The following is a 115343-nucleotide window of genomic DNA, read 5'->3' as shown; positions in this document are numbered from 1 at the left end:
TTGTAGGGCGCGCCCTTCTTGGACGCGGCCACGTTCAGGGCCTTCGTCGCGTGCGCCGGGGCGGCGTGGGCCTCCGGCACGGCGCCGGGCGCCAGCACCGGCCCGCCGACGGCGGCGAGAGTGAGTGCCGAGACGGCACCGGCTCGGGACAGCAGAGACGGGACATGAATCTGCGCGTTCATGGCGCAACCCTTCGTCAGCCGCCTGTGAAGGATGACCTGTCGGGTTCGGGCTGGCGAAGTTGCCCGGCCGCTGACGCGGCTTCACCCCAAGGGCGACCGACCGGACGAACATCGTTCGGTCACCCGTACTGCCTGGGTCCTCCACTCCTGCCGATCCACTCCTGTCGACCAGGCATCCGGACGGCGGCAGGACTCGGCGTCCGCCCGGACCGCCCCGCCGCGGTGGCGGGGGCTTGTCGTCGACACGGATCTTGACCCATGAATTGACGAAATTCCGAGTCGAAACGGCCTTATGTGAGGCTCCTCACGACTGATCCGTTCGGGTGGACAGGGTCGTTTTGGAGCCCGGCCGTGGCGAAGGGGTGATCCCCGCACCAGGGGCGGAACCTGATATTCCGCCAGATGAGTAGTCCAGGAGCGCAACTCGCGTCGTACGAAATTCGTCCATATACATACGCTGAACGGGGGAGCGTTTCTCGTACTCCTGAGCCCATCCGGGCGAGGCCTACGTCGGTCCCACATCTCGATTGTGAGGGACCGTCACGCGACCCGCGCGCCGCTCGCCGTCAAGGACCCGGAGCGCTCGCGCCAGCGTATGAGCATGCACTTCGCTCTCGCCGCGCTCGTGCATCAGCGTCAGCGCGTCGCGCAGCGCCGTCGCGCGCCCGACCAGGGCCTGGGCCGCGCGCAGGGCCCCGTAGGTGTGGCTGGAGCGCGCCGGATTGATCCGCCCCAGCAGATCGACGACTTCCAGGTAGCTGTCGACGAACGCGCCCTCGGCTCGGGTCAGGGCGGGCAGCGGAGGTGGTTCCGGTGGCAGCATGCGGGCACCCTTCCTCGTGCGCCCCGTGGGCCGGGGGCTCGGTGGTCGCTGTCCGGTGGGTGGTGCGCTTGTGGTGCGGCAGGCGCCCTTCTTCGGCAGGGGGTCGTCCTTCGGCGCCGGCCCGTGGGCGGCCGACGCTCATGCCTTGCGGTTCTTGCGGCTGGGGATGACGTGGTCCACCAGGCCGTACGCCCTCGCGCCGACCGCGTCGAAGACCGTGTCGCGCTCGATGTCGGCGTCGATCCGCTCGCGGGTCTGCCCGGTGTGGCGTACGAGCATATCGGCGAGTTGCTCCCGCAGTCGCAACAACTCCGCCGCCTGGATGTCCAGATCGCTCGGCACTCCTCGCAACGGCTCGTCGACGGAGGGCTGCTGGAGGATCACGCGTGCTCCGGGCAGTGCGAGTCGCTTGCCGGGTGTGCCGGCGGCGAGGAGAGCGGCCGCGCCCGCACTCGCCTGGCCGATGCAGGTCGTCTCCACCTCGCAGGTGATCACCTGCATCGTGTCGTAGATCGCGGACATCGCGCTGAGCGAGCCGCCGGGGGAGTTGATGTAGAGCGAGATGTCCCGGTCCGGCGCGGCGTACTCAAGATGGAGTAACTGCGCGATCACGTCGTTGGCGGCGGTGTCGTCGACCTGGGTGCCGAGGAAGACGATCCGCTCCTCCAGCAGCTTGGAGTAGGGGTCGAGAGTCCGGGTCCCGGAGCCGGTGCGCTCCGTGAACTCCGGAAGGACGTAGCGGGCGGCGGGGTCGTGGGGCATGACGAACCTCCTTGGTCTCTGTAAAAAATGTACAGGATGTACAGGCCGTTATGATGGTGAGCATGGCCTACGAGATTCCGGTGACGCAAGCCCGGGCGGAACTCGCCGATCTGATCAACCGCGTCGTCTACGGCGGCGAACGGGTGGTCGTGACCCGTCACGGCAAACCGCTCGTGGCCCTGGTGTCCGCTGCCGACCTGGAACGACTCGAGGGCGGTGACCAGTCGACGACATCCGTCTCCGAAGTCGCCCCGCCCCCGTCGGCCCCCGCCGAGCGCGGCCGCTTCGGCATCGCCGCGCACCACCGTCCTCCCGGTGGCGCCCCGGGTGCCTGAGTCGTCCTCCTGAGAGGCGCATCCGGCGTCGCGCGCGGGACGTATACGACCCGCGCGGCGCCCGTCCGGCATGGCCATGGGACGGCAAAGGCGCAGTTAACGTGCCGGAAAAACTTCTGCCCGAGATTGAAATATCTCTCCGCCACACTCGTTCCCGCAGGTCAACAGAGTGTTGAAGCCGGATAGGGTCCCGCTGCGTCCGGGATGCCGCCGGGCGGGAGACTGTGAGGTGGAACGTGCAACTGACCCCGCACGAGCAGGAGCGCCTGCTCATCCATGTGGCCGCCGACGTGGCGGAGAGGCGCAGGGCACGCGGTGTGCGGCTCAACCACCCCGAAGCGATCGCCCTGATCACCTCGCACATCCTGGAGGGCGCCAGGGACGGTCGCACCGTCGCCGAACTGATGGCGTCCGGCCGCAAGGTGCTCACCCGCGACGACGTCATGGCGGGCATCCCCGAGATGATCCACGACGTCCAGGTCGAGGCCACCTTCCCGGACGGCACCAAGCTCGTCACCGTCCACGACCCGATCGTCTGACGGGGAGCACGCCGATGATCCCCGGAGAGATCCTGTACGCGGACGAGCCCGTGCGCCTCAACGAAGGCCGCCCGGTCACCCGCCTCACCGTGCTCAACGCCGCCGACCGGCCCGTCCAGGTCGGCTCCCACTACCACTTCGCCGAGGCCAATCCCGGGCTGGAGTTCGACCGTCGGGCCGCCCGTGGCCTGCGGCTGAACATCGCCGCCGGGACAGCCGTGCGCTTCGAGCCCGGCATTCCCGTCGACGTCGAACTCGTACCACTCGCCGGCCTGCGTGTCGTCCCCGGCCTGCGTGGCGAGACCGGAGGCGCCCTCGATGTCTGAGACCAGCTCCGTCCGGCTCGGCCGGGCCGTCTACGCCGACCTGTTCGGACCCACCACGGGCGACCGCATCCGCCTCGCCGACACCGACCTGCTCGTCGAGATCGAGCAGGACCGCTGCGGCGGGCCGGGCCGCGCGGGCGACGAAGCGGTGTTCGGCGGCGGCAAGGTGATCCGCGAGTCGATGGGCCAGTCCCGTGCGACCCGCGCCGACGGCGCGCCCGACACCGTCATCACCGGCGCCGTCATCATCGACCACTGGGGGATCGTCAAGGCCGACATCGGCATCCGCGACGGGCGGATCACCGGCATCGGCAAGGCGGGCAACCCGGACACCATGGACGGTGTCCACCCCGACCTCGTCATCGGCCCCGAGACCGAGGTCATCGCCGGCAACGGGAAGATCGTCACCGCCGGTGCCGTCGACGCGCACATCCACTTCATCTCGCCCACCGTCGTCGAGCAGGCCCTCACCTCCGGGATCACCACCCTCGTCGGCGGCGGCACCGGACCGGCCGAAGGCACCAAGGCCACCACCATCACACCCGGCCCCTGGCACCTCGCCCGGATGTTCGAAGCGCTGGAGACGTACCCCGTCAACATCGGACTGCTCGGCAAGGGCAACACCGTCTCGCGCGAGGCCATGCGCTCACAGCTGCGCGCCGGCGCCCTCGGCTTCAAGATCCACGAGGACTGGGGGGCCACCCCGGCGGCCATCGACGACTGTCTGAGCGTCTGTGACGAGAGCGGCGCCCAGCTCGCCATCCACACCGACACCCTCAACGAAGCCGGGTTCGTCGGTGACACCCTCGCCGCCATCGCCGGCCGCACCATCCACGCCTATCACACCGAAGGCGCCGGCGGCGGGCACGCGCCCGACATCATCACCGTCGTCTCGGAGCCCCACGTCCTGCCCAGCTCCACCAACCCGACCAGGCCGCACACCGTCAATACCCTCGAGGAACACCTCGACATGCTGATGGTCTGCCACCACCTCAACCCGGCGGTCCCCGAGGACCTCGCCTTCGCCGAGTCCCGCATCCGGCCCACCACCATCGCGGCCGAGGACGTGCTGCACGACCTGGGCGCCATCTCCATCATCTCCTCCGACTCCCAGGCGATGGGCCGCGTCGGCGAGGTGATCATGCGGACCTGGCAGACCGCCCACGTCATGAAGCAGCGCCGCGGGGCCCTCCCGGGCGACGGCCGCGCGGACAACCACCGGGCGCGTCGCTATGTCGCCAAGTACACGATCAATCCGGCGGTCGCCCAGGGCCTCGACCACGAGATCGGCTCGGTCGAGACCGGGAAACTGGCGGACCTGGTGCTCTGGGAGCCCGCGTTCTTCGGCGTCAAGCCGCAGACGGTGATAAAGGGCGGACAGATTGCGTACGCGCAGATGGGCGACGCCAACGCCTCGATCCCGACACCGCAGCCGGTCATGCCCCGCCCCATGTTCGGCGCGCTCGGCACCGCCCCCGCCGCGAACTCCCTCAACTTCGTCACGGGGACCGCGATCGAGGACGACCTGCCGGGCCGGCTCGGCCTCGGCAAGCGCTTCGTCCCCATCACCAGCACCCGCGGTGTCACCAAGGGCGACATGCGGGAGAACGACGCCCTGCCACGCGTCGACGTCGACCCCGACACCTTCACCGTGACGATCGACGGCGAGCCGGTCGAACCGGCACCCGCCGCCGAACTCCCCATGGCCCAGCGCTACTTCCTCTTCTGATGGGCACCGAATGACGCGCGCCGCCCTGCTCGTCCTCGCCGACGGCCGGTTCCCCGCCGGTGGCCACGCCCACTCCGGCGGAGCCGAACCGGCCGTCAGAGCGGGACGCATACGCGATGCCCGGGACCTGGAGGCCTTCTGCCGGGGCCGTCTGCACACCACCGGGCTCACCTCCGCCGCACTCGCGGCGGCGGCGGCCCTCGGCCTCGACCCCACCGCGCTCGACGCCGCCGCCGACGCCCGCACCCCCTCACCCGCCCTGCGCGCCACCGCGCGCAAGCTCGGCCGCCAGATGCTGCGGGCGGCCCGGGCGACCTGGCCCAGCCCCGAACTCGACGCCCTCGCGGCCGCGTTCCCGCGCGGCGCCCACCAGCCGCTCGTCCTCGGGCTCGCCGCCCGCGCGGCCGGCCTCGGACCCGAGGACGCCGCCCACTGCGTCGCGTACGAGACGGTCAGCGGGCCCGCCACCGCGACAGTACGGCTGCTCAGCCTCGACCCCTTCGAGGCCACGGCCGTACTGGCCCGCCTCGCCCCCGACATGGACCGGGTGGCCGCCCGCGCCGCGGCCGCCGCGCACCGGGGCGTCGACGACCTGCCGGCCGCCTCGGCGCCGCTCCTCGACATCACGGCCGAGCAGCACGCCGCCTGGCCCGTACGCCTCTTCGCCTCATGACCAGACCAGGAGCCGCCATGCACCTCGACCACTCCCACGCGCACACCACCGCGGTCAGCGCCGACGCCCACCGCCCGGACGGCACACGCCGCGCCCTCCGCATCGGACTCGGCGGCCCCGTCGGCTCCGGCAAGACCGCCACCGTCGCCGCCCTGTGCCGGACGCTGCGGGACCGGCTGTCGATCGCCGTCGTCACCAACGACATCTACACCAGGGAGGACGCCGCGTTCCTGCTGCGCAACGCGGTCCTGCCGCCCGAGCGCATCCAGGCCGTCGAGACCGGCGCCTGCCCCCACACCGCGATCCGCGACGACATCTCCGCCAACCTCGAAGCCGTCGAGGACCTGGAGGACGCCGTCGGACCGCTCGACCTGATCCTCGTCGAATCCGGCGGCGACAACCTCACCGCCACCTTCTCCAAGGGCCTCGTCGACGCCCAGATCTTCGTCATCGACGTGGCCGGCGGAGACGACATCCCGCGCAAGGGCGGCCCCGGCGTCACCACCGCCGACCTGCTCGTGATCAACAAGACCGACCTCGCCCCCTACGTCGGCTCCGACCTGGAGCGCATGGCACACGACGCCAAGGAGCAGCGGGGCGACCTGCCCGTCGTCTTCACCTCGCTCACCGGTGAACAGGGTGTCGCGCCCGTCGCCGACTGGGTGCGCGCACAGCTCGCCGACTGGGCCGCATGAGCGTCCGAGCCACCGCCCGGATCGCCGCCGAGAGGGACGGCGCGCTGCCCCTGCTGATCAGCGACGGCCCGCTCGCCCTCCGCCGCACCCGCGCGACCGGCCCGTACACCCGCGTGACCGTCGTCGGCGCGATGACCGCCCCGCTCGGCGGCGACCGGCTGGCGATCGAGGCCGAGGCGCGGGAGGGCGCCCGGCTCACGGTGGACTCGGCGGCGGCGACCGTGGCGCTGCCGGGCCGCGACGCCGGACCGGCACACTACGACGTCCGGCTCTCCGCCGGCCCGGACGCGGAACTGCGCTGGCTGCCCGAGCAGCTGGTCTCCGCGCACGGCTCGGCCCTGCACATGCGCACGACGGTCGAACTCGCCCGGACCGCACGCCTGGTGCTGCGCGAGGAACAGATCCTGGGCCGTCACGGCGAAGAGCCGGGCAGCCTCACCACCCGGCTCACCGTCCGGCTGGCCGGCCGCCCCTTGCTGGACCAGGAACTGTCCTACGGACCGGGCTCGCCCGCCGGCTGGGACGGCGGGGCGGTCCTGGCCGGGCACCGAGCCGTCGGCCAGCTCCTCGTCGTCCACCCGGACCTCGACGAGAAGCCCGCCGAGGTCCGGCTGCTCGGGGACAGCGCGGTCCTCACCCCGCTCGCCGGCCCCGCCGCCCTGGTCACGGCCGTGGCCCCGGACGCGCGCGGACTGCGCCGCGTCCTCGACGAGGCGCGGTCCGCGCTCGCGCCCGGGCCCGGGGGCTGATCACCGCCCCGGGCGGCCCCGGCGTGGCCTCAGGCCGCGATCGGGGCCCGGCGGGGCTCGGCGATCGCCACGTAGTCGGCCGTCCGCAGAGCGAGCGAGCGGTCCAGCCGGGCCGCGTTGAAGAACAGCTCCTCCTGGTCCAGCAGTGCCGGGTCCACCACCAGCTCCAGCTCCGGATCGAACGAGAACGGCAGGATCGTCCCGCTCACGCTCCGCGCCAGCCGCTCCGCCACTTCCGGCGTCGCGAACCCGGCGTAGCTGCCGCCGACGAGCGACTTCACGGCGCCCAGGTCCACCCGCCGGTCGCCCGGCACCACGGCCAGGACGTGCCGCTTCGTCTTCTTCCCGGTCTTGACCATCACCACGATGCACTTGGCGGCCTGCTCCGGCCGGTTGCCGCGCAGCGCGCTGACCGCCTCGGTGGCGCCCTCCGCCTCGTGCTCGATGATCCGGTACGCCGCCCCGCGTTCGTCCAGCAGACCGATCAGCTTGGCGTACGTCTCGTGCTCGCTCACCGCGTTCCCTTCAGCCAGGTGTCCTCCGCGGCGTAGTCGAACCAGTCCTGCCCGTACTTGGCGAGCTTGGGGAAGGCGTCCATGCCCTTCCCGCCGGCCAGTCGGCCGACGAGCCACTCGACGGTGGCGGGCAGCGATTCCGCGTACCCGGTCACCGGTCGATAGCCCAACTCCCGCTCGGCGGCGGTCATGTCGTACACGATGGGGCGGTCCAACCCCCACGGGGTGAGGCCGACACTACCCGTCGGCGCCGGGCCGTCGATCAGCACCGTCTCGCTCACCACCCCCATGGCCGCGTCCACCCAGGCGCCGATCTCCGCGACCGTCGGCGCCTCGGCGTCCGCCGCGTTGAGCACCCGCGAACCAGGCTTCGCCGCGGCGAGACGGATCAGCTCGGCGAGGTTGTCCACATGGGCCGGGTGGAAGCGGCTCTCTCCGTTGTACGCCAGAATCCTGACCGGCCGCCGGTCCAGGGCACGCTTCACGAACCACAGCTCGCGCGGGCCCCGGCAGTGCGGGCCGTGGATCGCGCCCGCCCGCAGCAGGGTCGTCGGCAGCCGGTCACCGGCCGCCAGCAGCGCCCGCTCCAGCGCCATCTTGCGCGTTCCGTAGGTGGAGTCGCCCGCCTCCACGGTGGCCTGCGCCTCCGGGATCGGCACCGGATATTCGGGAAACCCGTCCGGCTCCTCCTGGGTGTCGAAGCTCCGTCCCCGGTCGTCCCGGTACACCGCCCCGCTGGAGATGACGACCGCGGAGCCGATCCGGTCCGCCAGCCCGTCCAGCTGGCGCGCGTGGTCCCGCCCGTAGGCCACGATGTCGACGAGCACGTCGCAGCCGTCGCCGAGCGCCGCTTCCAGGGCGCCCTCCTCGTCGCGGTCCAGCGCCAGTGACCGCACCTCGTCCGGCCAGCCATCGTCCCGCCCGCCGCCGAGCGACGCGGCCCGCACCTCCCACCCGTCCGCGACGAGCGCCCGCACCGCGGCTCGTCCGATCTGTCCCGTTGCTCCGACGACGAAAACGTTTCCCCTGGTCATGCCCGCGACGCTAGGCCCGGCAGGCCACCCGGCCCACCGGCGTTCGCCCTGCGCGGATCTGCTCTCAGCGACGCAGTCGCGGGAACTTCGGCCCCTGCCCGGCCTGTTGCTCCGCCTTCACCTTGGCCGCGTACTCGTCCACGTACTCCTGACCGGACAGCTCCAGGATCCGGTACATGATCTCGTCGGTCACCGCGCGGATCACCGCCTTCTCGTTCTCCATCCCGGCGAACCGCGAGAAGTCCAGCGGCTCCCCGAACCGGATCGTGACCCGCTTGATCTTCGGTACGACCTGCCCCGGCGGCTGGATCTCGAAGGTTCCGACCATGGCGCACGGGACGACCGGGACGCCCGCCTTCAGCGCCATCACGGCGACCCCGACCTTGCCCTTGTACAGGCGCCCGTCGTGGGAGCGGGTGCCCTCGGGATAGATGCCCAGCAGCTCGCCCTTGGTCAGCACCCCGAGCCCTTCGCGGATGGCGGCCTGCCCGGCCTCCTTGCCCGACCGGTCGACCGGGATCTGTCCGGCGCTGCGGAAGAACGCGGCCGTCAGCCGGCCCTTGATGCCGGGCCCGGTGAAGTACTCCTGTTTCGCCAGGAACGTGATGCGCCGCTTGAGGACGACCGGCATGAGGAAGTGGTCGGAGAAGGACAGGTGATTGCCCGCGACGATCGCGGCGCCTTCCTCCGGTACGTGCTCCAGCCCCTCAGTCCTGGGCCGGAACAGCAGCCGCAGCAGAGGCCCGAGAAGCACGAACTTGAGCACGTAGTAGAACACGGGGTCGCTCCCAACTCCGCCGGTACGCTCCGGGGACGCGTTCGGATCCATGCTGACGCACGCAGACTCTACTGACGGATTGTCATTCAGGTGAGTCGCCCGGCTCCTCTCCCGCTCTCCCGGGCCGCCCGCCGGGGCGCCATCCGGCCAGCCGCCGCAGCTTCCGGCCGAGGTGCCAGCGCTCCTCGTAGAGCAGCCGGCCGACGAGCGCGCCGCCGAAAACGACGAAACCGACGCCGACGAGCCAGGACTGGATCACGAGCACCGTGCCCACGGCGCCGTAGGTCACGGCGTTGGAGGCGATCAGCGGGGAGAACACCAGATGCGAGAAGATCCTCAGCCCGACCAGCCCGAGCACGGTCATCACCGCGCCCGGCAGCAGGGCACTCCAGGGGAGCCGCTCGCACAGCAGCAGCCGCTGTGACCACCAGAAGAACAGCACACCGCTCAGCGTGGCGATCGTGCCCCGCCAGGCGAGCTCGCCGGCGTCCCCCGGGCGGGAGGCGATGTGCGCGGACAGCAGGATGTAGGCCACGAGCGCGGCGAGCCAGACGAGATGCCGCCACATCGTGTGCCAGCGGGCCGCCCTGAGCTCCCACACCTTCTCGTAGCCGGTCTGCACCACCCCGCCGAAGGTCAGCCCGAAGATCGCCAGTGTGGCGAGACCGAAGCCGGTGGTCGTGTCGAGCGCCGTGCCGGGCGGCGCGAAGAGCCGCTCCACCTCGTCCTCCGAGGCCGAGGCGACCCCGATGCCGTCCGAGAGCCACTGCGCGAACCCCTGCCCGTTCGCCGGGTCCGCCGCCGCGACCACGATGAGCAGCGGTACGAGGGTGAGCAGCCCGAGTGCCGCGAAACCCATGGCGCGGTGCATCAGCTCCATGTCCCTGCCCCGGCGCCATCCGCGTCCCGCCGCCGAGCCGTGGAACGCGCGGTGCAGTCGTCCGAACCATGATTCCCGGCCCTCGGCGCCGGAAGACTTGTCGGGCATGACAGTCGCATACCCCGGCGGCGGTCGCCGGGGAACGGCCCGGGGCCGGGAGACCCCGAATGGACGCCTGACCGCCTCGGGCCCGCCGGAGCGCACAGACCGGACCCCCGGGACGGCAGTGCGTCCCGGGGGTCCGGCCCAGCAATCCCGCAGGTGGGGCGCTTGGAGTTAACGAGGTGACTGTGACATCCGGCGTGCTCGTGGCCGCACGGGACATGCCGTACGCACCGCGTGGTCACCCGGACGGGCCTGCCCCGCCGCCCCACCCCTCGCCCGGAACGCGGGGAGGCCCCGCCCAGGGGGGGCAGGGCGGGGCCTCGGCTCGGCGCGCGGCGTGCTCGGGGACGCGACGCGCCACCACGGCAGGTGGTCCGTGCGGGGAGGGGGCCTCTGCCGGGTGGCCGAGATTACGCCCCTCGCTGGCCAGAACGTAACCCTCTTGCACACCCTCTTGCGCACCCTTGCCCACCCCCTTGCCCACCCGGAACCGCCGGTGGCAGCGGACGGCCGACCGGGGGGGCTTCCTGCGTCCGCACGCGGGACGGCGCGGCGCGCCGCCTGGGCGACCCGCCCCGGCGGGAGGTGCTCTGGGGGCGCTCACCCCAGTGTGTCCCCGCACCCCAGGAGCACCGGATGATCCCCCGCCTCACCATGGCCGCCGCCCTGGCCGCCGCCCTCTCCGCACTTGCCGCGGCGCCCGCGCACACCGCCGGTCCGTCCGGCGACGGCACCGCCGCGGCGCCCGACAGCGGCCTCTTCCTCACGATCACCGGCGCCCAGGACAGCTGGATCCGCGGCGTCCGGCTGGACTGCTCGCCCGAGCCGGACGGTGCCCACCCCGATCCGCGCGGCGCCTGCGAGGCTCTTGAGGAGGCGGGCGGCGACTTCGACCGGCTCGCGGGACCGTCCCGTCCCTGCACCAAGCGGTCGGACCCCGTGACCGTACGCGCCGAGGGCACCTGGACCGGGCGGCCCGTGAGCTGGGAGGCGACCTATCCCAACGCCTGCCTGCTCGGCTCGGCGACCGGCCCCGTCTTCCGCTTCTGAGCCACTGAACCGGCGGGACCGGGTGTCCGGCGGCCCGCGGACTCAGCTGTCCCGCGTGGCGGCCATCCCGATCGTCACAAGGCCCAGGACCACCCAGCCGAACCACAGCCAGCCGTTGCTGCCCAGCGCCACCGTGTATGCCGTCGTGACCACCAGCGCACCGACGGTGAGCACACCCATCGTCTTCGTCGAACTGGACATGCGCGCCCTCCTCAAGGCAGCGGCCCGTCCAGGCCATCGTGACGCCTGAACGGGCCGGTGCGCTACTGCCCGGGAGCCGGGATGTGCGCCGCCCTATCGCCCGCGGGCCTGCAGCGAGGCCAGGTAGGCGTTGTACGCCTCCAGCTCCTTGTCGCCGTCCCGGTCGGCCGCCCGGTCCTTGCGGACCGCCTGGCGCTGCTCGGACCGGTACCACTGGTACACGAGCGCGATGAGCACCAGGACGGACGGGATCTCGCTGAACGCCCAGGCGATGCCCCCCGCGGCGTTCTGGTCCGAGAGGGCGTCGATCCCGAGCGAGGCCGGCGGGTTCTCGTACGCCTTGACCATCGGCTCGGTCGCCATCATCAGCGCGATGCCGAAGAACGCGTGGAACGGCATGCCCGCGAACAGCTCCAGCATCCGCATCACGTATCCGGGCCGGTGCGGGCCCGGGTCCACGCCCATGATCGGCCAGAAGAACACCAGACCCACGGCGAGGAAGTGCACCATCATCGCGATGTGCCCGGGCTTGGACTCCATCAGGAAGTCGAAGAGCGGCGTGAAGTACAGCCCGTACAGGCTCGCGATGAACAGCGGGATCGTGAAGACCGGGTGCGTGATGATCCGCATGTACCGGCTGTGCAGCAGCATGAGCAGCAGCTCGCGCGGCCCCTTGCTGCCGCGCCGCGAGGCCACCGGCAGCGCCCGCAGGGCCAGCGTCACAGGGGCGCCGAGCAGCAGCAGGATCGGCGACAGCATGCTGATCACCATGTGCTGCACCATGTGCACGCTGAACATGACCATGCCGTAGTCGTTCAGCCCGGTGCACATCACCAGCGCGACGGTCAGCACACCGACGGTGAAGAAGACGGTGCGGCCGACCGGCCAGCCGTCACCCCGCCTCCGCAGCCGGACCACGCCCCACCCGTACAGGCCGAGCGCCGGCAGGCAGCCGACGAGGAAGAAGGTGTCCGGTGAGAACGCGAGCCCCCGTCCCAGCGTGAACGGCGGCAGATCCATCGTCATGCCGTGCCCGCTGTGATCCATCCGCCGGCTCCTGATTCGTGCTGGGTTGTCCGCTTGCGGGGTCAAGACTAGAACCGCCCCCTTCCGCGTCTGCGGCCGGGGGCGGTTCGTTCGGTACGGAACTTCAGATCACAGCACGGTCTCGGCCTCGTCGTACCGCTCGGCCGGGACGGTCTTCAGCGTCTCCACGGCCTCCGCCAGCGGAACCATGACGATGTCCGTGCCGCGCAGCGCGGTCAGCATGCCGAACTCGCCGCGGTGCGCCGCCTCCACCGCGTGCCAGCCGAAGCGGGTCGCCAGGACACGGTCGTACGCCGTCGGCGTACCGCCGCGCTGGACGTGGCCCAGGATCACCGCCCGGGCCTCCTTGCCGAGCCGCTGCTCCAGCTCGCCGGCCAGCTGCTGGGCCACACCGGCGAAGCGCTCGTGGCCGTAGATGTCCTTGCCGCCCTCGTTGAACTCCATGGTGCCCGCGCGCGGCTTGGCACCCTCGGCCACGACGACGATCGCGAACTTCTTCCCCGCCTCGAAGCGCGCCCCGACCCGGGCCGTCAGCTCGTCGATGTCGAAGGGCCGCTCGGGCACGACGATCGCGTGCGCGCCGGCCGCCATGCCGGAGTGCAGCGCGATCCACCCGGTGTGCCGGCCCATGACCTCCACGATCAGCACGCGCTGGTGCGACTCGGCGGTGGTCTTCAGCCGGTCCAGCGCCTCGGTCGCGACGCCCACGGCGGTGTCGAAACCGAAGGTGACGTCGGTGGAGGCGATGTCGTTGTCGATGGTCTTCGGCACACCGACGATGGGCAGGCCCGCACGGGAGAGAAGGTTGGCGGCCTTGAGGGTGCCCTCGCCGCCGATCGGGATGATCGCGTCGAGGCCGAGCTCGGCGACGTGCCCCTTGGCCCGCTCGACACCGTCGACGAGGTGGGCGGGCTGGACGCGGGAGGAGCCGAGGATGGTGCCGCCGCGGGCCAGGATGCCGGCGACGGAGTCGAGGTCGAGCTTGCGGTAGTCCGCCTCGAGGAGACCCTTCCAGCCGTCGTGGAAGCCGATGACCTCGTCGCCGTGGTCGACGACGGCACGGTGCACGACGGAACGGATGACGGCGTTCAGACCGGGGCAGTCGCCGCCGGAGGTGAGCACACCTATGCGCATAGCCCGAAATACCTTTGCAACGTGGGCCGACTCCCGGACCACGTCGTCCGGTTGGATCCCCGCCACCCTACCGACAATGGGTGACGGGGCCGAACCGGGCGTCCGACTACTGGACGGTAGTCATACGAACCGACAAAGCCGTGATGGAACGGTCCGTCAGGCGGGCTGCCTGGCCGCGGCGATCCGCTCGGCCCGCAGCGCCTCGTACCACCGGTCGTCGGTCGGCGGCAGCGCGTTCACATCGAGGGCCAGCTTCAGCAGCAGGTCCGCGATCTGCGGATTGCGAGCCATGACCGGTCCGTGCATGTACGTCCCGAAAACAGTGTCGTTGTACGCGCCTTCCGTGCCGTCGCCGGTGCCATTGCCCTTGCCGAACACGGTGCGCGCGAAGGGACGGGCCGTCGGGCCGAGATGGGTCACGCCCTGGTGGTTCTCGAAACCGGTGAGCTGGGGCAGGCCGAGCCGCGGGTCGATGTCCGCGAGCACGTCACCGACGCACCGCTCGCCCTCGCCGCGGGTCGAGATCACGTCGATCAGGCCGAGGCCCGGCTCGCGCTCACCGAGGTCGTTGATGAACTCGTGGCCCAGGATCTGGTACCCCGCGCACACCGAGAAGATGATCGCGCCGTTCTCGGCGGCCCGGTTCAGGCCGCCGTCCCGGCGCAGCCGCTCGGCCGCCAGCCGCTGCGGCCGGTCCTCGCCGCCGCCAATCAGGTAGATGTCGCCGGACGTCGGGATCGGCTGGTCGCTGCGCACGTCCACGCGCTGGACGTCCAGGCCGCGCTGGCGGGCGCGGCGCTCCACCACCAGGGCGTTGCCCTGGTCTCCGTACGTGCTGAGCAGGTCCGGGTAGACCCACACCAGACGCAGACTGCTGTCGCTCATGCTCATGTCCTTTGGGGTCAGTTGCCGACGCGGCGGCGCACGTCCTGGAAGGCGGTGTAGTTGGCGATGAGTTCGATCCGCCCGGGCGGGGAGAGCTGCACCGCCTCGTCCACGGTCTCGCAGACCCGGAAGTCCAGACCCGCGACCTCCAGACGTACCGCAAGGTCGAGCCGGCGGTCACCGATCACGAAGATCGGGTGTCCGGCCAGCCGCGTGTAGTCGACGTCCCACAGCCAGGAGGTGTCCGTGCCGTCGGCGCCGCGGGCGTTGACCGAGAGGATCACCGGCGTCGGCGGCGGGTCGATCAGCGAGAACGTCTCCAGCCAGCCGGCCGGGTTCTTCGCCAGCAGCAGCCGCACGTCCCGCCCGAGGAAGGAGATCACGTCGTACCGGCCGGCCACCGCCTGCACCTGGTACATGCGCTCCAGGGCGACCTGCGGCGGTACGCCGAAGACCGCGGCCACGGCGGCCGAGGTGGCGGCGTTCGCCTTGTTGGCGCGGCCGGGCAGCTGGAGGTGGATCGGCCAGGCCGAGCCGTGCGGGTCCAGGACGTGGTCGCCGCTCAGGGCCCAGCTGGGGGCGGGGCGGCGGAAGCCGCACTCGCCGCAGAACCAGTCGTCGCCCGGGCGCTGCATGACACCGCCGCAGGCGGGGCACGACCAGGCGTCGTCCTTCCACTCCTGGCCGGCCGCCACCCACACCACGTTGGGGGAGGAGGAGGCGGCCCATACGACCAGCGGATCGTCGGCGTTGGCGATGACCACCGCCTTGGTGCCGGACAGGCCCTCGCGCCACTTCTCGGCGAGCATCCGCGTCTCGGCCGCGCGGTCGAGCTGGTCGCGGGAGAGGTTGAGCAGCGCGATCGCCTTGGGGGTCACATCGCGGGCGACACCGGCGAGGTACTTCTCGTCGACCTCGATCACGCCGAACTTGGCGTCCGAGCCGCCGGCCAGGGCCGAGGTGATGCCCGCCGGCATGTTCGCCCCGAGGGCGTTCGAGACGACCGGGCCGCTGGCCCGCAGCGCCTCGGCGATGAGCCTGGTGGTGGTGGTCTTGCCGTTGGTCGCCGACACCAGGACGACGTCCAGGTGCTGCGCGAGCCGCCCCAGCAGGTCGGGGTCGAGCTTGAGCGCCACCCGGCCGCCGATCACCGATCCGCTGCCGCGTCCCGCCGCGCGAGACACCGCCGCTGCGGCCTTGCCTGCCGTCACGGCCAGCTTGGCGCGCGGCGACAGCGGCTCCGAGTTGCCTGCCATCGTCCTTGTTCCTCCTAGCGTGGGTCCGGGCTCAGCCTATCGACCTCCGGCCGACGGCCTGAACCGCGCCACCTCCATGAACCCCGAGGTCAGGGTGGAACGTAGGCTGGGCGCCATGCGAAATCGCCCGATCCCCGGCAGTTCCGGCCGTGTACGAGCCATGAGTCTGCTCGGCGACCCGGTGCTGCACACCCCCTGCGACACCGTCACCGACTTCGGTCCCGGTCTGGCCCGGCTCGTCGACGACATGTTCGCGACGATGTACGCGGCCCAGGGGGTCGGCCTCGCGGCGAACCAGATCGGAGTGGCCTCGCGCGTCTTCGTCTACGACTGCCCGGACGACGAGGACGTCCGGCACCTCGGCCATGTCGTCAACCCGCGCCTGGTGGAGGCGGACGGGGTGACGGTCCGCGGTCCGGAGGGCTGTCTGTCCCTCCCCGGCCTCGAGGCGGGCACCACCCGCTTCGACCGCGCGGTGGTGGAAGGCGTCGACGTGCTCGGCGCTCCGGTGCGGATCGAGGGCACGGGCTTCTTCGCCCGCTGTCTGCAGCACGAGTGCGACCACCTGGAGGGCACGGTCTACACCGACCGTCTCACCGGCTGGCGCCGGGCGAAGGCCCTGCGCGCCGCCCGCAGGGCTCCCTGGGCCCGCGCCCGCTGAACGGACCCCCGAGGGCGTGTTCCGAAAGTGGCGTCGTCCGCCCGGAGGGCGGGGCCCCGGCCGGACGGGACTTTCGTCACACGCCCTAGAACCGGAGGCCGCCGGCGCGGTCGTCGGCCGCGGCGAGGCGGCCCCACAGCAGGTCGGCCAGGCTCCGCACCAACTCCGCCCGTGAGCAGGGGCGTTCACCGAGCCACCAGTCGCCGGCCGCGTGCATCATGCCGACGATTCCGTGGCCCCACACCCGGGCCAGCGCCTCGCCGGACGGACCGAGGTCGATGCGCTCCGCGATCACCTGGGCGAGTTCCTCGCCCATCCGGCGCAGCAGGGGTACCGAGTGCCGGCCCACCTCGAAGCCCTGCTCCGAGTGGTGTCCGGGCTCGTCCGACGGATGCATCAGAAAGCGGTACACCTGAGGCCGCGCCTCGATGGCCGCGAGGTAGGTGTCGAGGGTGGCCTCCACCCGCTGCCGGCGTTCCGCCGGGGCGTCGAGCGCGGTGCGCAGCGCGGCCAGCAGGGCGTCCGTGTGGCGCTTGGCGAGGGCCCGGTAGAGCCCGCCCTTGTCGCCGAAGTGGCGGTAGAGGATCGGCTTGGTGATCCCGGCCTCGGCGGCGATGGCGTTCATGGATGCCTGCGGCCCGTCGCGGAGCACCACCCGGTCCGCGGCTTCGAGCAGTTCCCGTCGCCGCTGGTCGGCCGACCGTTGCTGGTCGGTGCGGTGTGTGGTGTCCATAGCGTGTCTCCCCGCCCGTGCGATTTCCGTGACGCCTGCGCAAAGTAACACCCGCGCCGGGCCCCTCGCCGGTTGACAGTTTCTACTTGCCAGTAACAGACTGCCCGTTACCGCAGGTAACAGATGTTGGGTCGCGCAGTGCCGGGAGGAAACATGGCCGAGTTCACGATGGAGCTCAACGAGGACCAGAAGCAGGTTCGCGACTGGCTGCACGGCTTCGCCCGGGACGTGATCCGGCCCGCCGCCTCCGAGTGGGACGAACGCGAGGAAACCCCGTGGCCGATCATCCAGGAGGCCGCCAAGGTCGGCATCTACTCGCTCGACTTCTACGCGCAGGCGTTCTTCGACCCGACCGGCCTCGGCATCCCGATCGCCATGGAGGAACTCTTCTGGGGCGACGCGGGCATAGCCCTGTCCATCGTCGGCACCGGCCTCGCGGCCGTCGGTGTCCTCGCCAACGGCACCGAGGAACAGATCGGCACCTGGATCCCCCAGATGTACGGGGACGTCGACGACGTGAAGGTCGCCGCCTTCTGCTCCTCGGAGCCCGACGCCGGCTCGGACGTGGCGTCCATGCGCACCCGCGCCGTCTACGACGAGGCCAAGGACGAGTGGGTCCTCAACGGCACCAAGACCTGGGCGACCAACGGCGGCATCGCGGGCGTCCACGTCGTCGTCGCCGTCGTCGACCCGGGGCTCGGTTCCAAGGGTCACGCCTCCTTCATCGTCCCCCCGGGCACCCCGGGCCTCACCCAGGGCCAGAAGTTCAAGAAGCACGGCATCCGGGCCTCGCACACCGCGGAGGTCGTCCTGGAGGACGTCCGCGTTCCCGGCCACTGCCTGCTCGGCGGCAAGGAGAAGCTCGACGAGCGCCTCGCCCGGGCCCGCGAAAAGGCAGGGAAGGACGGCGAACGCGTCAAGAACGCCGCCATGGCCACCTTCGAGGCGTCCCGCCCCGCGGTTGGCGCGATGGCGGTGGGCACCGCCCGGGCCGCGTACGAAGTCGCCCTCGACTACGCCAAGACCCGCGTCCAGTTCGGCCGCCCCATCATCGACAATCAGGGCGTCGCCTTCCAGCTGGCGGACATGCGGACGCAGATCGACGCGGCCCGGCTGCTCGTCTGGCGCGCCTCCTGGATGGCCACCGCCGGCAAGCCGTTCACCGCCGCCGAGGGCTCGATGTCCAAGCTGTACGCCAGCGAGGTCGCCAAGAAGGTCACCGCCCAGGCCGTCCAGATCCTCGGTGGGAACGGATTCACCCGCGAATACCCGGTGGAGCGCATGCACCGCGACGCCGCCATCTACACGATCTTCGAAGGCACCAGCGAGGTCCAGCGCCTGGTCATCGCCCGCACCCTGTCGGGCATGCCGATCCGCTGACGGCCGCCGCGCCGGGGCGGGCGACGGACGGGACCCCGGGAGCGCACCCGCTCCCGGAACCTCGCCCTTCCCCCGTCCGGCCAGCGACACCAGGGCGTGTTTCGAAAGTCCCGCCCGGCCGGGGCGCGTCCCCCGGCGGGTTGATGTGCGTCCCGCCCGTCAACCCAGGGTTGAGGCACCGGTTCATCCGCTCGTCCGACGGCCCGCCGGGAGCACCGGCCTAACATCCTCCGATGGGGATCAGGCCGGCCGTCCAACGCACCGCCCTCGACTGGCGCACCGCCTTCGACCGGGCACTCGCCGCCGGTGTCGCGGCCACCGGATGCGTCGCGGGGCAGCAGTACCAGCCCGCGGGCTGGGCCCGGTTCGACGTTTGGGCGTATCTGCTCATCTGTCTGACGGCGGTGCCGCTGGCGCTCCGGCGCACCGCCCCCTTCGCGGTCCTCGTGGCCTGCGCGACGGGCTACTCCCTGTATCTCCTGCTCGGTTACCAGCCCACCGTGGGCTGGTGGGCGCCGGTCATCGCGCTGATGAGCCTGGCGGCCCTGCGGCCGCTGCGCCAGGCCGCCGCCGGGGCCGCCCTGGCCTTCATCTCCGTCCTGCACAGCGGACTCGCCGCCCACCTCTCACCGCTCCTCGTCCTGGGGCAGGCACTCCTCGTCCCGCCGGTCGCCCTCTACCTCGGCCATATGCAGCGCAGGCTCGTCGAACGCGGAGACGCCCTCCAGCGCCTCGCCGCGGAACTGGCGCACGAACAGGAGGAACGGGCCCGGCGCGCCGTCATCGACGAACGGGTGCGCATCGCCCGCGAACTGCACGACGTCGTCGCCCACCACATGTCCGTCATCACTGTCCAGGCCGGACTCGCCGAGTACGTCTTCGCCTCCGACCCGGCCACGGCCCGCACCGCCCTCGCCGCCATCGGGGGCGCCGGACGGGACGCGCTCGACGATCTGCGCCGGCTGCTGACCGTGCTGCGCGTCGACCTCGACGACGCCGACGACTCCGCGGTCCCCCTCGGGCCGCTGCCGGAACTCAGCCGCATCGCGGAGCTCGCCGACCGGATCACCGCGACCGGTACGGCGGTCGACATCCGGACAGAAGGTACACCCCGGCAGCTTCCGCCCGGACTGGAGCTGTGCGCCTACCGCGTCGTCCAGGAAGCCCTCACCAACGTGGTGAAACACACGGTGGCCGCCCGGGCCGAGGTGCGTATCGGCTATCTGCCCGAGTGCCTCGACATCGTCGTGCGCGACGACGGGGGCCGGGGAAAACCGGCCAACTCCGTCGCCGGTTCGGGGCACGGGTTGATCGGTATGCGGGAACGCGTGAGGATTTGCGGCGGCAGACTCTCTGCCGGAGAGCTGCGCGAAGGGGGATTCGAGGTCCGGCTCACCCTTCCGGCCGACGCGGCGCCCCGGCGGACCGAGGACGTCTGACCACGGCGGAAAGCAAGGGGGACACGCCGGTGACCAGTGTGCTCGTCGTCGACGACCAGGACCTCATCCGGGCAGGAGTGGCCGCGCTGCTGCGCGCCGCGCCCGGATTCTCCACCGTCACGGAGGCGGCGGACGGCGAGAGCGCCGTGGAGGCCGCGGCGCTTCACCGCCCCGATGTGATCCTGATGGACATCCGGCTGCCGGGCATCAGCGGCATCACCGCGGCCGAACGCATCCTCGCCGCGCAGCGGACGCCGCAACCGCGCATCATCGTCCTCACCACGTTCGACGTCGACGAGTACGTGTACGCCGCGCTGCGGGCCGGCTCAAGCGGGTTCCTCCTCAAGGACGCGCCCCCGGAACGGCTGATTGCCGCGGTCTCCACCATCGCCTCGGGGGACATGCTCTTCGCCCCGTCGGTGACCCGGCGGCTGATCGAGGCGTACACCCCGCGGCACGACGGGCCGGGCCCGCACGACGACGTGCTGGCCCAGCTCACCGCGCGCGAGAGGGAGGTGCTGCGTCTGGTGGCCAAGGGCCTCGCCAACGACGAGATCGCCGAACGGCTCGTCGTCAGCGAGGCCACCGTCAAGACGCATCTGCACCGCACCATGACCAAACTGGAGCTCCGCAGCCGCGCCCAGGCCGTCGTCGTCGCCTACGAGACGGGCCTGGTCGTCCCCCGGACGGCCGCGTAGGGAGCGTCATTTGACCGAGCCCGCCATCACTCCCTGCACGAAGTGCCGCTGGAAGGCGAAGAAGACCGCCACCGGCACGATCAGCGACAGGAAGGCACCGGGCGCCAGCACATCGATGTTGCTGCCGAACTGCCTGACCTGTGACTGCAGTTCCACCGTCAGTGGCTGCGAGGAGCTGTCGGCGAAGAGCAGCGCCACCAGCATGTCGTTCCACACCCACAGGAACTGGAAGATGGCGAGGCTGGCGATGGCGGGCCGGCCCACCGGCAGCACGAGCCGGGTGAAGATCCGCCACTCGCCGCCGCCGTCCATCCGGGCCGCCTCCAGCATTTCCCGCGGCATCTCGGCGAAGTAGTTCCGCAGCAGGAAGATGGCGAACGGCAGTCCGTAGGCGACGTGGAAGAGGACCACGCCCGGGATCGTGCCGAACAGCCCCAGCTGTCCGAAGAGTTTCGCCACCGGCAGCAGACCCACCTGCACGGGCACCACCAGCAGCGCCACCACGAGCAGGAAGATCCAGTCCCGGCCCGGGAACTCCAGCCAGGCGAAGGCGTATCCGGCGAGGGCCGCGAGGACGACGACCAGGACGGTCGTCGGCACCGAGATCAGCACCGTGTTCCAGAACGCCTGGGTGATACCGGCATTGCCGAGCAGCGCCGTGTAGTTGTCCAGGGACAGCTGCCCGGGGCTCGCCAGCGCGGTCCACCAGCCGCTCGCCGCGTTGTCGTTGGCCGAGCGCAGCGAGGAGAGGAGGAGCCCGGCCACCGGTGTGACCCAGACCAGCCCCACGACCACCAGGAACGCCTGCACCAGGCCGTTGCCCAGCCAGCGGCGCAGCCGGCCGCCGCCCGTCGTCGATGTCATCGTGCTCATGACTGGCTCCTGCGGAAACGGCGGACGTTGAACACCATCGCGGGGATGACCAGCAGCAGGAGCAGGACGCCGAGCGCGCTGCCCAGGCCCTGGTTGTTGCCGCCGCCGAAGGAGACCAGCCACATCTGGGTGGCCAGTACGGTGGCGTCCTCCTGCACCGGTCCCGGCGCGATGATGTAGATCAGGTCGAAGACCTTCATCACGTTGATGACCAGGGTCACGAAGACGACCGTCAGCACGGGCGCCAGCAGCGGCACGGTGATCCTGCGGAACACCTGCCACTCGTTGGCGCCGTCCATCCGCGCCGCCTCCAGCGTGTCGCGCGGCAGGGCGGACAGGCCCGCGCCGATCAGGACCATGGCGAACCCGGTCCAGATCCAGAGGTAGGCGCCGATGATCGCGGGGGTGACCAGGGCGGGACCGAGCCACGAGACCCCCTCGTAGGGCGGTGCGAAGTTCGCGGCGGGCAGCCGGACCGTGTAGGAACCGCCGGCCAGTTCACCGAAGCGGAACGATCCGTCGGCCGCGGTGGTGGCCGTGGCGACGGTCTTGCCGTCCCGCACCGCCTCCACCGTCATGCCGGGGAGTCCTCGCTCGGTCTTGTCGACCACGCCGGGCTTTCCGCCGCCCCCGGGCGTGAAGTCCAGGTAGACGACACCGCGCACCTCGCGCGCCGCGGCGTCCTGGGCGGCCGCGGCGGCGGCGGGCTTCGCCTCGGCCGGCATCTCCTTCGGGGGTACGCCGACGAGTCCGAGGCTCACGCTCCGGCCGGGGGCGACCGCTTCGGTCGTGGTGTACGAGCCGTCGGCCGCCCTGGCCGTCCCGTGGCCCTCGCGTGCACGGGCCGTCGGGTAGGACGAAGACCCCTTGAAGGTGTCGTGCACCCCGACCACGGCCGCGTTCAGCACGCCCTTGTCGGGGTCCTCCTCGTACGCCAGCCGGAAGATGATGCCGGCGGCGAGGAACGAGACCGCCATCGGCATGAACAGCAGGAGCTTGAAGGCGGTGGCCCAGCGGATCTTCTCGACCAGAACGGCGAGGACGAGACCGAGGCCGGTCAGCAGCGTCGGGGCGACGACCACCCAGATCGCGCTGTTGCGGATGGCCGTGAGGGTGGCGGGGTCGCGGAACATCTCCGCGTAGTTCCCGCCACCGACGAAGCGCGTACCGGACGCGTCGAAGAAGCTGCGCCCGACGGAGAAGAGCACGGGGTACACCACCAGGGCGCCCAGCAGGAGGAGCGCCGGCAGGACGAACGCCACGGCGATGATCCGGCGCCGGCGGCGGGCCCGTGCCCGGGGGGTGGTGGCCCCGGGGCCGCCGGGCGGGCCTGCGGCCCGCCGCGGCGGCGAAGGAGCGGTGACTGTGGTCATGACGTCAGCCTCAGTTCTTGTACGCCTTGGCCGCGGCGGCCTCCAGCTGCGCCGCCGTGCCCGCCGGGTTCGAGGGGTCGCGCAGGAAGTCCTGCAGCAGCTTCCACTCGCCCGTGCCCTTGGTGCCGCCGAAGGCGGCCGGTGCCTGGTCGGACATGTCGAAGCGGACCGAGTCACCGGCGTTGATCAGCGACTTGGCGGTCTCGCGCAGCGTGTCGTCGCCGTACGAGGCCAGGTCGAGCTTCTGGTTGGGGGAGAGGAACCCGCCGGCCTTGGCCCACACCGCGGCCGCCTCGGGGGTCGCCAGGTACTCCAGGAACGCCATGGCGGCCTTCTGGTTCTTGCCCTCCTTCAGCACGACCGCCGCGTCACCGCCGCTGACCACCGGAGCCTTGCCGCCGGCCACCGCGGGGAACGGGAAGAAGGTGGCGTCCTGGCCGATCTTCTTGCCGAACTGGTCCTTGGCGATACCGGCGACGAAGTCGCCCTCGTACACCATCCCGGCCTCCGGGTCGGGGCCGAAGACCTTCTCGACCGAGCCGGGGAAGTCGGTGCCCAGCGCGCCCTTCTGGCCGCCCGCGATCAGCTTCTTGTCGGAGAACAGCTTGCCGAGGGTGGTGAGGGCCTTGACCACAGAGGGGTCGGTCCACTTGATGTCGTGCCGAGCCAGGTGGTCGTACTTCTCCGGGCCCGCCTGGGAGAGGTAGATGTTCTCGAACCAGTCGGTCAGCGTCCAGCCGTCCTCACCGGCGACCGCGAAGGCCGGCAGACCCGAGTCCGAGACGGCCTGCCCGGTGGTGAGCATCTCCTCGTACGTCTTCGGCGGCTTGACGCCCGCCTGCTCGAAGGCCGCCGGGCTGTACCACACGGTCGACTTGTGGGCCGCCTTGAAGTACAGGCCGTAGAGCGATCCGTCGACCGTGCCGTAGGCCTGCCAGACGTTCGCGTAGTTGGCGTCGACCGACTCGCGCGTCTTGTCGGAGAGCGGCTTGAGCCAGTTGTTCTTCGCGAACTGCTGCAGGACGCCGACCTGGGGGACCATCACCACGTCCGGTGCGTTGCCGCCCTCGATCTTGCTGCCGACGACCGTGGAGACGTTGTCGCCGGTGGAGACGAACTGGGTCTTCGCCCCGGTCTTCTCGGTGAAGGCGTCGAGCACCTTCTGGAAGTTCTTCTGCTCGGCACCGGACCAGACACCGGCAACGGTGAGGGTCTGGCCGCCGAGTTCCTTCTCGCCCCCGCCCGCGGCCACCGGGCCGCCGCCACAGGCGGTCGCGCCGAGCGCCAGGGTGAGTGCCGCGCTGCAGGTCGTCGCTATCCGTCGTCGCATCATGATTGCCGTACCTCCGGGTCAGGGGTGGGTGGTGTGGTCGTCACTGATCCACCAGGCGGCGGTGGATCCGGGCAGTACGCCGGCCGGGCACGGCCCGCTGGCGAGCAGGGGGGCGCCGGCGACGGGGGCCGGCACCGGGACCGATGAGAAGTTCACGGCGCAGACGAGGCCCTCGCCGCGGACGAAGGCGAGGACGCCGGGCGGCGACTCCAGCCAGCGCATGGTGCCCTCGCCCAGCTGGGGCAGGCCCCTGCGGAGCTGCAGCCCCTCGCGGTACAGGTGCCAGAACGAGCGGGTGTCGGCGAGCGCCCGGTCGGTCGCGTGCTCGGCGAACCAGCGCGGCTGCGGCAGCCACGGCTTGGCGCTCTCGGCGCCGGTGCTGAAGCCGAACGGCGAGGCGTGCCCCGACCAGGGCAGCGGCACCCGGCAGCCGTCGCGGATCCGCGCCCGGCTGCCGGTGCGGCGGAATATCGGGTCGGTGAGCACGTCGTCCGGCAGGTCGTCGACCTCCGGCAGACCGAGCTCCTCGCCCTGGTAGATGTACGCGGCGCCGGGCAGTGCGAGCATCAGCATGGCGGCGGCCCGGGCCCGGGCGGCGCCCAGTCCGCTGCCCCCGGTGCCGGACTCCCCGTACCGGGTGACGGTGCGGACCTGGTCGTGGTTGTTGAGCACCCAGGTGACGGTGGAACCGGTGCCGGCGATGTCCCGCATCGCCTCGGTGATCACCTTGCGGAAGGTGTCCGCGTCCCAGGGGGCGCTCAGCAGGTCGAAGAAGAACGCCTGGTGCAGTTCGTCGGGGCGGACGTACTTGGCGTGCTCACGGGCGGTCGGTACGGAGACCTCGCCGACCAGCAGCCGTTCGCGGCCGTCGCGGGCCGTGTACTCCTCGCACACCGACCGCCAGTGGCGCCACACGTCGTGCACCTCGGGCTGGTTCCAGGCGAGCGGGTTGACCGAGTCGCGGGTGCGGGCGTCCGCCTCGGGGTCGGGGGAGTCCGGCAGCTCGGGGTGCTTGAACAGACCGGCGGCCACGTCGATGCGGAAGCCGTCGACGCCCCGGTCCAGCCAGAACCGCAGCACCTCGTCGAAGTGCGCGGCGACCTCGGGGTTGCGCCAGTTCAGGTCCGGCTGCTCGGGCGTGAACATGTGCAGGTACCACTGGCCGGGGGTGCCGTCCGCCTCGGTGACCCGGCTCCAGGCGGGGCCGCCGAACATGGCGTGCCAGTTGTTGGGCGGCACGTCGCCGCCCGGACCCCGGCCCTCGGCGAAGTGGAAGCGGGAGCGGGCCTCGCTGCCGGGAGCCGCGCCGAGCGCCTCGCGGAACCAGCGGTGCTCGCTGGAGCAGTGGTTCGGGACGATGTCCAGCAGGACCTTGATGCCGAGCCGGTGTGCGTCGGCGACCAGCCGGCCGAACTCGTCGAGGTCGCCGAAGACGGGGTCCACGTCGCAGTAGTCGGCGACGTCGTACCCGTGGTCGGCCTGCGGTGACGGGTAGAAGGGGCTCAGCCAGATGCCGTCCACGCCCAGCTTCTTCAGGTACGGCAGACCGGCACGGACCCCGGCGAGATCGCCGATTCCGTCACCGGTGCTGTCCAGGAAGCTGCGGACGTACACCTGATAGATCACCGCGTCGCGCCACCAGTGGTGGTCGGTGCGCTGCGAGAGGCCGTCGTCGGCCGGGGCTGTGAGCATCACCCGTTGACCTTGTTTCTGCGTGAAGGGGTGCACGCCACCCAGAGCGGGTAGCGGTTATGCATGCATGTTAAGTAGGGGTGACGAGAGGGTGTCAACGATTGTGCAGAAAACTGCGGAAGTTGGTGCTGTATGTCCCGGTTTGATGGACCTGAAAGTGCCCAGGAAGATACCTAACAGGTATCTAGAGAGAGGGGGAAATGTGCAGGGCTCAGCGACGGCGGGTGATCGCCGCGAGTTCGTCCGCCAGCCGGCGCACGGCGGCCTCGGGCGTCTGGTGCTGCGCCATCGCGTCGTGCACCACGGCCTGCACGGCCAGGCTGACCTGCTCGTAGTGGGGGCTCTTGGGGCGCGGTGCGGCCGAGAGCACGCTCGTGCGCAGGGCGGGCAGATACGGGAAACGGCGCACCAGCGCCGGGTCCTGGTACAGAGCGGCCCGCACGGGCGGCAGGGCGCCCTCGGTGAGCACCCGGCGCTGGACCGGATCACTGGTGAGGTACGCGATCAGATCACGCGCGGACTCCGGATGGCGCGCATGGGCGCTCACCGCCAGATTGGCGCCGCCCAGCACACTCGTGCCCGGCCCGTCGGGGCCAGGCAGAGGAACCGCGCCGAACTTCCCCGCGACCCTGGAGTCCTTGCCGGACGCGCCCGCGTAGGCGTACGGCCAGTTGCGCAGGAAGAGCAGGCGGCCGTCCTGGAACGCCTGCCGGGACTCCTCCTCCTTGAAGGTCAGTGCTTCCCGGGGGATCCAGCCGTCCCGTACGCCGCGCGCCAGGAAGCCGATCCCCGAGCGCGCCGCGGCCGAATCCACGGTGACCCGCTCGCCGTCGTCCCCCAGGATCGTGCCGCCCGCCGTATAGACCGCCTCCGCGGCGTTCACGGTGAGCCCCTCGTACGGCAGGAACTGACCCGCGTACCCGCCGAGGCCGTACTTCGGAGCGAGCGTCCGTGCCTGGCGCTCCAGCTCGGCCCAGGTCCGCGGCGGCCGTTCGCCCTCGCGGTCGAGCACGTCCTTGCGGTAGAAGAGCATCCCGGCATTGGTCACGTACGGCACGGCGTACAGCCTGCCGTCGTACGTCGCCGTGTCCTCCACGCGCGGCAGGAAGCTCTCCAGCGCGAAACGGCTCCGCTCCAGGGGGGCGATCCAGCCCGCGGCGGCGAACTCCGAGGTCCACGCCACGTCGATGTTGAGGACGTCGAACCGCCCCCCGCCCGAGCGGAGATCGGTGATCATCTGGGAGCGGGTCTCGTCGGCGGAGTCCGGCAGCTCGACGAGCGTCACCTTCTCCGCCGGATGATCCCGGTTCCAGCCCTCCAGCACCGGACCGAGATAACCGGTCAGATCGCCCGCCGTGGCCAGGGTCATGGGGCCGCGACCGTCGTCGCTCTCCGCGCCCGTGGGGGCACCGGACGCCACGTATCCGGTCAAAACGACCACGGCGACCAGGAGCCCCCTACCCGCGGCACGTATCCACCGCATAGGTTCCTCCCAGTGCACCGGCGCCGGACACCCGCGTCCGGCGACACGGGCATGTATACCCGTTAGGCATGGGCGATACTAGAGCCCGCATCACACAACAGCCTACGGAGGAGGACAGCACGAGTGCGCCTGCCCCTCCTCGCCCTCCTCGCCAGGGGCCCCGCCCACGGCTACGAGCTCAAGCAGGACCTTGAGCAACTGCTGGGCGCCGCGTACCCTCCAACCAACGTCGGCCAGATCTATGTCACGCTCGGCCGGCTGGAGAAGTCGGGACTCATCGAGGGCGAGGAGATCGCCCAGGAGAGCCGGCCCAACAAGAAGATCTACCGCCTCACCGGTGCCGGGCAGGAGGCGCTGCGTGCCTGGTTCGAGGAGACGGCCGACGAACCCAGGGTCCGGGACGAATTCTTCATGAAGCTCGCCCTCGCCCCGCGCACCGGGCTCGCCGACCAGATCACTCTGATCAACAAACAGCGACGCGAGTACCTCAACACCATGCGGAACCTTTCCAAGCTGGCAGCGACCGAAGACCGGGACAACCGCATCTCCCAGCTGCTCATCGAGGGCGCCATGCTGCATCTGCAGGCCGACCTCGACTGGCTGGAGCGCTGCCAGGAGGAACTGGAGGAGCTGGAATGAGCGACGCCGCCGACGACTCCATACGCCCGGACACCGGAACCCCGCTGCTGCGGGCCGAGGGCCTCGTCAAGACCCACCAAGGCGAGGGAGCCCCCGCCCACGCCGTCCGCGGAGTGGACCTGTCCGTGCGGCACGGCGAGTTCGTCGCCGTCACCGGGCCGTCCGGCGCCGGAAAGTCCACACTGCTGCACCTGCTCGGCGGCCTCCAGCGCCCCGACAGCGGCTCCCTGTGGCTCGACGGTGAGTGCACCGACGCCTACAGTGAGGCACGGTGGGCGGTCGAGCGGCGCCGCCGGATCGGCATCGTCTTCCAGTTCTTCAACCTGGTCTCCAACCTGACCGTCGCCGACAACGTCGAACTGCCCGCCCTGCTGGCCGGCACCTCCGCGCGACAGGCCCGCGCCGAACGCGAGAAGCTCCTCGCCGAGCTCGGCCTCGAGAGCAAGGTCCGCAGCATGCCCGGCGAGCTCTCCGGCGGCGAACAGCAGCGCGTCGCCCTCGCCCGCGCCCTGGTCAACCAGCCCCGGCTGCTACTCGCCGACGAACCGGCCGGCAGCCTCGACAGCAAGGGCACCCGCGAGGTCATGCGGCTGCTCTCCCGCTTCCACCAGCGCGGCCAGACGATCGTGCTCGTCACCCACGACGCTCGCCTCGCCAGCGCCGCGGACCGGGTGATCAGCTTCTTCGACGGCCGGATAGCCGACGACGCCGAACTGGGCGGAGCTCCGCGGCGAGGCACCGGCCTCTCCGGCGTCCTCGAGCTGAAGGACTGACCGTGCGGGCCATGCTGCGCTGGGCGCACGCCGATCTGCGCACCCACCGCGGCGAGGCGCTGTTCCTCGTCTGCGCCACCGCCGGAATCGTCGCCTCACTGCTGCTCGCGACCGCGCTGTTCGGCTACGCCACCAACCCCTGGCAGCGGATCTTCGCCCAGTCCCGCGGCGCACACGTCTGGATCCACACCGGAGCAGCCGCCGACGCCGGCCGGCTCGCCGGACTCGACGGCGTCACGGCCGTCTCCGGCCCCTACCGCACCGCGTCCGCCACCATCGAGTCCCGCGGCGCCCGCGCGGGCGTCGAGCTGCGGGCCGCGGGCGAACAGCCGCCCGCCACCGGCCGTCCCCTCGTCACCGCCGGCCGCTGGCTCGACCCCGCCGTGCCGGACGGCGTCGTCCTCGAAAGTTCCCTCGCCCGCGCGCTGTGGGCCGAACCGGGGGACCGCCTCACCCTCCCCGGCGCGGGCCCCCGCACCCTCACCGTCCTCGGTGTCGCCGACAGCGCCGAGCCCCGCTACCGGCCCGGAGAGCACCGCGGCACCGTGTGGGCACTGCCCCGCGCGCTCGGCGGCGAGCACTCCGGCCAGGTCGTCGGACTGCTCCTGGCCGACCAGGGCGACACCGACTACGCGGTGCAGCGCGCCGTCACCACACTCGGAGCCGGCGCCGTCACCGACGTCTCCACCTGGGAACAGGCCCGCGCCGAGGCACAGGGGGACACCAAGCTCCTCGGCCAGGTCCTCGGCCTCTTCGGCCTCGGCGCGCTGATCGCCGCCACACTCGCCGTCTTCGGCGCCATCAGCACCCGTGTCCGCGGACACCTGCGGGACATCTCGGTACTGAAGGCCATCGGCTTCACCCCCGGCCAGGTGGTACGGGTCTTCCTCGTCCAGCACCTGGCGTTCGCGGTGCTCGGCGCGGCCCTCGCCGCCGTCGTCATCCAGTTCCTCGGCAGTCTCCTGCCCGGCAGGCTCGGCGACGCCGTCGGCGTCTGGCAGGGGCTGCCCGGCCACACCGCGGCGCTGCTCGGGGTGCCCGTCGCGGCCGTGCTGTTCATCGGGGCCACCACCTGCCTCGCCGCCTGGCGGGCCGGGCGGGTGGAGCCCGTACCGGTGCCGCTCGCCCCCGCCGCCGCGGGCGGGGGAGGGCTGTCCGGCCCGGCCAGGCAGGCGCTCGGGCTGCGGGTGCCCGCACCCCTGGTCCTGGGGTGGCACCGGGCCTTCGGGCGCGGCCGCCGGGCACCCGCCACCATCGTCCGCCTCGCGCTCCCGCTGCTGCTGATCACGGTGGCTCTCGGCGCCTGGACCAGCATCGAACGCTTCGACAGCCGGCCCGAGCAGGTCGGCCTGGCCGCGGCCCTCACCGCACGCGCCGACGAGCGCCTGACGGACCGCGAGGCCCAGACCCTGCTGGAAGGCAATCCGCACGTCGCGGCCGCCCACCCCGGGCTGGAGGTGGCCGCGCTCGTTCCGGGCCAGACCGGCACCATCGCCCTGCGCGGCCTCGGCACCAGCGACAAGCCCTACCCCTACACGGTCGCCCAGGGCCGGCCCGCCCACGGGCCCGACGAGGCGGTCGCCGGACAGGGACTGCTCGACCTGCTCGGCGTCCGGGTCGGCGACTGGGTCCGGATCACCGTCGGCGGCCACCCCCAGGTGCTGCACCTCGTCGGCCGGAGCATCGAACCGGAGAACGCCGGCCGGGTCATCTCCACCTCACTGGACACCCTCCGCGAAAACGACCCCGCCCTGCGCCCCACCCTCTACCAGCTCCAGCTCAACCCCGGCGCCGACCCGCGCACCGTACGGGCCGAACTCGCCGACGCCTCCGACGGCCGGCTCGACATCCACGAGGTCACCAGCCCCGCCGACCGCCTGTCCGCCCTGCGCGGCGTGGTGGCCGGTCTCATCGCCGTCCTCGCCCTCATCGGCCTGACCGAACTGTCGACCGCCATCGGCGGCTCCGTCCGTGACGGCGAACGGGACCTTCTCGCGCTGAAGGCCATCGGCCTCTCACCCCGCCAGATCACCGCGGTGACCGTGACCGCCGTCGGCTGCACGTCCCTCGCCGCCGCGATCGCCGGCACGGCCCTCGGTGTCCCGGTGGCCAACTGGCTGATCGACCGCGAGGGCCACTCCAGCGGTATCGGCGCGGGCATCGCCCACGCCCCGCCCCTGCCCCAGTTGCTCGCCCTCGCGACGGCCGCGGTTCTCGGAGCCCTGGCCCTGACGATCGTCCCGGCCGCCCGCGCGGCGCGCCGCAGACTCGCGGACACGCTCAGCGCGGTCGCCTGACCCCACCCGCGGTGCTGTACTGAAAAGACGCAACCCCGGATGAGAGGGGGCGACATGCAGCCCTCCGCTTCCCGGCGCCCCAGCCGCGCCAAGGCCGTCCTCGCCTCGGCGGCGGTCCTGGTGGGCCTCGGCGGCGGGCTCGCACCCACCGCCGAGGCGTCACAGCAGGTCCTGACCCGCGGTCCCGTCGTGCTCCGCATCATCGACGGCGACACGATCGAGGTGCGGGGCGACGGCAGGGTCGTCCCGGACGGGACCGTCGCCCGGGTGCGGCTGCTGGAGATCGACACCCCGGAGCGGGGCGACTGCTTCAGCCGCGAGGCCACCACGCGCACGTCCGAGCTGCTGCGCGAGGGCAGCCGGCTGCGCGCGGAGCGCGACGTCGAGCTCAAGGACCGGTTCGGCCGCTACCTGCTGTACGTGTGGAACGAGCGCGGCGTCTTCGTCAACGAGTCCCTGGTCCGCAGCGGCCACGCGAAGAGCGTGCTGTTCGAGCCCAACGACAAGTACACCGTGACGATGGACGCGGCCCAGGACGCCGCCCGGCGAGCCGGCGCGGGCCTCTGGTCCGCCTGCCCGGCCACCGGCTGAGGGATCAGGCCGCGAGCAGCGCCTCGATCGCCGCGACGATCTCCGGCGACTCCGGCTCGGTGCGCGGACGGAACCGGGTGACCTCGCCCTTCGGGGAGATCAGGAACTTCTCGAAGTTCCACTGCACGTCGCCGGCCTCGCCGTCCGCGTCCGGGACCTTGGTCAGCTCCGCGTACAGCGGGTGCCGGCCGGCACCGTTCACGTCCGTCTTCTCCAGCAGCGGGAACGTCACGCCGTACGTCGCCGAGCAGAAGGTCGAGATCTCCTCCGCGCTGCCCGGCTCCTGGCCCGCGAACTGGTTGCAGGGCACGCCCAGCACGGTGAAACCGCGGTCCGCGTACTGCTTCTGCAACCGCTCCAGCCCCGCGTACTGCGGGGTCAGACCGCACTTGGAGGCCACGTTGACGACCAGGACCGCCTTGTCCCGGTACTCCTCCAGGCTCGTGGCCTCACCGGACAGGGTGCGCAGCGCAATGGTGTGCAGGGACATCGAGTACTCCTCATCGAAGGGGACAGAGAAAGACGTGCACGTCAGTGGCGCCGGAAGAGACCTTCCTGCACCACCGACACCAGGAGGCGTCCCTCCCGGTCGTAGATCCGGCCGCGGGCCAGACCGCGGCCGCCGGTCGCGATCGGCGACTCCTGGTCGTACAGGAACCACTCGTCCGTACGGAACGGACGGTGGAACCACATCGCGTGGTCCAGCGACGCCATGTCGAAGCCCCGCGGGCCCCAGAGCGGCTCGACGGGGATGCGGACGGCGTCCAGCAGGGTCATGTCGGAGGCGTACGTCAGCGCACAGGTGTGCACGAGCGGGTCGTCGCCCAGCGGGCCCACCGCGCGCATCCACACCGCGCTGCGCGGGTCAGCCTCCTTGACCTCCTCCCGCGTCCACCGCAGCCGGTCCACGTAGCGGATGTCGAACGGCTGGCGCCGCGCCATCCGCTCCAGGGCCTCGGGCAGTGCCCCCAGGTGCTCACGGATCTCGTCCGTCACGGACGGCAGCTCCTCCGGCGGCGGGAACTCCAGCCGGGGCGGCAGCTGGTGCTCGAAGCCCGCCTCCTCCGGCTGGTGGAACGACGCCGTCAGGTTGAAGATCGTCTTGCCGTGCTGGATCGCCGTGACCCGCCGCGTCGTGAACGACCGGCCGTCCCGGACCCGTTCCACCTGGTAGACGATCGGTACGCCGGGGATTCCCGGCCGGAGGAAGTACGCGTGCAGCGAGTGCACCGGCCGGTCGCCCCCGGTCGTGCGCCCCGCGGCGACCAGCGCCTGGCCGGCGACCTGGCCCCCGAAGACCCGCTGGAGGGACTCCTGCGGGCTGGCGCCCCGGAAGATGTTGACCTCGATCTGCTCCAGGTCGAGAAGATCGACCAGGCGCTCGGCCGGGTTCGTCATGTCGCGTGGTCCTTTCAGAGCTGGCCGACGTCGGTGACGCGGACGACCGCCCGGCCCTCCTCGTCCGAGGCCGCGAGGTCCACTTCCGCGCTGATGCCCCAGTCATGGTCGCCGTTCGGGTCGGCGAACGTCTGCCGGACGCGCCACAGACCGTGCGCCGGGTCCTCCTCGATGGACAGCAGCTTGGGACCGCGCGCGTCCGGGCCCGTCCCCAGGTCGTCGTACTCGTCCCAGTACTTGTCCATCGCCTCGCCCCACGCGTCGGCGTCCCACCCGGACTCGGCGTCCAGTTCGCCGAGCTCGTCCACGTGGTCCAGCGCGGCGAGCTCCACCCGGCGGAACATCGCGTTGCGCACCAGCACCCGGAACGCCCGGGCGTTGGCCGTGACCGGCTTGACCTGATCGGCCTTCTCCTGGGCCTCCTCGGCCGTCTCGATCTCCGGGTTGGCCAGCTGCTCCCACTCGTCCAGCAGCGAGGAGTCCACCTGCCGCACCATCTCGCCCAGCCAGGCGATCAGGTCCTCCAGGTCCTCCGTCTTCAGGTCGTCCGGGATGGTGTGGTCCAGAGCCTTGTACGCGCTCGCCAGGTACCGCAGCACGATGCCCTCGGTTCGCGCGAGCTCGTAGAAGGAGGTGAACTCCGTGAACGACAGCGCCCGTTCGTACATGTCCCGGATGACGGACTTCGGCGAGACCGGATGGTCACCGACCCACGGGTGCGACTTCTTGTACGTGTTGTACGCGTGCCACAGCAGCTCTTCGAGCGGCTTCGGGTACGAGATGTCCTGGAGCCGCTCCATCCGCTCCTCGTACTCGACGCCGTCCGCCTTCATCGCGCCCACGGCCTCGCCGCGCGCCTTGTTCTGCTGGGCGGCGAGGATCTGGCGCGGGTCGTCCAGCGTCGACTCGACCACCGAGACCATGTCCAGCGCGTACGACGGCGATTCCGGGTCCAGCAGCTCGAACGCCGCCAGCGCGAACGTCGACAGCGGCTGGTTGAGCGCGAAGTCCTGCTGGAGATCGACCGTCAGCCGGATCGTCCGGCCCTCGGCGTCGGGCCGGTCGAGCTGCTCGACGACCCCGCCGTCCAGCAGCGAGCGGTAGATCGCGATGGCCCGGCGGATGTGCCGCAGCTGGTTGCGGCGCGGCTCGTGGTTGTCCTCCAGCAGCCGGCGCATCGCCTCGAAGGCGTTTCCGGGCCGGGCGATCACCGACAGCAGCATGGTGTGCGTGACGCGGAAGCGGGACGTCAGCGGCTCCGGCTCGGAGGCGATCAGCTTCTCGAAGGTGTTCTCCGTCCAGCCGACGAAGCCCTCCGGTGCCTTCTTGCGGACCACCTTCCGGCGCTTCTTCGGGTCGTCGCCCGCCTTGGCGAGCGCCTTCTCGTTCTCGATCACGTGCTCGGGCGCCTGCGCCACCACGAAACCGGCGGTGTCGAAGCCGGCCCGCCCGGCGCGGCCGGCGATCTGGTGGAACTCACGGGCGCGCAGCGTGCGCACACGGTTGCCGTCGTACTTGGTGAGCGCGGTGAACAGAACCGTACGAATCGGGACGTTCACCCCCACTCCCAGGGTGTCCGTACCGCAGATCACCTTCAGCAGACCCGCCTGGGCCAGCTTCTCCACCAGGCGCCGGTACTTGGGCAGCATGCCCGCGTGGTGCACACCGATGCCGTGGCGCACATACCGCGAGAGGTTCCTGCCGAACTTGGTGGTGAACCGGAAGTTGCCGATCAGCTCGGCGATCTTGTCCTTCTCCTCGCGCGAGCACATGTTGATGCTCATCAGCGACTGCGCCCGCTCGACGGCCTGCGCCTGGGTGAAGTGAACGATGTAGACCGGTGCCTGCTTGGTCTCCAGCAGCTCGGTCAGCGTCTCGGTGATCGGAGTCAGCTCGTACGCGTACGACAGCGGGACCGGCCGGGTCGCCGAGCGGACCACCGCCGTCGGGCGGCCGGTCCGCCGCGTCAGGTCCTTCTCGAACATCGAGACGTCACCGAGCGTCGCCGACATCAGCACGAACTGCGCCTGCGGCAGTTCCAGCAGCGGGATCTGCCACGCCCAGCCACGGTCCGGCTCGGCGTAGAAATGGAACTCGTCCATCACGACCTGGCCGATGTCGGCGTCCTTGCCGTCCCGAAGCGCGATCGACGCCAGCACCTCGGCCGTGCAGCAGATCACCGGGGCGTCGGCGTTCACGGACGCGTCGCCGGTCAGCATGCCGACGTTCTCCGTGCCGAAGAGCTTGCACAGGTCGAAGAACTTCTCGGACACCAGCGCCTTGATCGGCGCGGTGTAGAAGGTCACCTGGTCGTTGGCGAGGGCCGTGAAGTGCGCACCCGCCGCGACCAGGCTCTTTCCGGAGCCCGTCGGGGTCGACACGATCACGTTCGCCCCGGAGACCACCTCGATCAGCGCCTCCTCCTGGGCCGGGTAGAGCGTGATGCCGCGCTCCTCGGCCCATGACGAGAAGGCCTCGAAGAGGGCATCGGGGTCGGCGTCCGGCGGCAGCTGATCGATAAGGGTCACGCCCCCATCTTGCCTGGCTTCCGACCGGATGAGGGAACCGGCCGCCGGCGCGAAGATCACGGACGCTAGGCTGCACCGGTCAACTTGGCTTCACCACAGGAAAAACGGGGCGGGCACGCACATGATGGGACCGGCGCACTCTCTCTCCGGGGCGGCCGCCTGGCTGGGGGTGGGAGCCGCGACCGCGGCCGCCGGCCACCCGATGCCCTGGCCGGTGCTCGTCGTCGGCGCGCTGATCTGCGCGGGTGCCGCGCTCGCGCCCGACCTCGACCACAAGTCGGCCACGATCTCGCGGGCCTTCGGGCCGGTCTCCCGCGGCGTGTGCGAGATCGTCGACAAGCTGTCGTACGCCGTGTACAAGGCCACCAAGACCAGGGCCGACTCCCGCAGGAGCGGCGGGCACCGCACCCTCACGCACACCTGGGTGTGGGCCGTGCTGACCGGAGCCGGGGCCTCGGTCCTGGCCATCACGGGTGGCCGGTGGGCGGTCCTCGCGATCCTCTTCGTCCACCTGGTGCTGGCGGTCGAGGGCCTGCTCTGGCGGGCCGCCCGGATGTCCAGCGACATCCTGGTGTGGCTGCTCGGCGCCACCAGCGCCTGGATCCTCGCGGGCGTCCTGGACCAGCCCGGCAACGGCGCGAACTGGCTGTTCACCGGACCCGGGCAGGAGTACCTGTGGCTGGGCCTGCCGATCGTGCTCGGTGCCCTCGTCCATGACATCGGCGACGCGCTGACCGTCTCGGGCTGCCCGGTGCTCTGGCCGATACCGGTGGCGGGCAAGCGCTGGTATCCGGTGGGGCCGCCGAAGGGCCTGCGGTTCCGGGCCGGCAGCTGGGTGGAGCTGAAGGTGCTGATGCCGGCGTTCATGCTCCTCGGCGGCCTGGGCGGGGCGGCCGCACTCAACTTCATCTAGGCCGGGTCGTCAGAGTCCCGTCCGGCCGGCGGACGACACTCCCCAGGGGCGGGGACTCCGGTCGGTCCGGAGACCCCGCCGGGCCGTGCCCCTGTCGATGCGGGCCGGCCCGGGGACGAGCCCGGTGGCGGCCGGCCGCGCCGCGAGCCCTGTCGCCCTGCGGGCCGTACCCGCCACAGCTGCCGCCCGGCCGACCGTGGGGAGTGCCCCTCCCGCGACGGGCTGGGCGGAGATCACGAACGTGTGGCTGCGTTCTTTCCGAGTGCCAGTCCACTCGCGGTCAGGTCGGCCCGTATCCCCGAGCGCTCCACCACGACGTCACGCAGCCGGAGCTGCCCGGCGGACGCGGGCAGCCGGAAGGACAGGGACAGCCGGTCGGACAGCTGCGGGGGCCGCAGCTTCAGCAGGGCGCCGATCAGATCCGGGTCGATGCCCGCCTTCTCCAGCAGCCAGGGGTGGTCGACGACCAGGTCCACCAGATTGACCTTCATCAGCTGCTGGAGGAAGCGGGGGGAGCCGGTGAGCCTGCTCAGCTCCCGCTCGCTGCGCAGCGCGCGGTCGATCGTGGACTGCGGCAGCCCCAGCCGCTCCACGACGGCCGGCAGTGAGAGCAGTGCCTTGGCGCGGGCCGTCTGCTGGCTGATCCGCCGGGCCGCCTCCGGATGCAGGCGCAGCCCCGAATGGGCCGGGTCGCTGCCGGGGCGGTAGGTGAACAGCCCCGGAACGTCGAGCCGCATGTGGTCGACGGTCGTCGACACGGCCCGGTCACCGTCGAGCCGCACGTGTGCCTCGGCACCCAACCGCACCTTCCACCCGGCGACGGGCAGTGTGCCGGCGATCCGGACCCTGCCCTCGCCCGCCTCGGTGAAGGTCACCTGGGAGGCGCCGAGTTCACGGTTGAGGTCGTCGAAGGAGAGCAGTACGTCACCGTCCATGCGGCCCACGACGGCCCCCTGGAGGGAAGCCGGGAGGTCGCCGACAATCTCCACGTCGGTGGCGGTGGCGTGCACCTCGGCCAGCGAGACCTTGTTCGCGGCGACGTCGGGGACGGTCACGTCGACCTTCCGTATCCGCTTGTCGAGGACCTGGGTGAGGAAGGGGAAACCGTCGATGTCGACCTGGGGCCGGGCGGCCAGGTGGAGCGACTGCTGGATGCGGTCCTCGGCCTTCTCCTCGGCGTAGGCGACCGCCAGCCGGTCGCAGGTGCCCAGGAGCGCGGCGCCCACGAGGCCGGTGATGCCCAGCTTCACCACGACGGGAACGGCGGCGAGGCGACTCCTGCCCCGGTGGTTGGGGGGAGACCAGGGCTCGTCGTCGTCCACGTCCGAGCGGATGCCGAGCCGGCCGAGGCCGCCGGGCGGCTCGGAGCGGGGGGCGTCGTACGGTTCGGCCGGGGCGTGCCCGGCCGGGTCCGCCGGAGCCAAGGGGGGCTCCTCGTCCCGGAGTTGGGCGAGCTCCTCGTAGGGATTACGGGTATGCGTGGAAATGCGTGTGGGGGGTCGCATCGGTTCATCCCATCACGACGACCACCGCCGCACGCAAGTCCGACCGGGCCCGCCCGGACGAGATCTCGAACACGTCACGGGCGAGATCGCCCCGGCCGCGGCCGATGCCGCGTTCTTCCCGTTCGGGTGAATGTGCCCCGGCCCGCCCCCTGAGCGACCATGATCCAGTTCCATGGGATCATGGACGCTCCCGACATGACCCGCCGTCAATTCACCGGCCGCACCAGCGCATTGGCCATCGCCGCCACCGCCGGTGCCGCCGTGCCGGCCGCCACCGGCTCCGCCGCGGCGGCGCCCGCCGCCGCCCCGTCCACCGCCGACTGGCAGACCTGCCTCGCCGTCGCCCGCGCCCTGCTCGTGCTCGGCGAGGACAACGAGCCGCTCGTCCCCGCCTACCGGAAGATCCTGCTCGAAGACGGGCTGCCCAAGAACGGGAGAGCGCCCAAGAACGTGCTGGTGCTCGGCGCCGGACCGGCCGGAATGGCCGCCGCCTGGCTGCTCAAGCGAGCCGGCCACCGCGTCACCGTCATCGAGGCCAACGGCAATCGCGCCGGAGGACGCATCAAGACCTTCCGCACCGGCGGCCACGAGAACGCCGCGGAGCCGTTCGCCGACCCCAAGCAGTACGCCGAAGCGGGCGCCATGCGCATCCCCGGCAGCCACCCCCTGGTGATCGGGCTGATCGACAAACTGGGCCTCGAACGGCGGCCCTTCCACTACGTCGACACCGACCCCGACGGCAACCCGCGCCACCGCACCTGGATCCGGGTCAACGGCATCAGGGCCCGGCGCGCCGACTACGTACGCAACCCCCGGGCGATCAACCGGTCCTTCGGCGTACCGAAGGAGTACGAGAACGTCCCGGCGGCGGAGATCGTACGGCGCGCACTCGACCCCGTGCGCGACGAGTTCAGCACGCGGCGGCCGGACGGCACACGCGTCGACAAGCCGATGCCCGAACTGCTCGAAGGCTGGGCCCGGGTCGTCCAGCGCTTCGGCGACTGGTCGATGTACCGCTTCCTCACCGAACACGCGAAGCTCGACGGGCGGACCATCGACCTGATCGGAACCCTGGAGAACATGACCTCCAGGCTGCCGCTCTCCTTCATGCACAGCTTCATCAGCGCCTCCCTGATCAGCCCCGGCACCGCATTCTTCGAACTCGACGGCGGCACCGCCGTCCTCGCCGACGCCCTGCTCGACCAGGTCCGCGACGAGGTGCGCTTCGACCGGCGCGTCACCCGCATCGAAACCCGTGAGCAGGGCGAGCGGGTATGGGTCGACACCGTCTCCGAGGGACGCGACGGCAAGGTCGTCCGCGAACAGTTCACCGGTGAGGCGGCCATCGTCACCATCCCCTTCTCCGGCCTGCGGCACGTCCGCGTCTCCCCGCAGCTGTCGTACCCGAAGCGGCGGGCCCTGTGCGAAGTGCACTACGACAGCGCGACCAAGGTGCTGCTGGAGTTCAGCCGCCGGTGGTGGGAGATGAGCGAGTCCGACTGGCGGCGCGAACTCGAGGCCATGCAACCCGGCCTGTACGACAAGTACCGCAAGGGCCACGTACCCGACGACGGCGAGCTGCTGGGCCGGCACCCCTCGGTGCCCCGCGGACACCTCACCGAGGCGCAGCGCACGCACTACGCGGCGAACGCCTGGCTCTCCCGCGACCAGCCCGAGGCCGCGGAGGTCATCGGCGGCGGCTCGGTCACCGACAACCCGAACCGCTTCATGTTCAACCCCTCCCACCGCGTCCCCGGCAGCGACGGCGGGGTCGTCCTCGCCTCCTACAGCTGGGCCGACGACGCCCGCCGCTGGGACTCCTACGACGACGAGGCACGCTACGCGCTCGCCCTGCGCGGCATGCAGGAGGTGTACGGACAGCGGCTGGAAGTGTTCTTCACGGGCGTCGGCCGCACCCAGAGCTGGCAGCGCGACCCGTACGCCTACGGCGAGGCGTCGGTGCTGCTGCCCGGCCAGCACACCGAGATCCTCCTGGACATGCGCAAGGCGGAGGCCCCGCTGCACTTCGCGGGCTGCCACACCTCGGTCAAGCCCGCCTGGATCGAGGGCGCCCTGGAGTCCGCGGTCCGCACCGCGCTGGAGGTGCACGGCACCCGCTGAGACACCCGGCGCGAACGCGCGCCCCCGGCCCGGTCACCGACCGGGCCGGGGGCGCGCGGACGCGGGACTTTCGAAACACGCCCTAGCCGTGCCAGGAACGCCACAGCGCCGCGTAGGCCCCGTCCGCCGCGACCAGTTCCCGGTGACTGCCCCACTCGCTGATCCGGCCGTCCTCCACCACCGCGATCACGTCCGCGTCGTGCGCCGTGTGCAGCCGGTGCGCGATGGCCACCACCGTGCGGCCGTCCAGGACCCGGGCGAGAGACCGCTCCAGATGCCGGGCCGCGCGCGGGTCCAGCAGCGAGGTCGCCTCGTCCAGCACCAGCGTGTGCGGGTCGGCCAGCACGAGCCGGGCCAGCGCGATCTGCTGCGCCTGCGCCGGGGTCAGTGCCACACCGCCCGAGCCGACCGCCGTGTCCAGGCCGTCGTCCAGCGCCCGGGCCCAGCCGTCCGCGTCGACCGCCTCCAGCGCCGCCCACAAGTCGCCGTCCCCGGCGCCCGTCCGGGCCAGTCGCAGGTTGTCCCGCAACGAGCCCACGAAGACATGGTGCTCCTGGTTGACCAGCGCCACATGCTCGCGGACCCGCTCGGCCGGCATTCTCGACAGTTCGGCCGCGCCGAGGGTGATGCGGCCGGTGCGCGGCGCGTAGATGCCCGCGAACAGCCGGCCCAGCGTGGACTTGCCCGCGCCGGACGGGCCGACCAGCGCCAGCCGGGTGCCCGGCGGAACATCCAGCGAGACCCGGTGCAGCACGTCCACCCCCTCGCGGTAGCCGAAGCGCACCTCGTCCGCGCGGACGTCGCGCCCGTCGGGGCGCACCGCCTCGTCACCGGCGTCCGGCTCGATGTCCCGGACCCCGACCAGACGCGCCAGCGACACCTGGGCCACCTGCAGCTCGTCGTACCAGCGCAGGATGATCCCGACCGGGTCCACCAGCATCTGCGCCAGCAGGGCACCCGTCGTCAACTGGCCGACGTCCAGATGCCCGTGGAGCACGAGCACCCCACCGATCAGGAGCACGGAGCACAGCACCGTGATGTGCGTGGCGTTGATGACCGGGAAGAGCACCGTCCGCAGATAGAGCGTGTACCGCTCCCAGGCCGTCCACTCCTTGATACGCCGGTCCGACAGGGCGATCCGGCGCGCGCCGAGCCGATGGGCCTCGACGGTGCGGCCCGCGTCGACCGTCTCGGCGAGCGCGGCGGCGACCGCCGCGTACCCCGCGGCCTCCGAACGGTACGCAGAAGGCGCCCGCTTGAAGTACCAGCGGCAACCCGCGACCAGCACCGGCGCGGCCACCAGGGCCGCCAGGGCCAGCGGCGGGGCCGTCACGGCGAGACCGCCCAGCAGCAGGCCCGCCCACACCACGCCGATGGCGAGCTGGGGCACCGCCTCGCGCATCGCGTTGGCCAGCCGGTCCACATCGGTGGTGATCCGGGAGAGCAGATCGCCCGTCCCGGCCCGCTCCAGCACCCCGGGCGGCAGCCCGACCGCCCGCACCAGGAAGTCCTCCCGCAGATCGGCCAGCATCTCCTCGCCGAGCATCGCGCCGCGCAGCCGCACCAGCCGGGTGAACACGGTCTGCACCACCAGCGCGATCACGAACACCACGACGGTGTGCTCCAGCCGCAGATCACGCGCCCCCTCCGCGAGCCGCTCGACAAGCCGGCCGAGAAGGTACGGGCCCGTCATCGAGGCGACGACCGCGACCGCGTTCACGACGACGAGCAGGACGAACGCCCTGCGGTGGCGGCGCAGCAGCTCGCGCACATACGCGCGGACCGTGGCCGTGCCGCCGACGGGCAGTGTCGTCGCGGACTCCGGGGCCGCCGGGTCGTACTCCGGTGGCGCCATGCCGATCATGCCGACTCCTCGATCTCCATCAGCGTCTCCGTCCGCGCGGGCACGGCCGGTTCCTCATCCGCTCCGGCCCGGCGCTCCTCCGCGGCGCCTGCCGCCGATGCCGACGGCCGGCCTCCCCCCACACCCTGCGGGCGAGGGAGGGAACCCCGCTCGGTTCGCTCGTCACCCGCGGCCTTCGGCCCCCGCGGCGACAGCCGTACGCAGGTGGCGGCCTCCGGATCGCCACCGTCACGCCCCGGCTGCTCACTCGCCTCCTCACGGGTCACCACCGCGCGGTACCGCGGTTCGGCGCGCAGCAGCTCACGGTGCGAGCCCACCGCAACCACCTCGTCGTCGCGCACCAGCACCACCCGGTCCGCAAGGTCCAGCAACAGCGGCGAGGACGCGAACACCACGGTCGTGCGCCCCTCCCGCAACCGCCGCACACCCGCCGCCACACGTGCCTCGGTGTGCGCGTCGACCGCGGACGTCGGCTCGTCGAGGACCAGCACCTCGGGGTCCGTGACCAGCGAGCGGGCCAGTGCGAGGCGCTGGCGCTGGCCGCCGGAGAGCGACCGCCCGCGCTCGGTGATCCGGGTGGTCATCGGGTCGCCGCCGGCGACGGGCGACGCCTGGGCGAGTGCGTCCAGCACGTCCCCGCACTGGGCCGCCGCCAGCGCGTCCTCGGCGCTCACCGCGCCGGACGACGGCACGTCGAGCAGCTCCCACAGCGTGCCGGAGAGCAGCACCGGGTCCTTGTCCTGGACGAGTACGGCGCCGCGGGCGCCGTCCAGCGGCAGCTCGTCCAGCGGCACGCCGCCGAGCAGCACCGACGCCTCGCCGCCGGCCGCCCCGGCCGGGTGCCCGCCCAGGCGCTCGGCCAGCCTTCCGGCCGTGTCGGGATCCCCGCACACCACCGCCGTGAACCGGCCCGCCGGGGCGAGCAGTCCCGTCACCGGGTCGTACAGATCGCCGGCCGGCCGCTCGTGGGTGCCGACGGCCGCCGCCGTGGTCCGGCTCAGCGACAGCACCCGGGCCGCGCGTCTCGCCGACGGTTTCGAGAAGGAGTACGCCATCACGATCTCCTCCACGTTCCGCAGCGGGTGATGGGTCAGCGCGACCGCGGCATACACGGTGACGAGCTCTCCGACCGCGATCCGCCCGTCGAGCGCGAGCCGCGTCCCGTACACCACCACACCGATCAGCAGCAGTCCGGGCAGCAGGACCTGGATCGCCGCGATGAGCGCCCACATGCGGGCACTGCGCACAGCTGCCCTGCGGACCTCCTGCGACGCCTCGCGGTAGCGCCCCAGGAACAGGTCCTCGCCGCCGATACCGCGCAGCACGCGCAGCCCGGCGACCGTGTCCGACGCCAGCTCCGTGGCCCGGCCGGCCTTCTCGCGCTGGATGTCGGCGCGCCGGGTGGCGCGCGGCAACAGCGGAAGCACGGCCAGAGCCAGCACCGGCATGCCCACGGCGACGACGGCCCCCAGGGCCGGCTGGTAGACCACCAGACCGACACACACCGCCACGAGCGTGGTGGCCGCGGCGGCGAACCGCGACAGGGCCTCCACGAACCAGCCGATCTTCTCCACGTCGCCGGTGGACACGGCGACGACCTCACCGGCGGCGACCCGCCGGGTCAGCACGGCACCGAGCTCGGCCGTCTTGCGGGCCAACAGCTGCTGGACCCGGGCCGCGGCCGTGATCCAGTTGGTGACCGCCGTCCGGTGCAGCATGGCGTCGCCGACCGTGACAGCCAGGCCGAACAGCCCGAGCAGGGCGGCGGCCAGCGCCAGCCGGCTGCCGGAGCGATCCACGACCGCCTGCACCGCGAGGCCCACACCGAGTGGCAGAGCCGCGATCCCCAGCTGGTTCAGCAGACCCCAGCACAGCGACTTGACCTGACCGCCCAGTTGTCTGCGGCCCAGCCAGAGAAGAAAGCGCGCGCCCGACCGGACGTCCGGTTCCCCGGGGTCGGCGTACGGGAGTTGCTGAATCTGCATGGCGCCCCAGTGCTCGGATCGAGGGGTGACAGGAAGCTCAAACCGTGCAAGGTTCGCGTTCCGCCCCGGTCCGGGGCAATCGAATTTCTCCCCCTGGGGAACAGAACGCGCCATGGTCCGGCGACCGGCCCTGGTGCCCCCGGCGCGTCCCGCGCTTCACTCCCGGTCCATGAGGAATCGGAGAGTCATGAGCATGGTCTGCGGGCTGGTGCTCGCCGCCGGCGCCCTCCTGGGACCCGCCCGGGCCGCGGCCGCCGCGCCACCGGCACCCGAGCCGCCCGCCGAGTTCGGCACCGACTGGCACGACCCGGTCACCGCCGCCCCGCCCGTCGCCCGTCCGGCCACACCCGCCTGCGAAGTGACCGTGGCCGAGGCGCGGTTCCGCGACTTCACGCCCTACCGGGGCACCTACGTACCGCCCGAGGAGTGCGGCACCCACTGGGGCAAGGTCGTGCTGCGGCTCGACGGCAGCGTGCGGGGCCGGCAGTACGACCGGCTCGGCCACCTCACCATCGGCGGAGTCGAGGTCTTCCGCACCTCCACGCCACAGCCCTCGCCCGACGGCATCACCTGGACGGTCGAGAAGGACATCACCCGTTACAGCGACACCCTGCGACGCCCCCAGCCCGTCGAGATGCTCATCGGAAACGTCGTCAACGACACCTATACGGGCGTCTTCGACGTCAAGGTGACGCTGACCTTCTACCCCGGTGGTACCGACGCCACCACACCCGACCGGGTGCTGCCACTGGACTCGGCGTCGCTCACCACGCCGCGCAACACCGAGCGGATCGTCGCCGAGGTGTACGCCACCGGCTCCGGCGGCGGCTGCGAGGAGTACTGGTACATGACCGCGCCCGAGCCGGCACCGTACTCCTGCAAGGCCGACCGAGGACCGTACCGCGAGGTGCAGATCCGGGTCGACGGCCGGCCGGCCGGAATCGCCGCGCCGTTCCCGACGGTCTGGACCGGCGGCTGGTCCAATCCCTTCCTGTGGTACGTGACACCGGCGCCGCGCGCCTTCGACGTCAAACCGGTCGAGTACGACCTGACACCGTTCGCCGGCCTGCTCAATGACGGACGACCGCACCGCGTCGAGGTCTCCGTCGCCGGCGTGCCCGCCGGGCAGACCGGCTGGTCCACCCCCGTCAACGTGCTGATCTGGCAGGACGAGAAGCGCGCCGTCGTCACCGGGGCGCTCACCCGGCACGAGGCCGGCGAAGCCGTCAACTCCTCCGTGTACACCCCGGGCACCGCACACCGGCTGGACACCAGGGGCAGCCACCGGCTCACCGTCGCCGGGTACGTGGACACCTCGCACGGCCGGGTCACGACGACCGTCAGCCGCTCCCTCGGCAACAGCTCCGTGCACCGCTGGACCGACGGCGAGACCCGGGACGCGCTGACCGCGACCTGGACCGACGACGAGACGGTGACCGGCGGCACGACCGTCACCCACACCCGGCGCACCTACACCATGGACGGCGAGACCACCCTGGGCGCGGGAGACCGGCTGCGCACCGTGCTCTCCCTCGGCGACCGCGCCGACACGGTCACGCTGCGCGGCGGCGAACGGATCCGCTGGACGCGGCTCGACGACCGCTACACCGGGGACGCCACGTACACCACGGGCGTACCTCGCGACCAGCGGCACGCGGTGGGCGAGACCTCCGAACGCTACCGGCTGCTCGGCTCGGACGGCTGTTACGACCGCAGCGTGCGGACCGTCCAGGGCACGGTGACCCAGGACCGCCGCCGCTGCTGAGCGGTCCCGCGCCGGTGACCGGGCACGGGCCCCGGTCACCGCGTCGCGGCCGCGGACGGTGTCAGGGCCGGGTGGCGCGCTCCAGTTCCAGCAGAGCCGAGTAGTAGCGGCGCCCCGTCGCGTGGTCCATCCCGATCTCGCACATCCGGTTCGCGGAAAGGTGCACGTCGAACGTCCGCGCCGTCACCTCGGCCGCCTCCCGCGCCGTCGCCGACTCCGTCAGCTCCCGGTGCAGCAGGCCCCGGTCACCGGCGAACGCACAGCAGCCGGCGTCCGCCGGCACGAAGACCTCCTCCGCGCAGGCCTCCGCCAGGACGGTCAGCCGGTTCTCGTCCCCGAGGCGGCGCATCGAGCACGTCGGATGGACGACCGCCGAGCCCGTCTTCCGACGCACCTCCAGCCGCGGCAGCAGCTCGTCCGCGGCCCACACGATCGAGTCGATCACCGTGAGCTCCGCGTGCAGTTCACGGTTGTGCTCGCTGAGGTACGGCACCACCTCCCGCGCCAGCCCCAGGGCGCAGGACGAGGCGTCGACGACCAGGGGCAGCCGCCCGCCCGCCGTCCACCCCCAGGCGGCCTCGACCACCCGGTTCGCCATCACATGGCTGCCCTCGTCGTACCCCTTGGACTGCCAGACCAGGGCGCAGCACGTGCCCGCCACATCCCCCGGGATCCACACCGGCCTCCCGGCCCGCGCGGACAGCGCCACCACCGCCTGCGGCAGGGACGGCCCCGCATGACCCGGCGGATCGCCGAAGATCCGGTTCACGCACGCGGGGTAGTAGACGGCGACCGCGGGCGTCCGCTCGGTCGGGGGCAGCGTCCCGGCCGCCGCGCCCGGGATCGCGGGCAGCCACCCGGGGACGAGATCGGGCCGCACCGCCCGGCGCGCCAGCCCCGTCACCGACGCCGTCAGCCGGTCGCCGGCCAGTTCCGCCGCGCCCAGGGCGAGCCGGGCCGCGGACTCCACGGCCCTGAAGCCGTGCGCGGCCCGTGCGGCCGCCCGCTCCTCGCGCGCCGAGTGCCGGCGGTGCCGCAACGCCTTCATCAGCGCTCCGGTGTCGATCCCCACCGGGCAGGCCGCCTCGCACAGCGACTCGCCCGCGCAGGTGTCCACCGCGTCATAGCCGTACGCCGCCACCAGGCCGTCCTCGACCGGGGAGCCCGGGCCCTGCCGCATCATCTCCCGCCACAGCACGATGCGCTGACGCGGTGTCGTCGTCAGGTCCCTGCTGGGGCAGACCGGCTCGCAGAAACCGCACTCGATGCACGGATCGGCCATCGGCTCCGTCTTCGGGATGGTCTTCAGCCCGCGCAGATGTCCCTGAGGATCGCGGTCCAGGACCACACGGGGGGCCAGCACCCCGTCGGGGTCGACGGCCTGCTTCGTACGCCACATCAGCTCGGTCGCCTCCACTCCCCACTCCAGCTCCAGGAACGGCGCCATGTTGCGGCCGGTGGCGTGCTCCGCCTTGAGGGAACCGTCGAACCGCTCGACGGTCAGCCGGCAGAAGTCCGCCATGAACGCGGCGTAGCGGTCCACGTCGGCCGGATCGGACGCGTCGAAGGCCAGCAGGAAGTGCAGGTTGCCGTGCGCGGCATGGCCCGCGACGGCGGCGTCGAAGCCGTGCCGCTCCTGGAGCTCCAGCAGGGCCTCGCACGCCTCCGCGAGCCGGGCCGGCGGCACCGCGAAGTCCTCCGTGATCAGTGTCGTACCGGGCGGCCGGGCGCCGCCCACCGCCGTGACGAACGCCTTGCGCGCCGTCCAGTACCCCGCGATCGTCCGCGCGTCCCGGGTGAACGCGTTGGTGACCGACGCCACCGGAGCCACCGGGTCCAGGCCGGCCAGCACCCGTTCGGCGGCCCGCTCGTACGCCGTCAGCGCCACCGGGTCGGGGGCGCGGAACTCGACCAGCAGCGCCGCCGTGCCGCCCGGCAGCGCCACCCAGTCGGCCGGCACCCCCGCCACCCGGATCGAGGCGCGCAGCGTATTGCCGTCCATCAGTTCGACGGCGATCGCGCCGGCCTCGGCGAACAGCGGCACGGCCGCGGCCGCCGCCGGCAGGGACGGGAAGAAGAGCAGCGCCGTCGACACCTCGCGGTCCAGCGGCAGGGTGTCGAAGACGACCTCGGAGATGAAGCCCAGGGTGCCCTGGGAGCCGACCATCAGCCCGCGCAGGATTTCCACGGGCGTCGAACCGTCCAGAAAGGCGTCCAGTCGGTAGCCGTTGGTGTTCTTGATGGCGTGCTTGGCGCGGACGCGGGCGGTCAGCTCCGCGTCGGCCTCGATCTCCGCCTTGATGGCGAGCAGTTCCTCGCAGAGCTTCGGCTCCGCACGCGCCAGCTCCTCGTCGGCGGCCGGATCGCCGGTGTCGACGACCGTGCCGCTCGGCAGGACGAAGGTGAGCGAGGAGACGGTCCGGTACGCGGTGCGCGTGGTGCCTGCGGTCATGCCCGAGGCGTTGTTGGCGACGACTCCGCCGATGGTGCAGGCGAGGCCACTGGCGGGGTCGGGCCCCAGGACCCTGCCGTACCGGGCGAGGGCGGCGTTGGCCCGGGCGACGGTCGTGCCCGGCCGGATCCGGGCCCGGGCGCCGCCGTCCAGCACCTCGACACCCGACCAGTGCCGGCGGACGTCCACCAGGATGTCCTCGCCCTGGGCCTGGCCGTTCAGGCTCGTCCCCGCCGCCCGGAACACCACCTCGCGCCCCTTGCCGTGCGCGAACGACAGGATCGCCGAGATGTCGTCGATGTCCTCGGCGACGACCACCACCCGGGGCACGAAGCGATAGGGGCTCGCGTCCGACGCGTACCGGACGAGGTCCGAGACCTGCCACAGCACCTTCTCGGGGCCGAAGACGGCCGTCAGCTCCTCGCGCAACCGCGTGGGCGTGCCGTGCGCCAGCAGCGCGGGCACCCGGTCGGGGGCCGGATCGCGTGTCGCGTCGGGGCGGAGAGCGTCGGGCTTCGGCTGCAGCAGCGGCATCTCACGGTCCCCTCGGCGGCGCGCGAGGCTTCGTGCGTGCCGCGCACGACGGCTTCAGCAGCCGCGCTCCGGCACGCCGTCGACCAGAGCGGACAGCAGGTCGCCGAGCACCTCGCGCTGTTCGGCGGTCAATGGAGCCAGGATGTCCTCTGCGGCCGCGCGGCGCGCGCTGCGCAGCTGCCGAAGGGTGGCGCGGCCGGTCTCGGTGAGCTCGATGCGCACGACCCGGCGATTGGCCGGATCGGGGACGCGGCGCACCCGTCCGCTCGCCTCCAGCCCGTCCACCAGGCTGGTGACGGCGCGCGGGACCACCTCCAGGCGGGCCGCCAGATCGGCCATGCGCGGCGCCCGGTCGTAGTGCGCGACCGTGCGCAACAGCCGAGACTGGGCCGGAGTGATGGCCACGTCGGCCGTCTCCAGCTGCCGCTTCTGGCTGCGGTGCAGCCGCCGGGTCAGCCGCAGCAGCTGTTCTGCCAGCACGCCGTCGGCGTCGGGGGAGTTCATGGGCGAATATTATCAGGACTACGCTCATTGTGAGGATAGGTAACAATGAGCTATCCTCTCAACCGATCGGCCGCGCCAGGGCCGTATCCCGAGCCGCGAAGGAGCCCATGCGCATCCACACAGAGTCCACCTGGACACCACCTCCACCCGACCCGGACCAGCCGCCCGCCCAGATCAGGCGGATCCTGAGGCTCTTCCGGCCCTATCGCGGCCGGCTCGCCGTCGTCGGCCTGCTCGTCGCCGCCTCGTCGCTCGTGTCGGTCGCCTCGCCGTTCCTGCTCCGCGAGATCCTCGACACCGCCATCCCGCAGGGCCGCACCGGGCTGCTCAGCCTGCTCGCCCTGGGCATGATCCTCACCGCGGTGACCACCAGCGTCTTCGGAGTGCTGCAGACCCTCATCTCCACCACCGTCGGCCAGCGCGTCATGCACGACCTGCGCACGGCGGTCTACGCCCAGCTGCAGCGCATGCCGCTCGCCTTCTTCACCCGGACGCGCACCGGGGAGGTCCAGTCCCGCATCGCCAACGACATCGGAGGCATGCAGGCGACCGTCACCTCCACCGCCACGTCGCTCGTCTCCAACCTCACCGCGGTGATCGCGACCGTCGTCGCGATGCTCGCCCTGGACTGGCGTCTCACCGTCGTCTCGCTGCTCCTGCTGCCGCTGTTCGTGTGGATCAGCCGCCGGGTCGGCCGGGAACGCAAGAGGATCACCACCCAGCGGCAGAAGCAGATGGCCGCGATGGCCGCCACCGTCACCGAGTCGCTCTCCGTCAGCGGCATCCTCCTCGGCCGCACCATGGGCCGGGCCGACTCACTCACCACGTCCTTCGCCGCCGAGTCCGAGCGTCTCGTCGGCCTCGAAGTGCGCGCCTCCATGGCCGGGCGCTGGCGGATGTCCACCATCGGCATCGTCATGGCGGCCATGCCCGCGCTGCTCTACTGGGCGGCCGGACTGGCGATGCAGGGCGGCGGCCCCGCCATCTCGATCGGCACCCTCGTCGCGTTCGTCTCCCTCCAGCAGGGCCTCTTCCGGCCGACGGTGAGCCTGCTCTCCACCGGAGTCGAGATCCAGACCTCGCTCGCGCTCTTCCAGCGGATCTTCGAGTATCTGGACCTGCCGGTCGACATCACCGAGCGCGAGGACCCCGTGCGGCTCGACAAGGCCCGCGGGGAAGTGCGCTTCGAGGACGTCGACTTCCAGTACGACGACAAGAGCGGACCCACGCTGCGGAAGATCGACGTGACCGTGCCGGCGGGCGGCAGCCTGGCCGTCGTCGGGCCGACCGGCTCCGGCAAGTCCACCCTCAGCTATCTCGTTCCGCGGCTGTACGACGTGACCGGCGGCCGGGTCATGCTCGACGGCATCGACGTGCGCGACCTCGACTTCGACAGCCTCGCCCGCGCCGTGGGAGTGGTCTCCCAGGAGACCTATCTCTTCCACGCCTCCGTCGCCGACAACCTGCGCTTCGCCCGGCCCGAGGCCACCGACGAGGAGATCGAGGCCGCCGCCCGCGCCGCACAGATACACGATCACATCGCTTCCCTCCCCGACGGGTACGACACCCTGGTCGGCGAGCGGGGCTACCGCTTCTCCGGCGGAGAGAAGCAGCGCCTCGCCATCGCCCGCACCATCCTGCGCGACCCGCCCGTCCTGATCCTCGACGAGGCCACCAGCGCCCTCGACACCCGCACGGAGCACGCGGTGCAGCAGGCCATCGACGCGCTCTCCGCGGGCCGCACCACCATCACCATCGCGCACCGGCTCTCCACCATCAGGGACGCCGACGAGATCATCGTTCTGGACCGCGGCGGCATCGCCGAGCGCGGCAGCCACGACGAGCTGCTGGCACGCGACGGCCGGTACGCCGCCCTGGTGCGGGGCGACGCGGAACTGGCCCCCGCGACCCCCTGAGGGCGAAGATCGGATCCGCCGATCGTGTGCTCATCATGCGCGTGTGATCCGTACCGGGCCCGGGACGCCGACCGGCGCGCATAGCGTGCCCGCATGCTGAAGAAGTCCCCCGGCGGTATGCCCCGGCGCCGGCGCCGCATGTCACGCCGCACCCTGTTCTCGCTCGTCGCGGGGCTGGTCGTGGTCGCGGCGGCGGCAGTGCTCGTGCCGCTGCTGCTGGCCGAGGAGGAGCCCCCGGCGCCCCGCCCCGAGCAGCCGAGGATGCTTCTCGTCCCCGAGGGCTGGAGAGCCACACGGGTGTACGAGGCGGTCGACAAGGCTCTGAAGGTACCGCCCGGCACCGCGCGCCGGATCGCCGTGGGAGGCGGGCTCGCACTGCCCGCCGGCGCCCGGGGGAACCCGGAGGGATTCCTGTTCCCCGCCACCTATCCCGTGTACCGCAAGACGACCCCGCAGAGCCTGCTCACCTACATGGTCGACACCGCCGCCCAGCGGTTCGGGGCCAACCGGATCAGCACCGGGTCCCGGCGCAACGGCATGGATCTCTACCAGACGGTGACCATCGCCAGCATCGTGCAGGCCGAGGCCGACACCGTGACGGACATGGCCAAGGTGTCCCGGGTCATCTACAACCGGCTCGCCCAGGGCATGCCGCTCCAGATGGACTCAACCCTCAACTACGCCCTCGGGCGCTCCACCGTCGACACGTCCCACGCCGACACCAGGATCCAGAGCCCCTACAACACCTATGAGCTCCAGGGGCTGCCGCCCACCCCGATCGACAACCCCGGCGAGGCGGCCATGCACGCCGCGGTCGAACCGGCACCGGGGGACTGGCTGTACTTCGTCACCGTGCAGCCGGGGGACACCCGCTTCACCGCCGACTACGAGGAGCACCAGCGCAACGTCGAGGAGTTCAACCGGCGCCGCGCGGCAGCTTCCGACTGAGTGCGTGTCCGACGGACGGTGCCCGCGGCCGGCGACGTGTCCGGCCGGACGTGCATCCGGCCGGCGCGGGGTGTGCCTGTCAGGCGGCGCGCCCGGAGGGTGCCCGGGGGCCGACGTGCCCTCGTCAGACGCCCGCGGGCGTCCGCTGCAGCAGCCGCACGACAGCCCGGACCGCCGCCCGCCCGGCCCGGTTGGCGCCGATCGTCGACGCCGAAGGCCCGTACCCGACGAGATGGATCCGTTCGTCGCGGACCGCGCGCGTGCCGTCCAGCCGGATGCCGCCGCCCGGCTCACGCAGCTTCAGCGGAGCCAGATGGTCGATCGCCGCACGGAAGCCGGTCGCCCAGAGGATCACATCGGCCTCCACCGTCCGGCCGTCGCTCCAGGCGACCCCCGTCGGGGTGATCCGGTCGAACATCGGCAGCCGGTCCAGGATCCCGCGCTCCCGGGCGTGCCTGATCGCGTCGTTCAGCGGCAGTCCTGTCACGCTGACCACGCTCCGTGGCGGCAGCCCGCGCCGCACCCGCTCCTCCACCAGCGCGACCGCCGCCCGGCCCTCGACCTCCCCGAAGGGCCCCTCGCGCCACACCGGCTCCCGCCGGGTGACCCAGGTGGTCTCCGCCGCCACCCCGGAGATCTCCATCAGGTGCTGGGTGCCGGAGGCGCCGCCGCCCACCACCACGACACGCAGCCCGGCGAACGCCTCCGGGCCCGGATAGTCCACCGTGTGGAGCTGCCGTCCGCGAAAGGTCTCCTGCCCCGGATACCGCGGCCAGAAGGGCCGGTCCCAGGTCCCGGTCGCGTTGATCAGCGCCCGGGCGGCGTACGTCCCCTCGGTGCTCTCCACGAGCAGCCGGCCGTCCGTGCCGTCGCGTACCGCGAGGACGCCGACCGGTCGGTGGACGCGCAGGCCGAAGGCGTCCTCGTAGCGTGTGAAGTACTCCCTGATCACCTCCGAGGACGGCCGGTCCGGGTCGGCACCGGTGAGCTCCATACCGGGCAGGGCGTGCATGCCGTGCACCTTGCCGTACGTCAGGGAGGGCCAGCGGAACTGCCAGGCGCCGCCCGGCCGCGGGGCGTGGTCGAGCACGACGAAGTCCCGGTCGGGCTCCAGTCCGGCGCGCCGCAGGTGATGGGCGGCGGAGAGCCCCGCCTGACCGGCACCGATGACGACGACGTCCACGTCTCGTACCCCAAAATCGTTCACGTTTCTACTAACCGTGTGGGGTGCGGGGATCTTCCCGGGCGCGCGCTACAGGAAATTCACGCCCTGGGCCAGCGGCAGGCCCTCGCCGTAGTTCACCGTGTTCGTCGCCCTTCGCATGTACGCCTTCCACGCGTCCGACCCCGACTCGCGCCCGCCGCCGGTCTCCTTCTCGCCTCCGAACGCCCCGCCGATCTCGGCACCCGAGGTGCCGATGTTGACGTTGGCGATACCGCAGTCCGAGCCGTCTGCCGCCAGGAACCGTTCGGCCTCCCGCTGGTCCCCCGTGAAGATGCTCGACGAGAGCCCCTGAGGCACCCCGTTGTGCAGGGCGATCGCCTCCTCCAGCGTCCGGTGGGTGAGCACGTACAGGATCGGGGCGAACGTCTCCCGGCGGACCACGGCGGTCTGTGCCGGCATCCGTACCACCGCCGGCCGCACATAGGCCGCCTGCGGGGCCTCCTCGGCGAGGAGCCGCTCCCCACCGGTCAGCACCTTCCCGCCGTCCGCCTGCGCCTCGGCCAGCGCCTCCTCCATGGCCCTGCGCGCCCGCCCGTCGATCAGCGGCCCGACCAGCGTGGCCGCGTCGAAGGGGTCGCCCACCGTCAGCTGCCCGTATGCGTGCACGATCTTCTCCGTCAGTGCCTCGGCGACGTCCTCGTGCACGATCAGCCGGCGCAGGGTGGTGCAGCGCTGGCCCGCCGTGCCCGCCGCCGAGAAGACGACGCCCCGCGCGGCGAGGTCCAGATCGGCCGACGGGGTGACCACCGCCGCGTTGTTGCCGCCCAGCTCCAGCAGACAGCGGCCGAACCGGGCCGCCACCCGCGGCGCGACCAGCCGCCCCATCCGCACCGACCCCGTGGCACTGACCAGGGCCACCCGCGGGTCGTCGACCAGCCGCTCCCCGGTCTCCCGCCCGCCGACGACCAGCCGGTGCACACCGGCCGGGGCCCCGCGGTCGGCCGCCGCGCGGGCCAGCAGGGCGTCGCAGGCGACCGCGGTGAGCGGGGTCAGCTCCGACGGTTTCCACACCACGGTGTCACCGCAGACCAGGGCCAAGGCGGTGTTCCAGGACCAGACGGCCACGGGGAAGTTGAACGCCGAGATCACCCCGACCACACCGAGCGGGTGCCAGCTCTCCGAGAGCCGGTGCCCGGGGCGCTCGGACGCCATCGTCCGTCCGTACAGCTGGCGCGACAGCCCGACCGCGAAGTCACAGATGTCGATCATCTCCTGCACCTCGCCCAGCGCCTCCGAGCGGATCTTGCCCGCCTCGACGGTCACCAGCTCGGCGAGGTCCTCCTTGTGTGCGGTGAGCAGTTCGCCGAGCCGCTTCACCAGCGCGCCGCGGCGGGGCGCGGGCACCGAACGCCACTGCCGGAAGGCGTCGTCGGCGGCTGTCACCGCCCGGTCCACCTCCTCGGGCGAGGCGGCGGACAGCCGGTGCAGGACCCCGCCGGTGAGCGGAGTGCGTGCGGTGATCCCCCCGTCCCCGGCCCGGGCGTCCCCGGCGTTCCCGCCGCCCCGGGTCCCGTCACGGGTGGGGACGGCGGCTCCGCAGCACAGCAGCGCGCGCTCGGCGCGCTCGCGCAGCACATCCGTGGTGGGCAGGGCGGAGGTGGTCATACGGGCTCCTCAGGGGGAAGGTCGAGGGCTTTCAGGGTCCGCACCAGCGAGCGCTCCTGTTCGGCGGCGCAGAGCGCGAACGGGTCGTGCACCGGCCGGTCCACGGCCCCGGCCAGCCAGTCCCGGTCGTAGGGCGTGCCCGCCAGGGCGGCGTCACGGCTCCCCATCCGGTCCAGGTTCGACTGGAAGATCCCGGCGGCGGAGCGCGGCAGGAAGTCCTCGTAGACGATCGGCCGGGCGGCGATCCAGCCGGCGTCGAGGAGTCCGGCGAGCCCGTCGTGGATGTCACGGGGTGCGGGGGTTCCGTCGCGCGGGCGGTCCGCCGCGGGTTCGTAGGTGAAGAACCCCTGGCCCGTCACGGCCAGTTCGCGCTCGGTGCGCGGGAAGCGGGCGGCCCACACCTCGGCCGGCTGGGTGATCAGCTCGTCGTACAGCGCACGGCCCGCCCGGGTGAGGGCGATGCCCCGTGCCTCCACCTCGCCGAACCGCACCCGCAGGGAGCCGCAGGTGATCCGGCCGTCCGGTTCCCGGAACGAGCGCGGCTCGGCGAGCGCACGGAAAGACGTCTGGCGCAGCAGCACGTCCGGGCCGTCCCAGCGCGGCGGCCCCTGGATCCGGTCGATCATGGCGATGCCCCGGCCGGCCATGCGCCGGTACAGCTCGTCGATGTCCAGCACGCGCGGCGTGAGGTGGTTGACGTGCGTGCTCGTCACGCCTCCGATGTCCGCGGCGACGGCGGACACCCGCTCCAACTCCTCGTACCAGGCGCGGTCCACCGGCTCGGGCGACAGCTCGAACGCCTCGACCGCCAGCGTGAGGAACCGCTCGGCCCGGTCCGGCGGCAGTCCGCCCGCACTCTCGGCGAGCGCGGCGAGCTCCAGCAGCTCCGGCGGGAACAGCTCCCGCCGGGCCAGGAAACCCGTCAGCCGTTGCCGCAGCCCGGCATCGAAGAAGCGCGGGTCGTCCGACGTCAGCAACGAGGTGAAGACCCGGAACGGATTGCGGGCCAGCTCCTTCGGCGCCACCGGCCGGAACGCCGTCGACACCACGGGTACGGCGGTCTCGGCCGTGTCCCGCAGGTCGTAGAAGCCGACCGGTTCCATGCCCATCGCGGCGAACACCCGGGCCACCTGCCGCAACTCGCGCGCCGTACCCACGCGGATGGCGCCGTGCCGCTCCGCCGTGACCCGCTCGATGCTGCCGAGCCGTTCGGCCGCCGCCCCGCTCTTCCTCAGCACATCGTCGTTGACCTGTCCCGCGACCTCCAGCAGTGTGGTGTACGCGGGGACTTCGGCGCCGTACATGTCGGAGAGCCGGCGCGCGAACGCGGCGCGCAGCCGCCAGGCGGGGACCATACGAACCTCCGTGAGCGATCAGATGATGTGGGCCTCCGGACGCGCCGTGGCACCGGCCCGCTCGAAACGGTCGGCGGTCAGCGGGCCCACGCCGAGGAACGGCGTCCGCCCCAGGCACAGGTCGCGCACCACCTCGCCGACGGCGGGTGCCTGCGGGAAGCCGTGCCCGGAGAAGCCGGTCGCGTACAGGAACGTGCTGACGGCGGGCGCCTCGGGGGTGTCCCGCTCCAGGACCAGGATCCGCCCGGCCCCGGCCTCGGCGAGAGGGAACGCGATGCTCGCACCGATGACCCCGCCGCCGATGATCACGACGTCGGCGGCGCCGGGCAGCCGGCCCGTGGCTGAAGCAGCGTCGGTCGCCATGCTCACATCGTGCGACTCCTGAGCCCCTCCGTCCACGGGGCGTCCCCGCGGCGCCGGGCGCCGCAGGCCCCGGCCGGCCGGGCCGGCGTGGCTCGGGATGCCGGCCCCGCCGCGCGTCACGGCGGTCGATCCGGCGCGTTCCGATAGGTCACCATGGCCCTATGAGCCACGCATTCACCACACTGACGCTGCGCATCACCACCGGCACCAGGGAGGTGGTCCACGACCTGACCGCCGAATGCGTCTCGTTCCTGCGCGAGGCGGCCGCGGGACGGGACGGACTGCTGAACGTGTTCACGCCCCACGCGACGACCGGCGTGGCGATCCTGGAGACCGGCTCGGGCAGCGACGACGACCTGCTCTCCGCCCTGCACGGCCTGCTCCCGGCGGACGACCGCTGGCGGCACCGGCACGGCAGTCCGGGCCACGGCCGTGACCACGTCCTGCCCGCGCTCGTCCCGCCGCACGCGACCATCCCCGTCGTCGGCGGCGAGATGGCGCTGGGCACGTGGCAGTCGGTCTGTGTGGTCGACACGAACGTCGACAACCCCGAGCGTCAGGTGCGGTTGAGCTTCCTGGGCTGATCGAGCCGATCAAGATCGTCCTGGGTGTGGCCGCCAATTCTCCTGACGCTCCGGCGAAACGGGAGAAAGATGCGCGGTACCACCATGGACGAGATCGAGCGGCCGTACGACGGCTGCGGAAAGTGCCTGCTCGGAGTACGCCGGCTGTCGCGGGTGAAGGCCGCCACGACCTCGCCCGAGCGGCAGCGGGAGGACGTGCTGACGGCTGCCGCCGCCATCGGCGGACACCTCATCGACTGGGCGGACGACTGGGAGGTGTCCGGCGCCACCGACCCGATGACCCGTCCCAAGCTCGGTCCGTGGCTCCGCGACGAGCGGGGCAAGTACGACGGGCTCGTCGCCGCGGCCGTCGACCGGCTCGGCCGCAACGTGGTCGACTGCCTGAACACCGGCTACAAGATGCGCGACGAGGGCAAGCTCCTCGTCTCCTACGGGCACGAGGGCGTCTGGAACCTCGACGACCCGAACGACGAGAACCGCTTCACCATGGAGGCCTGGGGCGCGCAGATGGAGCTGCGCGCCATCCAGCGGCGCAACCGCGACGCCACCAAGAAGATACGCGCCGCGGGCCGCCCGAAGGGCAAGCCGTCGTACGGCTTCCAGTACGTCCGTACCGTGCCGAACGGCCGGGTCGACCGCGTCGAGCTCCACCCGCATGCGGCCGAGGTCCTACGGACCATCGCCCGCCGCATCCTCGCCGACCCCGAGAACGTGTCGGTGAGCAGTGAGGCCGCTCGCCTCAACCGTCTTGGCGAGCTATCGCCGACCGATCACCTTGCCATCATGTACGGCAAGCCGGCCGGTGGGCGCCCCTGGTACCCCACGAGCCTGCGCAACATGCTGCTGTCCGAGGCGGCCATGGGCTACCTCGTCCACCAGGGCAAGCCCGTCATCGACCGGACGGGAAACCCGGTGCGCCTGAGCGAGGGATTGTGGAACCGCACCACGCACAACGCCCTGAAGGAGGTGCTCCGTGCCAGCGACACGCCATATCGGGGCCGCAAGACCAACCGGTCGTACCTCCTGACGGAAGTGGCCCTGTGCGGCCAGTGCCACAACCGGCTCTTCACCCAGACGTCCGCCGACGCCCCACCTCGGTACGCGTGCACCGCCCGGAACAAGGGCTGGAAGAGCGCGCAGCATTGCCGCCCGGCTCCCAATATCCGTGCAGCGCCCTACCGGCGAAACGGTGGAGGACCGATGGATGAAGGCCCCGGACGTCCAGGCCCGCAAGCAGATTCTGCTGGACTTCGGGGTCAGGGTGACGGTGTTCTCGGCATCGGCCCCGGTGCGGTGGGTGCCCGGAGTCCTGCACGGTCCCGAGCAGGATCCCCTGAGCCTGAGCGGCGGCTTCCGGACTGCAGGCCTCTGAGGGCCTCAGACGGATCTCGCGGTACTGTCAAGTCCGGGTATCGGCCGCATCCTGGCGTCCTCAGCCGAGTGAACGCCAGGAGCCGCAGATGTCGAACCCGGAAACCGAACTGGTCGCGGGCGAGTTGCGCATTGCCTACCAACACGGCCGGTCGACCGACGAGCCCGCATGGGCGATCCTGATCAACGACGAGGCGAAGGCTGCGGACCTGGCCGCCCGGCTCGAGGAAGGATGAGGGAAGCGCCAGGGCAGGCCGGAGCCACCGAGGTGATCCTGGACCGGAGCGCCGTTGAAGCGACACTCGCCGGTCCCACTGCACTTGTTTGCAACTCGGTCCGACGGCGGGGGCCCGCTACCCTCCAAATGGACCAGGCGGGTTCCGCGGCTTTGACTCGGTCGGAGGCTGGCAAGGCCAACGGGCGCACAAGGACTTGCGACCAGATGGTCAAGGCACGGGCAGGCACCGGCCCGCGTCCTGAAGTGTCGTTGCTGCTCAGCATCGCAGGAGCGGAAGAGCTTGGTGTATTCCGACTGACCTCAGAATCCTGGGACTTTTCCGAGGCAGTGCGAGCGCTGTCGGCTGAGGTAGTTCCTCCCGGTGGTCGGGTGCGCGTCGTGGTGCGTATTCATACGAGTCGCATGACGACTCGGTCTGGAGTGGCGGTGGTGTTCGTCCAGCCTCAGCTTGTCGTTCTCGATTCCTTCTCGGAGGACGTTCACTGGTCCCTGGCGGCGTGACGCGGTCCGGGCCCGTTCCTGGGAATGGGGCCCGCGGCCTGTCGAGCCAGAGGCGTTGCCAGAACAACCGATGGCGGTTCCGCCGGTGGCACGACCCCGCTCACGGCCCGGTTGATGCGATCACGGACTGCCTCAGTGGGAACGAACGAGAGTGCCTCCGCGAGCGAATCGAGTACGGAGGCGAACCGGCCCTCCTGCTGGCGCAGGTGGGCGTCAAGGAAGGAAGCCACAGCACCGGTGGCGCCGCAGCGGGCCTGCCGCGTGTACAGCACGGTGAGGGAGAAGGCCCAGCAGGCGTGAAGGAAGCCGTATACGGGACGAGTAGTCCCACGCCAGGGTGAGAAGAAGGTGAGGTCGGCGGGGAGGCGCACGTCGTGTGCGGCCAAGGCGTCGTTGAGCCAGTTGTGGGCGGCCTCGTGGATCAGGTCGCGGGCCAGGACCTCGGGGTGGGCGGTGTAGTCGGTGAAGACGGTCCCGGGGAGGCGGGTGAGGGCCCAGCTGTGGAGAGTCTCGTTCAGCCGGCGGCGGTTGAGCAGGCAGATGATGGGGGCGTGTTGGGCGAGCAGGGTGCCGAAGCCGTGCTCGGTCGCGGAGGCAAGGGCGGCACGAACGAGGCCAAGGGCCTTGGGCGGGGCAGGGCTGGTGTCGGGGCCTACGAGGTAGTACGCGGTTTCGGAGATTTCCGAGCGGAGCAGGTCCGCGGGGCGCGGGCTGAGCACGATGTGCGGGCCGGCTGACAGGTGGGTCAGGTCTCGCACCGTCGTACGGCGGTACCAGGCGAGGCGGTCCGCGTCCCGGGCGCGCGCCGCGTGTTCGGCGCCTTCGAGCAGGTGGTGGGCGACGGCGTAGTCGAGAGCGGACGAGCCGAGGCGGTTGCCCAGCACGGAGGCGATACGGCTGGTCCGTTGGCGCTGGTGGCCGGCGATGCCACCGAGGGCGACCAGGGCTTCCGGGGAGTGAGCGCTCATCTGGGGCTCCGGGAGTGGAACGGGGCCGGACCGGGACGGGCCCGGCCCCGTGGCGGGTCAGGACTCGGTGGTGGGCTCAGCGGCGTCAGGCTGCACCATAGTGGCCAGCCAGGTCTCGGTGGCCGCGTTGGAGGTGTGCGCGGTGGTGCGCACGGGGTCGCTGTCACGCAGGGACGCGACCGCCTCCAGGAACTCGTCGAACGTCTTGTCGTCTGCCACTGCTCGCTCTCTCTCCTCAGGTAGGGGCGGTGGGTCGGGGCGAAGGGCTGGTACGGGCGGACCGCGGGGGCCGGTCACGGATGCATGGCTCCTTACTCGGAGACGAAGACCGTCAGGAACTTGCGAACGCGGCCGGCGCGGACCGGTTCGGTGCCGTGGACGAGCTGGCTGCCGAAGACCACGAGAGTGCCGGGAGCGGGTGCGACGCTCCATCGGGTGCGGGGCATGGCGCGAAACCAGGGGGAGGACATGTCCGTTCCGTCGTGTGCGAAGCGCATCCCCGGGGCGTAACCCGACCCGGTCGGCGCCTCGTCGGTGGTCCAGACGGCGCCGCTGCCCGTGGTCTCCACGTAGAACGCCCCGCCTGTGTCCTGGATGTCCGTGAGCGTGACCGTCGCGGCGGCGATCTGCCGAGGACGGGTGAGGGGATCGGGGGCGATGCCGTCCGCATGCGGGGTGATGTACTGGCTGGCGCCGTACTCGAGGTAGATCCACTGCCGGTGGCCGGTGACCGACGGCAGGGTGCGCGTGATGGCGGCCATGTGGAGCTTGAGGGCCTGGTCGAGGAGGGCGGTCGCCTCGTACGGGATGTCGGTCATCTCGATCCGACCGACTGGCTCGTAGACGTCCTGCGCCTCGGCGGGGGAGTGGCCGGGGATCTCGTGGATGGTCGTATGTCGGCCCGCGCCGTACCGGTCGCGCCCGAGGGGGCCGAGCGCGTCGTCCATGACGTCGTTGAGGCGCTCGATCTCGTTCGGTTTGAGGAAGCTCTCCACGGTCCGGATGGACAGCGTCTCGGCGATGTGGATCACTGCTCGCCTCCATCGCTGGAGTGGGCTTCGGTCGCGCAGGCGCAGAGGGTGGACGGTGGGGCAGAGACGGCTTCGGCCAGGGCCTCCGTGAGTACGTGCACGGCCTCGCTGAGGTCATCGAAGTACTCGGCAGGCGTGGTGCCGGCAGAGGGTACGAGATGGAGGTCGAGCGTCGGATACACCCGGCCGGTGGTGCGGCACGTGAGCTCGTTGCGGCCGAGGACCAGCGAACACGCTCCGGGCAGGGAGGACTCGGCTCGGCCGACGGCACGGCACAGGCGCGCGGCTGTTCGCGCGTACTCGGCGCGGTCGCGCGGCAGGATGCCGACCGAGAGGAACCGGGGCTCGGCTGCGGGGAGGTCGGCGTAGGCGTGGCCCTGGCAGCTGTCGTAGGTGACGGTGTTCCAGCCCGCGGTGAGCGCGTCGACGACCGGGCGGACGCCGGGCTCGATGCCCTCGTACCACTGGGGGTGTCGCGGGTCGAGATCGTCCGCCTCGTGGATGCCGGGGAGGCCGACCGTGTTGATGTTGCCGTGGGCGCTTACCTGGAGGCGTGCTGGCGGGCGCGGTACGGCGGGGTCGTCCCAGCGGGCCAGGAACGCCGCGACGTGGTGCATGTCGTTGGGGCGGACGGGACGCCAACGTAGCCGGGAACAGGAGGCGCTGGGCGGGAGATCCGGCTGGGCGAGCAGGGTGGCGACGCCGTCGATCAGGCGCATGCGGTGGTCGCAGTACGCGTCTTCGTCGCCCGCGGCGGCGAAGCGGAGGCGGACCGCCGGGCAGCCCGCGCCGCAGGTGTCGCGGTAGTCGCAGGTCGTGCACTTGGTGACCAGGGAGCGTGCCTGCCGGAGCAGGGGAGAGCTGCCCTGGGCGCCGGCCACGTCGGCCGCAGCGTGTACGTCACCGAGCGCGGCCAGGCCGGCCTGCGGCCAGGGCAGCTCGTCACAGCTTCCCAGGCGGTCATCGGGATAGAGGGTGAGGACGTGGTCGCACTTCAGGTCGGAGAAGTGACAGGAACGGGTTTGTAGACCCCTCAGGCGGCGGATGACGGAGACGACGGGCTCCAGCTTGACGCGGCGGAACAGGCCGTCGGCGACCCAGTGGTGGGCGGCCTCCAGCACGAAGTCGGCGTACTGACGCGGCGTGACGGCCCAGGCCGGGCCGGTGGGGCCGATGGCCCGTCGCTGGAGTGTCCGGCTGGTCGGCGTACGGGATCCCGCCACCGTGGTCGAACGGGTGACCGCCGCGTCGAAGCACGGCACCAGGCTGACCGTCGTGACGGCGGGAAAGGAGGCGAGGTGCTCCATGACTTCGGAGGCCCGGCCGAGGACGTACGGGGTGACGGCGCAGATGACGCCGACGCGGCGTTCCCGACGGCCGAGGAGTTCCAGGGCTTCGATCACTCGGGGGTACGTGGGGCGGCCGTCGTAACCGACACGCCACGAGTTCCCCAGCGCGTCCCCGTCGAGGGAGATGCCGATCTCCAGCTGGGGGCAGTGCCGCTCGAACAGGTCCAGCCAGGCGTCGTTGAGCTGGAGACCGTTGGTCTGGAGGCTCACGCGGATGACGTTCGGCTGTGCGGCGAGCGCGTCCAGGATCTCTGCGATCTGTTCCCGGCCGGCGGTCAGGGGCTCCCCGCCGTGGAGTTCGACGCTGAGCGGACGCCCGGAGAAGATCGAACCGAGGCGGTGGACCTGTTTCGCGCTGATCCGGGCGCCGCCCGGTGACTCCTTGCGCTTCTCGAAGCAGTACAGGCAGTCGATGTCGCAGGTTTCCCCGCGGAGCTTGAGGATGACGGAGACGGCCGTGTCCGGGCCGGTGCTCGACAGCGGGGCGTAGAGACTCTCCAGGTCGATGGAGGCGGTGCGGGTGACGGGCATCAGAGGACTCCGGAGGAGGAGAGGCGCGGTCTACGCGCCATCGGTGGAGATCGTGGACAGCCACCCGAGAAGCTGTCCGCCGGTGATGGGGATGTGGACGTCGCCACGGCGAAGGAACCACCCATCGGCGTACCGCTGGGGCAGCCAGCCGGCGTCAGGGGCACCCAGATGGGGAGGCTTCTGCAGCGGGGCGTCGACGGGCCAGCAGTCCAGGAGCGCTCTGGCCACGCGTCGCTGAACGGGACGGAACCACTCCCACGTCTCTGCGCGAGCCGGGTCGATCGACGGGCGGGGCTGCGCGCCGGCAAGCAGCGGCAGCCACTTGTCGCCCAGGACCGGGTGGCCGGCCGCCGCGCAGCCGAGCGCGGTGAGGCAGGTCTCCAGCTTCCGGCACACGACGCCGACCGATTCGGCCAGACCGTCCTCGACGAGGCCGGTCAGATCCTCCGCGAGGCTCGCCGCGACCTCGGCCTGGTCGGCGACCGCCCAGCGTCGGTAGCCCTGGCGCTCCCCGGGATCGAGCACCGGATCCCAGCGCCCGGAGCCGTACGAGAGAGCGGTGCGCAGACACATGAGGTCGTGCATCGAGGCGCGTACCCGGCGGAACGATCCGAGGTCGTCGCGGCGCACGTCGAAGGAGCGGAGCAGGTGACGGAGTTCCTCCGCCCGCTGCGGCCCCACCGCCTGGAGGTCGACACGGACGCCGTCCACGATGCGCGACTCCCACACCGGAAGGTCGCCGTCCACGATGCCACGCAGGTCGATGTCGCTGGCTGCGTGGGCGAAGCCGCAGGCGAGGGCTCCCTCCAGCCAGACCTCGCGGGCCTCGCCGGACGCGACCAGCGCCTGGGCGACTCTGTCGGCGATCTCTCGGCGCAGTCGTGCCGATGGGTTCACCGGTGGCCTCCTTCGATCAGGATCCTGTTGTCAGCGGTGATCTCCCTGAGGAGATCTATGGCCCATATGTCGAGCGCGCCGCGCACGTCGGAGCGCTGGGCGCCGATGTGGGGTGAGGCCAGGAGGTTGAGCGGCGTCGTGGAGCCGGTGAGGAGCGGGAGGTGCTCCCGCTCGACTGGGTCGAGGGCGAGGCCGGAGAGTCTCCCGTCCGCCAGTGCCCGCAGGCAGGCGGCGACGTCGAGGGTCTCCAGCCGCCCTGCGCAGATCAGCAGAGGCCGCTGCGGTGCGACGCGTGCGAGGAAGTCCTCGCCGATGAGCTGTTCGGTCGTGAGGCGCAGTGGCAGAGCGATGACGTGTACCTGCGACTGCTCCATGAGGGCTGTCGGCGACAGCTCGCGCAGACCGGGAGGGTTCGACGGCCACGCGGCGAAGGCCGTCCGGCCCACGTAGGGGGCGAGGGCCCAGTCGGCGGCCAGCCCGACCGGACCTGCGCCCCAGATACCTGCGGCCAGGGTGCCGAGTGACGCTCCCATGCACGCCTGCTTCTCGTGCTGGCCGAGCAGCAGCGCGTGATGGCCTAACGGGATCCGCCGGGCCAGGGTGAGGGCAGCGGCGAGGATCCACTCACCTACGGCGTCCGCGCCGGCCTCGGCGTTGCGGTGCAGCGTGATGCCACGGTGCCGGAGGGCGTTCACGTCGATGTGGTCGATGCCGGAGCCGGTCCGTACGACGTGCCGCAGGTGAGGGAGCGCGTCGAGCTCCCTCTCGCCGAGCCGGACGCCGGAGCGCAGGACGAGCACGGCCGTGTCGGCGGGCAGCGGCGAGTCCAGGTCCGGCAACTCGTGTACGAGGACATCGGGCAGGGCGCGGCGGATCGCCCCCGAGTCCGCCGCTCCGCGCACCACGAGGACTGCGCTCATCCGAGAGACTCCGGCTTCTCGTACCGGCCGAAGGCGAGATCACCCTCGCCGACGACAACGGTCACCGGCGACGGCGCGCCGAAGTAGGCGTCGCAGGCGCGCTTCACCCCAGGGAGCCCGTCCCAGGCTCGTGGATTGACCGCCGTGTCCGCGTAGTCGTCGATGAGCAACACACCCGTCGGCACCAGGCGGGTGACGCAGTGCGTGAGTCCCGTCAGGGTCGAGTCGTAGAAGTCGCCGTCCAGGTAGGCGAACGCGATCTCGTCGGGCAGCTCCTTGGGAAGGGTCTCGTTGAACCATCCCGGATGGATGACCGGCGCCGGCCTGCCCCAGGCCGCGTGCGTGGCGCGCACGTCGTCCGGGGACGACCGGAGCTCGCCCGCCGCCAGATGATCCGAGTCCTCGGCACCGGGCGCGGGCATGCCCTGGAAGGAGTCGTAGACGTGGATCTCGCGGTTGTGGTCGCCCAGCGATTCGAGCACGCTACGGATCCAGAGGGCCATCGCGCCCCTATAACAACCGAGTTCGACCACAGCTCCCGGCAGACCGCGGTCAGTCAGGTCGGCGAGCTCGTCGGCGATCACGCGGAGCCGGTCGGCACAGACCGTCCCGGCGTGCTCCCGTAGCAGCCACTCCCGCAGATCCTTCAGCTTCGGATCCATGAAGGTCACCACCTGTCCACGAAGGGGTCTGCGAGCTCCCCGCTCAACGCCGCCGACAGCGGGCGGTTGATCCGGGGCAACAGGTACACGTCGCCCAGACGTTCCAGCGGAACCCACTCGAAGCCCACCTGGATGGGGTCCGGCGGTTCCGGCATGCGCGGCTCAGCGTCGTCCACCTGCTCCGCGAGGAAGTTGAACTGAACCTTCTGTACGTCCCCGAACTCGCCCTGCCACGACTCGGGGAGGTACTCGACGACGCACAGCAGACGCCGGGCCACGACCTGCAGGCCGGTCTCCTGCGCGACCTTGCGGTTCACGGCCTGGCGCAGGTCCTCGCCGACCTGGGCCTTGCCGCCGGGAAGGTTGTAGTGGAACCCGGCCTCGTCGTCGTACGACAGCAGCAGGACGGCGCCGTCGCGCACGATCGCCGCCTTCACGGAGACACTGATCCGAGGCAGCTCGGGTGTCAGACGCACGACAGCGCCTCCGGCTCGCCGACGCGCATCAGGTCGCCGACCTCTGCCAGAGACCCAGCGACGGTGGAGCGGAAACTCCCCCCCCGCGACGGAACTGACGGGCGGCGGCGCGCATACCCGCGAGGGCGGCACGGCTGAGCTGGTTCGCGTAGATGCAGATGTGGAAGCCGGCCTCGCCGAGTTCCCTGGCGCTCAGGTCGCGGAACGCCGTGGGCACGCTGACCAGCGGCACGCCGTGACTCCAGGCTCGCCCGATGGCCCGCGCCTGCTCACCGGTCGCGTCCTTGGAGTGGATGAGTACCGCATCCGCCCCGGCCTCGGCGTACGCCTCGGCACGGGCGATCGCCGTGGCCATGTCCTCGCCGGCGATCAGGGCCTCGGTGCGGGCCACGACCACGAGGCCGTCGTCGACGACCTTCCGTATGTGCCCCACCTGCTCGCACAGCAGGTCCCGGTCGGCGAGGGTCTGGGCCCGGTGGGCCGCGAAGCTGTTGCACTTCGGGTACGCGCTGTCCTCGACACACACCGCCGCGGCTCCGGCGCGCATCAAGTCGGACGCGAACCGCTCCGCTGTGCGCCCCGAGCCACCCGCGTTGTCGACGTCCACGATGACGGGCAGCTCGGTGACGCGGCCGAGCGAGGCGACGACGTCGGACAGGTCCCGCGGGCCCAGGACGTTGGCGTCCGGCAGCCCGGAGGCCGCGGAGACCTCCAGACCGCTCACCCACAGGGCGTCGAAGCCCGCTTCCGCCGCGACGTGCGCGGCGAGCGCGTTCACCGCACCGATCGCCAGGAGCGGGTGCTTCCGCTCGCTGTCGTCGAGGGCCTTGCGCAGATGCATCGCCTTCGTGTCGTCAGCCATGGGTCTCTCCTCCTTCCGCGTGGGCGGGGAGCGACGGCACCAGCTGCCGTTCGCGCAGTACGTCCCAGGCGGCGAGCAGCACCTCGGACCGGGGCCGGCGGGCGTCCAGGCGGACCACGTCGCCGAGGAGCGGGAACTCGTCGGGCTTCGTGACCACGGCCTCGTAGGTCTCGCGAACCCGGCTCTGGACGTCGTGCACGTCCCAGTCGGCCCGAACGGCGTCACCCTGGCGGGTCTGTGCCCGGCTCATCGAGGTGTCGGTCTCCAGGTCCAGGACGAGCGTGAGATCCGGGGCCGCGGTGAGCTGCGCGGCCAGCGCCTCGTATGTCTCCGACACCCTCATGTCGTGCTTCACGGCGAAGAAGGCCAGCTCGCTGAGGAGCCAGCGATCCGCGATCACGGGCCGGGCCGGCCGCTGGGGGAGCACGAGACGATCCAGCGTGGCCCGCTTGTCCGCCGCGATCGCGGACAGGTAGGCGTCACGGTTCCCGGCGTTCGGCTGGTACTTGCCGGTGACGATGGCGGCAGCCTGGTTGACGGCGAGGAAGTTGGTGGTGAGCATGCACAGCGGGGTGACTCCGTAGAGCCCCTCCCAGAGCCGGAACAGACCCTTGCGTAGCGTCGTCTTGCCGGTGCCGTCGAGTCCCTCGATGACGATGAACGGATAGCGGTGGTTCATTCGACCTGCCCCGCCCCCGTGCCGCCGGCGTACTTGGTGAAGCGACCCCGCCAGCGGGCCGTGGTGGACACCAGGTCCACCAGCCGGAGCTCCGCCAACTCGTCGATGAGGCGGGGCAGCTCGGGCTCGGCGCAGATGCCGGCCTCGATGGCCCGGCAGTACGCGGCGCGGAGGGCCGGGTCGTCGTCGGAGTCACGCAGCGCCGCCTCCAGCACCCGTGTGGCCATGCCGTGGGCCACGACGCTCACCGCGGTGCCCAGGGCCTGCTCGTGGAGCGGGCCCGGGTGCGGCTCCAGCGTGATGTGGTGCACCCCGTGGTGGCGAATGACCGCGAAGAAGCCCACCCACCACGCGGCGGCGGCGCTGACGGCGGTCACGGCGTCGGACCACGCCGCCCCGGACTGCTCCGCGAGGAGGTTCTGGGCAGCGGTGTCAGCGGCGCGGTGAAGTGCCCCGCGCCGGTTCCGCGACTCCGCTCCGTGCCGCTGGGGCAGCTCCCACCAGAAGCCGAGCCCGGCGTTCTCCAGCAGCGCCATCGCGGACTCGTCGCCAGCCGGCAGCGGCGACGGGCGCTGGGCCAGCACGGAGACATCGGCGCCCGGCACGTCCGGCAGCGCCTTGTTCTCGGCGACGGCAGACCGCCATTCGTCGAGATGGAGATGGAGCCGCTGGGTCAGCAGCCCGTCCGCCAGCGTCTGCCAGGCATGGGCCAGCGGCGGCGAACCGGGGGGCCGGGGCGGCAGGGTCAAGGAGGTCACAGGTCGGATCCTCACGTCCGGGGAGTCGCGGCAGGCGGCTCCGGTCGGTGGTGCTCCACCACGATGGCCGCCACGAAGACCCACGCCCATGAGTGTTTATGAGCCCCACCAGCGGAACGTGTCCGGGCCGTCGCAGAGCGAGGGAGAATGCCGACCATGGTCGACAGCGGACAGCGGCGGTGTACGCGCTGCGGTGCCCTTCTCAGTCGCTTCAACGCCGGTACACGATGCGCCTCGTGCCAGGACGGGCCGGCCGCCCGACGGGCCGACCCGGCCTTCTGGCGTGATCCGACGGTCCGGCGAGCCGTGGCCGCATGGGAACTCGGCACCGTCGTCAAGCTGTTCAGGAAGCACACGGGCCTCTCCCAGGCCGGCGTGGCGCGGATGGTCAGCATCGACCAGGCCGAGGTCAGCAGACTCGAGCGCGGGCTCAAACAGATCCGCGACCGACGGCAGTTCGTCCAGTGGACCGATGCGTTGGGAGTTCCGGAGGAACTGCTCGGGCTCCTGCCCACGGCCGATCCGCACACCCCGGACGTCACAAGCCGACCAGGAACGGCGGACACCGGAGCCCGCGGGTACGTGGCGCTGCCCGAAGGCCCAGGTCAGCTTCTGTTACCCGCCGGCCGGTCCGTCTCGACGACGGCGCTACCTGTGCTGACCCTTCCTGCGGCCTCCTTCATCGGGGACAGCCTGCGACTCGACTCCCGCCCGGAGCTGGACGCCTGGCGCACCATGCCGATGCGCGCGCTCGTCGTCGCGAACCGCACGGTGGACGGGGCGGTCCGGCAGTTCGTCACCGACGCCAGGCCGAGCGGCGTACGCGGCACCGCCTCCGACCCGGTCGACGTCCCGGCCGCGTACGAACTGGACGACCTGACATACGGCATCCTGTGGGCCATGTCGGGATTCGAGGCGGCGCCGCTGCTCGGCGACGACCAGGCCCTGCACACCTCGCTGGCTTCGCTCACCGCTTCCCCAGGCTCGCCACTCGCCTCGGACCACGGCCTGACTGAAGTGTCCACGATGCTGATCGGCTCGGAGACCGCAGCCCGGTACATCCTGGGCCACCGTGACCACCTGGGTGACGCACCCGTCTTCTGGACCAGGGAACAGCGCGGTGAGGAGGCCGCCACCTGGCTGTTCTTCCGGCACAAGTACCGCTACCTCGAACGAATGGCGCCCCGGCGTCCAGGAGGTGCCAGCGGCCGGGGCTTCTGCGTCCCCGAGACGGCGGTCGCCTCCTCGCCGGCGTACGAGCGCGTTCTGATGTTCCTCGCCATCGCGCTCATGGAGTCCTTCGGTATCCGTACCTGGGTGACGGACGACGGAGGCTTCGCACACACCGACGGTTTCGTCCTCTCCCACGGGCGCCGAGCTGTCATCGCCTCATGGGTACGGACCGAGGGGGCGTCCCACCTCGCGGTCACCGCGCGGCCGGGGGCCCTGCGGACGTTCGCCGACGTGACCGGCCACGTCAGCCACCACTCGGCCACGGCGGCCGAGCAGGCCGGACAACGCCTCGCGGCAACCGCGGAGTACCTCGGCCTCGATGCGTCCTGGCTCGGTCGCAGGTGCGCACAGTTGTCGGCCGTCGGCACGGAGCGGCTCGCCCGGCCCCGCAGTCGGTTGCTCGGCCTGGAAGGGCTGGAGGCCGCCTGCCGGTTCGTGGCCGAGCAGCTGGTGATCATTCCGCGTACCCGGACGGCGCCGACCCGATGGCCTGCCTGAACCACTCGCGAGGCCGCGCTCGGCGGCGTCCGGACAGGGGAGCAGGGGATATGACGGAGTCGGTCAGGAACGTGGCGGTCTTCTCCCTCGGCGGCACCATCGCCATGACCACCGATCCCACCACCGGAGGCGTCGTACCCGCGCTCTCGGCCCACGAACTCCTCGCCGCGGTGCCCGCCCTGGCCACGAGCGGTATCGGCCTCAAGGTGCGGGACTTCCGACGTCTGCCCGGCGCCTCCCTGACCTTCGAGGACCTCACCGCGCTGTCGGCCGCGATCGCGGTGGAGCTGGAGACCGGGGACGTCGACGGCGTCGTCATCACCCAGGGCACCGACACCATCGAGGAGACCGCCTTCCTCCTCGACCTCTACCACGGCCACGAGCAGCCGGTCGTCGTCACCGGCGCGATGCGCAACCCCACCCTGCCCGGCGCCGACGGTCCGGCCAACCTCCACGCCGCTGTCCTGGCCGCCGCCGACCCTGGACTCAGGGGCGCCGGCTGCCTCGTCGTACTCGGCGACGAGATCCACTCGGCCCGGACCGTCCGCAAGTCCCACACCACCAGCCCAGCCGCCTTCACCTCCCCGTCGTGCGGACCGATCGCGCGGGTCGCGGAGAACCGGGTGCGGATGGCGGGCGGCCCACCGCCCCGCGGACCGCTGGTCGGCGTCCCCGACCGTGAGGCGCGTGTCGGGCTCTACGTCGTCACCCTTGGCGACGACGGTGCACTGCTCGACCTGTGGGAGGGCAGCTGCGACGGGCTCGTCGTCGCGGCCTTCGGCGTCGGCCACGTCCCGGAGCGTCTCGTGGAAGGGCTCGCCAAGTTCGCGTCCCGCATCCCCGTGGTCCTCACCTCCCGCATCGGCAACGGCCCCGTCCTGTCCGACACGTACGGCTTCCCCGGCTCCGAGAAGGACCTCCTCGGACGCGGACTCATCGGCGCCGGCGACCTCGGCCCGTACCAGGCCCGGCTCCTGCTGCAGGCCCTGCTCGCCCAGGGCGCCGACGGGGCGGCGGTCCGCGAGACCTTCACCACCGCCTTCGCTCGCTGAACCCACTTCTTCAGGAGACACCCGCACATGCGTGCTCACCAGCTGACCGTAGGCCGTACCTTCGGCGTCACCTTCGACCACGGGGAGGACTTCTTCGAGGCGCTGTCCAGGTTCTGCCGGGACAACGGCGTACGGCAGGGCTACATCCCCTCGTTCATCGGCGCCTTCGCGGAGGCCGAGATCGTAGGCGCCTGCGAGAAGCTCGCCGACCCGGACGCACCGGTCTGGGCGAAGACGTACGTCACCAACGTCGAGGCGTTCGGCGCGGGCACGCTCGCCCACGACCCCGCCACCGGCGGGATACTCCCGCACATCCACGTCTCCGCCGGCCTGAAGGCCCAGTCGGCCGACGGCAGGACGAGCCACCTCCTCAGCGCCAAGGTCCAGTTCCTCAGCGAGCTGATGGTCGTGGAGGTCACGTCGCCCACGATGACCCGGCCCCGGAACCCCGACCTCTACGACGTCCCGCTGCTCACGTTCGGCTGACCGGCAGGAGCCGGCGGAGCCAGTGGTGGCCAGGCGCGATCACCCTGATCGCGTCCGCCAGCCAGGCGCGTGCCGGAGCGTCGAGCAGCGGCAGCACCGCTTCGAAGTCGGTCTCGTCCTTGTCCCGGGTTGCCTTGGCCTTGTAGAAGAGCTGCACTTCGGGCGCGAGATACGGGATGCCCGTCTCGCTGGTGCGCCCGAGCCGGTCGATCGGGAGCCGGATCTCCGGAGTGCGCCGCGAGACCCACTGGGTGCCCTCGGCCTCGTCCAGCATGAGCTGCACCGACCAGGGCGCCTCGGGCGTGCGGCGGCACCAGATGTCGTGGAGCGGCGACCGAAGGACCTCTCCAGGACGCCACGGTCGAAGCTCTCCCTGGCCGGGCGGGTCCGCCACGTACAGGTCCCAGTCGGCAAGCAGGTCACGTACGAGAGCCTGGTCGCGCCGGAGGACGAGGACGTCGAGATCGCCGTGTGCGCGCAGCTCGCGGCCGACCGCGAGTTCGATCGCGTAGCCACCGGCGATCCACCACGGGAAGTCCGCCTTGGCGAAGACGGTGGCCACATCCTCGGGACGATCCGGCACCCAGCGTCCCAACACGTCAGCACTCACCCGCCCATACTCCCAGTGATCAGAGGGGTGGAGGCGAAGGCCCGCGGCGGGTCGACGGTCTTGCTGCAGGCCCTGTCGCCCACGCCCGCACCCCCTGCGCTCATAAACGCCCATGAGCATCAGGGACACCGGCATCCATCGTTGAGCGCGTGACTCGCGACCGGCCTCGTGGCCGGTGCTTGAGCCACGATCCTTCCGGGGCCGCGTGCCCGAAGCCATGTGCTTCCTGCGGCCGTATGCCTCTCAGCGGCGTACTGGCCGTACTTCCGCGACCGCGTCGCAGCCCCCGGGAGAAGGCCATCGCTGTCACCCACAGGAGGTCCGTCGCCCGATGATCAGCGCGCCATCCGCCGCTCTCGGCCTCGTGTACCGCTGGACCGACCGCACTCCCAACCCGACGGGCGAAGCCCGCGCGGTCCTGCGACGTGTCCTCAGGGACCTGGGGCTGTCCGGGGACGTCGTCAGTGACGGCGTCCTGGCCGTCTCGGAGCTCGTGGCGAAGGCGCACGAGCACGCGTGCGGCCCGTACGAGGTGCACGTTCGCTCGGTCGCCGGAAGGTACGTCTGCGAGATCCATGACGGGGATCCACTGCTCCCCACGGGTCTCTACCGCGGTGCCACGTCGTCGCCGGACGCCGGACCTGCCGAGGGGGAGAGCAGGTTGCTCGTCGAGCGTGGACGGGGCCTGCACATCGTGAACGAGTTGGCTCAGGGGCAGTGGGGGTTCCACGTCACGGAACGTGGCGCCAAGGCCGCCTGGATCGTGCTGGCCCCGGCGTTGCCGGCCCCCTCCGACGGGAGTGACGCTGACGGCACTCGGTCATCCCAGTCCGGGAATGAGCCGAAGCTCCGACGGCTTGACACCACATCAGAATCCCACGATGGCAGCGGTCAAGCCCGCTTCCGGCAGGAATCGGCCACAGATGCTCCACGTGCCCGGTGTGGCGGAGCTCCTCCCCTCGCCAACGTGTACGGTCCATCGAACAGCCTGGTGGCCGAGGGCACGGGGGAGTCTTGAATCTTCAGCACAAGGCGGGGAACTACGTGAACGCCTCGTGGTCCATGGTGCGGCTGCGGGACCTGATCTACGACATGCTGGGTCTGCTGTTCACGGAGCTCAGCGCTCATGGCGGGATGGCGGGTGACGACAACGCCGGCCGGGCCTTCGCCGCCGTCTACAAGCCGGCCGTGAAGACCGTCTTCGAGGCGGCCGGCCTCGCCCACCAGGTGATGGCGAACGGAGCGGGCGCCATGCTCAAGGCCACCGCGGACTTCCTCAAGCAGGAGAGCGCGATCGCCGCGTCCCTGCTCGGCCAGAGCGTGGCGCCCGACATCGGCGCCCAGCCCTCGAGGCCGGACTGCAACCCGCGCGGCCGGCACAACGCCGAGGAGCTGCCCGAGGTCGTCGGCGAGACCAGCTGGACCGACCAGTACCTGCTCAGCTCGCGCTTCCACGGTCAGCGGGACAAGCTCCGCAAGACAGCCAACGCCTGGCGTTCGGCGGCGGGCATCCTGGACGACGCCTACTGGGACTCCGAGAGCGCCTGGCGCATTGCGACCGCTCAGCAGCTCGGCGAGACCGCCGCAGCCGTCCAGACCTTCTTCACCGTGTTCGTCGGCAAGACCCCGCCTCCCTCAGAGGTCGGCGAGGACGAGACCCTGATGGCGAACCTGCCGTCCGCCTGCCGGATGATCGCCCACGCCTGCGACGCGTACGCGGATCACATCGAAACGGCGTTGAAGAGGATCCCGGACGAGGAAAGCCCTCTCTTCGGAGAGCCGCTCGCCATCTGGGAACGACCGCAGTTCGGCGGCGAGGGACACGACGGCGGCCTGCACGAGCTCGTCACCGGCGACATGCGCATCGCGCGCCTGGGCAACATCCCGCCAGCGCTCGACAGCTCACAGGCCAAGGTCCCCATGCCGCAGCCGGACGGGGGCGGCTTCCTGCCCCTTCCGTCCCTGCCGCCCTTCCTCGCCCCGCTGATCCGGGTGCCCCTCGTGGTCCCCGTGGGCTACCGCCCGCCGAACGGCCCCCGCGTACAGCCGATGGCTCCGCCGACGCCGCCGGACCCGCGCTTCCCGCCCCTCACCGCCCCCGAGCAGCAGAACTTCCAGACGTGGTTGAACTCGCTACGTGCCGGAGACGTGTCCGGCGGGAAGCCCGCCGAGGTCGCCTACCAGAAGCGGGTCGCCGGATACCCCGAGTACGAGGTCCCCATCCCGCTCGGCATCAGCGCCAACAGCACCCTGATGGTCGACGGCTTCCGTGACCGCGACGGCATGGCGATCGAGGCCAAGTACGTCAACAACCCGAACAAGCCGTGCTACCGCTCGCTCGACGAACTCCGCGCGAACCACCAGTCCGGCAAGAAGGACTTCCTGTACGACAAGGACCGCAAGGAGCTCACGAAGTACAACGCCGCTCTCAACGACCCGCGCAACAAAGAGATGCGGGGCGTGGAGACGGTCACCAACAACGCTGATTCCGTGGCCTACTGGCGCGTGATGATGGCGGCCTACGGCGTCAAGGGCTACGCCCGATACGTACCCTGACCAACGGCAGCACACGATGAGGGAGCGAGCGCGTGGACGCGTCCGGACTGGCCGAACTCCGCACCATGTACGTCTTCGGCCCCGCTGAGGGCTCCACATGGGGCCTGACCTATGAGGGGATCGAGACCAAGCTGCGCGAGCGGAAGGCGGACACGTTCGTCCATATTGATGAGGGGGACGAAGGTCCCGTGCGCGGGTCCGTCATGCACTTCGGCATCACCGTCGGCGAAGACGAGCTGGAGGGCATGGCCAAGCTGTCCCCGGAAGGCATCGCCGTCGAGGACTGCACGGCCCATGCCGCAGCGGAGTTCGTCAAGTGGCTGTGGAGCAGCATCGTCCCGGACGGCAGCAGCATCACCTTCAACACGGAGTGGGGCCTGGAAGCCGACCTGCCCGACGCGCTCGTCCCCCACGTGCCCCGCCCCCGCCTCGTGGCCACCTTCCTCGCTCATCTCGAAGCCACCGGCGGCCTGGACTGACAGCGGGCATACCCTCGGGGATCATGGCCAGGTGAGCGACGTGCGAAGGGCCTCGGCAGCATGACAGAGAAGACTTCCCGCGCCTCGGGCGACGAGGCTGTTCGCGACGTCGGCCCAGTTGGTGCTCCGGTCGTCTTGGGCAACGAGCCCGGCTCGTTCGCCTGGAGTGTGCTGGCCAAGCGCCACCCCGCCCTCATCCGGCAGGTGCAGGACGCCTTCCCGTTCGGCCGTCGGCAGCATGAGGCCCTCGACGTCCAGCAGACGATGACCGTCAACCTGGGAGATGGTCCCGCCAGACGGTTTAGGGGATCAAACGCCGGAACCCGCAGATCGGGGGCCGTGGGTGTCCGGCCCGCCTCGGCAGGACGCCTGGCGGGCTGCCGCCTCCACAGAGAGCGCCCTGGGTCTCGAGCTGTCGGCGGCTGAACTCGAGCGACGCTGAGACGAACCGGAGCGCCAAGGCACTTGATCCCTACACCACGTCGCGGGACACGACCGAAGTCAGCGAGGCGAGACCAGCCATGGCGGACTCCTACACGCCTCGCTGGTGCTCCAGCCGCCGTGGTCATCCCGGAAGGGGATGTCCACGGCGTCGGGCTGGTGCCCGTTGCAATCCGGATAGGCTGGGGTTGTCCTAGCGGAGGTTGGCGGAGTCGAGGGCTAGCAACATAGACAACTGCGGAGCGTGCCTATAGCCGGAAGCGGGCCCTCCTCACAGTCCGACCTCGGCCCATGAGGGGGCCGAAATGCCGCTGTGCTGTCCTGTCGTTGGTCAGGGGCAGCCGGGGAATCGGGGTACAGATCACCCCGGCACTGCCCAGGACGCCGTACGGGCACGCCTCCTCGTGGAACGGATGCTCGATACAGGCCGTGCCGGGGGTGAAGCGATGCACCTGTCCCTCTCGCCCCGCCCGCCCGTGACCCCGCCCTGTCCGCGCGGTCGATGCGGGACATGCGCCTGACGTGGCGTGCCCGCGGGATCCTGGCTGAACTCGCCGTGGGGTACGCCCCTGGCGAGGAACCCAGGATCAGTGAGCTGGTCTCCCTCACCCGCGACGAGCGACTGGCGACCGAGGGCCGCGAGGACTTCCGCGAAGCGGTCGGTGAGCTGCGCAGCCTCGGCCACTTCTCCGGACGCCACCATGGCCTCAGATGTGGGGGAGCGTCTGGCCGTGGATCTCGCCCCGGCCGCGGGAGCCCGTCTCATCCCGCAGCATCACAGCTCCCGGCCGGTTCGCGGACGGGAGCTGACCATCCCCGTCGGGCCGGCAGGACTTCTCCCGCGCGGTGGAATGTTCCCCGGCAGCCCCGGGGAAGGAGCACCGTCCCCCCGAGGCGCCGAACCGGCCCGTCCCGGGACCGTCCGGGGCGGGCCGGTGTTCCGGTGGGTCCGGCCGTCAGGGACGGCTGGTCAGGTAGCCGCCCATGGAGGTGAAGTACTCGGTCGCGGGCAGTTCCCGGCCGTCCTCGGTCCGCACGCGGGTGACGGCCAGACCGTGGTTGCGGCCGGTGCGGGCGTCGGCGCCGGCGACGATCGCCACGCCCTCGCCCTCCCGGTAGAAGATGCGGCCCGGGGTGCCGCCGTAACGGCCTTCGGACACGACGGCGGAGAGGATCTCCAGCCGCTTCCCCTTGTGGTAGGTGAAGGCGCTCGGGTACGGGGCGGACTGGGCGCGGACCAGGCGCTCCAGCACCTCGGCGGGCCAGTCCCAGTTGATCCGGATGTCCTCTTCGGCGCGCTTGTGGAAGAACGTGGCCTGCGAGCGGTCCTGCTTGGTGAACTCGGCCTTGCCGGAGGCGATCAGGTCCAGGGCGCCGATGGTGACCGGGGCGATCAGGTCGACCGTCTTGTGGAACAGGTCCGTGGTCGTGTCGGTCGGTCCGACGGCGACCGCACGCTGCATGACGATGTCGCCGGCGTCGAGTTCCTCGTCCATCATGTGCGCGGTGACGCCGACTTCGGGCTCGCCGTTGATGAGGGCCCAGATCAGCGGCGAGAAGCCGGCGTACTTGGGCAGCAGCGAGTCGTGGACGTTCAGCGTGCCGTGCTTCGGCAGGGTGTAGATGCGCGGCGGGATCCAGGTGCGCCAGTTGTTGGCGACGATGATGTCCGGGTCGGCCTCTTTGAGCTGCTGGAACAGTTCGTCGTCGTCCGGCCGGTTGCGGATGATCACCGGGACTCCGTGCTCTTCGGCCAGGTCGGCGACGGAGTCGCTCCAGATCTTCTCGTAGGCGTGCTCGCTCTTCGGGTGGGTCACGACCGTCACCACGTCGTGCTCGGAGTCCAGGAGCGCCTGCAGGGTGCGATGGCCCCAGGTCTGATAACCGAACATGACGACCCGCATGGGGGTTCCTCCTCAGAAGAGCGATTGACGGCGATAAGTAAAGCAAGGCTTACCTAAGGATGCAACGGGGCTGAAATTGGGGGCCAGTTGGCAGGTGAATGGCCGTGGTGTCCGTTTTGCCCCGTCGACAGCTTGGCCAGATCAGGTTAGCTTTACCTAAGTTCCGCTCGGCGGCCGCTCACCGGTGTGCCCGGGCTTCGCCGTTCCCCCACGCCTGACAGCACTCCTGGCAGGCGGCTGTCCCGCACGATGGGAGTGACATGTCACAGGCTCTTCCTGACGACGCACCACTGATCCACGACCTCATAGGTATCGGCTTCGGGCCGTCCAATGTGGCCATGGCACTCGCGCTCAGCGAGCACAACGCACGCGTCGGAAGGCAGGAGGCGGTCACCGCTCACTTCTTCGAGCGGCAGCCCGCGTTCGGCTGGCACCGTGGCATGCTCATCGACGACGCGACCATGCAGGTGTCCTTCCTCAAGGACCTGGTGACGCTCCGGAACCCCAGCAGCGAGTACAGCTTCCTCTGCTACCTGCAGAGCAAGGGCCGGCTCATCGACTTCGTCAACCACAAGAACCTCTTCCCGCTGCGCGTGGAGTTCCACGACTACTTCGAGTGGGCGGCGGCCAAGGTCGACGACATGGTCTCCTACGGTCACGAGGTCGTCTCCGTCGAGCCCGTCGTACGCGACGGCGTGGTGGAGTTCCTGGACGTGACGGCCCGTTCCGGGGACGAGACGGTGGTCCACCGGGCCCGTAACCTCGTCATCGGCACGGGGCTGCGCCCGCTGATGCCGGAAGGCGTCGAGCGCGGCGACCGCGTCTGGCACAACTCCGAGCTGCTGGCGAAGGTCGACGGCCTGGAGGGCACCGACCCCTCCCGCTTCGTCGTCGTTGGCGCCGGCCAGAGCGCCGCCGAGAACGTCGCCTACCTGCACCGCCGCTTCCCGGACGCGGAGATCTGCGCCGTCTTCTCGCGCTACGGCTACAGCCCGGCGGACGACAGCAGCTTCGCCAACCGCATCTTCGACCCCGCGGCGGTCGACGAGTACTACACCGCGCCCGACGACATCAAGCGCAAGCTGATGGACTACCACGGCAACACCAACTACTCCGTGGTGGACATCGACCTGATCGACGACCTGTACCGGCAGGCGTACCAGGAGAAGGTCCTCGGCACGGAGCGGCTGCGTTTCATCAACGTGTCCCGGCTGACCGGAGCCGAGGAGACCCCGCAGGGCGTCCGCGCCCTCGTCAAGTCCCTCGTCACCGGCGAGACCAGCGCGCTCGACGCCGACGTCGTGGTCTTCGCGACCGGCTACCAGCAGGCCGACGCGCTCGGTCTCCTCGGCGACGTCGCGGAGCGCTGCCACCGCGACGACCAGGGCCGCGTGCGCGTCGAGCGCGACTACCGCCTCGTCACGGACGCCGAGCTGCGCTGCGGCATCTACCTGCAGGGCGGCACCGAGCACACGCACGGCATCACGTCGTCCCTGCTGTCGAACACCGCGATCAGGGTCGGCGAGATCCTGGATTCGATCCTCGACCGCGGCCTCAAGGGCTCCTCCGACGAGGCCCGCCCGGTCGCCGGCGGGGTCGGCACGAGCCGCTGACCTCCTCCTCCGCGGTTCACCCCTAGGTCCAGCCCCCCACATCGCCGTGCTCAGCCTGGTAGCGCCGTCGTACCCAGGCAGGCGTGGCCGCACCGTGAAACCCCCGTGAAAGGAACATCCGTGTCCACTGGTACACGCCCCGCGCTGACGCGGTTCGTCAGAAACGTCCCCCGCGTGGCCGTCGCCGCCGTCGCCGCGCTCGCCCTGGCCGCCTGTGGGGGCGGCGCCGAGAAGACCGACTCCAAGCCGAAGGCCGGCGCCGACGCGGGCGCCAAGTCCGCCGCCTTCCCCGTCACCGTCGAGCACAAGTACGGCAGCACGACGATCGAGGCCGAGCCGAAGAAGGTCGTCACCCTCGGCCTGTCCGACCAGGACGCGGTGCTCGCCCTCGGCGTCAAGCCGGTCGGCGCCGTGGACTGGTTCAAGGAGAAGCCGTACGGCAAGTGGCCGTGGACGAAGGACAAGTGGGGCTCCGACGCGCCGCAGATCGTGGGTGAGCGCGACGAGTACAACATCGAGAAGATCGCGGCCCTCAAGCCGGACCTGATCATCGCGCAGTACTCGGGCATGAAGAAGGAGCAGTACGACACGCTCTCCAAGATCGCCAAGGTCGTCGCCCAGCCCAAGCAGCACCCGGACTACGGCGCCCCCTGGCAGGTCATGACCCGCCAGATCGGCAAGTCCCTCGGCAAGACCGCCGAGACCGAGAAGCTGATCGCCGGCGTCGACGCCCGCTTCAAGGCCGTCAAGGACAAGCACCCCGAGTGGGCCCAGAAGACCCTGGCCGTGGCCGACAGCTTCGAGGCCGGCAAGTACTCGGCGTTCACCAAGACCGACCCCAAGTCGATCTTCTTCTCCGAGCTCGGCTTCAAGCTGAAGCCCGAGATCGACAAGATGGCCAAGCCGGGCTGGAACGTCGCCGAACTCAGCGCCGAGAAGCTGAACGTGCTCGACGTCGACCGTCTCGTCTGGGTCACCTCCAGCACGGAGGCCAACGACCGCATCAAGGCCGAGCCCCTCTACAAGAAGCTGAAGGTCAACCAGGAGAAGCGCGACCTGTTCGTGCCGTACCAGGACCCGGACATCGGCGCCGCGTTCTCCTTCAACACGGTCCTGTCGATCCCCTACGCGATCGAAGAGATCGAGCCGCTGCTGACGGCCGTCAAGTAGCCGCCGGCCGCCCAGACCGTGCATCCCGCCCGTCCGCCCATGGCCCTGCGGACGGGCGGGATGCGCACCTCTGACCCGCGCGCCCCGACCACACATCACCGACGCACCACCAGGGAAAGGCCCCACGAACGATGTTTGACGTCGAGTCGGACCGGACGTCCGGTTCCGGGATACCCGTCACGGGCGGGCAGTCCGGCATCTGGCTGGCCCAGCAGATCGAGCCGGAGGGCTCGGCCTACAACATCTCGTTCGTCCTCCAACTCCGCGGTGCCATCGACCTGGAGCGGCTCGCAAACGCCGTCCGGCAGGCCAGCGAAGAGGCGGAGAGCCTGCACGTCCGGATCACCGAGGTGCAGGGCGCGCCCCGGCAGATACCCACGCGCTTCGCCGTCGAGGTGACCCACGTCGACCTCAGGGGCGAGGCCGACCCGCACGAAGCGGTCCACCGGTGGATGGAGGCCGACCGCGACCGCCCCGCCGACCTGGCCGGCGGCCCGCTGTTCGGGCAGGCGCTGCTGCGGCTCGCCGACGACCGCGTCTGGTGGTACCAGCGCTACCACCACATCCTCGTCGACGGCGCCGGCATCGCCGAGATCACCCGCCGCGCCGGCGACATCTACTCCTCCGGCGACGACGGGACCGCCGCACCCGACTGGTCCCTGGCCCGGCTGGTCGAAGCGGACGCCGCGTACCGCGCCTCCGAGAAGTACCCGCAGGACCGCGCCTACTGGCTGGAGCGGATGGCAGGCCGGCCCGAACCCGTCCGCCTGGTCGAGCGCGCCTCCGCGCCCATGAAGCGCCGCGTCCGCCGCACCACGGAGCTTCCGCCCGAGGCCGCCGCCCGGCTGCGCGCCAGGGCGACGGAGGCCGGCGTGCCGCTGTCCCGCCTCCTCATCGCCGCCTCGGCCGCCTACCTCCACCGCGCCACCGGCGAGCAGGACCTCGTCCTCGGCCTGCCCGTCACCACCCGCCAGGACCCCGAGACGCGCCGCGTCCCCGGCATGGTCTCCAACATCCTGCCGCTGCGCCTCACCGTCCGCCCGGACATGACCGGCGCCGAGCTCCTGGCCACCGTCTGCACGGCCGTCTCCGAGGCCGTCGCCCACAGCCGCTACCGCGCCGAGGACCTCGCCCGGGACCTGGGCCTGGCCGACGGCGTGCAGGAGCTCGTCGGCCCCACCGTCAACGTCCTTCCCCAGCCCGAGGCGCTCCGCTTCAGCGGCACCGACGCCGAGTTCGTCCCGTACTGGCTCGGCCCGGTCAGCGACCTCGCCCTCACCTTCGGGGACTTCGAGGAGGGCCACGGCCTGCGCATCCACCTCGACGCGGACGCCGAAGTCTGCGACGAGCCGACGCTCGCCGAGCACCAGCGGCGCTTCCTCACGGTGCTCGAAACCCTCACCTCGGACCTGCGGCCGACCGTCGCACACATCGAGCTGACCTCCGGCGAGGAACGCGGCCGGCTGCTCGGCGAGTTCGGCGTGGCCCCCCGTCCCGCGCCCGAGCTGTCCTGGCCCGCCGCCTTCGAGGAGCGGGTACGTCTCGCCCCCGACGCCGTCGCCCTCGTCTGCGAGGACCGGGAGCTGACGTACGCGGAACTCAACGCCGCCGCGAACCGCCTCGCCCGGCTCCTCACCGCGAGGGGCGTGCGCGGCGAGGACGTCGTCGCCGTGGCCCTGCCGCGCTCCGTGGAACTCGTGACCGCCCTGCTGGCCGTGATGAAGGCCGGTGCGGCGTACCTGCCGCTGGACGCCGACCACCCGCGGGACCGCATCGCCTACATGCTGGACGACGCGGGCGCCCGCACGGTCGTGACCACCCGCGAGCTCTCCGCCGACCTGCCCGACGCGCCCGGTGTCACGCACCTGCTGCTCGACGACCCGGCCGTGGCCGCCGAGTGCGCGGCCCTCGACCCCTCGGACCCCGGCGTTCCGGTGGTCCTGGACCAGGCCGCGTACGTCATCTACACCTCGGGCTCCACGGGCCGCCCCAAGGGCGTCGTGGTCTCCCACGACGGAGTCGGCAGCCTCATCGCCACCGCGACCGACCGCATCGGCATCACCGCCGACAGCCGTGTCGTACAGTTCGCGTCCGCCGGATTCGACGTGACGGTCTGGGACCTGATCATGTCGCTGTGCGTCGGGGGCCGCGTCATCGTGGTGCCCACCGAGCGCCGCGTCGCCGGTCCCGCCCTCACCGACTACATCGCACGGCACCGCGCCACGCACATGATCCTGCCGCCTTCGCTCGTCTCGGCGCTGCCGCAGGACTGCGAACTGCCCGACGGCGCCGTGCTGATCGTCGGCACCGAGGCGGTGCCGAGCGAACTCATCGCCCGCTGGGCCGGACGCCTCCAGGTCGTCGTCGCCTACGGCCTCACCGAGGCCACCGTCAACTCCACGCTGTGGCTCGCCGACGCCGACCGCCCGGGCCCCGCCCCCATCGGCCGGCCCGACCCCAACACGCGCGCCTATGTGCTCGACTCGGCCCTGCGCCCGGTTCCGGTCGGGGCCGAGGGCGAGCTGTACGTCGGCGGCCGCGGCCTGGCCCGCGGCTACCTGGGCAGGCCGGCGCTCACCTCGGAGCGCTTCGTCGCCGACCCGTACGCCGAGGAGACCGGCGCCCGCATGTACCGCACCGGTGACCGGGTGCGCTGGGGCGCCGACGGCAACCTGGAGTTCCTCGGCCGTTCGGACGGACAGATCAAGATCCGCGGCCACCGCATCGAGCCCGGTGAGGTCGAGAGCGCCTTCATGGCGTGCCCCGGCATCGCCCAGGCCGCCGTCCTCGTCCGCGAGGACCACCGCGGCGTGAAGCGCCTCGTCGCCTACCTCGTGGCCGAGGCCGGCACCGACGCGGACACCTCCGTGGCCGAGGCGCGCGCCACGATCGCCGGGAACCTCCCGGACCACATGGTCCCGTCCGCCCTCGTACGCCTCGACGGCCCCCTGCCGCTCACCCCGAACGGCAAGCTCGACAGCCGCGCACTGCCCGCGCCCCGGTGGACCGCGATGGCCGGCGACGACGCGCCCACCACACCCGCCGAGACCGCGCTCGCCGCACTGGTCGCCGAGGTGCTCGGCCTGCCCTCGGTCGGCGTCCACGACAGCTTCTTCGAACTGGGCGGCGACAGCATCGTCGCGATCCAGCTGGTGAACCGCGCCCGGGAGAAGGGATTCGCGCTCACCCCGCGCGACGTGTTCCGCCGGCGCACGGTGGCGGCCCTCGCCAGGACCGCGGACCGGGTCACCGCCGCCGCCCGCCCGGCGGCCCCGGCCGTGGAGCTCGACGAGGACGCCCTGCCCGTCTCACCGCTCCAGGAAGGTTTCTTCTTCCACGCGGCGTTCGACGAGGAAGCCGCCGACCTCTACGTCGTCCAGGAGGTCCTCGACCTCGCGGGCCCCGCCGACCCGGACCGGCTGCGGCAGGCACTGCAGCTGATGCTGGACCGGCACCCGCTGCTGCGGGCCTCGTTCCGCCAGCTGCCCGGCGGCGAGGTCGTCCAGCGGATCGCCGACCGCGTGACCCTGCCGTGGCGCGAGGCCGACCTGGCCCGCACCGGCATCGAGGACATCCTGCGGCAGGACCGTGCCCGGGGCTTCGACCTGGCCGAGCCGCCGCTGATGCGGGCCACGCTGATCCGGGACGGGCAGCGCAACCGGCTGCTGCTCACCCTGCACCACATCATCGCCGACGGCTGGTCCGTCTCCGTGCTGCTGCGCGAACTGACCGCCGCCTACGCGGGCGACGCCCTGCCCGAGCCCGTCGCCCCGCACGCCTATCTGTCCTGGCTGGCCGGCCGGGACCGCGACGCCGCCCGTGAGGCCTGGCGCCGCACACTGGCCGGGCTGGAGGGCCCCACCCGGCTGCCCACCCTCTCCGCCGACGCGTCCACCTCCGCCGACGGCGCCGTGGCGCCGGTACCGGTGGGGCAGGCCAGGCCCGAGCACGTAGAGGTCCGGCTGCCCGGGGCGTTCACGGCCGAACTGACGGCCTTCGCGCGGACCAACGGCCTCACCCTGAGCACCGTCGTCAACGGCGCCTGGGCGCTGCTGCTGAGCGGACTGACCGGCAGCCAGGACGTCGTGTTCGGCACCACCGTCTCCGGACGCACCACGGAGGTCGAAGGCCTCGACACGGCCGTCGGCCTGTTCATCAACACCGTCCCGGCCCGCGTGGGCGTGCGCGCCGGCGAGTCGCTGACCGACCTGCTGCGGCGCGTCCAGGACGAGCACGCGGCGCTCCTGGACCATCAGCACCTGGGACTCGCCGACATCCAGCGGATCGCCGGCGGCGGCGAACTCTTCGACACCCTCGTGGTGTTCGAGAACTATCCGAGCGGCGACCTCACCGCCGACGGCGACTCCGCCACGCCGCTCGTCACCGGCGCCGAGGTCCTCGACGCCGTGCACTACCCGCTGGCACTCATCGTCGAGCCGCAGGGCGGCCACCTTTCCCTGCGCTTCAAGTACGACGCGGCCCGGCTCGACCACGTGGCCGTCGCGGTCCTCGCCCACCGCTTCGAGGCACTGCTGCGGACCCTCACCTCCGACCCCGGCCGCCCGGTCGCCCGTGTCGGGCTGCTGTCCGAGCGGGAGGAGGAGCGCCTCGCCGAGCTGAACGCCACCGCCCACCCGCTCCCCGACCCGGACGCCACCCTCGCGTCGCTCTTCGCCGCCCGGGCGGCCCGGACCCCCGACGCCCCCGCGGTGGTCTTCGAGGGCACCACCCTCACCTACGCCGAACTCGACCGGCGCGCCGAGGCCCTGGCCCGGCGGCTGAGGGCCCGCGGCGCCGGCCCCGAGCGGTTCGTGGCCGTCGCCGTCCCCCGCTCCGCCGAGCTGATGGTCGCGCTGCTCGCCGTCCACAAGGCGGGCGCCGCCTACCTGCCCGTCGACCTCGACTACCCCGCCGACCGTGTCGCGTTCATGCTCGGCGACTCCGGGGCACGCACGGTCGTCACCACGGCCGCGTCCGCCGGGCGGCTGCCCGGCGTGCCGGGTCTCGAACACGTCGTGGTGGACCACGACGAGGAGGTCCCCGACGCGCCGCGCGTACCGGCGGGACCGGACCACCCCGCGTACCTGATCTACACCTCCGGCTCCACCGGCCGCCCCAAGGGCGTCGCCGTCACCCACCGGGCCATCGTCAACCGCCTGGCCTGGATGCAGAGCGAGTACGGGCTGAACGCAGGCGACCGGGTGCTCCAGAAGACCCCGTCGAGCTTCGACGTGTCCGTGTGGGAGTTCTTCTGGGCCCTGGTCGAGGGCGCCACCGTCGTCCTCGCCCGCCCCGACGGCCACCGCGACCCGGCCTACCTGGCCGGACTGATCCGCACGGAGCGGATCACGACCCTGCACTTCGTGCCGTCGATGCTGGCCGCGTTCGTCCAGGTCATGGAGGCCGCCCCCGGCAACCCCGACTGGGCGGCGAGCCTGCGCCGGGTGTTCTGCAGCGGTGAGGCACTCACCGGCCCGGACGCCCGGCGCTGGTCGGACCTGACGGCCCGCCACGGCTGCGGTCCCGTACCCCTGCACAACCTCTACGGGCCCACCGAGGCCGCCGTGGACGTCACGTACTTCCCGTACGAGGGCGGCACCGAACTCGCCGTCCCGATCGGCCGGCCCGTCTGGAACACCCGCCTGTACGTGCTCGACGCCTTCCTGCGCCCCGTCCCCGACGGCGTCCCGGGCGAGCTGTACCTCGCGGGCGTCCAGCTGGCGCGCGGCTACCACGACCGGCACGGCCTGACCGCGGAGCGCTTCGTCGCCGACCCGTTCGGTGCGCCGGGCGAGCGGATGTACCGCACCGGCGACCTGGTCCGGCGCCGCGCCGACGGCGCCGTCGAGTACCTCGGCCGCACCGACCGCCAGGTGAAGATCCGCGGCAACCGCATCGAGCTCGGCGAGATCGAGACCGCCCTCGCCGCCCTCCCGGGCGTGGCCCGCGCGGCCGTCGTCGTCCGCGACGGCGCGCTCGTGGGCTACGCGGTGGCGGGTCCCGGCACACCGGCCCCGGACACCGGCGCCCTGCTCGACGCGCTCGCCCGCGCGCTGCCCGCCACGATGGTGCCCAGCGCCGTCGTCGCCCTCGACGAGCTGCCGCTGACGCCCAGCGGCAAGCTCGACCAGAACGCCCTGCCCTCGCCGACCGTCGCCCCCAGGGAAGGCGGACGCGCGCCCCGCGACGAGCGCGAGCGCGCCCTGTGCGAGATCTTCACCGCCGTCCTCGGCATGCCGGGGATCGGCGCCGACGACGACTTCTTCATGCTCGGCGGCGACAGCCTCACGTCGATCGCCGTCGCCACCCAGGCCCGGGAAAGGGGACTGACGATCAGCCCGCGTGACGTGTTCGAGCACCGTACGCCCGCCGCGCTCGCCGCAGCGGCCGCGAGCGTGCCGGACGAGCCTGCCGAGCAGACCGCACCGACCGCGGAGACGCCCGCCGGCGGTGTCACCGTCTCCGCGACCGACGCCGGACAGGCCGCCGCCGCCCTCCAGGCGATGCTGGCCGCCCAGGCACAGTCCGGTGCGGCGGTCGACCCCGCCCTTCAGGCGCTGCTCGCCCAGCTGACCGCCGCTGCGCCGGCGGAGCCCGAGGCCCCCGCCCCGCTCGGCGGACTGGAGCTGACCGAGGAGGAGACCGCCCGCGTCGAGGCCGCCGCGGGGCTGCCCGTCGCCGACGTCTGGCCGCTCTCCCCGCTCCAGGAAGGCATGTACTTCCACGCCACCTACGACGCGGGCGACGCCCTCGACGTCTATCTGTCGCAGGAGACGCTGGACTTCGACCACCGCCTCGACGCCGACCGGCTGCGCGCCGCCTGCCGGGCACTGCTGGAACGCAACGCCAGCCTGCGCGCCGGGTTCACCAGCGACGGGCTGCCCCGGCCGGTGCAGTTCATCGCGGACGGCGCCGTGATCCCGCTGGTGGAGACGGACCTGTCCGCCCTGCCCGCGGACGAGCGGGGCGCCCGCGTGGACGAGCTGCTGGCGGCCGACCGCCGCCGGCGTTTCGACCTGGCGTCGCCGCCGCTGTGCCGGCTCCAGCTGATCCGGCTCGGTGACGGCCGCGACCGGCTCGTCGTCACCCACCACCTCATCCTGTGGGACGGCTGGTCCGCGTGGCTGTTCCTGGAGGAGCTGTTCACGCTGTACGAGCGGGGCGGCGACACCACAGGTCTGCCCGCACCCGGCTCGTACCGCGACTACCTGGCCTGGCTGGACGAGCAGGACACGACCCGGGCCGTCGACGCCTGGCGCGGCGCGCTCGCCGGGTTCGACGAGCCGACCCTGGTCGCCCCGACCGGCCGCGACGCCGGCCCGGTCATCCCGGCCGACTTCGACGCCGTGCTGACCCGGGAGACCAGCGACGCCCTGCGCTCCCTGGCGCGCAGGCACGGCCTCACCCTGAACACCCTCCTCAACGCCGCCTGGGGCCTGGTCCTCTCCGCGATGACCGGCCGCGGCGACGTCGCCTTCGGCACGGCGGTGGCCGGACGGCCCGCCGACGTCCCGAACGTCGCCGGCATCATCGGCATGTTCCTCAACACCGTCCCCGCGCGTGTCGCGTTCGCCCCGGACGAGCCGCTGCTGGACCTGCTGCGGCGCATGCAGTCCGAGCGCGCCGCGGTCATGCCGTACGAGTACGTGGGCCTCGGCACCCTCCAGCAGGAGACCGGCCACCGCCGGCTGTTCGACACGCTCTTCGTCCTCCGCTCCGCCGACGGCGAGGACCGTGCCGCGGCGCTCCGGCAGCGGCACGGCATCACCGACGTGTCGAACGTGGACGGCACCCACTTCCCGCTGACCCTGATCGTCACGCCCGAGACGCGGCTGCGGGTCACCCTGGCGGCCCGTCCCGACCTGTTCGACGCGGAGACCGCGACCACCGTCCTCGGCCGGTTCACCACCGTCCTGGAGCGGCTCGCCGACCTCCTCGCCGGCCCGGACGCCGCATCGGCCCGGACCGTGGGCGTCGACCTGCTGCTGCCGCGGGAGCGCGCCGCCCTGACGGCCGAGTGGGCCGGCAGCCGCGAGCCCGTGCCCAACGAGACCATCGCCGACATGCTGACGGCCCAGGTCGCCCGCACCCCGGACGCGGTGGCCCTGGTCTTCGGCGAGCGCGCCCTCACCTACGCCGAACTGGACGCGCACATCAACCGGATCGCCCGGCTGCTGCTCGCCCGGGGCGCCGGCCCCGAGAAGGTCGTGGCACTGGCGCTGCCCCGCTCCATCGACATGGTGGCCGCGCTGTTCGCCGTCCTGCGGACCGGCGCCGCCTACCTCCCGCTGGACCTGGACCACCCGGCCGACCGGCTCCGCCTGATGGTCGAGGACACGGGACCGCTGTGCCTGGTGTCCACCACGGCCGTCGCCCCGACCCTGCGCGGCGACACCGGTGCCGCGGCGCCCGAACTCCTCCTGGACGACGCCGCCGTGGCCGCCGAACTGGCCGCCCTGGACGGCCGGGAGATCACGGACGCCGAGCGGCCCGCGTTCGCGCACGACGTCGCCGACCGCCTGGAGTACCCGGCCTACGTCATCTACACCTCCGGCTCGACCGGTCGGCCCAAGGGCGTCGTCACCCCCTACCGGGGACTGACGAACATGCAGCTCAACCACCAGAAGGAGATCTTCGACCCGGCCATCGCCTCGGCCGGCGGGCGGCGGCTGCGCATCGCGCACACCGTGTCCTTCGCCTTCGACATGTCCTGGGAGGAGCTGCTCTGGCTCGTCGAGGGACACGAGGTCCACGTCTGCGACGAGGAACTGCGCCGCGACGCCGAGGCCCTGGTCGCCTACTGCGACCGGCACCGCGTCGACGTCGTCAACGTGACGCCCACCTACGCCCAGCTCCTCATCGAGGAAGGACTCCTCGACCGGGCCGCCCCGGCCGGCGACTCCGAGCCCGGCAAGCACCGGCCCGCGCTCGTCCTGCTCGGCGGCGAGGCCGTGTCCGACACCGTCTGGACGAAGCTGCGCCGCACCGAGGGCACCTACGGCTACAACCTGTACGGACCCACCGAGTACACGATCAACACCCTCGGCGGCTCCACGACGGACAGCGCGACCCCCACGGTCGGCATGCCCATCCGCAACACCCGCGCCTACGTCCTGGACGCCATGCTGCGACCGGTGCCGCCGGGCTGCCCCGGCGAGCTGTACATCGCCGGCACCGGCCTGGCCCGCGGCTACCACGACCGCCCCGGACTGAGCGCCGAGCGCTTCGTCGCGGACCCCTTCGGCGAGCCGGGAGAGCGGATGTACCGCACGGGCGACCTCGTGCGGCAGCGGCCGGACGGGCTCCTGGACTTCCTCGGCCGCACCGACGACCAGGTGAAGATCCGCGGCTACCGCATCGAACTGGGCGAGATCTCCACGGCCCTGTCCTCGCACCCCGAGGTCGCCCACGCGGCGGTCGTCGTGAACGAGAGCACCGGGACGAAGCGCCTGGTCGGCTACTTCGCGCCGGAGGCCGGCACGGAGGCCGGCGAGGACCTGCTCCAGCGGCTGCGCGACCACCTGAAGACCGGGCTGCCCGACTACATGGTCCCCTCCGCGCTCGTCGCCGTGGACACCCTGCCGCTGACCGTCAACGGCAAGCTGGACGTCAGGGCGCTGCCCGCCCCGGACTTCGCCGGTACGGGCACCAGCCGTACGCCGCGCACACCGCAGGAGGAGACGCTCTGCGCGCTCTTCGCGGAGGTGCTCGGCCTGCCCGAGGGCAGTGTCGGCATCGACAGCGACTTCTTCGAGCTGGGCGGCCACTCGCTGCTGGCCACCCGCCTCGTCAGCCGGGCCCGTACCGCGCTCGACACCGAACTGGCCATCCGTGACCTGTTCGAGGCGCCCACCGTGGCCGAGCTGGTCGAGCGCGCGTCCCGCTCCGGCGGGGCCGCCCGCCCGGCGCTGACCGCCGGTGAGCGGCCCGCCGAGCTGCCGCTGTCCCACGCCCAGCAGCGTCTGTGGGTCATCCAGCAGATCGAGTGCACCTCGGCCGCCTACAACTTCCCGCTGGTCATGCGGTTGCGCGGGGCCCTCGACACCGAGGCGTGGGGCGCGGCGCTGGCCGATGTCACGGCCCGCCACGAGGCCCTGCGCACGGTGTTCCAGGAGCGCGACGGCCAGGCGTTCCAGCGGGTGCTGCCCGCCGACGAGGCGCGGCCCGTGGTGGAAAGGCTGCGCGCCACCGAGGCCGAGCTGCCCGGCATCGTCGACGCGGCCATCAACCGGCCCTTCGACCTCGCCGCCGAACTGCCCGTGCGGGCCACCGTCGTGGAGCTGGCACCCGAGGACCACGTCGTCGTCCTGCTGCTGCACCACATCACCACCGACGAGTGGTCGGACCGCCCGTTCCTCCGCGACCTGGCCACCGCCTACGCGGCCCGCGTCGCCGGTTCGGCACCCGACTTCGAGCCGCTGCCGGTCCAGTACGCCGACTACGCCCTGTGGCAGCAGCGCCTCCTCGGCGACCCGGCCGACGCGGACAGCCTGGCCGCCCGGCAACTGGAGTACTGGCGCACGACGCTGGACGGCGCCCCCGAGGAACTGGAGCTGCCCACCGACCGGCCGCGCCCGGCGCGGCCGGCCTTCACCGGCGCCGAACTGGACATCGCGTTCGACGCCGACGTCCACGAAGGCCTGAAGCGGCTCGCCCGCGAGACCGGTGCCAGCATGTTCATGGTGGTGCACGCCGCCGTGGCCGCCCTGCTGCACCGCATGGGCGCCGGCACGGACATCCCCCTCGGCTCGCCCATCGCGGGACGCGGCGACGAAGCGCTGGACGACCTGGTCGGCTTCTTCGTCAACACCCTGGTGCTGCGCACCGACCTGACAGGCGACCCGAGCTTCACGGAGCTCCTCGGCCGGGTCCGGGAGACGGACCTCGCGGCGTTCTCGCACGCGGACGTGCCGTTCGAGTCGGTCGTGGAGAAGCTCAACCCGACCCGGTCGCTGTCCCGGAACCCGCTGTTCCAGGTGATGGTCGGCTATCACGCCCGCACGGGTGACGGACTGGAACTGCCCGGCCTGCACGCCGACTACGTGCCGTTCCGGGTCCGCTCGGCCAAGTTCGACCTGGTCTTCAGCTTCACCGAGCACACCCCCGCCGACGGCGGCACGGGCTCCCTGGGCTGCCGCCTGGAGTTCGCCACGGAGCTGTTCGACCAGGAGACCGCCGAGCGCCTCGGTGACCGTCTCCGGACGCTCGTCGCGGCCCTGGTCGCCGCACCCGAACGGCCCGTCTCGCAGGCGGAGATCCTCGCCGACGACGAGCGCCGACTGGTCCTGGAGGGCTTCAACGCCACGGCCCGCGAGGTCGACGAGGAGTCCTTCCCGGCCCTGTTCGCGCGGCGGCTCGCCGAGCGCCCCGACGCGGTCGCGGTCGTCGACCGCTCCCGCTCGGTGACCTACGCGCAGCTGGACGCCCGCGCCAACCGCATCGCCCGGCTGCTCGCCGCACGCGGTGCGGGCACCGAGAGCGTGGTCGGCGTGGCCGTGCCCCGCTCGGTCGACATGGTCGCCACCGTGCTGGCGGTGATGAAGCTCGGCGCGGCGTTCCTGCCGCTCGACCTGGTCCACCCGGCCGACCGCCTCACGTACATGATCGAGGACTCCCGGGCGGCCCTCGTGGTCGGCACCGAGCCGGTCGCGGGCAAGATCCCCGAGGTCGCGGGCGTGGCGGCGGTGCTGCTCGACGCTCCCGACACGGCCGGCGAGCTGGACGCCCTGCCGGACACCCCGCCGGGCGGCGAGCCGGTCGGCCTGAACCAGGCCGCCTACGTCATCTACACCTCCGGTTCGACGGGCCGCCCCAAGGGCGTGGTCGTGTCCCACGAGGGCATAGCCAGCCTGCTCGCCACCGCGGTCGACCGGATGGGCCTGGAGCGCGACAGCCGGGTCCTGCAGTTCGCGTCCATCGGCTTCGACGTCTTCGCCTTCGAACTGTCCATGGCGCTCTGCCACGGCGGACGGCTCGTCCTCATCACGGACGAGGCCCGGGTCGCGGGCCCCGCGCTCACCGACTTCCTCGCCGACCAGCGGATCACGCACATGATCCTGCCGCCGTCCCTGGTGTCCGCGCTGCCGCCCGGCTGCCGGCTGCCCGAAGGGTCGACCGTCCTGGTCGGTACGGAGACCGTGCCGCCGGACCTCTTCGAGCGCTTCGGCGCCACGGCCGACCTGATCTGCGCCTACGGGCTCACCGAGGCGACGGTCAACTCCACCCTGTGGCCCGCGCGTGAGCACGGGGGCCGCCCCTCCGGCCGGGTGCCGATCGGCCGCCCCGACCCCAACACCCGCTGCTACGTGCTCGACGAGCACCTGCGGCCGGTTCCGCCGGGCGTCGCGGGCGAGCTGTACGTCTCCGGACGCGGCCTCGCGCGCGGCTACCTCGGCAAGGCCGGGCTGACCTCGGAGCGGTTCGTCGCCGACCCGTACGGCCCGCCCGGCAGCCGGATGTACCGCACCGGTGACCGCGCCCGCTGGCGCGCGGACGGCAACGTCGACTTCCTCGGCCGTGTCGACACCCAGGTGAAGGTGCGCGGCTTCCGCATCGAGCTGGGCGAGATCGAGGCGGCGCTGACCTCGCACCCGTCGGTGGCCCAGGCCGCCGTGGTGCCGGACCGCGACGGCGACATCGTCCGCCTGATCGGCTACGCGGTACTGGAGGCCGGAGAGGCCGGGGAAACGGCGCCGCAGGAGCTGCGTGCCCATGTGGCGGGCGCCCTGCCCGAGTACATGGTCCCGGCGCTCGTCGTCCCGCTGGACGGCCCGCTGCCGCTGACCCCCAACGGCAAGCTCGACCGCAAGGCACTGCCCGCGCCGGACTGGGCGGCCATGACCGGTGACGCGCGCCCGGCGACCGCGACGCAGGCCAGGCTCGCCGAACTGTTCTGCGAGATCCTCAAGCTGGAGAAGGTCGGCGTCCACGACAACTTCTTCGCCCTCGGCGGCCACTCCATGGCCTCGATGCGGCTCCTGGGCCGTATCCGTGCCGAGTTCGGCGTCGAGCTGAGCATCCGGGACGTCTTCGACGCGCTGACGGTCGCCGGCATCGAGGGCAAGCTGAAGGGCGCGGCCACGGCCCGTCCCGCCCTCCGCCCGGCGGAAGGCCACGGGGAAACGCTCCCGGTCGCACCGGTCCAGCGCTGGCAGTGGGACGCCCTCCGCCGTACCCCGCGCTTCGACCACGCGCTCGTGCTGCGCTCGCCCGGCGGCCTGGACGCCGCGGCCCTGACGGCCGCGCTCGCCGATGTGGCGGCACGCCACGAGCCGCTGCGGACGGCGTTCACGGAACGGGACGGGGCCGTGTACCAGCGGGCCGTCGAGCCGCCGGCCCTGACCCGCGAGGAGTGCCCGGAACTGGAGGCCCGCCTGGCTGAACTGGCCGCCGGAGCACCGGAGCCGGACCGCGCGGTCCCGCTCGGGGCGCACCTGCTCACGGAGCCCTCGGGGAGCCAGGCGCTGCTGCTGACCATGCACTACCTGACGGTCGACGAATGGTCCGTCGTGCCCCTCTTCCGCGACCTCACCGCGGCCTACACGGCCCGTACGGAAGGCCGGGCGCCCGAGTGGGAGCCGCTGCCGGTCTCGTACGCGGACTACACCCGGTGGGCCCACGACGTCCTGGGCGACGTGGACGACCCGGACAGCCGGGGCGGGCGCCAGCTCGCCTACTGGCGCGAGACGCTGAAGGACGTACCGGCCGAACTGGCGCTCCCCGCGGACGGCTCGCATGCGTCCGCCGGCGGCGCCGACCACGTCGGCTTCGTCCTGGACGAGGCGCTGCACGCGGCCGTGGACGAACTGGCCCGGACGACCGGAACCAGCATGTTCATGGTGTTGCACTCCGCCCTGGCGGCGCTGCTCACCGCCCACGGCGCCGGCACCGACCTGCCCATCGGTACGATGGTCGCCGGCCGCACGGACGACCAGCTGGCCGACCTGGTGGGCTGCTTCTTCAACACGGTCGTGCTGCGCACCGACACGGCGGGGGACCCGACGTTCGCGGAGCTGCTGTCCCGCGTTCGCGAGACCACGCTCAGCGCACTGGACCGCCAGGAAGTGCCGTTCGACGAGGTGGTCCGGGCGACCGGCCTGCCCCCGGAGGGCCCGCAGGTCATGGTGATCCACCATGAGCAGGCGGACCTGGACCAGCTCGAGGGCGGCGTCGGCTCCCTCGACGCCGTTCCGACCGGCTCGACGCGTGCGCGGCTGACCCTCAGCTTCTACGAGCCGCGTGGCGAAGGCCCCGTCCACTGCGGGCTGATCCACGCGACCGATCTGCTCGGCACCGCCAAGGCGCGGCGGCTCGCCGACGAACTTCAGAGGCTGCTGCGCACCGTGGCGGCCGACCCGGAGCAGCCGCTGTCGGAGCTGTTCACCACCATGACCGCATCGTCGACAAGGAGTGACACCGCATGACCACCAACCCGTTCGAGGACCCGCAGGGCCGCTTCCTGGTCCTGGCCAACGAGGAGAACCAGCACTCGCTGTGGCCGTCCTTCGCGGATGTGCCGGCGGGGTGGCGCACCGTCTTCGGTGAGGACACGCGGGAGGCGTGCCTGGCGTACGTCGAGTCCAACTGGACGGACCTGCGCCCCGCGAGCCTGGTGGCCCAGCAGGGCTGACGCCCGGACCGAACACGCCGCCGCCCGTGGAGAGTTTCTCTCCACGGGCGGCGGCGTCTCGGCGTGCGGGCTCACCGGGGGAGTGTCACCCCGGTGGCGCCGGCACTTGGGCGCGGCGACTGCCACAGGGCAGGAGCACGGTGCCGGAGCGCCGGGCCGGGACCGCGGCCGGGGCCGCAGCCAGGGCCAACGCGGCGCGGCCGGATGCCGGGGCCGGTTTCTCGTCCGCGGCCCGGTGTCCGGTCCTGCCACCCGTTACCCCGGGCTCTCGGCTTCGCCCGAGCAGGGGACACCCCATCGCCCGACACGGTCTCGTGCCAGGGCCCGTGCCGCCCTCCCACCGCCCGCCGGGCCGCCGTCGGGCCCCGCATTGGCCTCCGGCTACCGGCACGCGTACCCCTCGAGTACGCGTGCCGGTAGCCCGCTGCCGCTGCCGCTGCCGCTGCCGCTGCCGCTGCCGCTGCCCCGTTCCGGCCCCGCGCCCGGCCGCAGGGGTACGCGAAGGGCCCCCGCCCAAAAGGCGGGGGCCCGTTCCGCGGGAACCGGTGCTCGGGCGTGTTTCCCTTTCGAAACACGTCCTAGGCGGGCACCGCCGGCTCCCGGCGGCTGTCGGACCACGCCGACCACAGTTCGGCGTAGCGCCCGCCCGCCGCGACCAGTTCGTCGTGGGTGCCGGTCTCGACGACACGACCCTGATCGAGGACGACGACACGGTCCGCCGTGGCCGCCTGCGGGAGCCGGTGGGCGACCATCAGCCCCGTACGGCCCTCCAGCGCACGCAGGGCGGCGGTCTCCAGGACGCGGGCGCCCGCGCTGCCGGCGTCGGCGGTGGCTTCGTCGAGGATGGCGATGGGGGGATCGGTGAGCACGAGACGCGCCAGCGCCAGGTGCTGGGCCTGGGTCACCGTGAGCCGGTGTCCGCCCTCGCCCACGACCGTGGACAGACCGTCGGGCAGCGCGTCGACCCATTCGAGGGCGTCCACCCGTGCCAGCGCCGTGCGCAGCTCCTCGTCCGTCGCCTCCGGCCGGGCCAGCCGCAGGTCGTCCGCCAGGGGCCCGGCGAAGACATGGACTTCCTGGCTGATCAGGGTGACGGCCCGCCGGACCCCGGTGGGGCCGAGCTCCCGGGTGTCGACGCCGCCCAGCGAGATGGTGCCGTCCACCGGGTCGTGGACGCCCGCGATCAGCTTCGCCAGGGTGGTCTTTCCCGCGCCGCTGGCGCCGACCAGGGCGACGCGCCCCCCGGACCGTACGTCCAGGTCCACTTCGCGCAGCACCGGATGGCCGTCCACATAGGCGTGGCCGAGTCCGGTCACCTTGACGGAGCCGTCGACCGGCGTGGGCGGCTGCCCCTCGGGCTGCCGCTCGGCCGGCAGGCTCGACACCCCGACCAGGCGGGCCAGGCTCGCCCCCGCCGACTGGGCGTCGTCGATGAGGAAGAGCGCGGCGTTGATCGGGTTGAACAGGCCGTGGAAGTAGAGCGCGGCCGCGGTCGCCGTACCCACGCTCACCGCGCCCCGGTCGACCAGGAGGAACCCGGTGACGAGGATCGAGGCCATGCCGACGAACTCGGCGGCGTTGAGCCGCGAGAAGAAGCCGGAGACCAGACGCATGCCCCGGGCCGCCAGGTCGACGGCCGCCCGCGACCGCTGCTCCAGCAGGCCGGCGTGCCGGTCGGTCAGGCGGAACGCCCGCACGGTACGGACTCCGCCGACGCTGTCGAGCAACTGGTGCTGGAGGGCGCCGGTCGCCACCCGGTGCGCGGCGTAGATCTGCGCGGCGCGCGGGATGTACCAGCGCACGGTGAGGATGTGGATCGGTACGGCGATCAGCACGGCGATCAGGAAGCGCCAGTCCAGGGCGGTGAGACCGACCAGGGTCAGGGCGATGGTCAGGAACGCGCTCGCGAACTCGGGCAGCGCCTGCCGTACCGCGCGTGCGATCAGGGTGACGTCGCCCGTCACCCGCGAGGTCAGGTCGCCGGAGCCGGCCTGCTCGACCCGGTCGAGCGGCAGCCGCAGCGCCCGAGCGATGAACCGTTCCCTGAGGTCGGCGAGGATCGTCTCGCCGAGCCGGGCGACGAGCGCCTTGCCGATCGCGGTCGCGACGCCCCTGGCCACGGCGACCGTGAGCAGCAGCGCCATCGGGAGGGTCAGCGCGGCCGCGCCACGGCGGTCCACGACCAGGTCCACGATGCGTCCGAGCAGCGGCGCGGTCAGCAGGCCGATGCCGGTGCCGGCGACCAGCACGGATGCCGCGCCCACCGCCAGGAGCCTGTGACGGCGCAGCAGTCCGCGGACGACGGAGAAGGTCTGGGCGCCGGTGGCGGTGGGCAGGAGCTCGCGTTCGGGCGTGCCGGGTCCGCTCATCGTCCGTCCTTCGTCCTTCGCGTCCGGGTGGGGTGGGTCCGTGTCCTGGGTGCCCGTGTTCCGGACGTCCGTGGTCTGGGTGTCCGTGTTCCGCGCGGTCGTCATGCCAGCACCGCCGAGCGGTACGCCTCGTGGGCGGCGACCAGCTCCGGGTGGCTGCCCTCGGCGGCCACCGCGCCGTCGTCGAGCATCACCACGACATCGGTTCCGGCGAGCAGGGCGGGGCTGGTGGTGACCAGAACCGTGGTGCGGCCACGGCGCAGATCCCGCAGACGGGAGGCGATCCGGGCCTCGGTGACGGTGTCGACGGCCGTGGTCGGGTCGTGGACGACCAGCACGGGCGGGTCGGCGGCCAGGGCGCGGGCGAGGGCCACCCGCTGGCGCTGGCCACCGGAGAGCGAGCGGCCGCGTTCGGTGAGGACGGTGTCCACGCCGTCGGGGAGGGCCTGGGCCACGTCGTCCGCCGCCGAGGCGGCCAGGGCCGGGCCCACGTCCGCCGTGCCGGCGTCCGCCCCGGCCCGTACGTTGGCGAGGAGGCTGTCCTCGAACAGGTCGGCGTCGTGGTGGGCGACCAGGATCGCGCGGCGGGCGTCGCCGGGGTCGAGGTCGGTCAGTGGTACGCCGTCGAGCTCGACGGTGCCTTCGGCGGGGTCGAGTTCGCGTCCCAGGCAGAGCAGCAGGTCGCCCGCTGCGGCCGGGTCCCTGGCGACCACGCCGACCACACTGCCGGCGGCGATGTCGAGGTCGACGCCGCGCAGCGCGCCGTGGGTGACGCCCCGCAGCCGCAGCCGTCCGGCGACCGGCTCGGGGAGCGCGGCCGTCCCGGCCGTGACGGCGGGGGGTGAGGCGAGGACCTCGGCGATCCGGTCGGCCGACGCGCGGGCCTGCGCGAACTCCCCGTTGACGTAGGTCAGGAGCTGGAAGGGGCCGAGGAGGTACTGGGCGAGGCCGACCGCCGCCACCAGTTCACCCACGCTGATCGTGCCGCGCATCGCGAGATGGGCGCCGACCAGTCCGATGACCGCGATGAAGATGCCGGTGAGGGCGAGGATCGCGCCGTCGTGCCAGGCCCGGCTGGTGGCCGCCCGCAGGGCCGCGGCCAGCGAGCTCCGGCTCGTCCCCCGGTAGCGGGCGACCGCCGCCGGTTCGGCGCCGATGCCCTTCAGGACGCGCAGTCCGGCGACCAGGTCCGCGGCGACTCCGGAGGCGTGGGCGGCGTGCTCCTGCTCGGCCTCGCTGCGCCGTTCGAGCGGGCGGCTGATGAGGTGGCCGATCCACAACAGGGGCGGGACACCGAGGAGGACGAGCAGGCCGAGCGGCACGGAGGTGCGGAGCAGGGCCACGGCGCTGATGGCCAGGCCGGTGACCGCGGACAGTGCGTAGGGCAGTGCGGAGGCGACCGAGCCGACCCGCCGGGCGTCACCGGTCGCGACGGCGGTCAGCGCGCCGGGCAGCCGGCCGGAGTCGGCTCCGCCGCGCGGGTCGAGCACCCTGGCGGCGAGGTCCTGCCGGATCCGGTGCGCGGCACTCTCGCCCGCCCCTTCGGTGAGCCGTGCGGAGATCCGGTAGCACGTGGACAGCACGAGGAAGAGCACGGCGAGCACCAGCAGCCAGCGCAGGAGCGCACCGGAGGAACCGGTCGCCACCGCCTCGTCGATCACCAGGCCGATGACGACGGGGACCAGCGCTTCGCACGCCTGGTGGGCCATGGCGAGGAGCGACGCTCCACCGACACGGCGGCGCTGATCGCCGAGCGCTCTCCGGAGGACGTGGCCTCCCGTTGGTCCTCCAGCGGGCATGCGGAGCCTCCACAAGACAGGGTGGGTGGTTAGGTAAGGCTACCTTAATCACGGTCGATGCCAAGGGTCCGCGCGGGGTTGCGCCGGGTTCCGGAGCGCGGCTGAAGAGGCCGCATGCGCGCCCGCGTTGACCCGCCGCGCCTGTACGGTTAGGCTCACCTAAGTTGCGGCGCTCATCGTGTCATGCCGCTCGCAGCGCATCCAGTTTCACGCCTCGCGTACGTGAGGTGCGCGAACCGCCGCCAGGGGGAGTGGTCGTTGTCCGTCGAAGCCCAGGCGGCGTCCGGAAACGAGACCGATGGTCCCGCCGAACCCGTCGTGCCCACGGCGCGCCCGGCCGGCGTGGCCCTGCGTGGTCTCGGACTTGTCCTGACGCTCGGCGCACTGGTCCTCGTCTCGCTGCTCAGTGTCTGGGTGGGCACCAGAGGGATCCCCTTCGCCTCGACATGGGACCTGCTGTGGCGGCCCGACGGCTCGGAAGCCTCCGTCATCGTCCACGAATACCGCATCCCCCGCACCCTCCTCGGCCTCCTCGTCGGAGTTGCGCTCGGGCTGTCGGGTGCCCTGATGCAGGCCCTGACGCGCAATCCGCTCGCCGACCCCGGGCTGCTCGGGGTGAACCTGGGCGCCTCCGCGGGCGTCGTCGTGGCGATCGCCTTCGTCGGTGTGGCCACGCCCCTCGGCTATGTGTGGTTCGCGCTCGCCGGCGCGGCCGCCGCGTCCGTCGGCGTCTACCTCCTCGGCTCCTCCGGACGGAAACTGGCCACCCCCGACCGGCTGGTCGTGGCGGGCGCGGCGGTGACCGCCGTGCTGTACGCCTTCAACTGGGGGGTCCTGCTGTTCGATCCGGAGGCGTTCGACCAGTTCCGCTTCTGGACGGTCGGATCGCTCGCGGGCCGGTACTACGACATCGTCCTGCTGATCCTGCCGTTCGTCGCCGTCGGCCTGGTCGTCGCGCTCGCACTGGCCCCGTCCCTCAACGCCCTTGCCATGGGCGACCAGGTGGGGCGTGCCCTGGGTGTGAACGTCGGGCGCACCCGGGTGCTGGCCGCGCTCGCCGTGATGCTGCTGTGCGGCGCCGCGACCGCCGCGGCCGGGCCGATCAGCTTCGTGGGCCTGGCCGTTCCCCACATCGCCCGGTTCGTGGTGGGACCGGACCAGCGCTGGGTGTTCGCGTACTCGATGCTCCTGTCACCCGTCCTGCTCGTCGGGTCGGACGTCCTCGGCCGTGTGCTCGGCGCCCCGGGCGAGGTACAGGTCGGCATCGTCACCGCGTTCATCGGCGCACCCCTGTTCATCGCGCTGTGCCGCCGTCGAAAGCTGGTCATGCTGTGAGCGACGCACGCGAGGCGGCCGGCCCGTGGACGTGCCCCGGCCCCGTACCCCCGCGCCTCGTGGGCGGAGAAGCGAACAAGGAGGCGCTGTGAGTGCCGTTCGGGAGGCGAAGGCCTCCGTACCCGGCCCCGTGGACACCCAGCCCCCCCGGGTCATCAGCGGCCGGGTCATCCGCACCGGAGCGGGTGGCATCTCCCTGCGTGTGCGGGGCCGCACCGTCGCCGTGACCGTGCTGCTGTTCGCCGCGCTCGTTCTGGTCACCGGAATCACCCTGACGACGGGCGACTTCCCGCTGTCCGTGGAGGAGGTGCTGCAGGCGCTGACCGGCAACGGTTCGGGAGCCGCCGACTTCGTCGTGAACACCCTGCGCATGCCCCGCATCCTGACCGCGGTGTTCGTCGGCGCGGCCCTGGCCGTGAGCGGGGCGATCCTGCAGAGCCTCACTCGTAACTCCCTCGGCAGCCCTGACATCATCGGCTTCACCAATGGCTCGGCCGTGGGCGCGCTCGTCGTGATCATCCTGCTGCACGGCAGCATGACCCAGATCGCGTTCGGGGCGCTGGTCGGCGGCCTGGCGACGGCCTTCGCCGTGCATCTCCTGATGATCGGCCGGGGGTTGCAGGGGTTCCGGCTGGTCGTCATCGGTGTCGGGGTCAGCGCCCTGCTGCTCGCCGTCAACTCGTACCTGATCACACGCGCGACCTTCCAGGAGGCGCTGGAGGCCCAGGCCTGGCTGATCGGCAGTCTCGGGAACCGGATGTGGATGCACGCCAACGCCATCGGCCTCGCCGTGGCCGTCCTGCTGCCCCCGGCCCTCTTCCTCTCCCGCCGTCTCGCCATGGTGGAGATGGGCGACACCACTGCCATGGGGCTCGGCGTCAACGTGGCCCGTACGCGCACGGCCCTTCTCGTGATCAGTGTGGCTCTGGCGGCGTTCGCCACCGCGGTGACCGGCCCGATCTGGTTCATCGCCCTCGCGGCGCCCCAAGTGGTGCGGCGGCTCACCCGCTCGTCCGGGCCGGCGCTGTTGTCGTCCGCCCTCATGGGTGCCGTCCTGCTCGTCCTGAGCGACCTCGTCGTCCAGCGGGTCTTCGCGCCCGCGCTCCTTCCGGTGGGCACGGCGACGGGCGCCATCGGCGGGCTCTACCTCATCTGGCTGCTGATCACCGAGTCGAGAAAGAGCAGCGCATGACTGGAACGAACTCCCCGCAGCCCCGCCTGCGCGCCGAGGACCTCACCCTCTGCTACGACCAGCGGACGGTGGCCTCGTCCCTGAGCGTCGACATCCCCGACCACTCCTTCACGGTGATCATCGGCCCGAACGCGTGCGGCAAGTCGACGCTGCTGACGGCGCTGGCCCGGATGCTCAGGCCCAGGGCCGGGCAGGTGTACCTCGACGGCGCGGCGATCGCGTCGTACCGGTCGCGCGAGGTGGCCCGCCGCCTCGGTCTGCTGCCGCAGTCGTCGAGCGCGCCCGGTGGCATCACGGTCGGCGACCTCGTGGCGCGGGGCCGGTTCCCGCACCAGCGGCTGCTGAAGCAGTGGTCGGCGGAGGACGAGGCGGCCGTGGTGGAGGCGATGCGGCAGACCGGAGTGCTGGAACTCGCCGACCGGCCCGTGGACGATCTCAGCGGCGGCCAGCGGCAGCGCGTCTGGCTCTCGATGGTGCTGGCGCAGCAGACGTCCATCCTGCTGCTGGACGAGCCCACCACCTATCTCGACATCGCCCACCAGGTCGAGGTGCTGGACCTGTGCGCCGACCTGCACGCCCGCAAGGGGCACACGGTCGTCGCGGTCCTCCACGACCTCAACCAGGCGTGCCGCTATGCCACGCACCTGATCGTGATGCGGCCCGGCGGTGTCATCGCCGCCCAGGGCGACCCGGCCACCGTCATGACCGCCGAGCTCGTCGAGGACGTGTTCGGACTGCCCTGCCGGATCATCGACGATCCCGAGACGGGCACGCCGCTGATGGTGCCCGCCGCGCCCAGGCGGTACGAGGCGGAGGCCGGCGCGCCCGGCACACGGGGCACCGGACCCGGCGACGCCGTGCTCGCCGAAACCTCCTGAGGACGGACTGCCCGTGATGCTGTGCACGAGAATCACCAACGCGCGCATTCTCACCATGGATCCGGACCACCCGGTGGCCCACGACCTCGGCATCTGGCGGGGCCGCGTCGTGGGCCTGGACGAGGCCGTGACGTCCCTGCAGGCACGCGAGGTCGTCGACCTCCAGGGGGCCACCGTGCTGCCCGGGTTCATCGACAGCCACGTCCACATGGCGTGGACGGGTCTGAAGGCGAGCACCCCGAGCATCGCACCGTGCGAGCGTGTCGAGGACGTGCTCACGGTCGTGGCGGACGCCGTCGCCCGCAGGGGGGAACCCGGCGGCTGGGTCGATGTCATGGGGTACGACCAACGGGCCCTCGGACGGCATCTGACGGCCGCCGAACTGGACCGGGTCGGCCAGGGACGCAAGATCCTGCTGATGCACGACTCCGGACACGGCTGTGTCGTCAACAGCGCGGTCCTTGAACTGCTTCCGGCCGGCATCCCGCACGAGAACGGCTTCCTGGCGGAGAGCGCCATGAGCGCGGCCCGCCGGTTGCGGCTGCCGTACTCTCAGGAGGAACTCGCCGACGCGATCGAGCACGCCGGCCGTGTCTGTCTCTCGGAAGGCGTGACCGCCGTCGCCGAGGCGGGTATCGGCGGCGGCCTGCTGGGCCACAGCCCGGTGGAGCTCGGCGCCTACCAGATGCTGCGGGACCAGGGCCGACTGCCCCTGCGCGTCCAGCTCATGGCGGCCGGCGACACGCTCCGGCCCGTCTCCGCGCACCGCGGCGACGGGATACCGCGCGCCCTGGACCTGGGCCTGCGCAGCGGCTTCGGCGACGACTGGCTCTCCCTGGGCGCGCTGAAGATCTACACCGACGGCGGCATGATGGCCCGCACCGCCGCGCTCACCTCCCCGTACGAGGGCATGACCCACACCGGGCAGCTCCAGGACGATCCCGGTCGCCTCACCGACCTCATCGTGGACGGGCACCTGGCCGGCTGGCAGCTCGCCGTCCACGCCATCGGCGACCGCGCCGCCGACCTCGCCCTGGACGCCCTGGAACGGGCGCAGCGCGTGCGGCCCCGGCCGGACGCGCGGCACCGCATCGAGCACGCGGGCCTGATCCGCCCCGACCAGCTCCCGCGCTTCGCCCGCCTGGGCGTCAGCGCGGTCGTCCAGCCCAATTTCCTCCGCTACTTCGGCGACGACTACGCGGCCGTCATGGGCGAGGAGCGAGCCCCCTGGATGTACCGGGGCCGGGGCTTCCTCGACCACGGCGTCACGCTCGTCGGCAGCTCGGACCGGCCCGTCACGGACGGATCGCCGCTGCGGGCCGTCCAGTTCATGGTCGAGCGTGCCTCCACTTCCGGACGGCTGGTCGGCCCGGACGAGGGCATCACCGTCGACGAGGCCCTGCGGGCCTACACGGTCGCCGGCGCGTACGCCTGCCGGTGGGACGAGAGCGCGGGCACCCTCAGCCCCGGAAAGCGCGCCGACCTGGTGGTCCTGGGTGACGATCCGCGGAGCGTCGACACCTCGCGCATCGGCGACATCGAGGTCGTCGCGACCTTCGTGGACGGCCGCGACGCGGCGGAGGGCCGGAAGGTCTGACCGGGCGGCGCGGGCGAACAGCGCGTACGCAGGCCCGACTTGGTCAATCCAGTTAGGTGAGGCTAGCCTAAGCTCACGTGTTTCACCGGGGTAACGCGGCGATCCGACCTCCTTCGCGCACGGTGGAACCGAGGAAGGAAAGCCTTGATCACGGCCCTGCCGCGCCCCGCCGCGCTCCACCCGCCCGTCCACCCCGCGTTCTCGGTCCGGCCGGCCCGGCCCGGCGACGCCGCCGCACTCGCCGCCCTCTCCCGGCCGTTCGTGCGCACGGGAGCGCTGCGTGAGCGCCCGCGGGCCCACTACGCCTCCGGGGCGGGCGACTTCCTGGTCGCGGAGGCCCCCGACGGGACCCTCGAAGGATGTCTCGGGCTGAGCGTCCACCCCGCCGACGCACCGGCGGGCCGACCCGCCGCCGGAGTCCTCTACAACTTCTGTGTCGCGGGGGACCGGCAGGGCTGCGGCATGGGGGCCCGCCTGCTGCACGCCGCGCTGGCCACGGCCCGGAAGCAGGCACTGCGCACCCTGTTCACGGCGACGACCGGCAGCGGTCGTCTCTTCCTCCGCAACGGGTTCGCGCCGGTCTGCCCCGGCCTGGCGCCGGCGGCCTGGGCCCGCTCCCTGGACCCCCGCCGCAACGCGCGGGTTCTGGCCCGCGCCGTGTGAGGCGGGGGCGGGCGGAAACGAAGGGCGGGCCCTGGAACCGCCACGGCTCCGGGGCCCGCCCTTCGTTTCGTGTCGTGACCGCGTGCGGCCTCAGGCGTCGAGGATCTTCGGCAACGCCTCGACCAGCGCATCGACCTGACGCTCCGTCACCGTCAGGGCCGGTGCCAGCCGCACGGTCGCCGGGCCCGCCGCGTTGACCAGGAACCCGGCGTCCTGCGCCGCCCCCTGGACACGCGCGGCGACCGGCTCGGTGAGCACGACGCCCAGGAGGAGGCCCGCGCCCCGCACCTCCGCGACCCGGGGGTGCTCCAGCGTCTCGATTCCCCGGCGCAGTCGCCCGCCCACCCGCACGACCCGCGCGAGCAGCCCCTCGGCCTCGATGGTCTCCAGAACGGCGAGGCCGGCCGCGCACGCGACCGGATTGCCGCCGAACGTGGAGCCGTGCTGTCCTGGGCCCAGCAGCTCGGCCGCCGGGCCGAGGGCCACCGTGGCGCCGATGGGAAGTCCGCCGCCCAGGCCCTTGGCGAGGGTCATCACATCGGGGTCCACACCGTCGGCGGCCTGGTGCGCGAACCAGTGTCCGGTCCGGCCGATGCCGGTCTGCACCTCGTCCAGCACCAGCAGGGCGCCGGCCGCCCGGGTGATCTCCCGGGCGGCGCGCAGATATCCGTCGGGCGCCGGGACCACTCCCGCCTCGCCCTGGACGGGTTCGAGGACGACCGCCGCGGTCTCCTCCGTGACGGCGGCGCGCAGCGCCGACACGTCCCCGTAAGGGACGTGCGTGACCGGCCCGGGCAGCGGCAGGAAGGGATCGCGCTTGGCCGGCTGACCGGTGAGGGCCAGCGCCCCCATGGTGCGCCCGTGGAACCCGCCCTGCGCGGCGACCAGATGCGGACGCCCCGTCCGTCGGGCGATCTTGAAGGCGGCCTCGACCGCCTCCGTGCCCGAGTTGGCGAAGAAGACCCTCCCCCCGCGCCCCGGGGCGCGGGAGGACCCACCCGGCCGGTCCAGCAGGCTCAACAGCCGCTCGGCCAGCGCGACGGGCGGCTCGGAGACGAAGAGGTTCGACACATGGCCGAGGCGGGTGATCTGGTCGCGGACGGCACGGACCACGGTGGGGTGGGCGTGGCCCAGGGTGTTGACCGCGATTCCGCCGGTGAAGTCGGTGTACGGGCGCCCCGACTCGTCCCACACCGTGCTGCCCTCACCGCGGACCAGGGCCAGCGGGGGAGTGCCGTAGGTGTCCATCACGGCCGCGCGCCAGCGGTCCGTGAGCGTCGGTACGTTCTGAGCGGCGGTCACGCGACGACCTCCTCCGGCTCGGCGCCGGGCTCCGTGCCCGGGGAACCGCCCGGCTCCGGGGCCGGGTCGGGGACCACGGTGGTGCCCGGGCCGTCCGCGGCGAAGACGCCGCGCAGCAGCGCGTGCGGTGCCCGGCCGTCGATGACCTGGGCCCTGCCGACACCCGCGCGTACCGCCCGCAGACAGCCCTCCATCTTCGGGAGCATGCCACTGGCCAGGCCCGGCAGCAGTGCTTCCAGCTCACCGGCCGTCAGACGGGGGATGACCTCGGTGCTGCGCGGCCAGTCCGCGTACAGCCCCTCGACGTCGGTCAGCACCACCAGCCGTTCCGCGCCGAGGGCCGCGGCCAGCGCGGACGCCGCGAGGTCGGCGTTGACGTTGTAGACCTCCCCGTCCGCACCGCGGGCGATCGGCGAGATCACGGGGATGCGGCCCTCGTCAAGCAGGGTGCGGACCGTGCTGGGCTCCACGGCCACGACCTCTCCGACCAGACCGATGTCCACCGGCCGGCCGTCCACGAACGCGGGGCGCCGGACGGCGGTCATGGTGTGCGCGTCCTCGCCCGACAGCCCCACGGCGAAGGGGCCGTGGGCGTTGAGCGCGCCGACGAGTTCCCGCTGGACCCGACCCGTCAGCACCATCCGGACCACGTCCATGGTCTCCGGTGTGGTGACCCGCAGGCCCGCCTCGAAGCGGACCTCCAGGTCGAGGCGGTCGAGCATGGCGCTGATCTGCGGTCCACCGCCGTGCACCACGACCGGGCGCAGCCCCGCGTGCCACAGCTCCACGACGTCCTGCGCGAACGTGCGGTGCAGCGCCGGGTCCACCATGGCGTTGCCGCCGAACTTGACGACGACCGTGCGGCCCTGGAGTTCCTCCAGCCAGGGCAGGTCGGCGAGGGCCGGTTCGCGTGTCGTTCCGGGGCCGCTCATGAGCTGTACGCGCTGTTCTCGTGGACGTACTCGGCCGTGAGGTCGTTGGTCCAGATCACCGCCGAGGAATCGCCCGAGCGGAGATCCACCGTGACCGTGATGCCGCGGCCCGACAGATCGACCTTGTCCCGCGACTCGCCCGCCGCGCCGTTCCGGCACACCCAGACGCCGTTGATCGCCACGTCCAGCCGGTCCGGATCGAAGGCGGCCGAGGTCGTGCCGATCGCGGACAGCACCCTGCCCCAGTTGGGGTCCTCGCCGTGCAGGGCGCACTTGAGGAGGTTGTTGCGGGCCACGGAGCGGCCCACCTCGACCGCGTCCTCCTCCGAGGCGGCGCCGACGACGGTCACCTCGATCTCCTTGGACGCCCCCTCGGCGTCCGCCACGAGCTGCCGGGTCAGATCCAGGCACACGGCGTGCACGGCCCCGGTGAAGTCCTCGGTGTCGGGCACGACACCCGAGGCACCGGAAGCGAGCAGCAGGACGGTGTCGTTGGTGGACATGCAGCCGTCCGAATCCACCCGGTCGAACGTGGTGCGCACCGCCGTGCGGAGCGTGGTGTCGAGCACGTCCGCGGGCACATCGGCGTCAGTGGTGAGGACGACCAGCATGGTGGCGAGGCCCGGGGCGAGCATGCCCGCACCCTTCGCCATGCCGCCCACCGTCCATCCGGACCGGGAGACGGCGGCGGTCTTGTGCACCGAGTCCGTCGTCTTGATCGCGACGGCCGCGTCCTCGCCGCCCTCCGGCGACAGCGCGGCCGCGGCGGTGTCGACACCCGCCGTGACCCGGTCCATCGGCAGCCGCACACCGATGAGGCCGGTGGAGCAGACCGCGACCTCGTGCGGGTCCACGTCCACCGCGCGCGCCGTGTGCTCGGCCGTCAGCCGCGTGTCGACGGCGCCCGCCTGACCCGTACAGGCATTGGCGCCCCCCGAGTTGAGGACGACCGCCGATATCCGGCCGCCGGCGAGGAGGCGCCTCGACCAGCGGACCGGCGCGGCCTGCACGCGGTTGGAGGTGAAGACGCCGGCGGCTGCTCGTGACGGCCCCCGGTTGACCACCAGGGCCAGATCGCGATCACCGGACTCCTTGATACCGGCGGCCACACCGCAGGCGAGGAATCCACGTGCAGCGGTGACACTCACTGTGCTTCTCCGTTCTCCCCCGGGGCTGACGCCCGGGAGGTACCCCCATCTCCGCCCGCAGGGCGCTGGGATGCGGGCATCGTCGTCGACTTCGGACCGGCGGCTGCGCGCGCGTCGCTCACGGAGCCACTCCGTTCGTGGGCAGGCCCAGCCGTTCCGGCAGGCCGAGGGCGACATTCATGCTCTGCACCGCGCCACCCGCGGTGCCCTTCGTCAGGTTGTCGACGGCGCTGACACTGATCAGCCGGCCGGCGTCCGGATCCACGGCGATCTGCACCTGGACGGTGTTGGAGCCGAGCACCGCCGCGGTCGAGGGCCACTGCCCGGGCGGCAGCAACCGCACGAACGGCTCGTCGGCGTAGGCGGCCTCGTACGCCGCCCGCACCCCGTCCGCTCCGGCCGCGGCCGCCTCCGGGCGGAGGCGTGCCGAGCAGGTGGCGAGGATGCCCCGGGGCATGGGGGCGAGCGTCGGGGTGAAGGAGACCGTGACAGGTTCGCCCGCCACCAGGGAGAGGTTCTGCGTCAGTTCCGGCGTGTGCCGGTGGCCGCCGCCGACTCCGTACGGGCTCATGGAGCCCATCACCTCGGCGCCGAGAAGATGCGGCTTGAGTGCCCGGCCTGCGCCCGACGTCCCGCTGGCCGCGACGATCACCGCGTCCGGCTCCACCAGCCGGGCCGCGTAGGCGGGGAACAGCGCGAGCGTCACGGCCGTGGGGTAGCAACCGGGCACGGCGATCCGCGACGCGCCCTTCAACTCCGAGCGAGCGCCCGGGAGTTCGGGCAGGCCGTAGGGCCAGCTCCCGGCGTGGGGGGAGCCGTAGAAGCGTTCCCAGGCCGCCGGGTCGCGCAGTCGGAAGTCCGCGCCGCAGTCCACGACGAGCGTGCCGGGGTCCAACTCCTGCGCGAGTGCGGCCGACTGCCCGTGCGGCAGGGCCAGGAAGACCACGTCGTGACCGCCCAGCGCGGCAGCCGAGGTCTCGTCGAGCATGCGGTCCGCGAGTGCCGCCAGGTGCGGTTGTACGGACCCCAGAGAACGGCCCGCGCTGCTGTGCGCGGTCACCGCGCCGATCTCGGCGGCGGGGTGCGATTCCAGCAGGCGGAGGATCTCCCCGCCCGCGTAGCCGCTGGCGCCGGCCACCGCGACCCTTACGGTCATGTTCTTCCGTCTCTCTCGGTACGTGTGAGGGCTGCTGTCGGTCGAGCGGTGGGGCCTCGACCGGCATGTCGACACGACGGGTCGAGATGCTTAGCTTAGCCTAACCTTAGTATTTGTGTGGGGGTGAAAGACCCTCAGAAACGCGTGGAAGAGTGCCTGTGGTGGGTGCACCGGGGAGTGGTGAGCAGTCGCCGGACCTGCTCTCCGGCTTCGGCCGCGTCCCGCGCCTCGGCGGGGAACGGCAGGCGGAGGTCGCGGTGGCCCTCGCGGTACTCGCAACGCAGGGTGATGCCGTACCGGTCCACGGCGAGCGGCAGGGTGCGCACCGCTCCGCGCGGCAGCCGGGACCCGGCGAGTGCGACCAGATCCCCCACCATGTCCGCGTGGGCGTCGGCGAGATGGGTCAGCATCGCGGCTTCCTCGGCGGCGAGCGGGTCGGGGCCGGCGAGGGTGAAGTCGTCGAGGCCGACCTCGTGGGTTCCCGTCGCCGTCCGCAGCGTCACGCGCGCCGGATCGAGGCGGAGAGCACTCCCGTCCTCCCGCCCCGTCGGGGCGAGCCGGCCGGAGATCGTCACCCTGGAGCGCACGCGGTCGCGGAGGGCGGTCGGTGCGATGTCGGTGAACTCCAGTAGGGCGGCGAGGCTGCCGCGCGGCGCGCCGGCGGCCCGGGCCGCCGGCGGGGCGTCCGCCGGGGGGTGAAGGGTGATCCGCCCCTTGTCGTCCACGGAGTGCGTGCCGATCAGGTCGTAGTCGTGCCCGTCCGTGGTGAGCGACGGGGAGGCGGCCCGTGCCAGTACGGAGCGGACGTGCTCGGCCGCGGTCTGCTCGGGCGGGGCGATGTCGGTGTCGGCGCTCAAGGTGACTCCTCGCGGGGGCGGAACGGGTGGAGCGGCTCCGTCGGGGCGGCAGGGAACCGCCCTTCAGGATGAGGTAAGGCTAACCTAACTTGCCCGTTCGTGCGTCCATACCGCGATATGCGGTCACCGCCCCCGCGGCGCCCGGACATCGCCGCCGGCAATCCGGCTTTTCCGGCCGTCCCGCCCTTCCCCGGCGGACCGTGCCGGACGCACGCCGGCCCGGACCCCCTCAAGGGGCCCGGACCGGGCGGTGGTTGCGGGTCAGGCGACGACGTCGCGGAGCGGCTTGCCGGCCAGGTGGTCCACCACGTTCTGCACGGCGGCCAGCGCGATACGGACCAGCGTTTCGCGCGTGACCCCCGCGACATGGGGCGACAGGACGACGTTCGGGGCCTTGAGCAGCCGCAGGGCCGCCGTGGGCGGTTCCGGGTCGAAGACGTCGATGCCCGCCCCGGCCAGCGCGCCGGACTCCAGCGCGTCCGCCAGCGCGTCCTGGTCGACGAGCGCGCCGCGGGCCGTGTTGACGAGGAACGCCGTGGGTTTCATCAGTGCCAGCCGGCCGGCGTCGAGGAGGTGGCGCGTCCCGTCCGTGAGCGGCGCGTGCAGGGAGACGTAGTCCGCCGTGGCCAGCAGCTCCTCCAGCGGGACGAGACGGGCGGAGAATCCGTCGTGGCGGACGGGCTTCGGCCCCGCGTACACGATGTCCATGTCGAACGCCGCCGCCCGGCGGGCCACTTCCGCCCCGATCTGCCCCAGGCCGACGATCCCGAGTGTCTTGCCGGACAGCTCGGTGAGGGACCCCTGCAGCCGGGGCAGGGCCCAGTCGGCGTCCACGAGCGCCGTGTGCGCCGGGATCAGCTGTTTGGCCAGCGCCAGCATCAGCGCGAACGTCTGCTCGGCGACGTTCTGCTTCTCGGCCCCGCTGGAGCCGATCGAGCAGACCGCCACGGACCGGGCGCGGGCCGCCTCCAGGTCGACGTAGTCGAAACCGTGGCTGGCGCACTGCACCAGTTCCAGAGCCGGCGCGGCCGCGAGGTGCGCGGCGGTGACCGGCGCCAGCCCGGTGACGACGACATGCGCCTCCCGCAACGCCCCGGGGTCCTCGTCCGTCGTCTCGACGACCGTGACCCGGGCCTGCGCCGGGAAGACCCCGGCGAGCGCGGCACCGGCCGCACGCCCGCCGACGTGCGGCGAGACGACGGCGAGGACGTTCTTCACGGCGGGTCCCGCGGGGGCGGTCATGCGGTCTCCTCGACGAGGTCGTCGGCGGTGAGCGTGGCAGGGCGGCTGTGTCCGGCCAGGGCGAGCGTGAGGTCGAACTCGGCGAGCAGACAGCGGATGACGTGCTCCACGCCCGCACGGCCGTCGAGGCCCAGGCCGTACGCGTAGGGGCGCCCCACCAGGGCCGCCTCCGCACCCAGCGCCAGTGCCTTGAAGATGTCGTCGCCGGTGCGTACACCGCTGTCGAACAGCACGGTGAGACGGTCCCCGACCGCCTCGGCGACCCGGGGCAGCGCGTCCGCGGCGGCCACGGACCCCGCCACCTGGCGGCCACCGTGGTTGGACACCACGACACCGTCCATGCCGGCGTCGGCCGCGCGCCGCGCGTCGTCCGGGTGCAGGATGCCCTTCAGCACGATCGGCCCGTCCCAGTTCTCCCGCAGGAACGCCAGGTCCGGCCAGGTCTTCCCGGGGTCGGCGAACATCCCCGTGAAGTGCAGGACGGCGGCGTTCGGGTCCTCGTGGACCGGTTTGGCCAGCCCCGCCCGGAACGCCGGGTCGGTGAAATAGTTCGCCGTGCCCACGCCGTGCAGGAAGGGCAGGTAGGCCTGGTCCAGATCGCGCGGACGCCAGGCCAGCAGGGGCGTGTCCAGCGTCACGAACAGCGCGCTGTACCCGGCCGACTTGGCCCTGGCCAGGAACGACCTGGTGACCTCGCGGTCCTTCGCCCAGTACAGCTGGAACCAGCGCTCCCCGTCGCCCATCGCCTCGGCGACCTCCTCCAGGGGGGTACTGGACGCGGAGGAGAGGATGTACGGAACACCCTGCGCCGCGGCGGCCCGGGCGGCCGCCGGCTCGGCCTCCGGGTGCATGATCGACAGCACCCCCACGGGAGCGAGGGCGAGCGGCGCGGGCAGCGCCCGCCCCAGGACCTCCACGGACAGATCGCGCTCATGGACGTCCCGCAGCATCCGCGGCACTATCCGGCGGCGCGCCAGCGCGGCCCGGTTCGCCTCGGCGGTACTGCCGCTGCCCGCGCTGCCCGCCACGTAGCCCACCGGACCGGGGCCGAGACGCCGCTCGGTGAGCTCCTCCAGCCGCGTCAGATCGGTGGGCAGCCGCGGCACGGCGCCCGTCATACCGGCCAGGTAGATCTCGTACTGGAAGTCCGCCCAGTGTTTCGCCATCCGTACGTCCGCCTCTCGTCCCTGAGACCGCGTGCCGGGCCGCGTGGCCCACCGCGATCCTGGCGACAGTGACAAGGACCGTCCACCGTGGTGCGCACATCACGCCGCTGGAATCATCACGGTGTGACAAAGGAACGCGAACGCATCCGGCGCGAGCTGACCTCCCGACCGCGCGTCGTCGAGACGATCGTCGCCGCCGTGCGCGCACAGGTCCCCGCCTACGCCGACCTCGACGGCGCCCGGCTGCGCGAGGTACGGGCCATCGCCGCCTGGGCCCTGGACCGGACGCTGGACCGCTGGGTCACCGGCGGCGAGCTCTCCCCGGCCGATCTGCGGCGGCTGCGCGGGATCGCCGCTGCCCGGGCCGCCGACGGCCGCCCCGTCCAGGCGGTCCTGCGCGCCTACCGGGTCGCCGCCACCGTCATCACCGACGAGGTCGCCGCCCGCACACCCCCACCGGGCGCCCCGGCCGCGTTCGCCCTGGCCCGACTGCTGCTGACCACGCTCGACACCCTGGCCGAGGAGATGGCCACCGCGTACACCGCCACCACCGAGGACCTCGCCGCCGACCGGGACCGGGCCCTGCGGCTGCTGCTCGACGACCTCATCGCCGGACGGCACGCCTCCACAGGGGCGCTGACCGGCCGGGCGGCCCGCCTGGACGTACAACTCCCCGACCCCTACTGCCTGCTCGTGGCGGAACCCGCCGACGAGGACGGGCCCGAGGTGACCCACGACGAGGCCGCGGCGCTCATCGCCGCCCTCCAGGCCGACGCCGGCTGGGACGGCACCTCATCGCCGGCGGTCCGGCCCCTGTCGACGATCCGCGGCTCGCGCGCCGTCCTGATGCTGCCGGCCGCGGCCCGTGAGCGGCTGCCGGGGGCGCTGAACGACCGGCACTGGCGCGGCTGCGCCGTCTCGGGCGAGAGCCCGGACCGCGTCGCCGTCGCCCACCGCCTCGCCGCGGACGCCCTCGACGCGGCGCCCGCCCACGCCCACCGCCCCGGCCGTGTGCTCGACGACGGCGACGCGCACATCCTCGCGCTTCTCGGCGGACACCCCGCCGCGCCGCCCGAACAGATCAGCCGTCTCGTCCTCGGTCCCCTCGCCCACTCCGGCTCTCATCACCTCGAGGAAGCCCTCACCGCCTACCTCGACTCCGGCTCCGCCAACGCCGCCGCCCGCGGGCTCGGGCTCCACCCCCAGTCGCTGCGGTACCGCCTGCGCCGTGTCGCCGAGCTCACCGGCCGCGACCCGCGCGACCCGTGGCAGCGCCTGACCCTGGACATCGCCCGCACGATCGGCCACTGACGGGGCGCCCGCCGTCACACCCGCACGGGCAGCAGGCGCGCCAGCCGCGCGGAGACGTCCTGGGTGACGGCCTCCCGCTCCGCCGAAAGATAGAAGTGGCCACCGGAGTACACCTGGAGGTCGAACCGCCCGGTGGTGCACGCGGCCCAGTGGTGCAGTTCGCCCACCGGGACGCGGGGGTCGGAGAAGCCGGTCAGCGCGTGCACCGGGCAGTCCAGCGGCGGTCCCGGCACATACCGGTAGGTCTCCGCCGCGCGGTAGTCGCTGCGGATCGCCGGCAGGACCAGCTCCAGCATCTCCGGGTCGCCGAACATCTGCGCGCCCGTACCGTCCAGCGCCATGATGTCGTCGACCAGTTCACGGTCGGACAGCAGATGCAGCCCGTCGTCCACGACCCGGTGCGGGGCCCTGCGGCCGGACACGAACAGCGCCGCCGGGCCGTGTCCCGCTGCCCGGACCCGGCGCGCGACCTCGTAGGCCAGCGTGGCACCCATGCTGTGCCCGAAGAGGGCGAACGGCCGGCCCGTCACCGGCATCAGGGCCTCGGCGATCCGGTCGGCCATCTCACCCATGTCCGGGATGTTCGGCTCGCCCCTGCGGTCCTGGCGCCCCGGGTACTGCACGGAGAGCACCTCGACGCGGGGGGAGAGGTCCCGCGAGAGCGGATGGAAGAAACTGGCCGAACCACCCGCGTGCGGAAAACAGACCAGACGGACATCCGCGTCGGGTGACGGATGGAAACGCCGTATCCAGGCGCCCCCGTCGACGAAACTCTCGGCCATTCCAACCTCGTTCGGATCTCTGCGGGACACGGGCCGCGGTCTGCCGCCCGCGGAAAGGACGATGCCCGGGACGGACCCGGCCGGACAACCCCTAGCGCCAGGTCAGGGGCGGGGGACAGGGGGGTGCGAGCGGAGTCAGGGGTTCTGTACGAAAGGCCGGCGTACCTACGCTGCCACGAAGGTCCGCGCCTGTTCAGTCGGCTTTTCCAGCTCCTGAGGAACCACCTTGAAAGAAATCATCAGCGCCATCCTTTCCGGCTCCGCGAAGGCCGAGGACTTCGCGGCCCTCGACATTCCGGAGAGCTATCGGGGAAACGTCGTCCGCAAGGAGGACGTGGGCATGTTCGAGGGCATGGACTCGGCCGACAAGGACCCGCGCAAGTCCCTGCACCTCGCCCGGGTGCCGACGCCCGAGCCCGGCCCGGGCGAGGCGCTCGTGGCGGTGATGGCCAGCTCGGTCAACTACAACACC

General features: G+C 72.1%; 92 protein-coding genes, 2 pseudogenes and 1 riboswitch (1 of these 95 running past the window's edge). Of the genes and pseudogenes, 41 read left to right on the top strand and 53 right to left on the bottom strand.

The window, feature by feature from the left end; genetic code table 11:
- From ACY34K_RS14010 to ACY34K_RS14000, 3 genes are all read right to left on the bottom strand, one after another.
- A protein-coding gene (locus ACY34K_RS14010) for a C40 family peptidase (RefSeq protein WP_462746697.1) crosses the window boundary here: on the bottom strand, nt 1-182 show its 5' end (the start). The gene continues 295 nt to the left of window position 1, outside the view; 182 of the gene's 477 nt are visible here — the first part of the coding sequence; it begins with the start codon at nt 180-182; the stop codon falls past the left edge of the window.
- A gap of 4 nt (nt 183-186) precedes the next feature.
- Nucleotides 187-367: riboswitch (cyclic di-AMP (ydaO/yuaA leader) on the bottom strand.
- 320 nt (nt 368-687) lie between these two features.
- On the bottom strand, nt 688-1005 hold the full coding sequence (locus ACY34K_RS14005) for a hypothetical protein (protein WP_462746695.1): 318 nt from the start codon (nt 1003-1005) through the stop codon (nt 688-690).
- Between the two features lie 138 nt (nt 1006-1143).
- Nucleotides 1144-1767, bottom strand: a complete 624-nt coding sequence (locus ACY34K_RS14000; protein WP_462746693.1) for an ATP-dependent Clp protease proteolytic subunit — start codon at nt 1765-1767, stop codon at nt 1144-1146.
- A gap of 62 nt (nt 1768-1829) precedes the next feature.
- On the opposite strand from ACY34K_RS14000, the gene ACY34K_RS13995 reads away from it, so the two are divergent.
- The 7 genes from ACY34K_RS13995 to ACY34K_RS13965 all read left to right on the top strand — a co-directional run bounded on the left by ACY34K_RS13995 (nt 1830) and on the right by ACY34K_RS13965 (nt 6813).
- Nucleotides 1830-2102, top strand: coding sequence for a type II toxin-antitoxin system Phd/YefM family antitoxin (locus tag ACY34K_RS13995; protein ID WP_462746691.1), 273 nt, complete (start codon nt 1830-1832; stop codon nt 2100-2102).
- 236 nt (nt 2103-2338) lie between these two features.
- On the top strand, nt 2339-2641 hold the full coding sequence (locus ACY34K_RS13990) for an urease subunit gamma (protein ID WP_462746690.1): 303 nt from the start codon (nt 2339-2341) through the stop codon (nt 2639-2641).
- Nucleotides 2642-2655: 14 nt separating this feature from the next.
- Nucleotides 2656-2967 carry an urease subunit beta gene (locus ACY34K_RS13985; protein ID WP_462746689.1) on the top strand — a complete coding sequence of 104 codons (312 nt, stop codon included), beginning with the start codon at nt 2656-2658 and terminating at the stop codon, nt 2965-2967.
- Nucleotides 2960-4696, top strand: a complete 1737-nt coding sequence (locus ACY34K_RS13980; RefSeq protein ID WP_462746687.1) for an urease subunit alpha — start codon at nt 2960-2962, stop codon at nt 4694-4696. The genes ACY34K_RS13985 and ACY34K_RS13980 overlap by 8 nt, the downstream gene beginning before the upstream one ends.
- 10 nt (nt 4697-4706) lie before the next feature.
- Nucleotides 4707-5369, top strand: a complete 663-nt coding sequence (locus tag ACY34K_RS13975) for an urease accessory protein UreF (RefSeq protein ID WP_462746685.1) — start codon at nt 4707-4709, stop codon at nt 5367-5369.
- Between the two features lie 17 nt (nt 5370-5386).
- The gene (gene ureG / locus ACY34K_RS13970; protein ID WP_462746682.1) at nt 5387-6064 is read left to right on the top strand and encodes an urease accessory protein UreG; all 678 of its coding nucleotides are present in this window, start codon (nt 5387-5389) and stop codon (nt 6062-6064) included.
- Entirely contained in the window at nt 6061-6813 is a 753-nt protein-coding gene (locus ACY34K_RS13965; RefSeq protein ID WP_462746679.1) for an urease accessory protein UreD, read from the top strand. Before ureG ends, ACY34K_RS13965 begins: the two co-directional genes overlap by 4 nt.
- 29 nt (nt 6814-6842) lie before the next feature.
- Here ACY34K_RS13965 and ACY34K_RS13960 read toward each other — a convergent pair whose 3' ends face one another.
- The 4 genes from ACY34K_RS13960 to ACY34K_RS13945 form a co-directional block, all read right to left on the bottom strand.
- Nucleotides 6843-7328 carry a YbaK/EbsC family protein gene (locus tag ACY34K_RS13960; protein ID WP_462746678.1) on the bottom strand — a complete coding sequence of 162 codons (486 nt, stop codon included), beginning with the start codon at nt 7326-7328 and terminating at the stop codon, nt 6843-6845.
- On the bottom strand, nt 7325-8362 hold the full coding sequence (locus tag ACY34K_RS13955) for an NAD-dependent epimerase/dehydratase family protein (protein WP_462746674.1): 1038 nt from the start codon (nt 8360-8362) through the stop codon (nt 7325-7327). Before ACY34K_RS13955 ends, ACY34K_RS13960 begins: the two co-directional genes overlap by 4 nt.
- A gap of 64 nt (nt 8363-8426) precedes the next feature.
- Nucleotides 8427-9140: a lysophospholipid acyltransferase family protein gene (locus ACY34K_RS13950; RefSeq protein ID WP_462746672.1), complete on the bottom strand. Its 714-nt coding sequence runs from the start codon at nt 9138-9140 to the stop codon at nt 8427-8429.
- 82 nt (nt 9141-9222) lie between these two features.
- Entirely contained in the window at nt 9223-10128 is a 906-nt protein-coding gene (locus ACY34K_RS13945) for a YhjD/YihY/BrkB family envelope integrity protein (RefSeq protein WP_462746670.1), read from the bottom strand.
- 633 nt (nt 10129-10761) lie between these two features.
- On the opposite strand from ACY34K_RS13945, the gene ACY34K_RS13940 reads away from it, so the two are divergent.
- Nucleotides 10762-11175 (top strand): SSI family serine proteinase inhibitor, encoded by a 414-nt coding sequence (locus tag ACY34K_RS13940; protein ID WP_462746668.1) that lies wholly within the window; start codon nt 10762-10764, stop codon nt 11173-11175.
- A 42-nt stretch (nt 11176-11217) separates the two neighbouring features.
- Here the strand turns inward: ACY34K_RS13940 and ACY34K_RS13935 are convergent, their stop codons facing one another.
- The 5 genes from ACY34K_RS13935 to ACY34K_RS13915 all read right to left on the bottom strand — a co-directional run bounded on the left by ACY34K_RS13935 (nt 11218) and on the right by ACY34K_RS13915 (nt 15698).
- Complete coding sequence (locus ACY34K_RS13935; protein WP_462746666.1) at nt 11218-11376, bottom strand: hypothetical protein; 159 nt, start codon at nt 11374-11376, stop codon at nt 11218-11220.
- A 93-nt stretch (nt 11377-11469) separates the two neighbouring features.
- A complete protein-coding gene (locus ACY34K_RS13930; RefSeq protein ID WP_462746664.1) occupies nt 11470-12423 on the bottom strand; it encodes a cytochrome c oxidase assembly protein in 954 nt (317 codons plus the stop codon).
- A gap of 108 nt (nt 12424-12531) precedes the next feature.
- A complete protein-coding gene (locus ACY34K_RS13925) occupies nt 12532-13557 on the bottom strand; it encodes a 6-phosphofructokinase (RefSeq protein WP_462746662.1) in 1026 nt (341 codons plus the stop codon).
- A 156-nt stretch (nt 13558-13713) separates the two neighbouring features.
- Nucleotides 13714-14442 (bottom strand): type 1 glutamine amidotransferase, encoded by a 729-nt coding sequence (locus ACY34K_RS13920; RefSeq protein WP_462746661.1) that lies wholly within the window; start codon nt 14440-14442, stop codon nt 13714-13716.
- 17 nt (nt 14443-14459) lie between these two features.
- Complete coding sequence (locus ACY34K_RS13915; protein ID WP_462746659.1) at nt 14460-15698, bottom strand: MurT ligase domain-containing protein; 1239 nt, start codon at nt 15696-15698, stop codon at nt 14460-14462.
- A gap of 115 nt (nt 15699-15813) precedes the next feature.
- Between ACY34K_RS13915 and def the strand changes: the two genes are divergently transcribed.
- The gene (gene def / locus ACY34K_RS13910) at nt 15814-16359 is read left to right on the top strand and encodes a peptide deformylase (RefSeq protein WP_462746657.1); all 546 of its coding nucleotides are present in this window, start codon (nt 15814-15816) and stop codon (nt 16357-16359) included.
- 85 nt (nt 16360-16444) lie between these two features.
- On the opposite strand, the gene ACY34K_RS13905 is transcribed toward def, so the two are convergent.
- Entirely contained in the window at nt 16445-17092 is a 648-nt protein-coding gene (locus ACY34K_RS13905; RefSeq protein ID WP_462746656.1) for a TetR family transcriptional regulator, read from the bottom strand.
- Nucleotides 17093-17245: 153 nt separating this feature from the next.
- Here ACY34K_RS13905 and ACY34K_RS13900 point away from each other — a divergent pair, with 153 nt between their 5' ends.
- The 3 genes from ACY34K_RS13900 (at nt 17246) to ACY34K_RS13890 (ending at nt 20609) form a co-directional block, all read left to right on the top strand.
- Entirely contained in the window at nt 17246-18472 is a 1227-nt protein-coding gene (locus ACY34K_RS13900) for an acyl-CoA dehydrogenase family protein (protein WP_462746653.1), read from the top strand.
- Nucleotides 18473-18705: 233 nt separating this feature from the next.
- On the top strand, nt 18706-19911 hold the full coding sequence (locus ACY34K_RS13895; protein WP_462746652.1) for a sensor histidine kinase: 1206 nt from the start codon (nt 18706-18708) through the stop codon (nt 19909-19911).
- A gap of 29 nt (nt 19912-19940) precedes the next feature.
- On the top strand, nt 19941-20609 hold the full coding sequence (locus tag ACY34K_RS13890) for a response regulator (protein ID WP_462746650.1): 669 nt from the start codon (nt 19941-19943) through the stop codon (nt 20607-20609).
- A gap of 6 nt (nt 20610-20615) precedes the next feature.
- Here ACY34K_RS13890 and ACY34K_RS13885 read toward each other — a convergent pair whose 3' ends face one another.
- The 5 genes from ACY34K_RS13885 to ACY34K_RS13865 form a co-directional block, all read right to left on the bottom strand.
- Nucleotides 20616-21482 (bottom strand): carbohydrate ABC transporter permease, encoded by an 867-nt coding sequence (locus tag ACY34K_RS13885; RefSeq protein ID WP_462746648.1) that lies wholly within the window; start codon nt 21480-21482, stop codon nt 20616-20618.
- Nucleotides 21479-22855, bottom strand: a complete 1377-nt coding sequence (locus ACY34K_RS13880) for a carbohydrate ABC transporter permease (RefSeq protein WP_462746646.1) — start codon at nt 22853-22855, stop codon at nt 21479-21481. Before ACY34K_RS13880 ends, ACY34K_RS13885 begins: the two co-directional genes overlap by 4 nt.
- A 10-nt stretch (nt 22856-22865) precedes the next feature.
- A complete protein-coding gene (locus ACY34K_RS13875) occupies nt 22866-24188 on the bottom strand; it encodes an ABC transporter substrate-binding protein (protein ID WP_462746643.1) in 1323 nt (440 codons plus the stop codon).
- Between the two features lie 18 nt (nt 24189-24206).
- Nucleotides 24207-25880: a glycoside hydrolase family 13 protein gene (locus tag ACY34K_RS13870; protein WP_462746641.1), complete on the bottom strand. Its 1674-nt coding sequence runs from the start codon at nt 25878-25880 to the stop codon at nt 24207-24209.
- Between the two features lie 211 nt (nt 25881-26091).
- Entirely contained in the window at nt 26092-27363 is a 1272-nt protein-coding gene (locus ACY34K_RS13865) for an ABC transporter substrate-binding protein (protein WP_462746639.1), read from the bottom strand.
- A gap of 123 nt (nt 27364-27486) precedes the next feature.
- Here ACY34K_RS13865 and ACY34K_RS13860 point away from each other — a divergent pair, with 123 nt between their 5' ends.
- The 4 genes from ACY34K_RS13860 to ACY34K_RS13845 are packed head-to-tail and all read left to right on the top strand — an operon-like array spanning nt 27487 to nt 31663.
- A complete protein-coding gene (locus ACY34K_RS13860; protein ID WP_462746637.1) occupies nt 27487-28002 on the top strand; it encodes a PadR family transcriptional regulator in 516 nt (171 codons plus the stop codon).
- Nucleotides 27999-28775, top strand: a complete 777-nt coding sequence (locus tag ACY34K_RS13855) for an ABC transporter ATP-binding protein (protein WP_462746635.1) — start codon at nt 27999-28001, stop codon at nt 28773-28775. Before ACY34K_RS13860 ends, ACY34K_RS13855 begins: the two co-directional genes overlap by 4 nt.
- A 2-nt stretch (nt 28776-28777) precedes the next feature.
- Nucleotides 28778-31072, top strand: a complete 2295-nt coding sequence (locus tag ACY34K_RS13850) for an ABC transporter permease (RefSeq protein ID WP_462746633.1) — start codon at nt 28778-28780, stop codon at nt 31070-31072.
- 54 nt (nt 31073-31126) lie between these two features.
- Nucleotides 31127-31663 carry a thermonuclease family protein gene (locus ACY34K_RS13845; protein WP_462746631.1) on the top strand — a complete coding sequence of 179 codons (537 nt, stop codon included), beginning with the start codon at nt 31127-31129 and terminating at the stop codon, nt 31661-31663.
- 4 nt (nt 31664-31667) lie between these two features.
- Here the strand turns inward: ACY34K_RS13845 and ACY34K_RS13840 are convergent, their stop codons facing one another.
- From ACY34K_RS13840 to ACY34K_RS13830, 3 genes are read right to left on the bottom strand one after another with little or no spacing between them, the layout of a single operon-like run.
- Nucleotides 31668-32153 carry a glutathione peroxidase gene (locus tag ACY34K_RS13840; protein ID WP_462746629.1) on the bottom strand — a complete coding sequence of 162 codons (486 nt, stop codon included), beginning with the start codon at nt 32151-32153 and terminating at the stop codon, nt 31668-31670.
- 41 nt (nt 32154-32194) lie between these two features.
- Complete coding sequence (locus ACY34K_RS13835; protein WP_462746627.1) at nt 32195-33061, bottom strand: acyl-CoA thioesterase; 867 nt, start codon at nt 33059-33061, stop codon at nt 32195-32197.
- Between the two features lie 14 nt (nt 33062-33075).
- A complete protein-coding gene (locus ACY34K_RS13830) occupies nt 33076-35589 on the bottom strand; it encodes a DEAD/DEAH box helicase (protein ID WP_462746625.1) in 2514 nt (837 codons plus the stop codon).
- 121 nt (nt 35590-35710) lie between these two features.
- Between ACY34K_RS13830 and ACY34K_RS13825 the strand changes: the two genes are divergently transcribed.
- The gene (locus ACY34K_RS13825; RefSeq protein WP_462746622.1) at nt 35711-36502 is read left to right on the top strand and encodes a metal-dependent hydrolase; all 792 of its coding nucleotides are present in this window, start codon (nt 35711-35713) and stop codon (nt 36500-36502) included.
- Between the two features lie 233 nt (nt 36503-36735).
- On the opposite strand, the gene ACY34K_RS13820 is transcribed toward ACY34K_RS13825, so the two are convergent.
- Entirely contained in the window at nt 36736-38007 is a 1272-nt protein-coding gene (locus ACY34K_RS13820) for an LmeA family phospholipid-binding protein (protein WP_462746620.1), read from the bottom strand.
- 180 nt (nt 38008-38187) lie between these two features.
- On the opposite strand from ACY34K_RS13820, the gene ACY34K_RS13815 reads away from it, so the two are divergent.
- On the top strand, nt 38188-40128 hold the full coding sequence (locus ACY34K_RS13815; RefSeq protein WP_462746619.1) for a flavin monoamine oxidase family protein: 1941 nt from the start codon (nt 38188-38190) through the stop codon (nt 40126-40128).
- Nucleotides 40129-40210: 82 nt separating this feature from the next.
- Here ACY34K_RS13815 and ACY34K_RS13810 read toward each other — a convergent pair whose 3' ends face one another.
- Together ACY34K_RS13810 and ACY34K_RS13805 are read right to left on the bottom strand one after the other, a co-directional pair.
- Entirely contained in the window at nt 40211-41992 is a 1782-nt protein-coding gene (locus tag ACY34K_RS13810) for an ABC transporter ATP-binding protein (RefSeq protein WP_462746617.1), read from the bottom strand.
- A complete protein-coding gene (locus tag ACY34K_RS13805) occupies nt 41989-43977 on the bottom strand; it encodes an ABC transporter transmembrane domain-containing protein (protein ID WP_462746615.1) in 1989 nt (662 codons plus the stop codon). The genes ACY34K_RS13810 and ACY34K_RS13805 overlap by 4 nt, the downstream gene beginning before the upstream one ends.
- Before the next feature lie 169 nt (nt 43978-44146).
- Between ACY34K_RS13805 and ACY34K_RS13800 the strand changes: the two genes are divergently transcribed.
- Nucleotides 44147-45742, top strand: a complete 1596-nt coding sequence (locus ACY34K_RS13800) for a peptide-N4-asparagine amidase (RefSeq protein ID WP_462746613.1) — start codon at nt 44147-44149, stop codon at nt 45740-45742.
- A 61-nt stretch (nt 45743-45803) separates the two neighbouring features.
- Here the strand turns inward: ACY34K_RS13800 and ACY34K_RS13795 are convergent, their stop codons facing one another.
- The gene (locus tag ACY34K_RS13795) at nt 45804-48728 is read right to left on the bottom strand and encodes an FAD-binding and (Fe-S)-binding domain-containing protein (RefSeq protein ID WP_462746611.1); all 2925 of its coding nucleotides are present in this window, start codon (nt 48726-48728) and stop codon (nt 45804-45806) included.
- Between the two features lie 54 nt (nt 48729-48782).
- A complete protein-coding gene (locus ACY34K_RS13790) occupies nt 48783-49232 on the bottom strand; it encodes a MarR family winged helix-turn-helix transcriptional regulator (RefSeq protein WP_462746608.1) in 450 nt (149 codons plus the stop codon).
- Nucleotides 49233-49339: 107 nt separating this feature from the next.
- Between ACY34K_RS13790 and ACY34K_RS13785 the strand changes: the two genes are divergently transcribed.
- Both ACY34K_RS13785 and mltG read left to right on the top strand, forming a co-directional pair.
- Nucleotides 49340-51148, top strand: a complete 1809-nt coding sequence (locus tag ACY34K_RS13785) for an ABC transporter ATP-binding protein (protein ID WP_462746606.1) — start codon at nt 49340-49342, stop codon at nt 51146-51148.
- Between the two features lie 93 nt (nt 51149-51241).
- Complete coding sequence (gene mltG, locus ACY34K_RS13780) at nt 51242-52096, top strand: endolytic transglycosylase MltG (RefSeq protein ID WP_462746604.1); 855 nt, start codon at nt 51242-51244, stop codon at nt 52094-52096.
- A gap of 124 nt (nt 52097-52220) precedes the next feature.
- Here the strand turns inward: mltG and ACY34K_RS13775 are convergent, their stop codons facing one another.
- Genes ACY34K_RS13775 through ACY34K_RS13760 form a run of 4 tightly spaced genes read right to left on the bottom strand, consistent with a single transcriptional unit; the run spans nt 52221 to nt 56644 of the window.
- On the bottom strand, nt 52221-53303 hold the full coding sequence (locus ACY34K_RS13775) for an NAD(P)-binding domain-containing protein (protein ID WP_462746602.1): 1083 nt from the start codon (nt 53301-53303) through the stop codon (nt 52221-52223).
- Between the two features lie 45 nt (nt 53304-53348).
- Entirely contained in the window at nt 53349-54926 is a 1578-nt protein-coding gene (gene amaB, locus ACY34K_RS13770; RefSeq protein ID WP_462746600.1) for an L-piperidine-6-carboxylate dehydrogenase, read from the bottom strand.
- Complete coding sequence (gene hglS / locus ACY34K_RS13765; protein ID WP_462746598.1) at nt 54923-56281, bottom strand: 2-oxoadipate dioxygenase/decarboxylase; 1359 nt, start codon at nt 56279-56281, stop codon at nt 54923-54925. The genes amaB and hglS overlap by 4 nt, the downstream gene beginning before the upstream one ends.
- An 18-nt stretch (nt 56282-56299) precedes the next feature.
- Nucleotides 56300-56644 (bottom strand): FAD-dependent oxidoreductase, encoded by a 345-nt coding sequence (locus ACY34K_RS13760; protein WP_462746596.1) that lies wholly within the window; start codon nt 56642-56644, stop codon nt 56300-56302.
- A 161-nt stretch (nt 56645-56805) separates the two neighbouring features.
- Here ACY34K_RS13760 and ACY34K_RS13755 point away from each other — a divergent pair, with 161 nt between their 5' ends.
- Nucleotides 56806-57228 carry a YjbQ family protein gene (locus tag ACY34K_RS13755; RefSeq protein WP_462746595.1) on the top strand — a complete coding sequence of 141 codons (423 nt, stop codon included), beginning with the start codon at nt 56806-56808 and terminating at the stop codon, nt 57226-57228.
- A gap of 84 nt (nt 57229-57312) precedes the next feature.
- The gene (locus ACY34K_RS13750) at nt 57313-58782 is read left to right on the top strand and encodes a recombinase family protein (RefSeq protein ID WP_462746593.1); all 1470 of its coding nucleotides are present in this window, start codon (nt 57313-57315) and stop codon (nt 58780-58782) included.
- A gap of 534 nt (nt 58783-59316) precedes the next feature.
- Here the strand turns inward: ACY34K_RS13750 and ACY34K_RS13745 are convergent.
- The 11 genes from ACY34K_RS13745 to ACY34K_RS13695 all read right to left on the bottom strand — a co-directional run bounded on the left by ACY34K_RS13745 (nt 59317) and on the right by ACY34K_RS13695 (nt 68471).
- Nucleotides 59317-60306, bottom strand: coding sequence for an aKG-HExxH-type peptide beta-hydroxylase (locus ACY34K_RS13745; RefSeq protein WP_462746591.1), 990 nt, complete (start codon nt 60304-60306; stop codon nt 59317-59319).
- 57 nt (nt 60307-60363) lie between these two features.
- Nucleotides 60364-60525 (bottom strand): hypothetical protein, encoded by a 162-nt coding sequence (locus tag ACY34K_RS13740; protein ID WP_462746588.1) that lies wholly within the window; start codon nt 60523-60525, stop codon nt 60364-60366.
- Between the two features lie 92 nt (nt 60526-60617).
- Nucleotides 60618-61337: a 2OG-Fe(II) oxygenase gene (locus ACY34K_RS13735; RefSeq protein WP_462746586.1), complete on the bottom strand. Its 720-nt coding sequence runs from the start codon at nt 61335-61337 to the stop codon at nt 60618-60620.
- On the bottom strand, nt 61334-63217 hold the full coding sequence (locus tag ACY34K_RS13730; protein WP_462746584.1) for a radical SAM protein: 1884 nt from the start codon (nt 63215-63217) through the stop codon (nt 61334-61336). The genes ACY34K_RS13735 and ACY34K_RS13730 overlap by 4 nt, the downstream gene beginning before the upstream one ends.
- A 30-nt stretch (nt 63218-63247) precedes the next feature.
- Nucleotides 63248-64114: a hypothetical protein gene (locus ACY34K_RS13725; RefSeq protein WP_462746583.1), complete on the bottom strand. Its 867-nt coding sequence runs from the start codon at nt 64112-64114 to the stop codon at nt 63248-63250.
- On the bottom strand, nt 64111-65034 hold the full coding sequence (locus ACY34K_RS13720) for an NAD(P)-dependent oxidoreductase (RefSeq protein WP_462746581.1): 924 nt from the start codon (nt 65032-65034) through the stop codon (nt 64111-64113). The genes ACY34K_RS13725 and ACY34K_RS13720 overlap by 4 nt, the downstream gene beginning before the upstream one ends.
- Nucleotides 65031-65696: a TylF/MycF/NovP-related O-methyltransferase gene (locus tag ACY34K_RS13715; protein ID WP_462746580.1), complete on the bottom strand. Its 666-nt coding sequence runs from the start codon at nt 65694-65696 to the stop codon at nt 65031-65033. The genes ACY34K_RS13720 and ACY34K_RS13715 overlap by 4 nt, the downstream gene beginning before the upstream one ends.
- 5 nt (nt 65697-65701) lie before the next feature.
- Nucleotides 65702-66172, bottom strand: a complete 471-nt coding sequence (locus tag ACY34K_RS13710) for an NUDIX domain-containing protein (RefSeq protein ID WP_462746579.1) — start codon at nt 66170-66172, stop codon at nt 65702-65704.
- Between the two features lie 28 nt (nt 66173-66200).
- On the bottom strand, nt 66201-67034 hold the full coding sequence (locus ACY34K_RS13705; protein WP_462746578.1) for an isocitrate lyase/phosphoenolpyruvate mutase family protein: 834 nt from the start codon (nt 67032-67034) through the stop codon (nt 66201-66203).
- Nucleotides 67027-67713: a dTMP kinase gene (locus tag ACY34K_RS13700; protein ID WP_462746577.1), complete on the bottom strand. Its 687-nt coding sequence runs from the start codon at nt 67711-67713 to the stop codon at nt 67027-67029. Before ACY34K_RS13700 ends, ACY34K_RS13705 begins: the two co-directional genes overlap by 8 nt.
- Complete coding sequence (locus ACY34K_RS13695; RefSeq protein WP_462746576.1) at nt 67710-68471, bottom strand: hypothetical protein; 762 nt, start codon at nt 68469-68471, stop codon at nt 67710-67712. The genes ACY34K_RS13700 and ACY34K_RS13695 overlap by 4 nt, the downstream gene beginning before the upstream one ends.
- Before the next feature lie 306 nt (nt 68472-68777).
- On the opposite strand from ACY34K_RS13695, the gene ACY34K_RS13690 reads away from it, so the two are divergent.
- The 3 genes from ACY34K_RS13690 to ACY34K_RS13680 are packed head-to-tail and all read left to right on the top strand — an operon-like array spanning nt 68778 to nt 71740.
- Entirely contained in the window at nt 68778-70202 is a 1425-nt protein-coding gene (locus ACY34K_RS13690) for a helix-turn-helix domain-containing protein (protein WP_462746575.1), read from the top strand.
- Between the two features lie 50 nt (nt 70203-70252).
- Nucleotides 70253-71254: an asparaginase gene (locus ACY34K_RS13685; RefSeq protein ID WP_462746574.1), complete on the top strand. Its 1002-nt coding sequence runs from the start codon at nt 70253-70255 to the stop codon at nt 71252-71254.
- Nucleotides 71255-71281: 27 nt separating this feature from the next.
- Complete coding sequence (locus ACY34K_RS13680) at nt 71282-71740, top strand: PPC domain-containing DNA-binding protein (RefSeq protein ID WP_462746573.1); 459 nt, start codon at nt 71282-71284, stop codon at nt 71738-71740.
- Here the strand turns inward: ACY34K_RS13680 and ACY34K_RS13675 are convergent.
- Nucleotides 71727-72350, bottom strand: a complete 624-nt coding sequence (locus ACY34K_RS13675; protein WP_462746571.1) for a nucleotidyltransferase domain-containing protein — start codon at nt 72348-72350, stop codon at nt 71727-71729. The genes ACY34K_RS13680 and ACY34K_RS13675 overlap by 14 nt on opposite strands.
- 217 nt (nt 72351-72567) lie before the next feature.
- On the opposite strand from ACY34K_RS13675, the gene ACY34K_RS13670 reads away from it, so the two are divergent.
- From ACY34K_RS13670 to ACY34K_RS13655, 4 genes and pseudogenes are all read left to right on the top strand, one after another.
- The gene (locus tag ACY34K_RS13670; RefSeq protein WP_462746866.1) at nt 72568-73368 is read left to right on the top strand and encodes an ATP-binding protein; all 801 of its coding nucleotides are present in this window, start codon (nt 72568-72570) and stop codon (nt 73366-73368) included.
- The gene (locus ACY34K_RS13665) at nt 73365-74906 is read left to right on the top strand and encodes a restriction endonuclease fold toxin-2 domain-containing protein (protein ID WP_462746570.1); all 1542 of its coding nucleotides are present in this window, start codon (nt 73365-73367) and stop codon (nt 74904-74906) included. Before ACY34K_RS13670 ends, ACY34K_RS13665 begins: the two co-directional genes overlap by 4 nt.
- A 32-nt stretch (nt 74907-74938) precedes the next feature.
- Nucleotides 74939-75385 (top strand): hypothetical protein, encoded by a 447-nt coding sequence (locus ACY34K_RS13660; protein ID WP_462746568.1) that lies wholly within the window; start codon nt 74939-74941, stop codon nt 75383-75385.
- Nucleotides 75386-75445: 60 nt separating this feature from the next.
- Nucleotides 75446-75637 (top strand): annotated as a pseudogene (locus ACY34K_RS13655) (hypothetical protein); the annotation flags it as partial.
- Nucleotides 75638-76782: 1145 nt separating this feature from the next.
- Here the strand turns inward: ACY34K_RS13655 and ACY34K_RS13650 are convergent.
- Nucleotides 76783-77730 carry a methionyl-tRNA formyltransferase gene (locus tag ACY34K_RS13650; protein ID WP_462746567.1) on the bottom strand — a complete coding sequence of 316 codons (948 nt, stop codon included), beginning with the start codon at nt 77728-77730 and terminating at the stop codon, nt 76783-76785.
- Between the two features lie 260 nt (nt 77731-77990).
- Here ACY34K_RS13650 and ACY34K_RS13645 point away from each other — a divergent pair, with 260 nt between their 5' ends.
- The 4 genes from ACY34K_RS13645 (at nt 77991) to ACY34K_RS13630 (ending at nt 95142) form a co-directional block, all read left to right on the top strand.
- On the top strand, nt 77991-79343 hold the full coding sequence (locus ACY34K_RS13645) for a lysine N(6)-hydroxylase/L-ornithine N(5)-oxygenase family protein (RefSeq protein WP_462746566.1): 1353 nt from the start codon (nt 77991-77993) through the stop codon (nt 79341-79343).
- A 120-nt stretch (nt 79344-79463) separates the two neighbouring features.
- Nucleotides 79464-80513 (top strand): iron-siderophore ABC transporter substrate-binding protein, encoded by a 1050-nt coding sequence (locus tag ACY34K_RS13640; protein WP_462746564.1) that lies wholly within the window; start codon nt 79464-79466, stop codon nt 80511-80513.
- Between the two features lie 131 nt (nt 80514-80644).
- Entirely contained in the window at nt 80645-94936 is a 14292-nt protein-coding gene (locus ACY34K_RS13635; RefSeq protein WP_462746563.1) for an amino acid adenylation domain-containing protein, read from the top strand.
- Nucleotides 94933-95142, top strand: a complete 210-nt coding sequence (locus ACY34K_RS13630; protein WP_462746562.1) for an MbtH family protein — start codon at nt 94933-94935, stop codon at nt 95140-95142. The genes ACY34K_RS13635 and ACY34K_RS13630 overlap by 4 nt, the downstream gene beginning before the upstream one ends.
- Before the next feature lie 578 nt (nt 95143-95720).
- Here the strand turns inward: ACY34K_RS13630 and ACY34K_RS13625 are convergent.
- The gene (locus ACY34K_RS13625) at nt 95721-97511 is read right to left on the bottom strand and encodes an ABC transporter ATP-binding protein (protein ID WP_462746865.1); all 1791 of its coding nucleotides are present in this window, start codon (nt 97509-97511) and stop codon (nt 95721-95723) included.
- A 101-nt stretch (nt 97512-97612) separates the two neighbouring features.
- A complete protein-coding gene (locus tag ACY34K_RS13620) occupies nt 97613-99310 on the bottom strand; it encodes an ABC transporter ATP-binding protein (RefSeq protein ID WP_462746561.1) in 1698 nt (565 codons plus the stop codon).
- Between the two features lie 258 nt (nt 99311-99568).
- On the opposite strand from ACY34K_RS13620, the gene ACY34K_RS13615 reads away from it, so the two are divergent.
- The 5 genes from ACY34K_RS13615 (at nt 99569) to ACY34K_RS13595 (ending at nt 104975) form a co-directional block, all read left to right on the top strand.
- Complete coding sequence (locus tag ACY34K_RS13615) at nt 99569-100645, top strand: FecCD family ABC transporter permease (RefSeq protein WP_462746560.1); 1077 nt, start codon at nt 99569-99571, stop codon at nt 100643-100645.
- Between the two features lie 88 nt (nt 100646-100733).
- Nucleotides 100734-101837 carry a FecCD family ABC transporter permease gene (locus ACY34K_RS13610; RefSeq protein WP_462746559.1) on the top strand — a complete coding sequence of 368 codons (1104 nt, stop codon included), beginning with the start codon at nt 100734-100736 and terminating at the stop codon, nt 101835-101837.
- Nucleotides 101834-102715, top strand: a complete 882-nt coding sequence (locus ACY34K_RS13605; protein WP_462746558.1) for an ABC transporter ATP-binding protein — start codon at nt 101834-101836, stop codon at nt 102713-102715. The genes ACY34K_RS13610 and ACY34K_RS13605 overlap by 4 nt, the downstream gene beginning before the upstream one ends.
- Before the next feature lie 16 nt (nt 102716-102731).
- Nucleotides 102732-104312, top strand: coding sequence for an amidohydrolase (locus tag ACY34K_RS13600; RefSeq protein ID WP_462746557.1), 1581 nt, complete (start codon nt 102732-102734; stop codon nt 104310-104312).
- A 144-nt stretch (nt 104313-104456) separates the two neighbouring features.
- Complete coding sequence (locus ACY34K_RS13595; protein ID WP_462746556.1) at nt 104457-104975, top strand: GNAT family N-acetyltransferase; 519 nt, start codon at nt 104457-104459, stop codon at nt 104973-104975.
- Nucleotides 104976-105065: 90 nt separating this feature from the next.
- Here ACY34K_RS13595 and ACY34K_RS13590 read toward each other — a convergent pair whose 3' ends face one another.
- The 7 genes from ACY34K_RS13590 to ACY34K_RS13560 form a co-directional block, all read right to left on the bottom strand.
- A complete protein-coding gene (locus ACY34K_RS13590; RefSeq protein WP_462746555.1) occupies nt 105066-106277 on the bottom strand; it encodes an acetylornithine transaminase in 1212 nt (403 codons plus the stop codon).
- Nucleotides 106274-107209, bottom strand: coding sequence for an acetylglutamate kinase (gene argB, locus ACY34K_RS13585; protein ID WP_462746554.1), 936 nt, complete (start codon nt 107207-107209; stop codon nt 106274-106276). The genes ACY34K_RS13590 and argB overlap by 4 nt, the downstream gene beginning before the upstream one ends.
- Nucleotides 107206-108357: a bifunctional glutamate N-acetyltransferase/amino-acid acetyltransferase ArgJ gene (gene argJ / locus ACY34K_RS13580; RefSeq protein WP_462746553.1), complete on the bottom strand. Its 1152-nt coding sequence runs from the start codon at nt 108355-108357 to the stop codon at nt 107206-107208. The genes argB and argJ overlap by 4 nt, the downstream gene beginning before the upstream one ends.
- Before the next feature lie 118 nt (nt 108358-108475).
- Nucleotides 108476-109513, bottom strand: a complete 1038-nt coding sequence (argC, locus tag ACY34K_RS13575) for an N-acetyl-gamma-glutamyl-phosphate reductase (RefSeq protein WP_462746552.1) — start codon at nt 109511-109513, stop codon at nt 108476-108478.
- A 134-nt stretch (nt 109514-109647) separates the two neighbouring features.
- Nucleotides 109648-110370, bottom strand: a complete 723-nt coding sequence (locus ACY34K_RS13570) for a DUF2470 domain-containing protein (protein WP_462746551.1) — start codon at nt 110368-110370, stop codon at nt 109648-109650.
- Between the two features lie 261 nt (nt 110371-110631).
- Nucleotides 110632-111612, bottom strand: coding sequence for a 2-hydroxyacid dehydrogenase (locus ACY34K_RS13565; RefSeq protein ID WP_462746550.1), 981 nt, complete (start codon nt 111610-111612; stop codon nt 110632-110634).
- Nucleotides 111609-112778 carry an alpha-hydroxy-acid oxidizing protein gene (locus ACY34K_RS13560; RefSeq protein ID WP_462746549.1) on the bottom strand — a complete coding sequence of 390 codons (1170 nt, stop codon included), beginning with the start codon at nt 112776-112778 and terminating at the stop codon, nt 111609-111611. The genes ACY34K_RS13565 and ACY34K_RS13560 overlap by 4 nt, the downstream gene beginning before the upstream one ends.
- Before the next feature lie 123 nt (nt 112779-112901).
- Between ACY34K_RS13560 and ACY34K_RS13555 the strand changes: the two genes are divergently transcribed.
- Nucleotides 112902-114089, top strand: coding sequence for a PucR family transcriptional regulator (locus ACY34K_RS13555; protein WP_462746548.1), 1188 nt, complete (start codon nt 112902-112904; stop codon nt 114087-114089).
- A 14-nt stretch (nt 114090-114103) separates the two neighbouring features.
- Here the strand turns inward: ACY34K_RS13555 and ACY34K_RS13550 are convergent, their stop codons facing one another.
- Nucleotides 114104-114871: a thioesterase II family protein gene (locus ACY34K_RS13550; protein ID WP_462746547.1), complete on the bottom strand. Its 768-nt coding sequence runs from the start codon at nt 114869-114871 to the stop codon at nt 114104-114106.
- A gap of 226 nt (nt 114872-115097) precedes the next feature.
- Between ACY34K_RS13550 and ACY34K_RS13545 the strand changes: the two are divergent.
- A pseudogene (locus ACY34K_RS13545) lies at nt 115098-115343 on the top strand (crotonyl-CoA carboxylase/reductase); the annotation flags it as partial.

The sequence above is a fragment of the Streptomyces sp. STAM6 genome, assembly GCF_054963715.1.
Note: the sequence above shows the minus strand (reverse complement) of the source record. Positions and strands in the feature narration are given on the sequence as shown.

Excerpts from the sequence above, each read along its gene's own strand:
- ACY34K_RS13810 (WP_462746617.1), bottom strand. The coding sequence starts at position 41,992 with ATGATCGGCATGGCGCCACCGGAGTACGACCCGGCGGCCCCGGAGTCC.
- ACY34K_RS13785 (WP_462746606.1), top strand. The coding sequence starts at position 49,340 with ATGCGCATCCACACAGAGTCCACCTGGACACCACCTCCACCCGACCCG.
- ACY34K_RS13685 (WP_462746574.1), top strand. The coding sequence starts at position 70,253 with ATGACGGAGTCGGTCAGGAACGTGGCGGTCTTCTCCCTCGGCGGCACC.
- argB (WP_462746554.1), bottom strand. The coding sequence starts at position 107,209 with ATGAGCGGCCCCGGAACGACACGCGAACCGGCCCTCGCCGACCTGCCC.
- ACY34K_RS13905 (WP_462746656.1), bottom strand. The coding sequence starts at position 17,092 with ATGGACACCACACACCGCACCGACCAGCAACGGTCGGCCGACCAGCGG.
- ACY34K_RS13715 (WP_462746580.1), bottom strand. The coding sequence starts at position 65,696 with ATGGATCCGAAGCTGAAGGATCTGCGGGAGTGGCTGCTACGGGAGCAC.
- ACY34K_RS13560 (WP_462746549.1), bottom strand. The coding sequence starts at position 112,778 with ATGGCGAAACACTGGGCGGACTTCCAGTACGAGATCTACCTGGCCGGT.
- ACY34K_RS13800 (WP_462746613.1), top strand. The coding sequence starts at position 44,147 with ATGAGGAATCGGAGAGTCATGAGCATGGTCTGCGGGCTGGTGCTCGCC.
- ACY34K_RS13840 (WP_462746629.1), bottom strand. The coding sequence starts at position 32,153 with ATGTCCCTGCACACCATTGCGCTGCGCACCCTGTCCGGTGAGGCCACG.
- ACY34K_RS13925 (WP_462746662.1), bottom strand. The coding sequence starts at position 13,557 with ATGCGCATAGGTGTGCTCACCTCCGGCGGCGACTGCCCCGGTCTGAAC.
- amaB (WP_462746600.1), bottom strand. The coding sequence starts at position 54,926 with ATGACCACCTCCGCCCTGCCCACCACGGATGTGCTGCGCGAGCGCGCC.
- ACY34K_RS13985 (WP_462746689.1), top strand. The coding sequence starts at position 2,656 with ATGATCCCCGGAGAGATCCTGTACGCGGACGAGCCCGTGCGCCTCAAC.
- ACY34K_RS13965 (WP_462746679.1), top strand. The coding sequence starts at position 6,061 with ATGAGCGTCCGAGCCACCGCCCGGATCGCCGCCGAGAGGGACGGCGCG.
- ACY34K_RS13825 (WP_462746622.1), top strand. The coding sequence starts at position 35,711 with ATGATGGGACCGGCGCACTCTCTCTCCGGGGCGGCCGCCTGGCTGGGG.
- ACY34K_RS13565 (WP_462746550.1), bottom strand. The coding sequence starts at position 111,612 with ATGACCGCCCCCGCGGGACCCGCCGTGAAGAACGTCCTCGCCGTCGTC.
- ACY34K_RS13945 (WP_462746670.1), bottom strand. The coding sequence starts at position 10,128 with ATGCCCGACAAGTCTTCCGGCGCCGAGGGCCGGGAATCATGGTTCGGA.
- ACY34K_RS13820 (WP_462746620.1), bottom strand. The coding sequence starts at position 38,007 with ATGCGACCCCCCACACGCATTTCCACGCATACCCGTAATCCCTACGAG.
- ACY34K_RS13900 (WP_462746653.1), top strand. The coding sequence starts at position 17,246 with ATGGCCGAGTTCACGATGGAGCTCAACGAGGACCAGAAGCAGGTTCGC.
- ACY34K_RS13645 (WP_462746566.1), top strand. The coding sequence starts at position 77,991 with ATGTCACAGGCTCTTCCTGACGACGCACCACTGATCCACGACCTCATA.
- ACY34K_RS13790 (WP_462746608.1), bottom strand. The coding sequence starts at position 49,232 with ATGAACTCCCCCGACGCCGACGGCGTGCTGGCAGAACAGCTGCTGCGG.
- ACY34K_RS13855 (WP_462746635.1), top strand. The coding sequence starts at position 27,999 with ATGAGCGACGCCGCCGACGACTCCATACGCCCGGACACCGGAACCCCG.
- argC (WP_462746552.1), bottom strand. The coding sequence starts at position 109,513 with ATGACCGTAAGGGTCGCGGTGGCCGGCGCCAGCGGCTACGCGGGCGGG.
- ACY34K_RS13680 (WP_462746573.1), top strand. The coding sequence starts at position 71,282 with ATGCGTGCTCACCAGCTGACCGTAGGCCGTACCTTCGGCGTCACCTTC.
- ACY34K_RS13720 (WP_462746581.1), bottom strand. The coding sequence starts at position 65,034 with ATGAGCGCAGTCCTCGTGGTGCGCGGAGCGGCGGACTCGGGGGCGATC.
- ACY34K_RS13750 (WP_462746593.1), top strand. The coding sequence starts at position 57,313 with ATGGACGAGATCGAGCGGCCGTACGACGGCTGCGGAAAGTGCCTGCTC.
- ACY34K_RS13995 (WP_462746691.1), top strand. The coding sequence starts at position 1,830 with ATGGCCTACGAGATTCCGGTGACGCAAGCCCGGGCGGAACTCGCCGAT.
- ACY34K_RS13600 (WP_462746557.1), top strand. The coding sequence starts at position 102,732 with ATGCTGTGCACGAGAATCACCAACGCGCGCATTCTCACCATGGATCCG.
- ACY34K_RS14000 (WP_462746693.1), bottom strand. The coding sequence starts at position 1,767 with ATGCCCCACGACCCCGCCGCCCGCTACGTCCTTCCGGAGTTCACGGAG.
- ACY34K_RS13865 (WP_462746639.1), bottom strand. The coding sequence starts at position 27,363 with ATGCGGTGGATACGTGCCGCGGGTAGGGGGCTCCTGGTCGCCGTGGTC.
- ACY34K_RS13620 (WP_462746561.1), bottom strand. The coding sequence starts at position 99,310 with ATGCCCGCTGGAGGACCAACGGGAGGCCACGTCCTCCGGAGAGCGCTC.
- ACY34K_RS13700 (WP_462746577.1), bottom strand. The coding sequence starts at position 67,713 with ATGAACCACCGCTATCCGTTCATCGTCATCGAGGGACTCGACGGCACC.
- ACY34K_RS13880 (WP_462746646.1), bottom strand. The coding sequence starts at position 22,855 with ATGACCACAGTCACCGCTCCTTCGCCGCCGCGGCGGGCCGCAGGCCCG.
- def (WP_462746657.1), top strand. The coding sequence starts at position 15,814 with ATGCGAAATCGCCCGATCCCCGGCAGTTCCGGCCGTGTACGAGCCATG.
- ACY34K_RS13895 (WP_462746652.1), top strand. The coding sequence starts at position 18,706 with ATGGGGATCAGGCCGGCCGTCCAACGCACCGCCCTCGACTGGCGCACC.
- ACY34K_RS13650 (WP_462746567.1), bottom strand. The coding sequence starts at position 77,730 with ATGCGGGTCGTCATGTTCGGTTATCAGACCTGGGGCCATCGCACCCTG.
- ACY34K_RS13755 (WP_462746595.1), top strand. The coding sequence starts at position 56,806 with ATGAGCCACGCATTCACCACACTGACGCTGCGCATCACCACCGGCACC.
- ACY34K_RS13835 (WP_462746627.1), bottom strand. The coding sequence starts at position 33,061 with ATGACGAACCCGGCCGAGCGCCTGGTCGATCTTCTCGACCTGGAGCAG.
- ACY34K_RS13975 (WP_462746685.1), top strand. The coding sequence starts at position 4,707 with ATGACGCGCGCCGCCCTGCTCGTCCTCGCCGACGGCCGGTTCCCCGCC.
- ACY34K_RS13760 (WP_462746596.1), bottom strand. The coding sequence starts at position 56,644 with ATGGCGACCGACGCTGCTTCAGCCACGGGCCGGCTGCCCGGCGCCGCC.
- ACY34K_RS13815 (WP_462746619.1), top strand. The coding sequence starts at position 38,188 with ATGGACGCTCCCGACATGACCCGCCGTCAATTCACCGGCCGCACCAGC.
- ACY34K_RS13625 (WP_462746865.1), bottom strand. The coding sequence starts at position 97,511 with ATGAGCGGACCCGGCACGCCCGAACGCGAGCTCCTGCCCACCGCCACC.
- ACY34K_RS13745 (WP_462746591.1), bottom strand. The coding sequence starts at position 60,306 with ATGAGCGCTCACTCCCCGGAAGCCCTGGTCGCCCTCGGTGGCATCGCC.
- ACY34K_RS13630 (WP_462746562.1), top strand. The coding sequence starts at position 94,933 with ATGACCACCAACCCGTTCGAGGACCCGCAGGGCCGCTTCCTGGTCCTG.
- mltG (WP_462746604.1), top strand. The coding sequence starts at position 51,242 with ATGCTGAAGAAGTCCCCCGGCGGTATGCCCCGGCGCCGGCGCCGCATG.
- ACY34K_RS13550 (WP_462746547.1), bottom strand. The coding sequence starts at position 114,871 with ATGGCCGAGAGTTTCGTCGACGGGGGCGCCTGGATACGGCGTTTCCAT.
- ACY34K_RS13940 (WP_462746668.1), top strand. The coding sequence starts at position 10,762 with ATGATCCCCCGCCTCACCATGGCCGCCGCCCTGGCCGCCGCCCTCTCC.
- ACY34K_RS13670 (WP_462746866.1), top strand. The coding sequence starts at position 72,568 with ATGTGCTTCCTGCGGCCGTATGCCTCTCAGCGGCGTACTGGCCGTACT.
- ACY34K_RS13870 (WP_462746641.1), bottom strand. The coding sequence starts at position 25,880 with ATGCTCACAGCCCCGGCCGACGACGGCCTCTCGCAGCGCACCGACCAC.
- ACY34K_RS13795 (WP_462746611.1), bottom strand. The coding sequence starts at position 48,728 with ATGCCGCTGCTGCAGCCGAAGCCCGACGCTCTCCGCCCCGACGCGACA.
- ACY34K_RS13875 (WP_462746643.1), bottom strand. The coding sequence starts at position 24,188 with ATGATGCGACGACGGATAGCGACGACCTGCAGCGCGGCACTCACCCTG.
- ACY34K_RS13635 (WP_462746563.1), top strand. The coding sequence starts at position 80,645 with ATGTTTGACGTCGAGTCGGACCGGACGTCCGGTTCCGGGATACCCGTC.
- ACY34K_RS13885 (WP_462746648.1), bottom strand. The coding sequence starts at position 21,482 with ATGAGCACGATGACATCGACGACGGGCGGCGGCCGGCTGCGCCGCTGG.
- ACY34K_RS13920 (WP_462746661.1), bottom strand. The coding sequence starts at position 14,442 with ATGAGCGACAGCAGTCTGCGTCTGGTGTGGGTCTACCCGGACCTGCTC.
- ACY34K_RS13980 (WP_462746687.1), top strand. The coding sequence starts at position 2,960 with ATGTCTGAGACCAGCTCCGTCCGGCTCGGCCGGGCCGTCTACGCCGAC.
- ACY34K_RS13935 (WP_462746666.1), bottom strand. The coding sequence starts at position 11,376 with ATGTCCAGTTCGACGAAGACGATGGGTGTGCTCACCGTCGGTGCGCTG.
- ACY34K_RS13730 (WP_462746584.1), bottom strand. The coding sequence starts at position 63,217 with ATGCCCGTCACCCGCACCGCCTCCATCGACCTGGAGAGTCTCTACGCC.
- ureG (WP_462746682.1), top strand. The coding sequence starts at position 5,387 with ATGCACCTCGACCACTCCCACGCGCACACCACCGCGGTCAGCGCCGAC.
- ACY34K_RS13805 (WP_462746615.1), bottom strand. The coding sequence starts at position 43,977 with ATGCAGATTCAGCAACTCCCGTACGCCGACCCCGGGGAACCGGACGTC.
- hglS (WP_462746598.1), bottom strand. The coding sequence starts at position 56,281 with ATGGTCCCCGCCTGGCGGCTGCGCGCCGCGTTCGCGCGCCGGCTCTCC.
- ACY34K_RS13955 (WP_462746674.1), bottom strand. The coding sequence starts at position 8,362 with ATGACCAGGGGAAACGTTTTCGTCGTCGGAGCAACGGGACAGATCGGA.
- ACY34K_RS13915 (WP_462746659.1), bottom strand. The coding sequence starts at position 15,698 with ATGGCAGGCAACTCGGAGCCGCTGTCGCCGCGCGCCAAGCTGGCCGTG.
- ACY34K_RS13605 (WP_462746558.1), top strand. The coding sequence starts at position 101,834 with ATGACTGGAACGAACTCCCCGCAGCCCCGCCTGCGCGCCGAGGACCTC.
- ACY34K_RS13845 (WP_462746631.1), top strand. The coding sequence starts at position 31,127 with ATGCAGCCCTCCGCTTCCCGGCGCCCCAGCCGCGCCAAGGCCGTCCTC.
- ACY34K_RS13930 (WP_462746664.1), bottom strand. The coding sequence starts at position 12,423 with ATGGATCACAGCGGGCACGGCATGACGATGGATCTGCCGCCGTTCACG.
- ACY34K_RS13705 (WP_462746578.1), bottom strand. The coding sequence starts at position 67,034 with ATGGCTGACGACACGAAGGCGATGCATCTGCGCAAGGCCCTCGACGAC.
- ACY34K_RS14005 (WP_462746695.1), bottom strand. The coding sequence starts at position 1,005 with ATGCTGCCACCGGAACCACCTCCGCTGCCCGCCCTGACCCGAGCCGAG.